This window comes from Salinisphaera sp. SWV1 (genome assembly GCF_052044155.1).
In the GTDB taxonomy this organism is placed as follows: Bacteria; Pseudomonadota; Gammaproteobacteria; order Nevskiales; family Salinisphaeraceae; genus Salinisphaera.
Genome location: NZ_JBQDYE010000002.1, coordinates 1 through 115,343 on the forward strand (window position 1 = coordinate 1; position 115,343 = coordinate 115,343).

General features: G+C 64.4%; 95 protein-coding genes. 61 read left to right on the forward strand and 34 right to left on the reverse strand.

The annotated features are described in order from the left end of the window. The 13 genes from ACS8YF_RS01205 to ACS8YF_RS01265 form a co-directional block, all read left to right on the forward strand. On the forward strand, window positions 1-548 hold a 548-nt coding region (locus ACS8YF_RS01205; protein ID WP_440848393.1), incomplete at its 5' end, for a FimV/HubP family polar landmark protein. Between the two features lie 33 nt (window positions 549-581). Further along, window positions 582-1,361 carry a tRNA pseudouridine(38-40) synthase TruA gene (truA, locus tag ACS8YF_RS01210; protein ID WP_440848394.1) on the forward strand — a complete coding sequence of 260 codons (780 nt, stop codon included), beginning with the start codon at window positions 582-584 and terminating at the stop codon, window positions 1,359-1,361. Window positions 1,362-1,373: 12 nt separating this feature from the next. Beyond that, complete coding sequence (locus ACS8YF_RS01215) at window positions 1,374-2,039, forward strand: phosphoribosylanthranilate isomerase (protein ID WP_440848395.1); 666 nt, start codon at window positions 1,374-1,376, stop codon at window positions 2,037-2,039. Beyond that, on the forward strand, window positions 2,036-3,286 hold the full coding sequence (gene trpB / locus ACS8YF_RS01220) for a tryptophan synthase subunit beta (RefSeq protein ID WP_440848396.1): 1,251 nt from the start codon (window positions 2,036-2,038) through the stop codon (window positions 3,284-3,286). Before ACS8YF_RS01215 ends, trpB begins: the two co-directional genes overlap by 4 nt. After that, window positions 3,283-4,134 (forward strand): tryptophan synthase subunit alpha, encoded by an 852-nt coding sequence (trpA, locus tag ACS8YF_RS01225; RefSeq protein WP_440848397.1) that lies wholly within the window; start codon window positions 3,283-3,285, stop codon window positions 4,132-4,134. Before trpB ends, trpA begins: the two co-directional genes overlap by 4 nt. Next, window positions 4,131-5,033, forward strand: coding sequence for an acetyl-CoA carboxylase, carboxyltransferase subunit beta (gene accD / locus ACS8YF_RS01230; RefSeq protein WP_440848398.1), 903 nt, complete (start codon window positions 4,131-4,133; stop codon window positions 5,031-5,033). Before trpA ends, accD begins: the two co-directional genes overlap by 4 nt. Further along, window positions 5,030-6,298, forward strand: a complete 1,269-nt coding sequence (gene folC / locus ACS8YF_RS01235; RefSeq protein ID WP_440848399.1) for a bifunctional tetrahydrofolate synthase/dihydrofolate synthase — start codon at window positions 5,030-5,032, stop codon at window positions 6,296-6,298. The genes accD and folC overlap by 4 nt, the downstream gene beginning before the upstream one ends. Next, window positions 6,291-7,043 (forward strand): SPOR domain-containing protein, encoded by a 753-nt coding sequence (locus ACS8YF_RS01240; RefSeq protein WP_440848400.1) that lies wholly within the window; start codon window positions 6,291-6,293, stop codon window positions 7,041-7,043. The genes folC and ACS8YF_RS01240 overlap by 8 nt, the downstream gene beginning before the upstream one ends. A 70-nt stretch (window positions 7,044-7,113) precedes the next feature. Next, the gene (locus ACS8YF_RS01245) at window positions 7,114-7,653 is read left to right on the forward strand and encodes a CvpA family protein (protein WP_440848401.1); all 540 of its coding nucleotides are present in this window, start codon (window positions 7,114-7,116) and stop codon (window positions 7,651-7,653) included. Between the two features lie 33 nt (window positions 7,654-7,686). Continuing rightward, the gene (gene purF / locus ACS8YF_RS01250; RefSeq protein WP_440848402.1) at window positions 7,687-9,198 is read left to right on the forward strand and encodes an amidophosphoribosyltransferase; all 1,512 of its coding nucleotides are present in this window, start codon (window positions 7,687-7,689) and stop codon (window positions 9,196-9,198) included. Next, a complete protein-coding gene (locus ACS8YF_RS01255) occupies window positions 9,195-9,926 on the forward strand; it encodes an NYN domain-containing protein (RefSeq protein WP_440848403.1) in 732 nt (243 codons plus the stop codon). Before purF ends, ACS8YF_RS01255 begins: the two co-directional genes overlap by 4 nt. Before the next feature lie 198 nt (window positions 9,927-10,124). Next, a complete protein-coding gene (locus tag ACS8YF_RS01260; RefSeq protein WP_440848404.1) occupies window positions 10,125-11,315 on the forward strand; it encodes an O-succinylhomoserine sulfhydrylase in 1,191 nt (396 codons plus the stop codon). Then, a complete protein-coding gene (locus tag ACS8YF_RS01265; RefSeq protein WP_440848405.1) occupies window positions 11,315-12,112 on the forward strand; it encodes a ferritin-like domain-containing protein in 798 nt (265 codons plus the stop codon). Before ACS8YF_RS01260 ends, ACS8YF_RS01265 begins: the two co-directional genes overlap by 1 nt. Here ACS8YF_RS01265 and ACS8YF_RS01270 read toward each other — a convergent pair whose 3' ends face one another. The 3 genes from ACS8YF_RS01270 to dusA are packed head-to-tail and all read right to left on the reverse strand — an operon-like array spanning window position 12,113 to window position 14,399. Beyond that, window positions 12,113-12,847 (reverse strand): UDP-2,3-diacylglucosamine diphosphatase, encoded by a 735-nt coding sequence (locus ACS8YF_RS01270; protein WP_440848406.1) that lies wholly within the window; start codon window positions 12,845-12,847, stop codon window positions 12,113-12,115. 10 nt (window positions 12,848-12,857) lie between these two features. Beyond that, window positions 12,858-13,343 (reverse strand): peptidylprolyl isomerase, encoded by a 486-nt coding sequence (locus tag ACS8YF_RS01275; RefSeq protein ID WP_440848407.1) that lies wholly within the window; start codon window positions 13,341-13,343, stop codon window positions 12,858-12,860. 54 nt (window positions 13,344-13,397) lie between these two features. Continuing rightward, window positions 13,398-14,399 (reverse strand): tRNA dihydrouridine(20/20a) synthase DusA, encoded by a 1,002-nt coding sequence (gene dusA, locus ACS8YF_RS01280; RefSeq protein ID WP_440848408.1) that lies wholly within the window; start codon window positions 14,397-14,399, stop codon window positions 13,398-13,400. 93 nt (window positions 14,400-14,492) lie between these two features. Between dusA and ACS8YF_RS01285 the strand changes: the two genes are divergently transcribed. The 22 genes from ACS8YF_RS01285 to ACS8YF_RS01390 all read left to right on the forward strand — a co-directional run bounded on the left by ACS8YF_RS01285 (window position 14,493) and on the right by ACS8YF_RS01390 (window position 41,075). Then, a complete protein-coding gene (locus ACS8YF_RS01285; protein ID WP_440848409.1) occupies window positions 14,493-15,506 on the forward strand; it encodes a quinone-dependent dihydroorotate dehydrogenase in 1,014 nt (337 codons plus the stop codon). A 114-nt stretch (window positions 15,507-15,620) separates the two neighbouring features. Then, window positions 15,621-16,691, forward strand: a complete 1,071-nt coding sequence (pstS, locus tag ACS8YF_RS01290) for a phosphate ABC transporter substrate-binding protein PstS (protein ID WP_440848410.1) — start codon at window positions 15,621-15,623, stop codon at window positions 16,689-16,691. 97 nt (window positions 16,692-16,788) lie between these two features. After that, complete coding sequence (gene pstC, locus ACS8YF_RS01295; RefSeq protein ID WP_440848411.1) at window positions 16,789-17,796, forward strand: phosphate ABC transporter permease subunit PstC; 1,008 nt, start codon at window positions 16,789-16,791, stop codon at window positions 17,794-17,796. A 6-nt stretch (window positions 17,797-17,802) separates the two neighbouring features. After that, a complete protein-coding gene (gene pstA, locus ACS8YF_RS01300) occupies window positions 17,803-18,693 on the forward strand; it encodes a phosphate ABC transporter permease PstA (protein ID WP_440848412.1) in 891 nt (296 codons plus the stop codon). A gap of 227 nt (window positions 18,694-18,920) precedes the next feature. Further along, window positions 18,921-19,271, forward strand: coding sequence for a hypothetical protein (locus tag ACS8YF_RS01305; protein WP_440848413.1), 351 nt, complete (start codon window positions 18,921-18,923; stop codon window positions 19,269-19,271). A gap of 28 nt (window positions 19,272-19,299) precedes the next feature. Next, window positions 19,300-20,712: an alpha/beta hydrolase family protein gene (locus tag ACS8YF_RS01310; protein WP_440848414.1), complete on the forward strand. Its 1,413-nt coding sequence runs from the start codon at window positions 19,300-19,302 to the stop codon at window positions 20,710-20,712. Window positions 20,713-20,887: 175 nt separating this feature from the next. Further along, window positions 20,888-22,009 carry a beta-ketoacyl-ACP synthase III gene (locus ACS8YF_RS01315; protein ID WP_440848415.1) on the forward strand — a complete coding sequence of 374 codons (1,122 nt, stop codon included), beginning with the start codon at window positions 20,888-20,890 and terminating at the stop codon, window positions 22,007-22,009. 30 nt (window positions 22,010-22,039) lie between these two features. Continuing rightward, window positions 22,040-24,655: an aminopeptidase N gene (gene pepN, locus ACS8YF_RS01320; protein WP_440848416.1), complete on the forward strand. Its 2,616-nt coding sequence runs from the start codon at window positions 22,040-22,042 to the stop codon at window positions 24,653-24,655. 91 nt (window positions 24,656-24,746) lie between these two features. Next, window positions 24,747-25,442, forward strand: coding sequence for a phosphate regulon transcriptional regulator PhoB (gene phoB / locus ACS8YF_RS01325; RefSeq protein ID WP_440848417.1), 696 nt, complete (start codon window positions 24,747-24,749; stop codon window positions 25,440-25,442). A gap of 9 nt (window positions 25,443-25,451) precedes the next feature. After that, window positions 25,452-26,780, forward strand: coding sequence for a phosphate regulon sensor histidine kinase PhoR (phoR, locus tag ACS8YF_RS01330; protein WP_440848418.1), 1,329 nt, complete (start codon window positions 25,452-25,454; stop codon window positions 26,778-26,780). 340 nt (window positions 26,781-27,120) lie between these two features. Beyond that, window positions 27,121-28,266 (forward strand): porin, encoded by a 1,146-nt coding sequence (locus tag ACS8YF_RS01335; protein ID WP_440848419.1) that lies wholly within the window; start codon window positions 27,121-27,123, stop codon window positions 28,264-28,266. Window positions 28,267-28,273: 7 nt separating this feature from the next. Continuing rightward, window positions 28,274-28,732, forward strand: coding sequence for a hypothetical protein (locus tag ACS8YF_RS01340; RefSeq protein ID WP_440848420.1), 459 nt, complete (start codon window positions 28,274-28,276; stop codon window positions 28,730-28,732). Window positions 28,733-29,459: 727 nt separating this feature from the next. Beyond that, window positions 29,460-30,512 carry a phosphate ABC transporter substrate-binding protein PstS gene (pstS, locus tag ACS8YF_RS01345; protein WP_440848421.1) on the forward strand — a complete coding sequence of 351 codons (1,053 nt, stop codon included), beginning with the start codon at window positions 29,460-29,462 and terminating at the stop codon, window positions 30,510-30,512. Between the two features lie 147 nt (window positions 30,513-30,659). Beyond that, the gene (gene pstC, locus ACS8YF_RS01350; RefSeq protein WP_440848422.1) at window positions 30,660-31,640 is read left to right on the forward strand and encodes a phosphate ABC transporter permease subunit PstC; all 981 of its coding nucleotides are present in this window, start codon (window positions 30,660-30,662) and stop codon (window positions 31,638-31,640) included. A 181-nt stretch (window positions 31,641-31,821) separates the two neighbouring features. After that, window positions 31,822-32,655, forward strand: a complete 834-nt coding sequence (gene pstA / locus ACS8YF_RS01355) for a phosphate ABC transporter permease PstA (RefSeq protein WP_440848423.1) — start codon at window positions 31,822-31,824, stop codon at window positions 32,653-32,655. A gap of 12 nt (window positions 32,656-32,667) precedes the next feature. Further along, window positions 32,668-33,612, forward strand: coding sequence for a phosphate ABC transporter ATP-binding protein PstB (pstB, locus tag ACS8YF_RS01360; protein ID WP_440848424.1), 945 nt, complete (start codon window positions 32,668-32,670; stop codon window positions 33,610-33,612). Window positions 33,613-33,657: 45 nt separating this feature from the next. After that, a complete protein-coding gene (gene phoU, locus ACS8YF_RS01365; RefSeq protein WP_440848564.1) occupies window positions 33,658-34,389 on the forward strand; it encodes a phosphate signaling complex protein PhoU in 732 nt (243 codons plus the stop codon). A gap of 550 nt (window positions 34,390-34,939) precedes the next feature. Next, window positions 34,940-37,297, forward strand: coding sequence for a penicillin-binding protein 1B (gene mrcB / locus ACS8YF_RS01370; protein ID WP_440848425.1), 2,358 nt, complete (start codon window positions 34,940-34,942; stop codon window positions 37,295-37,297). 1 nt (window position 37,298) lies between these two features. Further along, entirely contained in the window at window positions 37,299-37,892 is a 594-nt protein-coding gene (locus ACS8YF_RS01375; protein ID WP_440848426.1) for a tetratricopeptide repeat protein, read from the forward strand. Next, entirely contained in the window at window positions 37,889-39,817 is a 1,929-nt protein-coding gene (locus ACS8YF_RS01380) for an ATP-dependent DNA helicase (protein WP_440848427.1), read from the forward strand. The genes ACS8YF_RS01375 and ACS8YF_RS01380 overlap by 4 nt, the downstream gene beginning before the upstream one ends. Next, complete coding sequence (gene tsaB / locus ACS8YF_RS01385) at window positions 39,814-40,497, forward strand: tRNA (adenosine(37)-N6)-threonylcarbamoyltransferase complex dimerization subunit type 1 TsaB (protein ID WP_440848428.1); 684 nt, start codon at window positions 39,814-39,816, stop codon at window positions 40,495-40,497. Before ACS8YF_RS01380 ends, tsaB begins: the two co-directional genes overlap by 4 nt. A gap of 47 nt (window positions 40,498-40,544) precedes the next feature. Continuing rightward, complete coding sequence (locus tag ACS8YF_RS01390) at window positions 40,545-41,075, forward strand: gamma carbonic anhydrase family protein (protein ID WP_440848429.1); 531 nt, start codon at window positions 40,545-40,547, stop codon at window positions 41,073-41,075. Window positions 41,076-41,097: 22 nt separating this feature from the next. On the opposite strand, the gene ACS8YF_RS01395 is transcribed toward ACS8YF_RS01390, so the two are convergent. From ACS8YF_RS01395 to ACS8YF_RS01405, 3 genes are all read right to left on the reverse strand, one after another. Beyond that, a complete protein-coding gene (locus ACS8YF_RS01395) occupies window positions 41,098-41,847 on the reverse strand; it encodes a class I SAM-dependent methyltransferase (RefSeq protein ID WP_440848430.1) in 750 nt (249 codons plus the stop codon). A gap of 2 nt (window positions 41,848-41,849) precedes the next feature. Next, the gene (locus ACS8YF_RS01400) at window positions 41,850-42,170 is read right to left on the reverse strand and encodes an SCP2 sterol-binding domain-containing protein (protein ID WP_440848431.1); all 321 of its coding nucleotides are present in this window, start codon (window positions 42,168-42,170) and stop codon (window positions 41,850-41,852) included. Between the two features lie 111 nt (window positions 42,171-42,281). Next, window positions 42,282-42,551, reverse strand: coding sequence for a hypothetical protein (locus tag ACS8YF_RS01405; protein WP_440848432.1), 270 nt, complete (start codon window positions 42,549-42,551; stop codon window positions 42,282-42,284). A gap of 409 nt (window positions 42,552-42,960) precedes the next feature. Between ACS8YF_RS01405 and ACS8YF_RS01410 the strand changes: the two genes are divergently transcribed. After that, window positions 42,961-43,290, forward strand: coding sequence for a type 1 pili tip component (locus ACS8YF_RS01410; RefSeq protein ID WP_440848433.1), 330 nt, complete (start codon window positions 42,961-42,963; stop codon window positions 43,288-43,290). 73 nt (window positions 43,291-43,363) lie between these two features. Next, on the forward strand, window positions 43,364-43,927 hold the full coding sequence (locus tag ACS8YF_RS01415; RefSeq protein ID WP_440848434.1) for a CoA pyrophosphatase: 564 nt from the start codon (window positions 43,364-43,366) through the stop codon (window positions 43,925-43,927). Here ACS8YF_RS01415 and ACS8YF_RS01420 read toward each other — a convergent pair. The 6 genes from ACS8YF_RS01420 to typA all read right to left on the reverse strand — a co-directional run bounded on the left by ACS8YF_RS01420 (window position 43,900) and on the right by typA (window position 51,387). Next, the gene (locus tag ACS8YF_RS01420) at window positions 43,900-44,724 is read right to left on the reverse strand and encodes a slipin family protein (protein ID WP_440848435.1); all 825 of its coding nucleotides are present in this window, start codon (window positions 44,722-44,724) and stop codon (window positions 43,900-43,902) included. The two genes, ACS8YF_RS01415 and ACS8YF_RS01420, sit on opposite strands and share 28 nt — an antisense overlap. Window positions 44,725-44,726: 2 nt before the next feature. After that, on the reverse strand, window positions 44,727-46,178 hold the full coding sequence (locus ACS8YF_RS01425; protein ID WP_440848436.1) for an NfeD family protein: 1,452 nt from the start codon (window positions 46,176-46,178) through the stop codon (window positions 44,727-44,729). A 43-nt stretch (window positions 46,179-46,221) separates the two neighbouring features. Continuing rightward, window positions 46,222-46,983: a ParA family protein gene (locus ACS8YF_RS01430; protein ID WP_440848437.1), complete on the reverse strand. Its 762-nt coding sequence runs from the start codon at window positions 46,981-46,983 to the stop codon at window positions 46,222-46,224. A gap of 47 nt (window positions 46,984-47,030) precedes the next feature. Next, window positions 47,031-47,798 (reverse strand): SIR2 family NAD-dependent protein deacylase, encoded by a 768-nt coding sequence (locus ACS8YF_RS01435; protein ID WP_440848438.1) that lies wholly within the window; start codon window positions 47,796-47,798, stop codon window positions 47,031-47,033. A 50-nt stretch (window positions 47,799-47,848) separates the two neighbouring features. Beyond that, window positions 47,849-49,471, reverse strand: a complete 1,623-nt coding sequence (locus ACS8YF_RS01440; RefSeq protein ID WP_440848439.1) for a GNAT family N-acetyltransferase — start codon at window positions 49,469-49,471, stop codon at window positions 47,849-47,851. Window positions 49,472-49,554: 83 nt separating this feature from the next. Beyond that, on the reverse strand, window positions 49,555-51,387 hold the full coding sequence (gene typA, locus ACS8YF_RS01445) for a translational GTPase TypA (protein WP_440848440.1): 1,833 nt from the start codon (window positions 51,385-51,387) through the stop codon (window positions 49,555-49,557). Window positions 51,388-51,526: 139 nt separating this feature from the next. Between typA and ACS8YF_RS01450 the strand changes: the two genes are divergently transcribed. Continuing rightward, the gene (locus tag ACS8YF_RS01450; protein WP_440848441.1) at window positions 51,527-52,756 is read left to right on the forward strand and encodes an MFS transporter; all 1,230 of its coding nucleotides are present in this window, start codon (window positions 51,527-51,529) and stop codon (window positions 52,754-52,756) included. A 4-nt stretch (window positions 52,757-52,760) separates the two neighbouring features. Here ACS8YF_RS01450 and ACS8YF_RS01455 read toward each other — a convergent pair whose 3' ends face one another. Next, entirely contained in the window at window positions 52,761-54,059 is a 1,299-nt protein-coding gene (locus tag ACS8YF_RS01455) for an Nramp family divalent metal transporter (protein ID WP_440848442.1), read from the reverse strand. Window positions 54,060-54,522: 463 nt separating this feature from the next. Here ACS8YF_RS01455 and ACS8YF_RS01460 point away from each other — a divergent pair, with 463 nt between their 5' ends. Beyond that, window positions 54,523-54,981, forward strand: a complete 459-nt coding sequence (locus ACS8YF_RS01460) for an EF-hand domain-containing protein (RefSeq protein WP_440848443.1) — start codon at window positions 54,523-54,525, stop codon at window positions 54,979-54,981. Between the two features lie 22 nt (window positions 54,982-55,003). On the opposite strand, the gene ACS8YF_RS01465 is transcribed toward ACS8YF_RS01460, so the two are convergent. From ACS8YF_RS01465 to ACS8YF_RS01475, 3 genes are all read right to left on the reverse strand, one after another. Next, entirely contained in the window at window positions 55,004-56,041 is a 1,038-nt protein-coding gene (locus tag ACS8YF_RS01465) for an alpha/beta hydrolase (RefSeq protein WP_440848444.1), read from the reverse strand. Window positions 56,042-56,173: 132 nt separating this feature from the next. After that, window positions 56,174-56,539, reverse strand: a complete 366-nt coding sequence (locus ACS8YF_RS01470; RefSeq protein ID WP_440848445.1) for a putative quinol monooxygenase — start codon at window positions 56,537-56,539, stop codon at window positions 56,174-56,176. Between the two features lie 66 nt (window positions 56,540-56,605). Next, window positions 56,606-56,923: an MGMT family protein gene (locus ACS8YF_RS01475; protein WP_440848446.1), complete on the reverse strand. Its 318-nt coding sequence runs from the start codon at window positions 56,921-56,923 to the stop codon at window positions 56,606-56,608. 54 nt (window positions 56,924-56,977) lie between these two features. On the opposite strand from ACS8YF_RS01475, the gene ACS8YF_RS01480 reads away from it, so the two are divergent. After that, window positions 56,978-57,808, forward strand: a complete 831-nt coding sequence (locus tag ACS8YF_RS01480) for an aldo/keto reductase (protein ID WP_440848447.1) — start codon at window positions 56,978-56,980, stop codon at window positions 57,806-57,808. Window positions 57,809-57,902: 94 nt separating this feature from the next. Here ACS8YF_RS01480 and ACS8YF_RS01485 read toward each other — a convergent pair whose 3' ends face one another. The 5 genes from ACS8YF_RS01485 to ACS8YF_RS01505 form a co-directional block, all read right to left on the reverse strand. Beyond that, window positions 57,903-59,948: a potassium transporter Kup gene (locus ACS8YF_RS01485; RefSeq protein WP_440848448.1), complete on the reverse strand. Its 2,046-nt coding sequence runs from the start codon at window positions 59,946-59,948 to the stop codon at window positions 57,903-57,905. A 167-nt stretch (window positions 59,949-60,115) separates the two neighbouring features. After that, window positions 60,116-63,247, reverse strand: coding sequence for an error-prone DNA polymerase (locus ACS8YF_RS01490; protein ID WP_440848449.1), 3,132 nt, complete (start codon window positions 63,245-63,247; stop codon window positions 60,116-60,118). 15 nt (window positions 63,248-63,262) lie between these two features. Beyond that, window positions 63,263-64,630, reverse strand: coding sequence for a Y-family DNA polymerase (locus ACS8YF_RS01495; protein WP_440848450.1), 1,368 nt, complete (start codon window positions 64,628-64,630; stop codon window positions 63,263-63,265). Window positions 64,631-64,699: 69 nt separating this feature from the next. Continuing rightward, window positions 64,700-65,521 (reverse strand): translesion DNA synthesis-associated protein ImuA, encoded by an 822-nt coding sequence (gene imuA / locus ACS8YF_RS01500; RefSeq protein ID WP_440848451.1) that lies wholly within the window; start codon window positions 65,519-65,521, stop codon window positions 64,700-64,702. Between the two features lie 570 nt (window positions 65,522-66,091). Next, window positions 66,092-68,521, reverse strand: a complete 2,430-nt coding sequence (locus tag ACS8YF_RS01505) for an EAL domain-containing protein (RefSeq protein WP_440848452.1) — start codon at window positions 68,519-68,521, stop codon at window positions 66,092-66,094. 192 nt (window positions 68,522-68,713) lie between these two features. On the opposite strand from ACS8YF_RS01505, the gene ACS8YF_RS01510 reads away from it, so the two are divergent. From ACS8YF_RS01510 to ACS8YF_RS01525, 4 genes are all read left to right on the forward strand, one after another. Next, entirely contained in the window at window positions 68,714-70,150 is a 1,437-nt protein-coding gene (locus tag ACS8YF_RS01510) for a sensor histidine kinase (protein WP_440848453.1), read from the forward strand. Further along, complete coding sequence (locus ACS8YF_RS01515) at window positions 70,137-71,156, forward strand: response regulator (RefSeq protein WP_440848454.1); 1,020 nt, start codon at window positions 70,137-70,139, stop codon at window positions 71,154-71,156. Before ACS8YF_RS01510 ends, ACS8YF_RS01515 begins: the two co-directional genes overlap by 14 nt. Window positions 71,157-71,717: 561 nt before the next feature. Further along, entirely contained in the window at window positions 71,718-72,980 is a 1,263-nt protein-coding gene (gene cqsA / locus ACS8YF_RS01520; RefSeq protein WP_440848455.1) for an alpha-hydroxyketone-type quorum-sensing autoinducer synthase, read from the forward strand. A gap of 18 nt (window positions 72,981-72,998) precedes the next feature. Further along, window positions 72,999-74,066 carry a dipeptidase gene (locus tag ACS8YF_RS01525; RefSeq protein WP_440848456.1) on the forward strand — a complete coding sequence of 356 codons (1,068 nt, stop codon included), beginning with the start codon at window positions 72,999-73,001 and terminating at the stop codon, window positions 74,064-74,066. A gap of 49 nt (window positions 74,067-74,115) precedes the next feature. On the opposite strand, the gene ACS8YF_RS01530 is transcribed toward ACS8YF_RS01525, so the two are convergent. From ACS8YF_RS01530 to ACS8YF_RS01550, 5 genes are all read right to left on the reverse strand, one after another. Further along, window positions 74,116-75,948 carry a sensor domain-containing phosphodiesterase gene (locus tag ACS8YF_RS01530; RefSeq protein WP_440848457.1) on the reverse strand — a complete coding sequence of 611 codons (1,833 nt, stop codon included), beginning with the start codon at window positions 75,946-75,948 and terminating at the stop codon, window positions 74,116-74,118. Window positions 75,949-76,151: 203 nt separating this feature from the next. Next, window positions 76,152-78,884 (reverse strand): aconitate hydratase AcnA, encoded by a 2,733-nt coding sequence (acnA, locus tag ACS8YF_RS01535; protein WP_440848458.1) that lies wholly within the window; start codon window positions 78,882-78,884, stop codon window positions 76,152-76,154. A gap of 135 nt (window positions 78,885-79,019) precedes the next feature. Further along, the gene (locus tag ACS8YF_RS01540; protein WP_440848459.1) at window positions 79,020-79,619 is read right to left on the reverse strand and encodes a lysogenization protein HflD; all 600 of its coding nucleotides are present in this window, start codon (window positions 79,617-79,619) and stop codon (window positions 79,020-79,022) included. After that, entirely contained in the window at window positions 79,616-80,776 is a 1,161-nt protein-coding gene (gene mnmA, locus ACS8YF_RS01545; protein ID WP_440848460.1) for a tRNA 2-thiouridine(34) synthase MnmA, read from the reverse strand. The genes ACS8YF_RS01540 and mnmA overlap by 4 nt, the downstream gene beginning before the upstream one ends. Continuing rightward, window positions 80,773-81,219, reverse strand: coding sequence for an NUDIX hydrolase (locus ACS8YF_RS01550; protein WP_440848461.1), 447 nt, complete (start codon window positions 81,217-81,219; stop codon window positions 80,773-80,775). Before ACS8YF_RS01550 ends, mnmA begins: the two co-directional genes overlap by 4 nt. A gap of 127 nt (window positions 81,220-81,346) precedes the next feature. Between ACS8YF_RS01550 and fabD the strand changes: the two genes are divergently transcribed. The 10 genes from fabD to ACS8YF_RS01600 all read left to right on the forward strand — a co-directional run bounded on the left by fabD (window position 81,347) and on the right by ACS8YF_RS01600 (window position 89,982). Beyond that, window positions 81,347-82,315 carry an ACP S-malonyltransferase gene (fabD, locus tag ACS8YF_RS01555; protein ID WP_440848462.1) on the forward strand — a complete coding sequence of 323 codons (969 nt, stop codon included), beginning with the start codon at window positions 81,347-81,349 and terminating at the stop codon, window positions 82,313-82,315. A gap of 43 nt (window positions 82,316-82,358) precedes the next feature. After that, complete coding sequence (fabG, locus tag ACS8YF_RS01560) at window positions 82,359-83,114, forward strand: 3-oxoacyl-ACP reductase FabG (protein WP_440848463.1); 756 nt, start codon at window positions 82,359-82,361, stop codon at window positions 83,112-83,114. 100 nt (window positions 83,115-83,214) lie between these two features. Then, window positions 83,215-83,454, forward strand: a complete 240-nt coding sequence (acpP, locus tag ACS8YF_RS01565; protein WP_109994678.1) for an acyl carrier protein — start codon at window positions 83,215-83,217, stop codon at window positions 83,452-83,454. A 93-nt stretch (window positions 83,455-83,547) separates the two neighbouring features. Next, window positions 83,548-84,789 (forward strand): beta-ketoacyl-ACP synthase II, encoded by a 1,242-nt coding sequence (gene fabF, locus ACS8YF_RS01570; protein WP_440848464.1) that lies wholly within the window; start codon window positions 83,548-83,550, stop codon window positions 84,787-84,789. Window positions 84,790-84,821: 32 nt separating this feature from the next. Then, window positions 84,822-86,177, forward strand: a complete 1,356-nt coding sequence (locus ACS8YF_RS01575; RefSeq protein WP_440848465.1) for an aminodeoxychorismate synthase component I — start codon at window positions 84,822-84,824, stop codon at window positions 86,175-86,177. Further along, window positions 86,170-86,973 (forward strand): aminodeoxychorismate lyase, encoded by an 804-nt coding sequence (pabC, locus tag ACS8YF_RS01580; protein ID WP_440848466.1) that lies wholly within the window; start codon window positions 86,170-86,172, stop codon window positions 86,971-86,973. The genes ACS8YF_RS01575 and pabC overlap by 8 nt, the downstream gene beginning before the upstream one ends. A 21-nt stretch (window positions 86,974-86,994) precedes the next feature. Beyond that, window positions 86,995-88,002 carry an endolytic transglycosylase MltG gene (gene mltG / locus ACS8YF_RS01585; protein ID WP_440848467.1) on the forward strand — a complete coding sequence of 336 codons (1,008 nt, stop codon included), beginning with the start codon at window positions 86,995-86,997 and terminating at the stop codon, window positions 88,000-88,002. After that, the gene (gene tmk, locus ACS8YF_RS01590) at window positions 87,999-88,634 is read left to right on the forward strand and encodes a dTMP kinase (protein ID WP_440848468.1); all 636 of its coding nucleotides are present in this window, start codon (window positions 87,999-88,001) and stop codon (window positions 88,632-88,634) included. The genes mltG and tmk overlap by 4 nt, the downstream gene beginning before the upstream one ends. Beyond that, window positions 88,625-89,623 carry a hypothetical protein gene (locus ACS8YF_RS01595; protein WP_440848469.1) on the forward strand — a complete coding sequence of 333 codons (999 nt, stop codon included), beginning with the start codon at window positions 88,625-88,627 and terminating at the stop codon, window positions 89,621-89,623. The genes tmk and ACS8YF_RS01595 overlap by 10 nt, the downstream gene beginning before the upstream one ends. Beyond that, window positions 89,620-89,982 (forward strand): PilZ domain-containing protein, encoded by a 363-nt coding sequence (locus ACS8YF_RS01600; protein WP_440848470.1) that lies wholly within the window; start codon window positions 89,620-89,622, stop codon window positions 89,980-89,982. Before ACS8YF_RS01595 ends, ACS8YF_RS01600 begins: the two co-directional genes overlap by 4 nt. 76 nt (window positions 89,983-90,058) lie before the next feature. Here ACS8YF_RS01600 and ACS8YF_RS01605 read toward each other — a convergent pair whose 3' ends face one another. Then, entirely contained in the window at window positions 90,059-90,742 is a 684-nt protein-coding gene (locus ACS8YF_RS01605; RefSeq protein ID WP_109994671.1) for a TetR/AcrR family transcriptional regulator, read from the reverse strand. Window positions 90,743-91,005: 263 nt separating this feature from the next. On the opposite strand from ACS8YF_RS01605, the gene ACS8YF_RS01610 reads away from it, so the two are divergent. The 7 genes from ACS8YF_RS01610 to ACS8YF_RS01640 all read left to right on the forward strand — a co-directional run bounded on the left by ACS8YF_RS01610 (window position 91,006) and on the right by ACS8YF_RS01640 (window position 100,883). After that, window positions 91,006-93,279, forward strand: coding sequence for an acyl-CoA dehydrogenase (locus tag ACS8YF_RS01610; RefSeq protein WP_440848471.1), 2,274 nt, complete (start codon window positions 91,006-91,008; stop codon window positions 93,277-93,279). 56 nt (window positions 93,280-93,335) lie between these two features. Beyond that, on the forward strand, window positions 93,336-94,037 hold the full coding sequence (trhA, locus tag ACS8YF_RS01615) for a PAQR family membrane homeostasis protein TrhA (RefSeq protein WP_440848472.1): 702 nt from the start codon (window positions 93,336-93,338) through the stop codon (window positions 94,035-94,037). A 2-nt stretch (window positions 94,038-94,039) separates the two neighbouring features. Beyond that, complete coding sequence (gene recQ, locus ACS8YF_RS01620; RefSeq protein WP_440848473.1) at window positions 94,040-95,845, forward strand: DNA helicase RecQ; 1,806 nt, start codon at window positions 94,040-94,042, stop codon at window positions 95,843-95,845. Window positions 95,846-96,623: 778 nt separating this feature from the next. Next, window positions 96,624-98,693 carry a choline BCCT transporter BetT gene (gene betT, locus ACS8YF_RS01625; RefSeq protein ID WP_440848474.1) on the forward strand — a complete coding sequence of 690 codons (2,070 nt, stop codon included), beginning with the start codon at window positions 96,624-96,626 and terminating at the stop codon, window positions 98,691-98,693. Between the two features lie 118 nt (window positions 98,694-98,811). Continuing rightward, window positions 98,812-99,480, forward strand: coding sequence for a DNA-3-methyladenine glycosylase I (locus tag ACS8YF_RS01630; protein WP_440848475.1), 669 nt, complete (start codon window positions 98,812-98,814; stop codon window positions 99,478-99,480). A 58-nt stretch (window positions 99,481-99,538) separates the two neighbouring features. Next, window positions 99,539-100,285: a YbaY family lipoprotein gene (locus tag ACS8YF_RS01635; RefSeq protein ID WP_440848476.1), complete on the forward strand. Its 747-nt coding sequence runs from the start codon at window positions 99,539-99,541 to the stop codon at window positions 100,283-100,285. Window positions 100,286-100,433: 148 nt separating this feature from the next. Then, entirely contained in the window at window positions 100,434-100,883 is a 450-nt protein-coding gene (locus ACS8YF_RS01640) for a CBS domain-containing protein (RefSeq protein WP_440848477.1), read from the forward strand. A 26-nt stretch (window positions 100,884-100,909) separates the two neighbouring features. Here the strand turns inward: ACS8YF_RS01640 and ACS8YF_RS01645 are convergent, their stop codons facing one another. The 7 genes from ACS8YF_RS01645 to putA all read right to left on the reverse strand — a co-directional run bounded on the left by ACS8YF_RS01645 (window position 100,910) and on the right by putA (window position 114,683). Continuing rightward, the gene (locus ACS8YF_RS01645; RefSeq protein ID WP_440848478.1) at window positions 100,910-103,624 is read right to left on the reverse strand and encodes a cation-translocating P-type ATPase; all 2,715 of its coding nucleotides are present in this window, start codon (window positions 103,622-103,624) and stop codon (window positions 100,910-100,912) included. 271 nt (window positions 103,625-103,895) lie between these two features. Then, the gene (locus ACS8YF_RS01650) at window positions 103,896-104,033 is read right to left on the reverse strand and encodes a hypothetical protein (protein WP_440848479.1); all 138 of its coding nucleotides are present in this window, start codon (window positions 104,031-104,033) and stop codon (window positions 103,896-103,898) included. An 83-nt stretch (window positions 104,034-104,116) separates the two neighbouring features. Further along, on the reverse strand, window positions 104,117-105,157 hold the full coding sequence (locus ACS8YF_RS01655; RefSeq protein WP_440848480.1) for a C45 family autoproteolytic acyltransferase/hydolase: 1,041 nt from the start codon (window positions 105,155-105,157) through the stop codon (window positions 104,117-104,119). A gap of 196 nt (window positions 105,158-105,353) precedes the next feature. Next, the gene (locus ACS8YF_RS01660) at window positions 105,354-106,859 is read right to left on the reverse strand and encodes a biotin carboxylase (protein WP_440848481.1); all 1,506 of its coding nucleotides are present in this window, start codon (window positions 106,857-106,859) and stop codon (window positions 105,354-105,356) included. Window positions 106,860-106,873: 14 nt separating this feature from the next. Next, entirely contained in the window at window positions 106,874-107,824 is a 951-nt protein-coding gene (locus ACS8YF_RS01665) for a carbon-nitrogen hydrolase family protein (protein ID WP_440848482.1), read from the reverse strand. A 253-nt stretch (window positions 107,825-108,077) separates the two neighbouring features. Continuing rightward, entirely contained in the window at window positions 108,078-110,861 is a 2,784-nt protein-coding gene (locus ACS8YF_RS01670) for an aminotransferase class I/II-fold pyridoxal phosphate-dependent enzyme (RefSeq protein ID WP_440848483.1), read from the reverse strand. 192 nt (window positions 110,862-111,053) lie between these two features. Continuing rightward, window positions 111,054-114,683 (reverse strand): bifunctional proline dehydrogenase/L-glutamate gamma-semialdehyde dehydrogenase PutA, encoded by a 3,630-nt coding sequence (gene putA, locus ACS8YF_RS01675; RefSeq protein WP_440848484.1) that lies wholly within the window; start codon window positions 114,681-114,683, stop codon window positions 111,054-111,056. Between the last annotated feature and the right edge of the window lie 660 nt (window positions 114,684-115,343).

Here is a 115,343-nt window from a genome sequence, read left to right on the forward strand (position 1 = left end):
CGCTCCCGATCTCCACCCCTGCCGCCGCCGAGTCAGCGCGGGCGCCTGATCCCGCGATGCGTTTCGAACCGGTTGCGGCAGCGGCGCCCGCTCATCGCGACCTGCTGGCGCATCGCCGCCCGGCCACGAACGAAGAAATCGAGGCCCTGGCCTTCGAGACGCAATCGCTGCCGGAGACCGGGGCGCGTGAGCACGATCTGGGCGCGGACGGGGCGCCGGGGCTGGATTTCGATGCCGACAGCGGACCCGCTACCGATGTGCCCGGCGAGACCCGCGGCGCCACGCCGGCTGCAGGCCGCCCCGATCCCTATGGTCTCGAAATGATCGATCCCGGCGGGTTCGACCTGTACGATCCGCCTTCCGAGACCGCTGGGCCGACCGACGATGACCCGAACGACAGCGTGGAGATCCGTCTCGATCTCGCCCGAATGTACCTTGACATGGAAGACAGCGCCGCCGCCCGCGAGCTGCTTGTCGATGTGCGAACGCGGGGCGACGACGCCCAGCGCGACGAGGCCGAGCGACTGCTCGAGCGCCTCGATTCCTGAGCGGCATGGACCTGCTCGGGGCGGGGCCGCCTGATGCGCTGGGCCGCCTGCATTGAATACGACGGTTCCGCGTACAGCGGCTGGCAGAGCCAGCCGCATGCGCCCAGCGTGCAGGACAGCCTCGAGGCGGCATTATCGAAGGTGGCCGATGAGCCGATCCGCACCATTTGCAGCGGACGCACCGACAGCGGGGTGCATGCGCAGGGCCAGATCGTGCATTTCGACACCCGGGCCGAGCGTCGCGATCGCAGCTGGCTGCTGGGCAGCAATCGCTGGTTGGCCGACGATATCGCGCCGCAGTGGTTCGTGCCCGTGCCGGAAACCTTTCATGCCCGCTTCCATGCGATTGCTCGCGATTACCGCTACTGGATCATCGATCGCGATGCGCCGTCGGCGCTCTGGCGCAATCGTGTCTGGCACGTGCACAAACGCCTGGACCACGAGGCCATGCACGCCGCAGCGCAGGCACTCGTCGGCCGGCACGACTTCAGCGCGTTTCGCGCCGCGGGCTGTCAGGCCAAGAGCCCGGTTCGCCAAGTACATCATGTCAGCGTCACCCGTCTCGGCGACTGGGTGCGCATCGACGTGCGGGCCAATGCATTCCTGCATCACATGGTGCGTAACATTGCCGGCACGCTGGCCGTGGTCGGGCGCGGCGAGGCGGCGCCGGCATGGGTGGGCGAGTTGCTGGGCGGCCGGGATCGGCGCCGCGCCGGCATGACCGCGCCAGCGGCGGGTTTATCGCTGCGGCGCGTGCATTATCCCGAAGATATTCAATTGCCCGAACCGCCCCTCGATGACGCGGGCTGGTAAAATGATAGGTCTATGACAGCCCTCGATACAGCCGAGCCGATCACGGTCAACCGTGTGCGCACGAAGATCTGCGGCGTGCGCTCCGTCGCCGATGCGCGCGCGGCGGCCTCGGCCGGGGCGGATGCGGTCGGGCTGGTATTTGCGGCAGCGAGCAGTCGGCGCATCACGGCGGCACGGGGCGCCGTGATCGCGGCGGCACTGCCGCCGTTCGTGTCACGGGTTGCGCTGTTCATGGACGACGATCCCGACGAGATCGTCCGGATCCTGGCCGCGGTCCCGATCGATGTCATCCAGTTCCACGGCGCCGAGTCGGCGGATTTTTGCAATGCCTTCGATCGCCCATACATCAAGGCTGTGCCGATGGGTGAGCCGGGGGTGGTCCTGACCGACTGGGCCGAGCGGCATCCGCGCGCCGCGGCTTTTCTGCTCGACGCGAATCGCGTCGGCGAGGCCGGCGGCCAGGGACGCGCGTTCGATTGGCAGGCCACGGTAGCGACGATCGATCGGCCGATCGTGATCGCGGGCGGGCTGACGCCGGGTAATGTGGGTGCAGCCATTGCGCGGTTTGCACCGTATGCAGTGGATGTCAGCAGCGGGGTCGAGAGCGAGCCCGGTGTGAAAAGCAGCGAACGCATGCGTGTGTTCGTCAACGCAGTAACCGAAATGGGTAAGGCATGAGTACGACGATATCCAAGGACCCGGCGAATCCCGCAGCCCACGGCCCGCACGCCTGGCGCGACATGCCCGATGCCCGGGGCCACTTCGGGCCGTACGGCGGCAAGTTCGTCGCCGAGACGCTGATGGCACCGCTCGACGAACTCGCCGCGGCTTATGCCGACGCCCGCCGGGACCCGGCATTCATGGCCGAACTGGATGCCGATCTGGCCGACTATGTCGGCCGGCCGACCCCGATCTACTACGCCGAACGCCTGTCGAAGGTGGTCGGCGGGGCGAAGATCTGGTTCAAGCGCGAGGATCTGAACCATACCGGCGCGCACAAGGTGAACAACACCATCGGCCAGGCACTGCTGGCCGCGCGCATGGGCAAGACGCGCATCATCGCCGAGACTGGCGCGGGCCAGCACGGGGTGGCCACGGCCACGGTCGCCGCGCGTCTGGGGCTTGAATGCGTGGTGTTCATGGGCAGCGAGGACATGCGCCGCCAGGCGACCAATGTCTACCGCATGCGCCTGCTGGGCGCCGAGGTGCGGCCGGTCGAGTCCGGCTCGAAGACGCTCAAGGATGCGATGAACGACGCGCTTCGCGATTGGGTCGCCAACGTGGACGACACTTTTTACATCATCGGCACGGTGGCCGGCCCGGCGCCGTATCCGGCGATGGTGCGCGACTTTCAGGCGGTGATCGGCCGCGAGGCGCGCCGCCAGATGCTGGACCGAACCGGGCGCCTGCCGGACGCGCTGGTGGCCTGCGTGGGGGGCGGATCGAACGCGATCGGCCTGTTCCATCCGTTCCTCGACGATGAAGAGGTCGCCATCTACGGCGTGGAAGCGGGGGGCGACGGCATCGCCAGCGGCCGGCACGCGGCACCGCTTTCGGCCGGGCGCTCGGGCGTGTTGCACGGCAACCGCACCTACCTGATGCAGGACGACAACGGCCAGATCCAGGGCACGCATTCGATCTCGGCCGGGCTGGATTATCCCGGCGTCGGGCCCGAGCATGCCTGGCTCAAGGACATTGGCCGGGCGCACTATGTCGATGTCACCGACGCCGAAGCGCTGGCCGCGTTTCATGAATGCACTCGCATCGAAGGCATCATGCCGGCACTGGAGTCGGCCCATGCCGTCGCTTACGCCAAGAAACTGGCCGCCGGGATGAGCCCGGAGGCCAACATCCTGGTGAACATGTCGGGCCGGGGTGACAAGGACATGGCCAGCGTGGCCGAAGCCGAGGGAGAAACGCTTTGAGCCGTCTCGCCGATCGTTTTGCCGCACTCAAGCAGGCGCAGCGCACCGCGCTGATCCCTTTTCTGACCGCCGGTGATCCGGGGCAGGACGCGACCGTCGATTTCATGCATGCGCTGGTGGCGGCCGGTGCCGATGTCATCGAGCTGGGCGTACCGTTCACCGATCCGATGGCCGACGGCCCGGTGATCCAGGCGGCCTGCGAGCGTGCGCTGGCGCACGGCACGAGCCTGCGCGACGTGCTGGCCATGGTCGCGCGGTTTCGCGAACGCGATACCGACACGCCGGTGGTGTTGATGGGCTATTTCAACCCCATCGATTCCATGGGGCTCGAGGCATTCGGCGAACAGGCGGCGGCTGCCGGGGTCGACGGCGCGCTGATCGTCGACATGACCGCCGAGGAAGCGCCGGATATCGCGCCGAAGCTGCGGGTGGCCGGTGTCGACCCGGTCTGTCTGATCGCGCCGACCACCGGCGAGTCGCGCATTGGCCGGATCTGCGAAAACGCGGCCGGTTTTATCTACTATGTTTCATTCAAGGGCGTCACCGGTGCGTCGAGCCTGAACACCGACAGTCTGGCGGCCCAGATCGCGCCGATCCGGCGTGCGACGGGGCTGCCGGTCGGGGTGGGCTTCGGTGTTCGCACGCCGGACAACGCGGCGGCCGTGGCCGCGGTGGCGGATGCGGTGATCGTGGGCAGCGCGCTGGTCAGTCGGATCGCGGAACACGGGCACGATGTGGCCACGGCCACCGCGGAACTGCGCGAAACGCTGGCGGCGATGCGTGCCGCGATCGACCTGGCAGACGCCAAGCAACGGGACGAACGCGAACAGGAGGGCGAAAGCGTATGAGTTGGCTCGGAAAAATCATGCCATCGCAGATGCGAAACGATGCCTCTCGGCGCAAGAACAGCGTCCCGGAAGGCTTGTGGACCAAGTGCAGCAGCTGCGGCGCGGTGCTGTACACCGCCGAGATGGAGCGGACGCTGCATGTCTGCCCGAAGTGCAACACGCACCAGCGCCTGCGCGCCCGCCAACGTCTGGATTTCTTTCTCGACGCGGGCGATCGCACCGAGATCGCCCGCGATCTCGAACCGCGGGATCCGCTCAAGTTCCGCGACTCCAGGAAATACCGCGATCGCCTGTCGGCGGCGCAGAAGGACTCCGGTGAGCGCGAAGCGGTCATCATGATGACCGGCAGCCTCAAATCCATGCCGATCGTCGCCGGCGCCATGGACTTTCAGTTCATGGGGGGCTCGATGGGGAGCGTGGTCGGTGAGACGTTCGTGCGCGGCGTGCATGCCGCGATCGAGGCGAGTTCGCCGTTCGTGTTCTTCTCGGCCTCGGGCGGTGCCCGCATGCAGGAGGGGTTGTTCTCGCTGCTGCAGATGGGCAAGACCAGTGCCGCCCTCACGCGGCTGGCGGATCGCGGGCTGCCGTTCGTCTCGGTACTGACGCACCCGACCATGGGCGGCGTGGCGGCCAGTTACGCCATGCTGGGCGACATCAACGTGGCCGAACCCGAAGCGCTGATCGGCTTTGCCGGACCGCGCGTGATCGAGCAGACCGTGAAGCAGACGTTGCCGGAAGGCTTTCAGCGCAGCGAATTCCTGCTCGAGCACGGTGCCATCGACATGATCGTCGAACGTGCCGATCTACGCGATCGCATTCACCGCGTCGTGTCCACGCTCATGCATCGCCCGCCGGCGCCCGAGGAAGCCGAAACGCCCGAGGTGACGAGCCAGGCGTGAGCGAGCAGGACCCGCAGCGTCCGGCGTCTGCGCGCCGGACGCTGGCCCAGTGGCTGGATTACCAGCAGGCGATGCATCCGAGCGAGATCGAGCTTGGCCTCGGTCGCGTGCGCTCGGTGGCCGATCGGCTCGGCCTGATGCCGCCGCCGCATGCCACGATCACCGTGGCCGGCACCAACGGCAAGGGCAGCTGTGTGGCCCTGGTCGCGGGCCTGATCGGCGTGCGCGCCCGGGTCGGGTGCTACACCTCGCCCCATCTCTGGCGCTACAACGAGCGCATCGCCATCGACGGCGAGCCGGTCGGCGATGCGGCCCTGATCGCGGCCTTCGAGACCGTCGAGGCAGCGCGCGGCGGGACGTCCCTGACGTTCTTCGAGTTCGGCACGCTCGCCGCGCTCGTCATCTTTCGGCGCATGGCGGTCGATGTCGCCGTACTGGAGGTCGGGCTCGGCGGGCGGCTCGATGCGGTCAACATCGTGGATGCCGATGTGGCGCTGATCACGCAGATCGGTCTCGACCACACGGATTGGCTCGGCGATACCCGTGAGGCGATCGGTCGCGAGAAGGCCGGCATCATGCGCGCCGGGCGGCCGGCGCTCTGTGGCGACAGGCGTCCGCCGGACAGCATTGCGGCCGCGGCCACGGCCTGCGGCGCGCATCTGGCGTGTCTGGGCCGCGATTTCGAGTTGACGTGCGCGCCGCAACGCTGGACATGGTCGGATGGCGCGACCTGCCTCGATATCGTGCCGCATGCGGCCGTGCACCCCGACAATCTCGCCCTCGCAATCGCGGGCGCAGGCGCGGCCGGGTACCGGCCGGGCGCCGAGGATATCCGGCGCGCCTGCGCCCGGCAGGCATTACTGCCCGGACGGCGCGAAGTTATCGACGCTCCGATAGCGATCATCTACGATGTGGGCCACAACGAGGATGCGGTGGCTCTGCTGGCGGAATCGCTGCAGCAGCGGCCTGTTTCGGGACGGACACACGTGGTGCTGGGTATGTTGGCGGACAAACCGGTGGAAGCCGTCGGCCGGCGGTTGATGCCCTGGGCCGACGCGCTGTATCCGGCCGGACTCGACGGTCTCAGTACGCGCGGCTTGACGGGCGAGGCGCTGGCCGCGCGGCTGCGCCATGCCGGGCCTGTTCATGCCAGCCCCGAACAGGCGCTGGCCGCGGCGCAGGCAGCGGCCGTGCCGGGCGATCGTATCGTCGTCTGTGGTTCATTTTTCACCGTGGCGCAGGCGCGGAGTCCTGATCATGAATGACGTGATGAAAAAACGCCTGATCGGCGTTGCCATTCTGGTAATCATCGGCGTGCTCGCGCCGTTGCTGCTCTCGCGCTGCATGCATGGCGGCAGCCAGGACAACGGCCGCGGCTCCATGCGCGTGTATGACGTGCAGCCCGATGGCAAGGCGGAGCCGGCGGGTCACGATAACGACGATCAGGCAGGGGCGAGTCCGGCCATGGCACCATCGGCAGCCGGCGGCGACGAGAGTGGCGCCAGTCAGGGGCGCCCGCAGGCACCGACACCGGATGCGGTCTCGCCGCAGAGTAAGCAGGGCTTCTCCGTACCGCCGGTGCATGGCGGTAGCGGGTCGGCTTCGAAGCCTTCGGGTTCGCACGCACCGTCGAGCAAGCCGGCATCGGGCGTTGCATCCGCGAACAACGGGGCGGGCGGGAATCCGCATTCGGGATCGCATGATCACGGCGCGTCGGCCGCCGGCTCCGGCGCCGCCAGTGCTTCGTCGTCCAGCGGCTCCGGTCTGGAAAAATCCAGTATCCAGGGCTGGGTGGTGCAGGTGGCGAGCTTCAGTCAACAAGGCAATGCGGCGGACCTGGCAAACCAGCTCAAGGGCCGATTCCCGGTGTCATATGCCCCGGGCCAGGTCAACGGCAAGACCTGGTATCGCGTGAATGTCGGCCCGTTCGACAGCAAGCAGGCGGCACAGTCGGCGGCCGATCGGCTGAGCAAGGCCGGGCACAAGGGGCTGGTGCGCCAGTTGCCCTGATGCCACACCAGCCGCGGTTGCGCGCCCAATTTGTTATCATTGAGCGGTCTCGCTCCGGCGGCTGGCTGTCATGATCTGGATCGATGTCGCTATCGTTGTGGTGGTCGCATTGTCGGCGACCATCGGTTTCTTCCGTGGTTTTCTGCGGGAAGCCCTGGGTCTGGCGACGTGGGTCCTGGCCTTTTATCTGGCGTTTGTTCTGGCGGCGCCGGCGTCCGTCTATCTGCAGCGCTGGATCGATTCCGGTTCGGCGCGTCTGGCCGTGGCGTTCGCAATTGTCTTTCTCGGCGTGCTCGTCGCGGGCGCCATCTTCAATTACCTGCTGGGCCGGCTGATCAACCAGACCGGTTTCGCCGGTACCGATCGTGCCGTCGGGATCATATTCGGCGTGGTGCGCGGCGTGGCCGTGCTCATTGTTCTGGTCCTGCTGGCCGGTGTGACCCCCGTGCCGCGCGACAGCTGGTGGCAGCGCTCGATCTTCATCGGGCAGCTGGAGGCCGGCGCGCTCTGGGTGCGGGGTTATCTGCCGCCCGACATCGCCAACGCGATCACCTATCCCGATGCGCCGTCGACGCTGCCCGCGGGCCGCCCGACGACGACTTCGACCTGACGTTTTTCCTTCTCCAAACCGAGCGACTCGCTTATGTGCGGCATTGTTGGGATGGTCTCGACCTCCCCGGTCAATCAGGATATCTATGATGCGCTGACGGTGCTGCAGCACCGAGGCCAGGATGCGGCCGGCATCGTCACCACGGACGGCAGACGTCTATATCTGCGCAAGGACAACGGCCTGGTCCGGGATGTGTTCCGCACCGACCACATGCTGCGCCTGGTCGGCAACGCGGGCGTCGGGCATGTCCGCTATCCCACGGCCGGGCTGGATTCCACCGCCGAGGCGCAGCCGTTCTACGTCAACACGCCGTATGGCATCTGCCTGTCGCACAATGGCAATCTGACCAACGCCGACCAGCTCAAGGACGAACTGTATCGCTCGGACCGGCGGCATCTGAATACCGACTCCGATACCGAGATCCTGCTCAACGTGTTTGCCCACGAACTGATGCAGAGCGAGCGTCTACAGCTGGCGCCCGAGGATATCTTCGAGGCGGTGGCGGCGGTGCATCGCCGCTGTCGTGGCGGTTATGCGGCCACCGCGCTGATCACGGGTTACGGCCTGGTCGGCTTCCGCGACCCCAATGGCATCCGCCCGGCGGTCTACGGCAAACGCGAGACCGCCGAAGGCACGGATTACATGATCGCCTCGGAATCGGTGGCGCTGGACGCGCTCGGTTTCGAACGCATCGGCGATATCGGCCCCGGCGAGGCCGTGGTGATCACGCTCGATGGTGAGATCCACGTCCAGCAGTGTGCCGACCAGCCGTATCACTCGCCGTGCATCTTCGAATACGTCTATCTCGCGCGCCCGGACTCGGTGATCGACGATGTCTATGTCTACAAGGCGCGGCTGCGCATGGGTACCTATCTTGCCGACAAGATCCGGCGCGAGTGGCCCGATCACGACATCGACGTGGTGATCCCGATCCCCTCGACCAGCCGCACGGCAGCAGTGGAGCTGGCCAGCCAACTCGACGTGAAGTATCGCGAAGGCTTCATCAAGAACCGCTATATCGGCCGCACCTTCATCATGCCCGGCCAGCAGCAGCGGGTGAAATCGGTGCGCAAGAAGCTGAACCCGATCGACCTGGAGTTCGCTGGCAAGAACGTGTTGCTGGTCGATGACTCGATCGTGCGCGGCACCACCTCGCGCCAGATCATCGAGATGGCGCGCGACGCGGGGGCGAACAAGGTCTATTTCGCCTCCGCCGCGCCGCCGGTGCGCTACCCCAACGTCTATGGCATCGACATGCCCAGCGCGGCCGAACTGGTCGCGCATGGCCACTCCGACGACGAGATCGCCGAGATCATCGGTGCCGACAGGCTGATCTACCAGGATATGGATGATCTCAAGCGCGCGGTGTCGGTCGGTAACGACGCGCTACAAAGCTACGAGGATTCGGTGTTCACCGGCAACTACATTACCGCGGATGTATCGGCCGAGTATCTGGAACAGCTCGAGCTGTTCCGCGCGGATGCCACCCGCGAGGCGCGGCGCAAGAAGGACAACGCCGTGCTCGAAATCCATAACGACGCGTGACGAACGAGTTGTCCTCCGCCGTCGACAATCTCAAGCTCGCCGTACTCATCGATGCCGACAATGCGCCGTCGTCGCGCTGCGGCGAGTTGCTGGCGGAAGTCTCGACCTTCGGGCTGGCCAGCATCAAGCGGGCCTACGGCGACTGGACCACGACCAACCTGAAGGGCTGGAAGCGGGCCCTGCACGATCATGCAATCCAGCCTATCCAGCAGTTCGCCTACACCACCGGCAAGAATGCGACCGACGCGGCGTTGATCATCGATGCCATGGATCTGCTCCATCAGGCGCATCTCGACGGCTTCGTGATCGTCTCGTCGGACAGCGACTACACGCGTCTGGCCACGCGTATCCGGGAGTCCGGTCTCGCGGTTTATGGTTTCGGTGAGAAAAAGACGCCACCGGCGTTCGTCTCGGCCTGCGACCGGTTCGTGTTCACTGAAATCCTGGCGGCCGAACCGAGCCGTGACGAACCCGCGCCGACCGGCGATCCCAAGGAGTTGCGGCGTATGCTCACCACGGCCATCGAAGCGGTCTCGCGCGATGACGGCTGGGCGCCGCTGGGTGCGGTGGGCAGCTACGTGAACAAGAATCATCCGTCGTTCGATTCGCGCAACTACGGCTTTTCCAAGCTGAGCAAGCTGATGGAATCGCTGGATTACGTGACCCTGGATTTCCGTGAGTCGCGCAGCGACGCGGACACTCACATCGTTTACGTACGCTTGAAGTAGCGTCGCAACCGGCTCCGCCGGGCTTGATGCCGGCCCGCCCTCGGGCCATACTTGCCGCGCGCCGATTTGCACAGCTTGCGGGCGCGGATCGCTGTCCTTGCGATCGAAACATCAGCTAAGCGGGCGTCAAGAGGACACCGCCTGCTGCGTTCGCGCTTGCAGGTTTTTTTGTGCCCGCCGCTTCTCACAGGAGACGCCATGACTATTAATTACGACCCCGAGTGGGGCACCGCCACACGCGGTGTACGCGCCGGCACCCATCGCAGCCCCGAAGGCGAGCACAGCAGCGCCATCTATATGACCTCGAGCTTCGTGTTCGATTCGGCCGAGGCCTGTGCGGCGCGCTTTGCCGGCGACGAACCGGGCAACATCTATTCGCGTTTCACCAATCCGACCGTCGATGCCTTCTCTGACCGGCTGGCAGCGATGGAAGGCGGCGAGGCGTGTGTGGCCACCGGTTCCGGCATGGCCGCGATTCTGGCGACCTGTCTGGCCACGCTCGAGGCCGGCGACCATATCGTGGCCGCGCATACGCTGTTCGGTTCCACCATCGGTCTGTTCAACAACTACCTCGGCAAGCTCGGCATCCGGACCAGCTATGTCGCGCCGGATGACGTCGACGCCTGGCAGGCCGCGATCGAGCCGAATACTAAGATGCTGTTCGTGGAAACACCGTCCAATCCGCTGACCGAGATCGTCGATCTCGGCGCACTCGGGGCGCTCGCCGAGGCGCACGGCGCGAAGCTCGTGGTCGATAACTGTTTCTGTACGCCCGCGCTGCAGCGCCCGCTGGAACTGGGCGCGCATATCGTGACGCATTCGGCCACCAAGTATCTCGACGGCCAGGGTCGGGCGCTCGGCGGCGCGGTCGTGGGCGATGCGGATATCGTGGGTGACCAGGTCTTTCGTTTCCTGCGCACCTGCGGGCCGAGCATGAGCCCGTTCAATGCCTGGATCTTCTACAAGGCACTGGAGACGCTGGAAGTGCGGATGCGTGCGCATTGCGACGGCGCGGCCCGGCTCGCGCAATGGCTGGAAACCCAGCCCGGTGTGGCGCATGTCTATTACCCCGGTCTGGCATCGCATCCGCAGCATGAGCTGGCCGTAAAGCAGCAGCCGGGCGGCTTTGGCGGCATCGTGTCGTTCGATGTGAAGGGCGGGCGCGAGAGCGCGTTCAAGCTCATCAACTCGACCCGCATGCTGTCGATCACCGCCAATCTTGGTGACACCCGCACCACCATCGTGCATCCGGCCAGTACCACCCATGTCCGCATCTCGGCCGAGGATCGGGCCCGGGCCGGCATCGGCGAGGGTCTGATCCGGATCTCGGTGGGGCTGGAGAATGTGGACGACATCATCGCCGATCTGTGGCGCGCTCTGGCCGCTTGATGACGCCGGCCGACGTGCATGCCGCGCTGATGGCGCGTGACCCGCGGGCGAAATGTCTCGCCACGCGGGCGTTGCACGCGGCCGATTCCAGCGGGTTGTCGGTCGTGTCCGGCGAAGCGGAAGCCGTGCCGGTGCCGGGGCGCCCGGCGCGTCCGGCGTTGGTACATCCGGCCAAACTGGCGCGGCGCGGCCTGGGCTCGGATTATGGCCGCGCCGCGCTCATTCATGCCATCGCCCATATCGAGTTCAACGCGATCAATCTGGGGCTGGACGCGGCCTATCGCTATCGCGGACTGCCGGCTGACTATTACGCCGACTGGTTGTCGATGGCGGCCGACGAGTCACGCCACTTCGAGATGCTGAATGACCGGCTGGCCGATTTCGGCTATGCCTACGGCGATTTCGATGCCCACAACGGACTGTGGGAAATGGCGGTCAAGACCGCGCACGACCCGATGGTGCGCATGGCCCTGGTGCCGCGTGTACTGGAAGCGCGTGGGCTCGATGTCACACCCGGCATGATCGAAAAACTCAAGCGGGTCGGCGACGACAAGACCGTTGCCATCTTCGAGCAGATTCTGGCCGAGGAAGTGCCGCACGTGGAGATCGGCAGCAAGTGGTTTCGCTACTTCGCCGAGCCACGTGGGCTCGATCCGGACGAAACATTCTTCCGACTGCTCGATGAATACATGAACGGCGGCCCGCCCGGGCCGTACAACCTCGCCGCACGGCGCGAGGCGCGTTTTTCCGAGCCGGAACTGGACGAACTGACCGCGCGCGACGCGCGGCGACCGTAATCAGTCGATGAAGCGCCCGGCGTGGTCCAGCCGCCGGCGCGCGACGCCGTTATCGTCCACGACCAATACTTCGGCGCGGTCGTCGCGCCAGTCGGCCAGCACATAGCGTGCAATATCGCCGTCCAGATGATCGGCGGGCCGGTGGGTATGGCCGTGAATGATCCGCTGGGCCCGGTATTCGTCGGCCATGCCCGCCACGGTCGCCGCGTTCACATCCATGATGCGCATCGGCTTGCGGGTTTTCTCCCGAGCCGAACGGCGCCGCGCGCGCCTTGCCACCCTGCGCCGCAGCCACAACGGCAGGGCAAGGCGCCGTTGTCGCCAGCGGGCGTCAGTGTATCGGGCCCGAAATGCCTGGTGGGCGATGTCGTCGCTGCAGAACACATCGCCGTGGGCGAGCAGGGTGGGCACGCCGTGAAGCATGGCAACCGTCGGGTCGTCCAGGATCCGCATTCGGCTGCGCGACTCGAAGGTCGGCCCCACGGCGAAATCGCGGTTGCCGCGAATAAAAAACACCGGCACGCCAGTGTGGGCGAGTGCGGCGAACGCAGCCAGCGTGGCCGCATGCCGCGGAATCGAGCCATCGTCGCCGATCCAGACATCGAACAGATCGCCCAGCACATACAATGCATCGGCGGCCCGCGCCGGACCGCTCAGATAGCCGGCGAGCCGGCGCGCAGCCGGCTCGCGATCGTCGATCAGGTGCAGATCGGCGATGAAGTGGGTCGCGGCCACGGCGTGCCGATCAGACGATTTCCGCCGACTCGATGCGAACAGTGTCCCGCGGGACGTCCTGATGGAACGGCCCGGCGCCGCCAGTGGGCACCTTGGCGATGGCGTCGACCACTTCCATGCCCTCGACCACACGGCCGAATACGGCATAGCCGGGCCGTGTACCCATGTCGTTCAGCGCCTCGTTGTCTTCGAGATTGATGAAGAACTGCGAGGTGGCCGAATGCGGGTCCTGGGTGCGGGCCATCGACAGGGTGCCGCGCTCGTTGTCCAGCCCGTTGGCGGATTCGTTCTTGATCGGCGCGCGCGTGGTCTTCTGGTTGAAGTTTTCGTCGAACCCACCGCCCTGGACGACGAAGCCCGGGATCACGCGATGAAAGATCACACCGTCGTAGAAGCCGTCGCGGACATAGGTGAGAAAGTTCTCGGCCGAGATCGGGGCGTTGTGCTCGTCGACATCGATATGAATATCGCCGAGATTGGTCTTGAAGATCACCATGATGAACAGGCTCCGCGCAAAAACCGCTATTGTGCGGCAATGCGCCGGTGTTGCCTACGCCGGCACCGCACCGGTGGCCGGGGCTAGCGCCGCATCAAGCACCTCAAGACCCGCGTCGGGGTGATTGCCCTGTTCGGACAGCGCGCGCCGCCAGGCGCGACCGCCGGGCTGGGCATGGAACAATCCGAGCATGTGGCGGGTGACGCTTTTGAGCTGGCCGCCAGCGGCCAGATGGTTGGCGATATAGTCCCGCATGGCCTCGACCACATCCAGGCGTGAGGGCACGGGCGTATCGTCACCGAAAACGCGTGAATCCACCCCGGCCATCGCATAGGGGTTGCGATAGGCCTCGCGCCCGATCATCACGCCGTCGACATGTGCGAGTTGCGTTTCCGCCGTATCCAGATCGACGATGCCGCCGTTGATCGACATCGGCAGATCCGGAAAATCGGCCGCCAGCCGGTGCACGCGGGCATAGTCGAGTGGCGGCACTTCGCGGTTTTCCTTCGGCGAGAGGCCCGACAACCAGGCCTTGCGCGCATGCACGATCAGCCGGTCCGCGCCGGCCTCGGCCACGCGCGAGGCGAAATCGTGCAGGAATTCATAGCTGTCCTGATGATCGATGCCGATACGGGTCTTGACCGTCACGGGGATGGCGACGCCGGCCTTCATGTCGGCCACGCAATCGGCAATGCGCCCCGGCTCGGCCATCATGCAGGCGCCGAAGGCGCCGTTCTGGACCCGGTCCGACGGGCAGCCGACGTTGATGTCGACTTCGTCGAAGCCGGCGTTCTCGGCCAGCAGCGCGCAGTGCGCCATGGCCGCCGGATCGCTGCCGCCGAGCTGCAGCGCCAGCGGGTGCTCGTCGGCGTGATAATCCAGAAACCGGGCGGTATCGCCGTGGATGAGCGCGGCAGTGGTGACCATCTCGGTATACAGCAGCGCATGGCGCGTGATGCGGCGCATGAAGTAGCGCTGAGCCGGGGTGGTCCAGTCCATCATCGGGGCCACGGACAGGCGGGCGCCCGCGGGATTTCTGCGTGAATATTTGGTCATGCCGCGATTATCGCATCATGGCCGTCCAGACCAAATGGTGCGCTGCGTCGTTTCAGCCCGCACAATAGGCATGCATTCCAAGTCCGCATTTGCATGTATTCGCTGATTCGACCGGCGCTATTCGGCCTCGAGGCCGAGCGCGCGCATGAACTCACGCTGGGTGGATTGTCGCGCTTCCCCTCACTCGCGCATCGCCTGTATGGCGCGCGCGTACCGGCGCTGCCCACGACCCTGATGGGGCTGACCCTGCCCAATCCGGTCGGCCTGGCCGCCGGGCTCGACAAGAACGGCGCGCATGTCGACGGGCTGGCCGGTCTCGGCTTCGGTTTCATCGAGGTCGGCACGGTCACGCCGAAGCCTCAGCCCGGCAATCCGAAACCGCGCCTGTTTCGACTGCCCGAGCAGCGCGCGTTGCTCAATCGCTTCGGTTTCAACAACGCCGGGGCGGCCGCATTGGTGGCGCATCTGACGTCGTCGCGATACGACGGCGTGCTCGGCATCAACATCGGCAAGAACAAGGACACCCCGGCCGACAGGGCGGTCGACGACTATATATCGGCACTGGCCACGGTCTACGATGCGGCCCATTACGTCACCGTCAACGTGTCGTCGCCGAACACGGCGGGCTTGCGCGACTGGCAGGGCGAGGATGCGCTGGATGCGCTGCTGGCGGCGGTCGTGGCCGAGCGCAACCGGCTGGCCGAGGCGCGCGGGCGCTATGTGCCGCTCGCGCTCAAGATCGCCCCGGATCTGGACGAGGCCGGCATCGACGCGATCGTGGCCCGCCTACGTTATCATCGCATCGATGGCGTGATCGCGACCAACACCACGACGGCGCGTGCCGATCTGCCTCTGGCCTGGCGCGAGGCGGCGGGCGGGGTGAGCGGACGGCCCGTTCGAGCGGCCTCTGATCGCGTGATTACCGCGCTGCATGCACGTCTTGCCGAGGATATACCGATTATCGGGGTGGGCGGGATCATGAACGGCGCGGATGCGGCGGCAAAGATTGCGGCGGGGGCCCGTGCGGTGCAGATTTATACTGGGTTGATCTATCGCGGGCCGGCGCTGGTTAACGATTGTGTGACGGCGATTTCGCGAAATGAATGAGCCGGGACGGGGAAAGTGCTGTCATGTTTTCGTCACATAGTCCATGCAAAGTGTGGCTACCCTATTGCGAAGACCTAGGGCGCTTCACCTAAAAATATTAGGAGCACGAGGTTTATGTTCGATAATCATCCTTTCTATAGTCGTTCGGTCAAAGCGATCGCCGGCGCTGCCCTTGTGGCGTCATCGGTTGGCGTGGCTTTCGGCGCCACGACGCTGACCGAAACCGGTTCCAGCCTGTTGTATCCGTTGTTCAACCTGTGGGTTCCCGCCTACACAAGCAACCACAGCGATCTCAAAATCAACACGGCAGCCACGGGCAGCGGCACGGGCATTGCCCAGTCGACCCAGGGCATCGTGCAGATGGGCGCTTCGGATGCCTACCTCAGCAACGCGCAGATGAAAAAGCATCCGGGCATGCTGAACATCCCGGTGGCGATTTCCTCGCAGATGGTCAACTACAACGTGCCGGGCGAGAATGATGCCAATCTCAAGCTGAGCGGTCCGGTGCTGGCCGAGATCTACAGCGGCAAGATCCGCTACTGGGATAACAAGAAGATCGAATCCATGAACCATGGCGCCGATCTCCCGCACAAGCGCATCGTGCCGCTCCATCGCGCCGACGGCAGTGGCGACACCTTCCTGTTCACCCAGTTCCTGACCAAGTCGGCCGGGCATCACTGGAAGGCGGGTTACGGCACGACCGTCAGCTGGCCGAATGTGCAGGGCGCCATCGGCGCGACCGGCAACTCGGGCATGGTGACCGCGCTGGGTAACAATCCGTACTCGATCGCCTACATCGGTGTCAGCTACAAGGATCAGACGGACAAGGCCGGTCTGGGCGAAGCGATGCTGAAGAACAAGGCCGGCAACTTCGTGCAGCCGGACGAGAAGACTGTCCCGGCGGCGGCCGCTCAGATGGTGCCGAAGACGCCGAAGAGCGAGCGCATCAGCCTGATTTTCGCGCCGGGCAAGAAGTCCTATCCGATCATCAACTACGAGTATGTGCTCGTACAGTCGAAGCAGTCGGATGAGCAGACCGCCAAGGAACTGAAGAACTTCCTGACCTGGGCGGTGAGCTCGGATGGCGGCAACAGCATGCAGTACCTCAAGCAGGTTCACTTCATGCCGCTGCCCGCTCCGGCGCGTAAGCTCACGCTGAACCAGATCGACAAGATCCACGGCTAAAGTCCGGGTGCAGCGTTGATGAGCCGGGCTCCGGCGGTGCATGCGCGCCGCCGGGGTGCCGGCTCTTACGCGTTTCCGGCCAGCAGATAAAACCAATATGTCCGAAGTTACTGCGGATTTCGTCTCGACTCGGCGCAATGCGCGCTGGCAAAGCATTCAGCGGGTATTGTTCGCCCTGTTGCTGCGCTTGTTCTCGCTGATCATTCCCGCGCTCCTGGTCGGACTTTTCCTTTTTCTGACGTGGAAGGCGTGGCCTGCGCTCCAGTTCAATGGCCTGGGTTTTCTGGGCAGTAACGACTGGAATCTGGGCAGCCAATACGGCACGCCGACCACGGTCGATGGCCATATGGTCCTGCCGGGCGCGAGCTACGGCATTTTCTTTCTGATTTTTGGCACCCTGGCGAGTTCCGGATTGGCGCTGCTGTTCGCGGTGCCGGTCGGGGTGCTGGCGGCGATGTTCATCGCCGAGATCGTTCCGGCCGGTGTGCGCGATCTGGTCGCGGCCATCGTCGAACTACTGGCCGCGGTGCCCAGTGTGGTGTTCGGGCTGTGGGGGTACGTCGTTGTCATACCATTGGCCTCACATTATGTGTATCCCTATATGGCGGATGTGCTGGGCTTCATCCCGGGTTTCGGCCGCCCGGTCGGGGCCGGCTACGGTCTGTTGACCGCGGGCATCGTGCTCGCGCTGATGGTCGTGCCGATCATCACGGCCAACGTGCGCGAGGCCATTTCCGCGGTGGCCCAGAGCGAAGTCGAGGCCGGCTTTGCGCTGGGTGCGACGCGCTTCGAGGTGTTGCGCAAGGTGGTCATGCCCCAGGTTCGGCGCGCCATCATCGGCGTGACCATTCTCGGCTTGGGGCGTGCGCTGGGCGAAACCATGGCGGTTCTCATGGTCAGTGGTAACGCCTTGGCGGTGCCGACGAATATCTATAACCCGATGTCCACCATGGCGGCTTTCATTGTCTCGCAGCTGGACAGCGCGCTGCAGGACCCGACCGGCATGGCGGTGAACAGTCTTACCGAGATCGGTCTGGTGCTGTTGATCATGGGGGTGATCGTCAACGCGGTCGCGCGCCTGCTGCTCTGGCAGATAAGAGAGTAACCGAACATGAGTGAAACGTTTGCGAATACGGCGTTCGCCCTCGACGCCAAGTCGCGGGTCCGGTACCACCGGCGACGACTGGTGAGCTATATCGGCTGGACCATCTGCGGTGCCAGTTTCCTGATTCTGGCCGCGGCGCTGGTTGATATTCTGGCGGAAGTCACGGTGGGCGGGTTTTCCGCGCTCAATCTCAAGCTGTTCACCGAACCCACACAGGGCGTGTCCGGCGGTCTTCTGAACGCGATCGAAGGCACGGCGCTGCTCACGGTCGGCTCGGTGGCCATCGCGGGCCCGCTGGGCATCGGTGTCGGCGTGTATTGCTCGGAAAAACGCCATCATCTGTTTTCGCGGGTGGTGCGCTTCATGGGGGATGTGCTGGTCGGCGTGCCGTCAATCGTGCTCGGCCTGTTCGGCTATATCACCATGGTCGTGGCCCTGGGCTGGCATTTCTCCGTGCTCGCCGGTGCGATCACGCTGGCGATCATGATTATTCCGTATATTGCCCGCACCACCGAGTTGGCACTGGTCGCGTTGCCGGGCAGTCTGCGCGAGTCCGCGTACTCGCTGGGCGCCTCGGAGGCCAGCGTCATTCTGCGCGTGTTGATGCCGAGTTGCGCGGGCCGCATTCTGACCGGTCTGTTGCTGGCCATGGCCCTGTCCATGGGCGAGACAGCGCCGCTGATCTACACCGTGGGCTGGTCCAATTACACGTGGAGCGGCCAACTGACCCAGGAGCCGGTGGGCTACCTGACCTACGTCATCTGGTCGTTCATCAACGAACCGTTCGAGTCGGCCCACAAGCTGGCCTTCGCCGCGGCCCTGCTGATCACCTTCTTCGCCCTCACCATCACGTTAAGCTCGCGCCTGCTGCTGCGTTATATCGAAAAGGGGCGTTAACCGTCTGATGGGCGCCTCCCAGGGGGGCCGCGCGTTTCATGCGAGGGCGCCGCGTTGCGCCGTCGATGGACGGCCATTCGGGTGGCGGGCTACTATGCTTGCCTGTGGCAACGCGGGTTCGCGCCGGTATTTCGCGTGTTTTCGTGCCCGGCAGGGCACGGGGAGGGATCGCGTGAGGCAGGACGGTAAATGGCCGCAATGCCGCGGCGACGCGCCGGAATATGGCAATGAATTGGGGTGACAGGACACTGGGTGGCGATGTCATGGGGCGCGAGGCGCAAGGCCGGATTCTGAAATGGCTGTCGTTTGTCAATTGGGTCGTGCTCACGCTGGCGGTGCTGGCCACCCTGACCGGCGCGGTGATCAGTATGCTGACCTGGCCGTTTCCACAGGTCTCCGATAACGGCGGCGGTCTGGCCGACATATGGCTTGCCACCGAACTGGGGGCGGGCGTGGCGCTGTTTGCAACCATCGCGACCTGGCTGACCGACAAGCGGCACCCGACGTTCTGGATCGCGGAACTGGCGCTCGCGGTCGCTGTGCTCATTGCACTCTATTACGGCATTTCTAGCCGCTGACATGGAACCCTTGCGCGAAGTGTCGCCGATGCGTTGGCAACCGCGGCGTTTCAAGTCCGCGGGCATCGTGCTGGCCATCGGCCTGTTCTGGCTGGTGGCCGCCTGGCCGACGAACTGGGGGGTTGCGGCGCTGGGTACCGTGCCCGGTGTGGTGCTTATCGCCACCGGGGCGGGGCAACTGCTCTGGGCGGGGGATCGCCAGCTGTGCTGCCATATGGCGCTGGCGGGCCCGCTGAGTTCGCTCCTGGCGCTGATCCTGATCTACTGGCTCGGCTTGTGGCCCGGTGTGGGGTTGATTATCGGCGGCGCGGCGGTGTTCATGGTGGCCGGGTGGGCGCTGCGCATCCAGCACCCGGTACCCGCGGGTGTGGCGCCACCGCCGACGCAACCCAGACTGCTGGCCAAGATGGCCTGTGATGCGGCCGTGCTCGGTTTTTTCATCAACTGCGCGCGCGTGCCGCGCGGGGCCGCGGTGGATAACGACATCGCCGAGTTGAATGCGATCGGCGAGGTCGCGGCCGAGCGTGACTGGGCGAACTTCCCGGCGCGTTTGCACGGGGCCGCGGCCCCGTTCGAGTCGCCGCGCATCGAGCCGATGCGAACCTTCGGCGTGGACTACGAATGGCTCACCGCGCCTTCGCGCTACACCCCCGATCCCGCATTGCCGGGCGGTGTGCGTTGGCGCGGCCATAAGAACAACCGAACGATGGCCGCGCGCATTCTGCGCCACGGCGAAGGTCGCGGGCGGCCCTGGTTGCTGTGCGTACACGGCTATCGCATGGGCGTCGCCGGGCTCGATTTTCAGTTGTTCGACGTGGCCCGGCTGCACGCGCATCTCGGTCTGAACCTGGTCATGCCGATCCTGCCGCTGCATGGCGTCCGTCGCGCCACGCCGCTCACGGGCGGGCTGTTCCTGGACGGGCCGTTCGCGGATCTGCTGCACGGCCAGGCGCAGTCGCTGTGCGATCTGCGCAGTTGCATTGCCTGGATTCGCGAGATCGACCCCGACGCGCGCATCGGTGTGCTGGGCTACAGCCTCGGCGGCTACCACGCGGCGCTGCTGGCCGCGCACGAACCGGCGCTGGCCTGTGTGATCGCCGGCATCCCGATGACCGATATCCCGGCGACCCTCTGGCAGCATTTACCGACCGCGCACGCGCATTACCTGGAAGCGCGCGGGCTGAGTGCGGCCGCGGTGGGCGAGCGGCTGGCCGCCGTGTCGCCGCTCGCGGCCGAGCCGTGCGTGCCCCGCGAGCGACGCTATATCTTCGCCGCGACGGCCGACCAGTTGATTGCCCCGGAACAGCCGCTCGCACTCTGGCGACACTGGGGCGAACCGGCGCTCCAGTGGTATCACGGGTCGCATCTGTCAGTGCGCCACGAACCCGATGTCCGATCGTTTATCGATCGGGCACTGGCCGAGTCGGGCATGCGCGGCTGAGCCGTGGCGTGGTTGTTGCCGTTCGGAAGCCGGCCGAGCGGGCGCGCCCACGGATCGGCCTCGACCGAGGGCCCGCGGTACGTGCGATGCGCGTTTTTGTGCCGCCGCCGGTTGTGGACGTCGCGCCCGAGGGCCAGAATTGCCTATCGCCGAACCATCGAGATCAGGAGCTGCGGTGAGCAATGTCGTTCTGACGGCCTCGGGGCTGTATACGCCGCCCGAGGCGATTTCCAACGATGAACTCGTGGCGTCTTTCAACGCCTACGTGGATATCCATAACGCCGCGCACGCCGACGATATCGCCGCGGGCCGGGTGGCGCCGCTGTCGCATTCCAACAGTGCGTTCATCACCAAGGCCTCGGGCATCCAGAGCCGCTACGTGGTGGACAAGGCCGGCATCCTCGATCCTGAAGTCATGCATCCGCGTATCCGCACGCGCGGCAACGACGAGCCCTCGCTGCAGTGCGAGATGGCGTTGGCGGCGATCGCGCCCTGTCTCGAGGCCGCCGGTCGCCGCGCCGAGGATATCGACGTGATTCTGGTGGCCTGTTCCAACCTGCCGCGGCCCTACCCGGCGCTGGCGGTGGAAGTGCAGGAGTTTCTCGGCGGCGGGCGTTACGGTTTCGATCTGAACGTGGCCTGCGCCTCCGCGGCGTTCGGTATCCAGACCGCGGCCGACATGATCAAGTCGGGCAGCGCGCGGCGCGTGCTGATGGTCAATCCGGAAATCTGTTCCGCGCACCTGAATTTCCGCGACCGCGACAGCCATTTCATCTTCGGCGATGTGTGCACCGCCGCGCTGCTGGAGCACGCCGACGACGCCCCGCAGGGCACCGGTTTCGATGTGCTCGGTACGCGCCTGGCCACGCACTTTTCCAACAACATCCGCAACAACTTCGGTTTCCTCAATCGCAGCGAGATCGAACCGAGATCCGAGGCCGATCGGCTGTTCGTGCAGAACGGACGTCGCGTGTTCAAGGAAGTGGGGCCGATGGTGGCCGAGATGATCGTCGACCATGTGGCCGAATACGATCGGGCGGCGAGCGATCTCAAGCGGTTGTGGCTGCACCAGGCCAACATCAACATGAACACACTGATCGCCAAGCGCGTGTTCGGCCGCGCGCCCGAGGACGGCGAAATGCCGTCGGTGCTGGCGGAATACGGCAATACCAGCTCGGCCTCGCCGGTGATCGTGTTCCATAAATTCTCCAACGATCTCGCGCCCGGCGATGTCGGCGTCCTGTGCGGCTTCGGTGCGGGGTATTCGGCCGGCAGCGTCGTACTCCGTCGGCGCTGAAGCCATGCTCTTTCTTTCCAGGGACTCCCGATGACCGGCACGCCACAGCGCAAGTATCGCAGCGACTATCAAGCGCCGATCTATCTGATCGACCGCGTCGAACTCGATTTCGACATTGGCGACGGCGCGACCCGGGTGACCGCGCGCTACGCGGTGCGTCGCAATCCGCAGCGCATCGGCGATGGCGGGCGCTGGTGGCTCGATGGCCGCGATCTGCGTTTGCTGAGCATCGCGGTTGACGGCGCGCCCGTGGCGGATGACGCGCTGGAAATCGCCGACAGCGGCTTGTGGCTCGACGATCTGCCGGATCGTTTCGCCCTGACGGTGGTCACCGAAATCGATCCCGACAGCAATCTCTCGCTGGAGGGGCTGTACCGTTCCGGCTCGATTCTGTGCACGCAGTGCGAGGCGACCGGGTTTTCGCGCATCACGTACTTTCCGGATCGTCCGGACGTGATGTCGCGCTATACCACGCGGGTGGAAGCCGATGCCGCGCGCTATCCGGTGCTGTTGTCGAATGGCAATTGCATCGAATCCGGCGCGGCGGGCGAGGGCCGGCATTACGCCGTCTACGAGGACCCGTTCGCCAAGCCCTGTTATCTGTTCGCGCTGGTGGCCGGCGACCTGGGTGTGATCCAGGATACCTTCACCACGGCCTCCGGCCGCGACGTCGCGCTGGCGCTCTACACCGAGCACGGCAACGAGGGCCAGTGTCATCACGCCATGGCGTCGCTGAAGGACGCCATGGCCTGGGACGAAGCGACCTATGGCCTGGAATACGATCTCGACACCTTCGTGATCGTGGCCGTCGGCAGCTTCAACATGGGCGCGATGGAGAACAAAGGCCTCAACATCTTCAACACGGCCTGTATCTTCGCCCACCCCGATACCGCCACCGACGGTGACTTCGCCCGCGTGCGCGACGTCGTCGCCCATGAATATTTCCACAACTACACCGGTAACCGCGTGACCTGTCGCGACTGGTTCCAGCTCTCGCTCAAGGAAGGGCTCACGGTGTATCGCGAGCACCAGTTCGCCATCGACCACGGTTCGCCCGGGGTGACCCGCATCGAGCAGGTGCGCATGCTCCGCGACGTCCAGTTTCCCGAGGATGCCGGACCGCGCGCCCATCCGGTGCGGCCGGAATCGTACGTCGAGATGAACAACTTCTACACCATTACGGTGTATGAAAAGGGCGCCGAACTCATCCGCATGATGGCGCAGATGGCCGGGCGCGAGGCATTCACCCGGGCGGTGCGGCATTATCTGGACAAGCACGATGGCCAGGCCGTGACCATCGAGGATTTCGTGCTCGCGATCGAGGAGTCAACCGGACTGGACCTGACGCAATTCCGTCATTGGTACGCATTCGCCGGCACCCCGCGCCTGCGCGTGACGTCACGTTTCTCCGATGGCCGGCTCGAGCTCGATCTGGCACAGGCCACGCCGGCGACGCCCGGCCAGCAAGACAAGCCGAACTTCGACATACCCGTTGCCGTGGCCCTGTTCGATGATGCTGGCCATCCACTGCGTGCCCCCGAGATCGTCCGGCTGAGCGAGCAGCGCGGCACGTTCGTATTCCACGAGGTGCCCTCGGCGCCGACGATTTCGGTATTGCGCGGCCTGACGGCACCGGTGCGGCTGACATTCGATCAGCCCGAAGCCGCGCTGGTTCGGCTGATGGCGCACGACTCGGATCCCGTGTCGCGCTGGGACGCCGCCCAGAGCCTGTACATGGCCACGGCCACCGCAGCGGTCAGTGCCTATCAGAACGCGCAACCCATGCCGGTGCTTGGCGCGGGCATGAGTACGGCCATCGCGGCCCTGCTGGCCGATCCACCGGATGACCGTGCGTTGCTGGCCGAAATGCTGAGCCTGCCGAGCACGACCCAGATCGGCGAGGCGTTCGATGCGATCGACGTCGCGGCGGTCGAGGCCGCGCGCCGGCACGTCAAGCACGAGATCGCGACGCGGTTTCGGACCGAGCTCGGCCAGCTCGCCGATGCGCACGCGCCGCGCCCCGGTTATGTGTTCGACCCGCAGTCGGCCGGCCGCCGGCGGGTTTTCGCCACTGCTCTGGACTATCTGTCCTGCCTGGATACGCCGGCGCTGCGCGATCGCGCGCATCGGGTATACGATGCCGCCGACAACATGACCGATCGCATGGCCGCATTGAACGCCCTGCAGGAGCTGCCCGGTGCCGACCGCGATGCGGTGCGCGCGGACTTTGCGCAGCGTTTTGCCGATGAGCCGCTGGTCATGGACAAGTGGCTGCGGCTGCAGGCGGCCACGCCCGACGGCGATACCGTGGCGCGGGTGCGGGATATGCTGGGCGATGCCCGCTTCGATTTCAGCAACCCCAATCGGGTGCGCGCGCTGGTCGGCGGTTTCGTGCGCGGCAACCCGCTGGGTTTTCATCGGGCGGACTGCGCCGGTTACGCACTCGTGGCCGACGAAATCCTGCGCCTGGACCGGTTCAACCCGCAACTGGCGGCGGCATTGGCCGGCCTGCTGGCGCCGTGGCGGCGCTATACCGAGCCCTACGCCGCGGGCATGCGCGATGCCCTGGCGCGCGTCGGCGCGGCCGAGCTGTCGGACAACACACGCGAGATCGTGGACGCGGGGCTTGCAGCCGACGCGGCCTGAGCGAGTTGTCTCGCGGCGGCGTTGGGTGTGTCATACAGATGTCACATGACGTTCATAACATCGCCACAAGTTCAGATGCGATACCGCTGCCATGTCACGCAAGCACATACTCGTTGTCGAAGACGAAGCCCCGATTCGCGACATGATCCGGTTCGCGCTCGAGCGCTCGGATTTCTCGGTGGCCGAGGCACCGGATGCCCAGGCCGCGAGGCTGGCCGTGGCCGAGCGCCGGCCGGATCTGGTGTTGCTCGACTGGATGCTGCCGGGGGTATCCGGAATGGAGCTCGCACGTGAGTGGCGGCGTGACGAGCTTACCCAAAACCTGCCGATCATCCTCGTGACCGCGCGCGTGGATGAAAACGACCGCGTGCGCGGGCTCAATCTCGGCGCCGACGATTACGTGACCAAGCCGTTTTCTTCGTCGGAGCTGGTGGCCCGGGTGCGTGCCGTGTTGCGTCGCAGCCTGCCGGGCGGCGAGGACGAGACGCTGGAGCTGGACGGTCTGACCCTCGATGCCGCCAGCCAGCGCGTATCGGTGGGTGACGCCTCGGTGCGGCTGGGCCCCACCGAATATCGCCTGCTGCGTTTCTTCATGAGCAACCCCGAGCGGGTGTATACCCGGGAACAGATGCTGGATCGCGTCTGGGGGCAGAATGTTTATGTCGAGGAGCGCACGGTCGATGTGCATATCCGCCGGTTGCGCAAGGCGCTGGCGCCGCACGGGTTCGACGGTTTCATCCAGACCGTGCGCGGCAGCGGCTACCGTTTTTCGAGTCGTTCGGTGTAGCCGGCCGGCATGGATCCCTCGGCCAATGAAGTACGCCGTATCTGGTGCATGGTCGGCCTGCGGTTCGCCGCCTGGCTGACGGCCGCGGCGCTGGTCGGGCTGGCGTTCGATCGGGTCACCCTGGCCCTGCTGATCGCGCTTGCGATCTACACCTCGGGGCATCTGATATTCGCCTATCAGCTGCACCGCTGGCTGGCGCAACCCCGAGTGGAGCCCCGCGAGGGGGTGGGCGTGTGGCAGGAAATCTATACCGAGTTGTATCGCCTCAAGCAGCGCAACCGGCGGCGTAAGAAGCGGCTCAAGAGCATCGTCGGCGAGTTCCAGGCATCGACCGCCGCGCTGCCCGATGGTGCCGTGGTCATCGACGGGCGCGGACGTATCGTGTGGTTCAACAATGCGGCCGCGGCGTTGCTGGCCTTGCGCGCCGGCCAGGATAACGGCCAGCGTATCGTCAACCTGATGCGGCACCCGCGTTTCGCCGAATTCCTGGCGCGCGCCGACCATATCGGTGAGCCGCTGGAAGTGCCGTCCCCGGCCAACGATACCGACACACTCTCGCTGCGCATCGTGCCCTATGGCAACGGCCAGCGCCTGCTCATCGCGCGCGATGTCAGCGAGCAGAAACGGCTCGAATCGACGCGGCGCGACTTCGTCGCCAATGCCTCGCACGAGTTGCGCACGCCGCTGACCGTGCTGCGCGGTTATCTGGAAATGATGACCGAGGACGCGGCCGACGCAGGGGCGCTTGCGGCCTGGCGCACCCCGATTCGTGAAATGGATGCCCAGTCCGCGCGTATGGGACGCATCATCGACAGCCTCCTGCGCCTGGCGCGACTGGAAAGTGAGGGCCTGGCGCAGGCCCAGGAGACGGTCGACATGCCGGCCATGATCGCCCGTATCGTGGCCGACTTCCGCAAGTCCGACGAAGGCCGCCACCAGATCGATACGGATATCCAGGCCGGACTGTCGCTGTTCGGCCGTCCGTCCGAGATCGAGAGCGTGATCTCGAACCTGGTGGCCAACGCATTGCGCTACACACCCGTAGGCGGGCACGTCACCGTGCAGTGGCGCAATGGTCGCGGGGCAGCACAGCTGGCCGTCAGCGACAACGGGCCCGGCATCGCGCCGGAACATCTGCCGCGGCTCACCGAACGCTTCTACCGGATCGATTCCGGTCGCAGTTCTTCGGATGGCGGGACCGGCCTCGGGCTGGCCATCGTCAAGCACAGCCTCGAACATCACGAGGCCGAGCTGCATATCGACAGCGAGCTCGGGCAGGGCACCACGTTCCGTTGCCTGTTCCCGCATCAGCGGCTGGTCGGCGCCGACGCGGCATAGCGATTCGGTGTAATCGTTCGTTCCGTGCCGCCGAACCGGTGCCCGCTACGCTGAAATCCGCGCTGGCCCTGTCATCGAACCCCTTGAAATGCCTGCGTCTTGTCTGGCGGGGCTGGGCCATGCGCCCCGAGAATCGTAATTTTCACTTCTTGCAATAAAACGGTCATAAGCGGGGTGTTTAATTGGCGCATCGTCCAGCTCGGGTCGAGTTGCGATTGCACCTGCGCAACCAGGTGTGGTGCAAGGGCACGCGCCCGGCCGGGGTAGCGATGCAGTCGGGAACCGACTGTGCCAGTAGGGCAAAGACGCCCGGATCAATCTGCTTCGAGGGAGAAACTTTATGTCGATTAAGGCCCAATACGCTGGTTTGGCAACCGGCCTCGTTTCCATGGCCACGGTGTTCGGCGTCGCGCCCGCCGCGCATGCGCTGGATTTCAAGATCTCCGGCCAGGTCAATCGGGCCGTTATCGCCGCCGACAATGGCAAGTCCACGGACGCCGGTCTTGTGGACAACGGTTCCTCGCCGACGCGTTTCGCGTTCAAGGGCACCCAGGACGTCAACCCGAACCTCAAGGTCGGTTTCGATTACGAGCTCGGTGTATTCGTCAATAAGTCCGGTACTTACGACGTCAACAAGAGCGCGACGGGCACCTCGACCGATAACCGTCAGGCCAATGTCTTCTTCGAGGGCAGCTTCGGTAAGCTGACCTTCGGCAAGACCGACGGCGCCGCCAACAGCACGTCCAAGGTTGACCTGTCGGGTCTGACCGATCTGGGTGGTGGTTCGGTCGTGGGCGACTACTTCGGCGGCCTGAGCTTCGTCAACGGTGCCGGCCAAGCGGGTCCCACACTTAAAAACGGCTACAGTAACTTCGACGCGCTGTCACGTGTGAATACGGTGCGCTACGACACGCCGAGCTTTAATGGCGCGACGCTTTCGGTGAGTTATGATCAGGGCCAGGCTTACGAAATCGCGCCGCGTTACGAGCACAAGTTTGCCGACGGTGTGAAAGTTGCGGGTGCCGTCGACTATGTCGATAGCGGCAACCGGAACAAGGGTATTAACCAGGCTGGCTATGTCAGCCGCAATGAGTATTTCCATGAGTTCGGCGGATCGGCTTCGGTGCTGTTGCCCTCGGGGCTGAACTTCTTTGCCCAGTACAAGCGCCGCAATTATCACGATACGACGTATAGCTTTGGCGGCGGCCAAATCGATCATGCCCAGTCCTACTCGGGCGGCATCGGCTATATCCGCGGCAAGAACCATATCCAGGCGTTCTTCGGCCAGACCGATGATCTGGAGAGCAAAAACAGCCGCGTGCGCAACTACGGCGTGGCTTATCGCTATGATCTGCTCAAGTCGGTTAACATGTACGCCTCGTACCATCACCTGACCGGCGACAATCTGGTCGGCAGCAACGGCAATTCGTTCAACGCCAAGAACATGAACGTCGTGTTCGCTGGCGTGCGTGTGAAGTTCTTCTAGGAAATCAATGCAATCTACCTACGCCATTACGGGCCTGGTGATGCTGTTGGGGTTGGCCGGATGTGCATCCGGCTTTCCCCATGGCAAGCAGGTCGACTACGACAACCTGCCCGGTGAAAACGATTCGGCCAAGGGGCCGGGTCTGCTCAGCGGGGACCATTACGACGCCTCGGACGGTGGCGGTACGCTGCTGTATTCGGACAAGAACCCGCAAAAGTCGGTGTTCGGATCGGTACGCAGCCAGCGCTCGAACAGCGACCAGGGTCAGTCGGCCTCGAATGCATCGGGCGGTTCGCCGAGCGCCTCCGGCGCCGGCGCCAACGGCAGCTTCTCCGATTTCAAGCAATTCCAGGAATACGAGCATTTCAAGAATCTCCCTGCGAATTCGCCGGAAAAACAGCGTTTCCAGACCTTCCAGCAATGGAAGGAGTACAAGCGCTGGGAGCGGCAACAGAAGCAGCAGTAGGAATAATGTCCTGCTGCTGACGCCGCGTTCCTGTTTTGGCGTCTGAACGATAACCCCGGCTCGTCCGGGGTTTTTTTTGGCGTGGCGCCCGGCGGGGCTGGGGCGCGGGCCGCGTGAAGCGCCGCGATTGCTTGTGTTTTCCGGCTGTTCGTCGCCGTTGTCACGAGCCCGTCATATCCGATGCGCATAATTTCCCCGGTCGCGTTCTCCCCGCGACCGGGGTCGCGGCTGCCGAGTCCAGCGCTCGAGCCGGTCCCGCAAGGTGGGTCATGGCCGGTTCTGTCCCTGCCGGTCGCATTGTCTGATGCGATGCAACCCACATCCACAGATGGCTCCCATTCTTTAGCCCGGCTTGTCCGGGCTATTTTTTTGTGTTGTCGCATACGGACGGGCTTCGGCATCAATGGTTTCGTGCCGGACGATAGCGTCGTCGATAAACGCGGATCACCGCCAGGTCGTTCGCCGTGGGAGGCGGGGATTGTGTGCCAACGGATTCGTGCGGCGGATGCGCCGGCCGGCGCCCGTCGCGAAAGACGTTATCGTTGCCGGTCGGGTTCAGCGGGGCGCCTGGACAGCGGTGCGCGTGCCGCTTCTTCCGGGGCCCGTGTGGGCCTGCGTCAAGTGTCATATGAGTGTCATAATTTGCGCCTAACGTTGAAGACTCCAATTGGGGCGGGCCGAGAAGCGCCCGTTATGCGGATGCGGCAGAAAGGAGAATTCTGTGCGAATGAGTTTCATTAAGACGTTGGTTACCGCTGTTGCGGCGCTGTCGATCTGGGGGTCGGCCGGTGCGGCGGTTAAGCAAATCAACGGCGCTGGTGCGACGTTCCCTTATCCGGTTTACTCCAAGTGGGCGCAGGCCTACCAGAAAGAAACCGGCGTGCAACTCAACTACCAGGCCATCGGTTCCGGCGGTGGCATCAAGCAGATCGAAGCCAAGACCGTGGATTTCGGCGCGTCGGATGCGCCGCTCAAGAAGAACGAGCTCGACAAACACGGTCTGTTGCAGTTCCCGATGGTGATGGGCGGCGTGGTGCCGGTCGTGCATCTGAAGGGAATCCAGCCAGGCAAGCTGCGCCTGGACGGTAAAACCCTGGCCAGGATCTATGCCGGCAAGATCACCAAATGGAATGATCCGGCGATCAAGCAGCTCAATCCGAACCTGAATCTTCCGGACACGGATATCACGGTGGTGCACCGTTCCGATGGCTCGGGTACGACCTGGAACTTCACCAGCTATCTGACCAAGGTCAGCGACATCTGGGCCAATGGCCCCGGCCACGCCAAGGCCGTGTCCTGGCCGACCGGTGTTGGCGGCAAGGGCAATCAGGGTGTGGCGTCCTACGTGAACCGCATCAAGAACTCGATCGGTTACGTCGAGTACGCCTACGCGCTGCAGAACAAGATGACCTATGTCTCGCTCGAGAACAAGGCGGGCAACTTCGTGCAGCCGACCGCGGCCAACTTCCAGGCGGCTGCCGCGAACGCCGATTGGGCGAATGCACCGGGCTTCTATGTAGTGTTGACCGATCAGCCGGGCGCCAAGAGCTGGCCGATCACCGCGGCGACCTACATCCTGATGTACAAGCACCCGAAGGATCCGAAGACGGCGCAGGCCGTGCTCAAGTTCTTCGACTGGTCGTACAAGAACGGCGACCGGATGGCCGAGAAGCTCGACTATGTGCCGATGCCCGACAGCGCCGTGAAGCTGGTTCAGGACAAGTGGCACAGCCAGATGAGAGACGACAACGGCCAGCCGATCTGGCCCGTGCAGCAGTAATCCCTGTTGCGACGCGATTCGCCGTTCGAGCGGCGGATCGCATCGAGCGGCCGACCCAATGACTGGGTCGGCCGTTTTCTTCGCGTGCCATGGTATGCGCCCCGGGCATGCGAGGAAAACGGCTGACTCGCCCGATGGAGAACGAGATTGAGTGACATGATCGCCCCTGAGAGCCCGCAGGCATTCGCGACGGGCCGGCGCGCCGCTGGCGGCCTCGGAGATCGCATTTTTCATGTGGTGACCGCGACCTGCGCCGTGATTGTGCTCGCCTTGATTGCCGGTATTGCCGTGTCGCTGGTCATCGGCGCCTGGCCGGCACTCAGCAAGTTCGGCTTCGGCTTTCTGCTCAGCAGTGAATGGAACCCGGTGACCGATACCTTCGGCGCGCTGGTTGCCATCTTCGGTACCTTGGTCAGTTCGGCGCTGGCGATGGTGATCGCCGTGCCGGTGAGTTTTGGCATCGCCCTGTTCATTACCGAGTTGTCGCCCGCCTGGCTGCGCCGGCCGATCAGCACGGCGATCGAGTTGCTGGCGGCCATCCCCAGTATCATCTACGGCATGTGGGGCCTGTTTGTCTTCGCGCCATTCCTGTCCGATTACGTCCAGCCATGGTTGAACGGCGCCTTCGGCGACCTGCCGGTCTTCGGTTACCTGTTTTCCGGGCCGCCGATCGGTATCGGCGTATTCACTGCGGCCCTGGTGCTCGCGATCATGGTGATTCCCTTCATCACGGCCGTAATGCGCGATACCTTCGAGGTCGTGCCGGCCGTGCTCAAGGAATCCTCCTATGCGCTGGGCGCGACCACCTGGGAAGTCGTGCGCAGTGTGATCCTGCCGTTCACCAAGACCGGCGTGATCGGTGGCATCATGCTGGGACTCGGGCGCGCGCTCGGCGAAACGATGGCGGTGACCTTTGTCATCGGCAATTCGCACAGTATTCCCAATGGCTTGTTCTATCCGGGCAACAGCATCGCCGCGACGCTGGCCAACGAGTTCACCGAGGCCTCGGGCGGGCTGTATACGTCGGCGCTGATCGCGCTCGGGCTCGTGCTGTTCGTGATCACGCTGATCGTGCTCGTCCTGGCCCGGCTGTTGTTGATGCAGTTGTCGAGCCAGGAGGGTCGCTAGTGCTCGGTAACGCCGATTCATTGCCGTGTTGCGGCGCTTTTTCGCGCCATGCGGCGCCGCCGCCAGGCACCGCATTTCCCGATACGGCGCGCCGCCGTGTCCGGCCTTGCGACAGTGCGAGCGCCGGCCGGCCGGCCGCCAACGCGGCGCGACGTGAAACGCTAACCCCGGGGGATCGAACGTGACGCTTTATCAGAAACGCCAGTTCATCAATCGCTTCAATATGGGGGCCGCGGTCGCGACCACGGCGTTCGGCCTGTTCTGGTTGGCCTGGCTGCTCTGGACGCTGGTCGGGCATGGCGTGGGCTATCTGAACTGGGAGGTCTTCACCCAGCCGACGCCGGCGCCGGGTAATAGTGGCGGGCTGTCGAACGCGATCGTCGGCAGCCTGATCGTGACTTTCATCGGTACCGGCATCGGCGCGCCGGTCGGCATCTTCGCCGGCACTTATCTGGCCGAATACGGCCGCAACCGGCGGATCGCGGCGATCGTGCGGTTCTTCAACGACGTGCTGCTGTCGGCGCCCTCGATCATCATCGGCTTGTTCGTGTATCAGATCGTGGTGTTGACGATGGGGCATTTCTCGGCGCTGGCCGGGGGCATCGCGTTGTCGCTGATCGTGATCCCGCTGACCCTGCGGATCACCGAAAACATGATGCGCCTGGTGTCCGATCAGATGCGCGAGGCGGCCGCGGCACTGGGTATCCCGCGCTGGAAGGTGATCACCCGGATCGTTTATCGCGCGGCGTTGTCCGGCATCATCACCGGCGTGATTCTCGGCATTGCGCGCATCGCCGGCGAGACCGCGCCACTGCTGTTTACGGCCTTGAACAACAACTTTTTCAGCACGAATGTGCTGCAGCCGATCGCGAATCTGCCCATGATGATATTTCAGTTCGCGCTCAGTCCGTACGAGGACTGGCATCATCTGGCGTGGGTTGGCGCGTTTCTCATCACTTTCGCAATCTTGGCGCTCAACGTTCTGGTGCGGCTCGTACTCCGCCCGAGCAAATAGGAGAGCATTATCATGGCCAGTACTTCGACCGATTCGCTTTCCCCGAGCTCGACGTCGTCGGTGACGACACGCAACACCCATGACGAGGCCGGGCCACGCAGCAAGACGGAGTCGCCGACGGCGGACGGCGCCGCCGACAACGCTACGTCCGGCGCTTCGAAGACCGAAGCGCAGAAGATCACCGGCGTCGTCGCCAAGGACAACCCCTGCAAGGTCGCGGTGCGCGACCTGAACTTCCACTACGGCGACTTCCACGCGCTCAAGGACATCAACGTGGAAATCGTCGACAAGGAAGTGACCGCTTTCATCGGCCCGTCGGGCTGTGGCAAGTCGACGCTGTTGCGCTGCTTCAACCGGATCTTCGAGTTGTACCCGGGCCACAAGGCCTCCGGTGCCATCGAGATGGACGGCATGAATCTGCTCGATCGCAGCGTTGACCTGAACGTGTTGCGCTCGAAGATCGGCATGGTGTTTCAGAAGCCCACGCCGTTCCCGATGAGTATTTACGACAACATCGCCTTCGGCGTGCGCCTTTACGAGAAGCTCAAGCGCCGCGAGATGGACGACCGCGTGGAATGGTCGTTGCGCAAGGCTGCGTTGTGGGACGAGGTCAAGGACAAGCTGCGCGCCAACGGCAGCGCGCTGTCGGGCGGTCAACAGCAGCGGCTGTGCATCGCGCGTGCGGTGGCGGTCAAGCCTGATGTACTGCTGCTCGACGAACCGGCCTCGGCGCTGGATCCGGTGGCGACGCTGAAGATCGAGGAGCTGGTGCACGAACTGCGCGAGGAATACACGATCGTGATCGTGACCCACAACATGCAGCAGGCTGCCCGCGTGGCCGGCTATACCGCGTTTTTCCATCTCGGCGAAGTGGTCGAATACTCGGATACGGATTCGCTGTTCACCAACCCGCGGGAAAAACGCACCGAAGACTACATCACCGGCCGCTACGGCTGATCGATACAAACGACGCGCAACCGCGACGAGGTCATCATCATGGAATTGGACAAGGTCGGCATCGAGAGACATACCTCCAAACAGTTCGACGTCGAGCTTGAGGATGTACGCGAACGCGTACTCACCATGGGCGGGCTGGTCGAGCAACAGATTGCCAATGGGGTCAAGGCGCTGGTCGAAGGCAATGGCGCGCTGGGCGAGGAAGTCGCCCGAAGCGACTACAAGATCAATGCCATGGAAGTGGCGATCGACGAAGAATGCACCAAGATCCTGGCGCGGCGACAGCCCCAGGCCGGCGATCTGCGGCTCGTGCTCGCGATTGCCAAGACGATCACCGACCTTGAGCGGATCGGCGACGAGGCCGAAAAGATCGGCCGCATGGCGATGCAGCTCGCGGGGCAGGAACGCCCCAACAGCGCCTTCCACCAGATCGACGCACTGGGCCGACACGTGCGCCAGATGGTGCGCGACGTGCTCGACGCCTTTGCCCGGATGGATACCGAGACGGCGCTGACCGTCGCGCAGCACGACACCGAGGTCGATCGCGAGTATGAAGGGGTGATGCGGCAGTGCATCACCTTCATGATGGAGGATCCGCGCACGATTCGGCACATGCTGGATGTGATGTGGGCGGTCAAGGCACTGGAGCGCATCGGCGACCACTCGACGAACATCGGCGAGTATGTCGTCTACTTTGTCGGCGGGCGCGACGTGCGGCACATCGGCATGGAGGAACTGGAAAAGGAAGTCAAGAGCAGTCGGCGCAAACCAAGCTAGCCAGCGCCCTGTGACGACCACCGCTCAAGTCGTGGTTTTCGATTGCTTTTTCGTGCCGGGCAGGGCGCGGTGATACGCCGTATCCGGCAATAGGGCGTATCGCCGCGGCCTACGGCGCCTGAATGGCCGAGAAACCGGCCGGTGGGTCGGCGGTGCAGGCGACAAGGGCAGTCGGCGGCGGCGCCGGCCTTGTGCCCGGGCGGCTCGGGCGGGCGATGCAGCGCAGCGCGCATGCCGGTGCGTCGCCTGGCGCTTGCTATCGGCAACGCGGCACCTTCGCCAGTCGTACCTTGCCGGCCCTTGTCCGGGAAAGGCGATAGCTCCGAAAGGCCTTGCCGCCGCTGCTGGCGGATCGCTACCGGGCGGTCTGAGCGGGCTCGGCGTGTTTGCGCGCAGCGCCAACAGGGCCGGACTCGAACGCCAGGGGGCCGAGCTTTGATACTATCTGCGCGGTTCGAATGCGTGGACGGTCCCGTTGGCGAAAAAATCTCGTAAACCCGGTAAACGATCCCGGCCGAAACGCGGACAGCCGCGCGGCTGGCTTCGCCGGTTGCTGCCCTACCTGGCGTTACTGCTCTGCGCGGGCGCGGCGGCGCTGGCGCTGTACATGGTCCATCTCGATCACGAGGTGCGCACCAAGTTCGAGGGAACACGCTGGAAATTGCCGGCCAAGGTCTTCGCGAGCCCGCTACAACTGTATGCCGGGCTGGATATGTCGAAGCAGGGGCTTGAGCAACGGCTGGGGCGGCTGGGCTATCGCGAGGCCGATTCAATCAACAACCAGGGGACATTCGAGGCGTCGAGCTCGACGTTGTCGATCCATACCCGCCAGTTCCAGTTCTGGGACGGTACGCAGCCGGATCGCGAGGTGAAACTCACGTTCAACGGCAACGGCGTGTCGTCCATCAATGCCATCGACGGCAAGGGCAATCTGGCGCTGATCCGGCTCGATCCGCTGCTGATCGGCAGCATTTATCCGGCCAAGGGGTCGGATCGGATTCTGGTTAAGCTGGGCGATGTGCCGCCCATGCTGCCCGCCGGGCTGATCACGGTCGAAGACCGCAATTTCATGACCAATTGGGGAATTTCGCCCAAGGGGATTGCTCGCGCGGCCTGGGCCGATTTGCGCGCCGGACATATCGTGCAGGGCGGGTCGACGCTCACCCAGCAACTGGTCAAGAACTTTTATCTGAGCAATCGCCAGACGCTGGGGCGCAAGATCAAGGAAGCGCTGATGGCGATTCTGCTGGATGCGCACTTCTCGAAAGACGAGATTCTGCAGGCTTATATCAACGAGGTTTATCTCGGCCAGGATGGTTCGCGCGCGATCCACGGCTTCGGGCTGGCGAGCTACTTCTACTTCCGCAAGCCGATTCAGGAACTGCAGCCGAACGAAATCGCGTTGCTGGTGGGCATGGTCAAGGGCCCGAGCTACTACGATCCGCGCCGGCATCCCAAGCGCGCCAAGTCGCGGCGAAACCTGGTGCTGAACATGTTTCACAACGCCGGGTTTCTCAAGGACAAGGCCTGGAAGAAAGCCAAGGCAGCGCCGCTGGGCGTGACCAGCCATTCGGCTTACGGCAACAGCCAGTACCCGGACTTCATTGATCTGGTGCGCAAGCAGCTGCACGGCCAGTACAAGGATGCCGACCTCACCGAGGCGGGCCTGCGAATCTTCACCACGCTGGATCCGAGCGTGCAGGCCGCGGCGGAGAAGGAAGTCGACCAGGGGCTGAAGCGGGTCGAGAAGGCCCACGGCATCAAGAAGAATAGCCTGGAATCGGCAGCGGTGGTCACCAGCGTCGAGGGCGGCAAGGTGCTGGCGCTGGTCGGCGGGCGCGATCAGGGCTATGCCGGCTTCAACCGCGCGCTCGATGCGCATCGGCAGGTCGGCTCGTTGATGAAACCGATCGATTACCTGACGGCGCTGGAAAATCCGTCCAAGTTCAATGCGATCACCCCGCTCGACGATTCACCGCTCGCGGTCAAGCTGGCCAACGGCCAGACCTGGCGCCCGCACAATTACGAACGGCGCAGCCACGGCACGGACGTGCCGGTGTACTACGCGCTGGAACACAGCCTCAATCTGGCGAGTTCGCGGCTGGCGTTGTCGACCGGCATCCCGAATATCATCAAGACGCTCCACGATCTCGGTTATCCCGGTAATCCGATGGCGGTGCCGTCGCTCGCGCTGGGTGCGGTCGGCATGACGCCGCTCGATGTGGCCCAGATCTACAACACGCTGGCCACCGGCGGGTATTACACGCCGCTGCGGGCCATTCGTGACGTGACCACGCGCACCGGCAAGCCGCTCAATCGTTATCCGCTCAAGGTCCATCAGGTAGTCCAGCCGGGGCCGGCCTATATCATCCAGTGGCTGATGGAGCGCGTGGCGCGCCACGGTACCGGTGCCGGCATGTATCGGGTGTTGGATGGGGCCAAGCAGATGGCGGGCAAGACCGGGACCACCAACAATCTGCGCGATGCCTGGTTCGCCGGTTTTGGCGGCAATCGCGTGAGCGTGGTCTGGGTCGGGCGCGACGACGACAAGTCGGCGCATCTCACCGGGGCCACCGGTGCGCTGCCGATCTGGTCGCGCATCATGAGCGATATCGATGCGCGCGGTATCGTGAACACGCCGCCGGACAGCATCAAGCAAGTTCCGTTGCACCTGGTGTTCGACCCGAGCGCGGTCAACCAGGGCCTCGGGCCGGACCCCGATGCGATGTACGGCAATGGGCAAAACTGTCCCAATGCGGTAAAAGTACCCTTTATCAAGGGTTATGTGCCACAGGGCCTCGCGCCGTGCGATACCGACATCATGAGCGCGAATCGCCGTCACCAGCAGAAGCAACAGCAACCGAATAATGATCAAGGCAAGGGCAACTGGTTCCACCGTCTGTTCTGATATGAACAAGATCAAATCGATCCTCGCGCTGGGCGCGCTTATTCTGGTGGCCGGTTGTGCCACGCAGTCCGGGGGCATGTCCGCGCCTTCGGGTAACGCGCCGTCGCAGCCGTCGCAGGCGTCCCCCTCGGGCCCGGCGGGACAGGCGCCGCCGCCCGCCAACAGCGGTAACCCGAGCGTGAATGCGCCGCAGCAGCCACCGCAGCAGCAGCAGAAGAAGACGCCGCCGCAAAACGCATCGCAGATCAGCAGCCCGGCCGTGATGTCGCTGCTGGGGCGCGCCGATACACTGGCCAATGCCGGACATATGGATGCCGCGGCGTCGACGCTGGAGCGCGCACTCGATCTCGCGCCGCGCAATCCGTTCATTTATCAGCGTATGGCCGCGGTGCGACTGGCTCAGGGCGAAAACGGCCAGGCGGAACAGCTGGCGATGAAATCCAACAGCGTGTCCAACAACAACCCCTTCGTGGAGGCCGGCAACTGGCAGCTGATCGCCGAGGCGCGCAAGCAGGCAGGCAACAGCAACGGCGCGCAGAAAGCCCGTGCGCAGGCGGTGAACTTCCGCCAGGCCGCGTCGCAATACCCGCAATGACGGCAGCGGCAGGCGCCGCGCTGTTCCAGGACGACGCCGCGCTGGCCGCTGCGTTGCCCGGTTATCGCCCGCGACCGGGGCAGGCGGAAATGGCCTCGGCCGTGGCGCAGGCCATGGACGGCGGCGGCCGGCTGGTGGTCGAGGCCGGCACCGGCACCGGCAAGACCCTGGCCTATCTGTTGCCGGCGCTCGCTTCCCGCCGCAAGGTGATCGTGTCGACCGCGACCCGCCATCTGCAGACGCAGTTGGCCGAGAAGGATGTGCCCCTGGCACAGACCGTGCTCGGGCGGAGCGTGCATACCGCGGTCCTCAAGGGCCGGTCGAACTACCTCTGCCTGCACCGGCTCGAACTCGCCGAACACAGCGGCGATCTGTATCTGGGGCCGCGACTGCGCCGCGTGCGGGATTGGGCCGGCCGCACGAAAACAGGGGATATCGGCGAATTCGGCGATCCCAGCGACGGCGATGCCCTGTGGCCGCGCATTACGTCGACCACGGATAACTGCCTTGGCACCGACTGCCCGCTCTACGATCAATGCTGGGTCCTGCATGCGCGGCGCGAGGCCCAGGCGGCCGATGTGGTCATCGCCAATCACTACCTGCTGTTCGCGGATATGACGGTACGCGAGGCCGGCTTCGGCGAGGTGTTGCCGGGGGCGGACGCGATCGTGCTCGATGAGGCCCACAAGCTGCCGGATATCGCCGGGCGCTTCTTCGGCCAGGCGGTATCGTCGCGCCAGGTGCGCGACCTGGTGCGCGACGGGCGGGCCGAAATCGAGGCCCTGGGCGGGGACATGCCCGACCTTGTGGCGTGTTTCACAGCCCTCGGCGAAAACGAAAGGGCATTCACCGAAGGGCTGGGCGAGGGTGCGATCACCCAGGGCTGGCGCGAAATCGCGACCGCCGAGCGCGTGGCGGCACGCGATGCCCTGGTCGAATCGCTCGCCACGCTGGAAAGTGAACTGGAGCCCGCGCTCGAACGCAGCGAGGGGCTGAAATCGGTCGCGCGGCGGGTGACCGACCTGCGTGCGCGGTTCGCGACCGTGGTGGCCGAGGACGGCGATCGTGTGAGCTGGATCGAGCGCCGCGGCGCGAGCTGGATCTGGCACAGCACGCCGCTGGATGTCGCCACACCGTTCGCGCGCGCGGTGGAATCCACGCCGAGTGCCTGGATCTTCACCTCGGCCACGCTCTCGGTCAGAGATGAGCTGAGCTATTTCTGTGCCCGGCTCGGATTGTCGAGCGTCGAGACCCGAATCCTGCCCAGCCCGTTCGACTACGAGCACAACGCGCTGCTGTATTCGCCGCAGCGCATGCCGGCGCCCTCGGCGCCGAATTTCGACGATGCCGCCGTGGACGAGATCGTGGCCTTGATCCATGCGGCCGAAGGTGGCGCGTTCGTGCTCTGCACCAGCTACCGGGCCGTGCGCCGCTACGGCGAGGCGCTGGTCGAAGCCGGGTTCGAACCGCTGGTTCAGGGGCAGGCGCCGCGCGCCAGCCTGCTGGCCGATTTTCGCGCCGACTCCAATGCCATTCTGGTGGCGACCAGCAGTTTCTGGGAGGGGGTCGATGTGCGCGGCCATGGCCTGCGGCTCGTGATCATCGACAAGCTGCCGTTCGCCTCGCCCGCCGATCCGGTTCTTGCGGCGCGCTTCGAGGCGATGAAATCGGCCGGGGAGAATCCATTCATGGACTACCAGCTGCCGCAGGCGGTGATCATGCTCAAGCAGGGGGTTGGACGCTTGATCCGCGATGCCGAGGATCGCGGCGTACTCGCGATCTGCGATCCGCGTCTGTTTACCGCGCGCTATGGCTCGGTGATTCGTGCCAGCCTGCCGCCGATGGCGATCACGCGCAGCCGCAGCGCCGCCTGTGCCTTCGTCGATGGGCTGGCGCCGTCCACCATCGAGGCCTCGGTACCGTGAAGATATTAGCGCTGGATGCCTCCACGGCGGCGTTGTCCGCGGCCCTGTTCGACAGCCGCGCGCCGGCCGACGCCCGCGAGATCTTCGAGATCGCGCCGCGCGAACATGCCACGCGCCTGCTGCCCGCGGTGCAGACATTGCTCGACGACGCCGGACTGCGGCTGTGCGATCTCGACGGCATTGCCTTTGCGCGCGGGCCGGGTGCCTTCACGGGGCTGCGGATTGCCGCCGGGCTCGTCCAGGGGCTGGCGAGCGGCGCGGATCTGCCGGTGGTGGGCATATCGACCCTGGCGGCCCTCGCGGCGCGGGTGTTCGCGCAATGGCCGGCGGCCACCCGGGCCCAGGTCGTTCAGGACGCGCGTATGGGCGAAATTTACACCGCCACCTTCGAGCGCGCCGCCATGCCCGAACCCATGGCCGAGGAACGGGTGATGGCACCGCACGACCTGGCGGTGGAGCCGCCGGAGATTGCCTGGCGTGCCGGCAATGGCTGGCCGCTGGTGTTCGCGGCCCAGGCCATTCGCGCGGCTCCGGTTGCCGTCGATGCCCCGCACGCGCTCGACGTGGCGCGCCTGGCCGGGCCCCTGTTTGCGGCCGGCCGGGGCATGGCGGCCGCGAGCGCGCTGCCGGTCTATGTGCGCGACGATGTCGCCCGCAAGCCGGGTGCGGCGAAGGGTTGAGCGCAGGGCGGCACCGAGCAAGCGATAAAACAACACAGGAGATTGCCATGCGTTATCGATTGGGCGATATGGCCCCGGACGTACCGGCCAGCGACGACTATTTCATTGCCGAGAATGCGACGGTCATCGGCCGGGTACGGCTGGCCGAATGTGCCAGCATCTGGTTCAACGCGGTACTGCGCGGCGATCAGGAACTGATCGCCATCGGTGAGGGCAGCAATGTGCAGGACGGCTGTGTGTTGCATACCGACCCCGGGTTTCCGCTGACCGTGGGCGCCGGCGTCACCGTGGGTCACCAGGCGATGCTGCACGGCTGCACCATCGGCGACAACAGCCTGATCGGCATCCAGGCGGTGGTACTCAACGGCGCCACCATCGGCCGCAATTGTCTGATCGGTGCCGGCGCGCTCATCCCCGAGGGCAAGACGATTCCGGATAACAGCCTGGTCATCGGCGCGCCCGGCCGCGTCAAGCGCGAACTCGAAGCCGACGAGATCGAGGCGCTCAGCCACGGCGCGGCGCATTACGTGGACAACTACCGGCGATTCCGGGCCGAGCTGTCCCCGGTCTGCCGCTGACCGCGGGCCCGCAGATCCGGGCTCAGGTGCCGGGTGCGAGGTAGATATCGAAACGGATGGCGCGCCCTCGCACCTGCAGATCGGGCGGTGCGATCGGTGTGGCGCGCGCATGCTGTTTCACCACGACACGCCGCATGGCCTGCCGGCGCGCGATTTCGAGCACCTCCGGGGCATCGTCGTCGGCGCCGGCGAGTTCGGCGAGCCATGCCAGCGCTTTCTGCGGCGCCGACTTGCGCCGCGGGCTGGCGAACATGGGGTCGATGTAAATGGCGTCGAACGCGCCGCCGGGTCGTGCGGCAAGCCACGATCGTGCGTCGGCATAAACCGGCGGCTGCCAGTGCGGCCACCATGCCGGCGCGTGCGGCGATTCGTCGATGCGTTGTGTGGCGTCGGCGATGAGCGCATACAGCGCCGGCTGACGTTCCACGGCGGTCACGTCGCAACCCAGGCCTGCAAGCGTGGCTGCGTCGCGCGCCAGGCCCGCTGTGGCGTCGAGGATGCGCATCGGCGGGTGGCGATGCAGGCCGAATGCGCGCGCCAGCGGCGATCGCCGGCCGCCGGCCTGACGGTCGGCCAGTCCGGCGCTATCGGCGAGGGCGCAGCGCAATCCGCTGCCGGCGGCATCCTTGGCGGATCGCAAGGCCAGTCCGGATTCGTCGCGCGCGAGATAAAAGCCCTGGTCCGGCGCTTGCTGTACCGGGTCCAGCCCGAGATCGGCGGCTCGTCGCCTATCCCGTGGCGCGTGCGCATCGTCGGGCGCGATCAGCCACACGACTAGCGCAGCCGCGACGTATCGAAGACCTGCTGTAGTTTCTGCGCCAGCATGTAATTGCCTTCCACCTTGAGCCGGCCGGTGAGAAAAGCGGTGATGCCCCGCATGCGCCCGGTCATCAGCTTGATCAGATGATCATCGCGTACCTTGAACGTGACGTCCGGCGCGCGGGCGAGGCCCTCATGCGCACTGCAGTGGCCATTTTCGATCGTGATATAGACCGGATGCCGGGTCAGGTACTGGGCGGTAATGGACAGGTCACCGGCTGCGTCGGGCTTGAAACAAAGCGGCAGTCGGGTCAGAAGCTCGCGGGCGTCTTGCATCGGGCCGTAGGGTTGGCTCGTCGAATCAGCCCGCTATGATGCGCGAGCGGCGCCCATTTGCCAACGATGGCCGCGCGAACGCTCGCCCGCGCGGCATGTTGTTGTCGGCGCTTACCCGTCCATGTAATCGACGACTGCCGAGTAACCCGCCTCGGTCAGCAGTATGGCGTTGACCGTGGTTTCGTAGATGCGGCCGGCTGCGCGCAGCTTCTCGATTTCCGCGGCATCCTCCGACGCGCTCAGGTAGTAGAAATCCCGGCCTTCGTCGAAACTCTCCTTGAGTTGTTTGAAGGCGCGGAACGCAGCGCCCTTCGTGCTGCCCCGTTCCTGGTCTATTTCCTTGAGACTCCAGGTTTTTTCCGACTTGGCCATAGATTTCACGAATCCTCGTTGAGTGGCCGCAAAGCTAGCAGTGCCCCGGGGCGGGGTCAACGTGCCGGCGCGGGGGTATGGCCACGGATGCCGCGGGTCGACGATTGCTTTATCTTAGAGTCTGTTGCCGTTTCACATGACGCCGCGCTGGTGACGGCCCGAAACGCTGCGGGCCTTGGCCGGACCGGGCGCGGCAAGCGCGCTGTGGCGCCGCTGCAGAGCGACTGACAGCAGCGGATTGCGCGAGCTTGCATTGACCCGGGTCGATGGCTCGGACGCCTGATCCGGCGGTGCGGGCGCGACTGCAGATTCACAGCAGCCGGCGCACCACGCCAGGTGGGTGCGTCCGCGGGCGGCGTGGCGTGAAATGGGCCCTGGCGGTCATGACCCGATCCGCAACCAAAGGAGAGCATGCGGAATGAAGATAAGTGAGCTGGTGTCGCAGTGGCAGTCGAGCGCGGGCGAGCCGCGTACGGAGCAAAGCTACGACGTGCAGTTGCCGATCTATGATGCGGCCAAGATCGAAGCGCTGGTGGAGATGTTTCCGGGACTGACGCGCGAGCGGGTGATCACCGATCTGCTGGCGTGCGCGCTGGACGAACTCACCAGTTCGTTCTCTTATCAGCCGGGCGAGGATGTCGCCGGTTACGACGATCTCGGTGATCCGATGTATGCCGACGCCGGGCTGACGCCGCGATTCCAGGCGTTGACCAAGGCCTATGCCGACAAGCTCAAGTCCGGCGGCTAGCGTCGCGCCCGCGGCCTGGCGACGGCGACTGGCCGCGGCCCTGGCTCTGGAGATGCCGCCGGGCGAGTGCTTGATGAGGCTCGATGCGCGTCGCGCGCAACATGCCACGCGCCCGGCTGCCGTGCTGATCGGCGTCGAGGCCGCGAGCGAGCCGCGCATTTATTTCACCCAGCGCACCCAGGGGCTGACCCATCACCCCGGCCAGATCAGTTTTCCCGGTGGGCGCATCGATCCCGGCGACTCTGGCCCGGCGGATGCGGCCCTGCGCGAGTGCCACGAGGAGATCGGCCTGATGCGCGAGGCCGTGACGCTGCTCGGCGAGTTACCGTGCTACGCCACGGTGACCGGATTCGAGATCAAGCCGTTTGTCGGCTGGATCGAACCGGGGCAGGTGCTGCAACCGGACGGCGTCGAAATCGAGCGGATATTCGCCGTGCCGCTGGCCTATGCCATGAATGCCGCGCACTACCATAGCCGACGGTGGCGCCGCGACGGCACGGATTACCGAATCTACGCGATCGATTTCGACGGCCACCACATCTGGGGCGCCACCGCCGCCATCCTGATGGGGCTTGCGCAACGGGTGGCCGCCGTCGAGGGTCGGGCTTTTTACGTTGCGTCGGCGGACGAGCTCTGAGGTTCGCGGCTCGCCGGTGCCGCGGCTTTCGGCGCGGCGTCGCCCCCCCCCTTGGCTGCCTTCATCAACGGCTCGATCAGATCCATCGGCAGCGGGAAGACAATCGTCGAGTTGTTCTCGCTCGCGATGTCGACCAGCGTCTGCAGATAGCGCAGCTGCAGGGCCTGCGGCTCGCGCGAGAGTTGTTCGGCGGCGCCGCGCAGGTTCTCGGCCGCCTGCATTTCGCCCTCGGCGTTGATGATCTTGGCGCGGCGCGAGCGCTCGGCCTCGGCCTGGCGGGCGATGGCGCGGGTCATGCTTTCGTCCAGGTCCACCTGCTTGATCTCGACGTTGGCCACCTTGATGCCCCAGGCGTCGGTATGGCGATCCAGAATCGTCTGGATGTCGGCGTTGAGCTTGTCGCGTTCGGCCAGCATGTCGTCCAGCTCGTGCTGGCCGAGCACGCTGCGCAGGGTGGTCTGCGACAACTGGCTGACCGCCATGTAGTAGTTTTCGACCTCGATGATGGCCTTGTCGGCGTCGATGACCCGGAAATAGACCACCGCGTTGACCTGCACCGAGACGTTGTCGCGCGAGATCACGTCCTGGGTCGGCACGTCCATGACGGTCACGCGCATGTCGACCTTGATCATCTTCTGAATCACGGGGATGACGAGGAAGATGCCCGGACCCTTGACCCCGGTCATGCGGCCGAGCGTGAACATCACGCCGCGCTCGTATTCCGGCAGAATCTTGATCGAGGCGAATATGAAGATCGCCAGCAGGACGATCACGGCAATCACGACATTGAAGAACATGGCTAGGATCCTTCCGGCCGTCGGCCGGTCTTGTTCGAATGAGCCGCACTGCGCTGTTCAAGAGGACGCACAAAAACGGTAAGTCCTTGCACGCCGATGACGGTGAGGATTTGGTCGCGTTTGACCGGCGTTTCGCTGATCGCCCGCCAGGATTCGCCGTGTAGCCAGACCCGGCCTTCACGCACGAAGTCGTCGTTCGCCACGCACTCGCGCCCGACCAGGCCTTCGTGGCCGGTTTCGACGTGTGCGCGCCGCGAGCGCGCGAACATGAGCACCATCAGCGCCAGAATGAGCGCCGCGGCGATCGCGATGCCGATGATCACCCCCATCGACACATCATACCCGGCCGCGTTGCTGTCCATGAGCATGATGGAGCCGAACACGAACGCCACGATGCCGCCCAGCCCGAGGGCGCCGAAGCTTGGCACGAACGCCTCGGCCACGAACAACAGCACACCGAGCACGATCAGGGCCGCGCCGCTGTAGCTGACCGGCAGCACGTGAAACGCGAACAGGGCGGCGATCAGGCTGATGCCGCCCACCGTGCCGGGCAGGGTGGCGCCGGGGGCCAGGGCTTCGGCGGCCAGGCCGACGATGCCGACCATGAACAGCAGATAAGCGACGGTCGGGTCGGTGATGATGGCGAGCAGCGAGGTACGCCAGCCGGGCGTGCGCCGCTCGATCGTCAGGCCCTTGGTATGCAGGGTGACATCACCGTCGGCGGTGTGGACGGTACGACCGTCGACCGCCGTGAGCAGCGCCTGCGCGTTATCGGCGATGAGATCGATCACGTGCTTTTTTTCAGCCTGTTGCGCGCTCAGGCTGGCGGCCTCGCGTACGGCCTTTTCCGCCCAGTCGGCGTTGCGGCTACGTCGTTCGGCCAGGCTGCGGATATAGGCCACGGCATCGTTGACCTGCTTGCGGCGCTCGGTGGCGCCGTTGGACAGGTCGGGCGCCGTGGCGCTTTGGGTCTTGTCCTTCGACGATTTGTCGTTGTGTTTCGATCCGCCGTTACCCGCCGGCTTGTCGTTGCCGCCGCCCAACTCGATCGGCGTCGCCGCCCCGAGATTGGTGGCCGGCGCCATCGCCGCGATATTCGTGGCATAGAGGATATATGTGCCGGCACTGGCGGCCCGCGCGCCCGACGGTGCCACATACCCGATCACGGGCACGGGTGAGGCAAGAATGGCTTTCACGATATCCCGCATCGAGGCCGACAGGCCGCCGGGCGTGTCGAGACGCAGAATGATCACGGGCACGTGATCCGCTTCGGCCTGGTGAATCTCGTCGACGACATAATTGCCGATCGCCGGGCCGATGGCGCCGTCGATTGGGATCTCGCGGGCCGTGGATGCTGCGCCGCCCGCGGCGTGGGCCGCGATCAGCGCGAACGCCAGCAGAATCGGCAATAGGGCGATCAGCGGACGGCAGCGGGTTATCGATCGAACGCTCATGTCTGTAATTAACGCAGCGTTCGCGGCAACCGATGCGCGCGGGCTACAGTTTCTCGTACAGGGCGACGAGCTGTTGGGTCACCTTATGGCTCGGCGCGAAGTGGATGAGCGGCACGGATGCATCGTGCGATTCACGCACCTTGACCGAACTGGTGACGTGCGCATCAATGATGGGATGGCCTTCCTCGGTGAGCTCGGCCAGCATGCGCTGCGGCAGCTTGGCGCGCGGCTGGAACTGGTTCACCACGATGCCGTCGATCACCAGCGCCGGGTTGTGGTCGTCCTGGATCTCGTGAATGTTGTCGAACAGGGCATATAGCGCCTGGCGCGCGAAGTCGTCGCAGTCGAACGGCACCAGCACGCGATCGGCCGCGATCAGCGCCGATTGCGAGTAGAAATTCAGCGCCGGCGGGGTGTCGATGTAGATTTCGTCGAAGCCGGACAATGTCTCCAGCGCCTGGCGCAGCTTGTAGATCTTGTGCTTGGCCTCGAGCTTGACGCGAATCCCTTCGAGATCGGGGTGCGCGGCAATGATCGATAGATTCTCAAATGGCGTGTCGGTCACATAATCGGCCAGATTCTCACGGCTGCGGCCGCGTTCCAGCGTGGCCTCGAAGAAATCGGCGCTGCCACATTCGGCCTGGCGGCCATCCGAGGACAATAGATACTGGCTGGCATTGCACTGGGCATCCAGATCGATGACCAGCGTGCGCCGGCCGCGCTCGGCGGCGATCGCAGCGAGATTGGCGAGCACGGTGGTCTTGCCGACCCCGCCTTTCTGGTTGAAAACGACCCGAGTCGTCATGAGCGCTCCCGGCCGAAGGCCGCACCGAATAGGATCTGCGAATGACTCTAGCCGTTCGCCGGGGCCTCGTCGAGCAGAGCCGCAAGGGCGGGCAGGGCACGGCTGGCGGAATCCGCAACGCGGACATCGACAGCATGGGACACACCGGTCGGGCGCGGATTGATCTCGATCACGGGCCGGGCGGATTCAATCGCGGCATCGACCAGCGCTGCCGCCGGATACACGCGGTTGGAGGTGCCGACCACGAGCACCGCATCGGCACGCGCCAGCGCGGATTCGGCGGCCCGCAGGGCCTCGGTGGGCAGCATTTCGCCGAACCAGACCACGTCCGGGCGCATCATGGTGCCGCAGCGACGGCAATACGCCGGGTCTTGTGTGTCGGGCTCGGCGACTTTGTTGTCGACCGTGGCACCGCAGCTACCGCAGCGGTCGCGCCAGATATTGCCGTGCAACTCGGCGATGGCGCGGCTGCCGGCCGCGGCGTGCAGACCATCGACGTTCTGGGTAGCCACGAATACGCGCCGCGACGCGCCCAGTTGCGCAATACCGCGATGGCCGGCGTTCACGCCGCCACGTGCGATCAGCGCACGGCGCCACTGATACCAGCCCCAGACCCGCTCGGGATGCCGGACGAAGGCTTCGGGCGTGGCCAGATCCTCGGGCGCATATGCGGCCCAGAGGCCGGTTTGTGCCTCGCGAAATGTCGGAATGCCCGACTCGGCCGATATGCCGGCGCCCGTGAGCACGAGAATCTCGCGCGCGGCTGCGACCAGCACGGCGGCACGGCGGATGGGCTGCGGGTCGTCATCACTCATGCCGCGATGGTAACGCGACCCGCGCCGCCAGCGAGGTGGGCCGGGAGCGTTCAGCCGTCGTCGGTGGTCGTCGTCTGGCCCGGTTTGGCCGCGAGTCGGCGGGCCTTGGCGGTGGCACGCCGGCGCGGCATCCATTGCACGCGGTACAGGTCGTGGCGGCGATCCAGCATGTTCTGCACCGAGCCCGACGTGCGCGCTTCATGCAACGTATCGAGCCGTACGTCGGCGATCGCCACCTGTTCGGCATTCGCCGTGGTATCGGCGGCGATGCCGTCGCGCGCGAAGGCGAAATCGCAGGGGGTGAAGATGCCGGACTGCGCGTAGTGCATGTCCATCGCGTGGATGCGCGGCAGGTTGCCGGTGTTGCCGGCCGTGGCCACGTAGATCTGGTTTTCCACCGCGCGCGCGTGCGCCGAGTAGCGCACGCGCAGGTAACCGGCCCGGTCCTCGGTCGAGAATGGCACGAACAGGATATTGATGCCCTGATCCGCCAGATGCCGAGACAGTTCGGGAAATTCGCTGTCGTAGCACACAAGCACGCCGATCGGGCCGCAATCGGTCTCGATCGCGTTCAGGCTGTCGCCGCCGACGATGTTCCAGTGTTCGCGCTCGCCGGGCGTGGGGTGGATCTTGGGCTGCATGTATTCCGAGCCATCGCGCAGATAGATGTAGGCGATGTTCTGCAGTTCCTCGCCCACCTGCGTCGGATGCGAACCGGCGATGATGTTGATGTTGCAACGAACGGCCAGGTCGGCCATCAATGCACGGAAATCGTCGCAGAAGTCGGCCAGCCGCCAGATGGCCGCACGTCGGTGCAGGTCCTCGTTCTTGATCGACAGCAGCTGCACCGTGAACAGTTCGGGGAAGACCACGAAATCGGCCTTGGCGTCCGCGGTCTCGCGCACGAAGTAGGTCACGATCTGGGCGAACTCGTCGAACGAGTCGATCGCACGCTGCATGTACTGGACGGTGGCGATGCGCACGCTGTTGCGTGTTTGCAGATGCACATGGGAATCGCCCGGCACATCCTCGCGATACTTGTACTCGGGATTGCGCCAGAGCAGATGGGCGCCGTAACCCATCGAATCCGGATCGTCCGGCAGGTAGTTCGGCATCACGCCGAGCAGTTCGTAGCCCTGGGCGAGCTGGAACGAGAGTACGCGGTCGCGGATGGTCTTGTCGGCCACGGCCTCGACATAAGCCTGGGCACTGCCGAACTGCTTCAACCGGCGCCGCAGGCCCGGGATGCGCCCGGCGAAGACAATGCCCTTGAGCCCGAGCTTGACCGCCAGCGCCTCGCGCTCGCGATACAGCCGGCGCCCGATGCGCAGGCCGCGGGCGTCCGGGTCCACGCACACTTCGTAGCCATACAGATAATCGCCGTCGATATCGTGCGTGGAACCGTAGCCGTTGCCGGTAATCTCGGCCCAGCTGTGATTGCGCATGACCTGCGCTTCCGGCAGGCAGATGGTGGCGCAATAGCCGACCACCTGGTCTTCATAGACCGCGACCAGCTGGCCTTCCGGGAAGTTGTTGATCTGGCCGCGCAGTTCGTCGAACGAGTAATCGTCCATCTTCGGGTACGCACGCTGCACGATCCGGTTGATGGACGGAATGTCGGCCAGGCGGGCCTTGCGAACGATCAGACGGGAACGGCTGTTCTGTGACGCCATGGCGAATCCTCCGGGCGGAGCGGGTCGACGGTCGAACAAGCGGGCAGGCCGGCGGCGGGCATGACGGCCCGCCGCGGCGGATATCAGCCGCCGCGAGACGCTTTCTTGCGCTCGTGTTCCTTGAGCCAGCGCTTGCGCACGCGGATCGAGCCGGGCGTGATCTCGACCAGTTCATCGTCGTTGATGAATTCCAGCGCCTGTTCCAGTGTCATGCGCACCGGCGGCACGAGCTGGATGTTCTCGTCGGTGCCGGCCGCGCGCACGTTGGTGAGCTGCTTGGCCTTCTGTACGTTGACGGTGAGATCGTTCTCGCGCGAATGAATGCCGACGACCATGCCCTCGTAGATTTCGTCGTTCGGGCTGATCATCATCTTGCCGCGGTCCTGCAGGTTGAAGATGGCAAAGCCGACTGCCTTGCCCGGCGCGTTGGCGATCAGCACGCCTTTCTGGCGCTGGCCGATGTCGGTGCCGCCGAGCGCGCCGTAGTGATCGAAGACATGGGTGACGATGCCCGTGCCCGAGGTCAGGCTCATGAACTCGGTCTGGAAGCCGATCAGGCCGCGCGACGGAATCATGAATTCCAGCCGGGTCCGGCCCTTGCCGTCCGGCTCCATGTTCTGCAGCTGGCCGCGCCGCTGCTGGAGATTGTCGATCACCGAGCCCTGGTGCGCGTCCTCGATATCACACATCAGCAGTTCGTAGGGCTCCTGAATCTGGCCGTCGACCTGGCGCGTGACCACTTCCGGACGTGAGACCGACAGTTCATAGCCTTCGCGGCGCATGGTTTCCAGCAGCACCGACAGATGCAGCAGGCCGCGGCCGGAGACCTTGAAGCGATCGGCATCGCCGCCTTGTTCCACGCGCAGCGCCACGTTCGACTTGAGCTCGCGCTCGAGCCGCTCGCGGATCTGGCGCGAGGTCAGGTAGTTGCCTTCCTTGCCGGCCAGCGGTGATTTGTTGACCTCGAAGGTCATGCTCATGGTCGGCTCGTCGACCGTCAGCCGCGGCAGCGATTCCGGCTTGGCCGGATCGCAGAGCGTGTCCGAGATGTCGAGATCGTTCATGCCGGTCAGGGCGACGATATCGCCGGCGCGGGCCTCGTCCACCTCCACGCGGTTCAGCCCCAGGAAACCGAACACGCCCGCCACGCGGGCATTGCGCGTGCCGCCCTCACGGTCGACGATGGTGACGTTGGTGGCTGGTTTGATGGTGCCGCGGGCGATGCGGCCGATGCCGATCTGGCCGACGAAGCTGTTGTAGTCCAGCGTGGTGATCTGCATCTGGAAGGTGCCTTCCAGGTTCACCGGCGGGGCGGGGACGTTCTCGGTGATGGTGCGAAACAGCGCCAGCATGTCGCCGTCGCGCACGGTGTCGTCCATGCCGGCATAACCGCCGAGCGCCGAGGTGTAGATGATCGGGAAATCGAGCTGTTCCTCGGTCGCCCCCAGACTGTCGAACAGATCGAAGGTCTCGTTGAGCACCCAGTCCGGCCGCGCGCCGTCGCGGTCGATCTTGTTGATCACCACGATCGGCTTCAGGCCGAGCTGGAAGGCCTTCTCGGTGACGAAGCGGGTCTGCGGCATCGGGCCGTCCACGGCATCGACCAGCAGCAGGACCGAATCGACCATCGACAGCACGCGCTCGACTTCGCCGCCGAAGTCGGCGTGGCCCGGAGTGTCCACGATGTTGATGTGGTACACCGCGTCGGAATCCGGGTCGCGCCATTCGATCGCCGTGTTCTTCGACGTGATCGTGATGCCGCGTTCCTTTTCCAGATCGTTCGAATCCATGATCCGGTCGGCGACGTCCTCGCGGGCGTCAAACGTGCCCGACTGACGAAGCAGACAGTCCACGAGCGTGGTCTTGCCGTGGTCGACGTGGGCGATGATCGCGATGTTGCGAAGATTATCGATCATGAAAAATGGGCCAGCCGGGATGCGAAAACGCGACATTATCCGGCAATGAAGGCGCTTCGGCTAGCCGAAAGTCGTAAATGATGCAAGAAATTGCCAGGCCTGCGGTCGCTTCATGATGCAAATATGCGACCATTGTCGGATGAGTCAATCGACCGCAACCGCCCGTACCGACTACCTTGAGCGAGGCACGCCCGCGTATCTGCGCGCCAACCTGGCGCTGTTCGCCGCCGGCTTCGCGACGTTCTCGTCGATGTACTCGGTGCAACCGCTGATGCCGGCGTTTTCGCGCGAATTCGGGGTGTCGGCAGCGGTCAGCAGCCTGTCATTGTCGGTGACGACCGGCGTGCTCGCCTTCACGCTGTTTCTGGCCGGGCTCATGTCGGGCGCGATTGAGCGCAAGACGGTGATGGCGGCATCGCTGCTCGGCTCGGCTGCGTTGTCGCTGGTGGCGGCGATCGCGCCGGGCTGGACCACGCTGCTGGTCGCGCGTGCCTTCGAGGGGTTCGCACTCGGCGGCGTGCCCGCGCTCGCCATTGCCTATCTCTCGGAGGAAACCGACCCCGAAGACCTGGGCACCGCCACCGGCCTGTATATCGCCGGCACCGCCTGCGGCGGCATGGGCGGACGCGTGATTGCCGGCCTGCTGGCCGAAGCCTTCGGCTGGCGCGTGGCCATCGCCAGCCTCGGTCTGGTCGGCTTCGCCGCCGCCGCGGTGTTCGTCGCCTTGCTGCCGCGCTCGCGCAATTTCGTGGCCCAGCACGGGCTGACACTGCGCCAGCACGCCGGCCCGGTCGCGTCGCACATGCGCCACAACGCGCTGCCCTGGGTGTTTCTCTGCGGCTTTCTGTTCATGGGCGCTTTCGTGTCGGTCTACAACTATGTCGGCTATCGGCTGTCCGAGCCGCCGTTCTCGCTGGGCCAGGGTGCCATTGGCTCGGTGTTCGTCGTCTACATGGCCGGCATCGTGACCTCGGCCGTTGCCGGCAAGATCGCCGACCGTCACGGGCGCCCGCCGATGCTCATCTTCGCGATCGTGCTGATGGCGCTGGGGCTGGCGTTGATGTGGCCGGATTCGCTGCTGGCGATCATCGCGGGAGTCGGACTGGTGACGATCGGCTTCTTCGCCGGTCACGCGACCGCGAGCGGCTGGGTCGGCCTGCTCGCGCAGCACGGCAAGGGGCATGCGGCCGGGCTGTATCTGCTGGGCTACTATCTCGGATCGAGCGTCGTCGGCTCGCTGGGCGGGCTGTTCTGGAGCGGCTACGGCTGGGCCGGGGTGGCCGCCATGGTGGCGGTGGTTCTTGCGCTGGGTCTGGTCGCGGTCGTCCGCCTTGCCGTTTGGCAGCGCCATGCCGCGTCGATCGCTTGAGGCCTCACAGGCCGAATATCGTCTGATACAGCAGGAAGATGTTCAGCCCGATGATGGCGCCCGCCACGCTCCAGGCGGCGACTGTCGTTGCCCGTCGATTGACCAGGCTCCCCATCAACGCCCGATTCGAACAGAACATCAGCAGTGGGATCAGGGCGAACGGAATACCGAACGACAGCACCACCTGGCTCATGACCAGCGCGGTCGTGGGGTCGACGCCGATGGCGAGAAGGACCAGCGCGGGCGCCATGGTGATCAGCCGGCGCAGATACAGCGGGATCTGGCGATTCAGGTAGCCCTGCATGACGATCTGGCCGCTCATCGTGCCCACCGACGAACTCGAGAACCCGCTGGCGAGCAGGCCGACGCCGAACATGATGGCGGCCAGGGTGCCGGCATGATCGTGCAGGCGGCTGTAGGCCGTCTCCAGCGTCGATACGGTTTCGCCACTGCCGTGAAACAGTCCGGCCGCCATCACCAGCATGGCGCCGTTGATCAGGCCGGCCACTCCCATCGCGATCAGGATATCGACGAATTCGAAGCGGAACAGGCGCCGACGCTCTTCGTCGTTGCGGCCGATCACACGCCGTTGCATGAGGGCCGAATGCAGATAGATCACGTGCGGCATGACCGTGGCGCCGAGAATACCGGCGGCCAGCATCAGACTATTGCTTCCGGCCAGGGTGGGCACGAACAGGCCGGCCAGCAGGGCGCGACCGTCCGGATGGGCGATCCAGACCTCGTAGGCGAAGGAGATGACCACCACGGCGATCAGCGCGGTGATGCCGGCTTCGAGCGGGCGAAAGCCGCGCCGCTGCAGTTCCAGCAGCCCGAACGAGCAAACGCCGGTGATCAGGGCGGCCGGGAACATCGCAATGCCGAACAACAGATTCAGGCCGAGCGCGCCCCCGATGAACTCCGCCAGATCGGTCGCAATGGCAATGAACTCGGCCTGGATCCAAAGCCCGAGGGTGACCAGCGGCGGAAACCGCTCACGCGAGATTTCGGGCAGATTTTTACCGGTCGCGATGCCCAGTTTGGCCGACATCGACTGAATGAGAACAGCCATGACGTTGGAAACCAGCACCACCCAGAGCAGCATGTAGCCGTAGCTCGATCCCGCCTGAATGTTGGTCGCGAAGTTGCCGGGATCGATATAGGCCACGGCCGCGATGAAGGCGGGGCCGAGGAATGGAAGCAAACGCCTGAGCCCGCGCCGGTGACCGTCGAGCGCGGCCTGGGCCGCCCGCGCCGTGGCACCTTCGCCCGGCAGGAAATCATGGTTGATGTGGGTCGAGCTCATTCGGGGCTTCCGAAGCGCCGGCATGCCGCCGCGGCGCTCGTCGCGAGAAAATAGACCGGGGTTCAATCGTGGTCCCGCACTCATAAAATCAGCATAGGCTAAACTTTAAGGCCATGGGCTATGCGGTGCAAGCCCCGCGACATTGCGCGGGCGCGAGGCCGCCCGCGGGCGGCGAGTCAAGCGGTATACTGATTATTGATCGCCCAGGGATCGCCTGCGCGACCGCCACATTCCGGTCGGGTTTGATGGACGGCCCGCGTCGACCACGCCGCGGCCCACGGGGATGCGACGCCCGGCGGTGTCAAACGAACCGGCCACACGCAGCGCGTGCGCGACCGGCATGTGGGCGCCGCGCGAACAACCTGGACACGCGCATCGACGAGACTGGACATCCGGCCCGGTATCGCGGGCCGCAACACGTCAGCGCATTTGCGAACCACCCCATCGACCACGAGAGAGCGTTATGTTTGCACGAACCATCGCGACCGGCCGCCGTATCGCCATCATTTGCGGCGCCGGTCTGGTGCTTGTCACGGCCGCCCAGGCGGCCGGCCTGACCAGCGCCGATACCAATCACGACGGCAAGATCAGCCGAGCCGAGGCCAACGCGGCGCAGGACCGGGCCTTCAACAAGCTGGATACCAACGGCGACGGCCAGGTGGACGCCAAGGAATTCGACGCCGGCCAGCCGGGCCTGCCGGCCGATGCCACCGCCCAGGACAAGAAACGCCGCCACCGGATCATCAGCAGCTGGTTCAAGCATATCGATGCCAATGGAAACGGCGAGATCTCGCGCAGCGAGTATCGCAAGGCGTTGACGCCTTATTTCGATAAGCTCGATACCAACGGCGACGGCTACATCTCTAAAGAGGAACTGCAGCAAGCCTTCGGCAACCGGGGGCAGGGCGGCGGCTCGAACTGACCCGCGACCCCGGTTGCCGGGTTCAGTTGATGGCGTCGAACCGGGTGCGCAGCGCGTCGGCCGCGTGGTCGAGTGCCTGTCTGGCCCGTTCGACGCCGCCGGCAAAGTTGGCAAAGCCGTGGATCAGCCCGGTTTCGCAGCGGCGGATCGTGTTCACGCCGGCCGTTTGCAGCGCTGCGCCGTAGGCTTCGCCTTCGTCGCGCAGCGGATCGAAGCCCGCCGTGATCACGATGGCCGGCGCGACGCCGCCCAGTTCGCCGTGCAGTGGCGAGACCAGCGGGTCGCGCTTGTTACAGTTGGCGGGCAGGTAATGCCCCTCGAACCAATCCATCGAGGATTTTTCGAGCAGGAACCCGCTGCCCAGCCGGGTCTTGGAGGGTTTGTCCTCGGCGAAGTCGACCGCCGGGTAGAGCAGCAGCTGAGCGGCCGGTGCGGCGATGTCATGTCGGGTTTGCTGTGCCACCACGGCCGCCAGGTTGCCGCCGGCGCTATCGCCCGCCACCGCGATTCGGTGCGCATCGATGCCCAGATCGTCGGCGCGCGCCGCGATATCGCGGAAGGCCGCAATGGCATCGCGCGCGGCGGCCGGCGCCGCATGTTCGGGCGCGCGCCGATAGTCGATCGCGATCAGCGTCGCCTGGGCCCGGTCGGCCAGGGCGCGGCAGATACCGTCATGCGAGTCGAGGTCACCCAGCACGAAGCCGCCGCCGTGGTAGAACACGATGGCGGCCCCATCGGCGCTTTCGGGGCGATAACAACGCGCTGCGAGCGCACCGTTATCACCGGCGACGACCCACTCGTGTACCGCGAGCGGGTTGTGCGCCCGCGGCGCCAAGGTACTCGATTGCGCCCGCATTTGTCGCCGCTCGGTTGCCACATCCGAGCCACCGAGTTTGGCGCCGCGCAGGCGCATGATCTTCAGCAACAACTGACACTGCACATCAAGCGCATGGCCGTCGCGCACGATCGGTTTGCCGGCCATGAGCCGGAGCAGGGCGGCCGGCAGGCCGAGCATACCGCGCGCCGCACCGGCTTCGAAGGACTTGCTCAGGGGTGCCATGCGCGACTCCTGTTCGTCAATTAAACCAGAGGGCCACTCTACGCACTGCGGCCATTTGAGGCGATGCCCAGCCGTTCGGGGCGGGCGACCGGGCCGCAAGCCTGTGGTGCGACCCCAGCCGTTGTGGGCCCGTCAGCGCCGGAAACCACAGTCCTGGGTGAACCATACGATGTCGAGGTCCGCCAGCGGCTTGCGCAGCTTGTCGAGTTCGGCCGCCGGGCCGTGCATTTCCATGCGGGTGACGGTCGCGACCTGCTGGGCGCGGGCGAACAGCTCGCCGACATTGTCCAGATGGGCAAGAAAGGCATCGCCGTCGGCATAGCCTTCACGGCACAGTGCCTGGTGGTCGTTGTAGCAGAACCCGTAGTAGAGACAACCGGGCTCATTGCCGGTGGCAGCGACGAACTCGTCCACCAGGGCGCGAAATTCATCCATCCGTTCGGGCGGGATTTCGAAATAAGGTGAGAAGGAGACGCCGGTATCGCGCAGTGCAGCCATGACAGGCCCCGTTGATGATCGGATATCCACTGTATAACCGGCCGGGCGTCAGTGCCATGGGCGAGGTCAATCGGCGCGGGTGTCGTCCCATCCGTAACGGGCCAGATCAATGCGTCCGTCGACGAAGATAACGCCTTCCTCGATCAGCCGTCGGCGCTGGGTCAGTGCCGCGGTGCTGTCCGCGGGCAGGGAAATGCGGCCCTGGGCGTTGATGACGCGATGCCAGGGCAAACCCGGCGGACAACGGTGCAGGGCATAGCCGATCTGGCGTGCCGCGCGCGGACGGCCGACCCGGCGCGCGATCTGGCCATAAGTGGCGACGCGGCCGGGCGGAATCCGGCGTACGACCGCGAAGATAGGTCCATGAGACAAGGGCGATGACATGGCAGGATGATGCCAGAACACGACATCCCTGGGCTGAAGGGGCCCTTTTGCGTTATGAAGTATCTCACCTTGCCCTGTGGCGAGACGGTGCCGGCCCTGGGCCAGGGCACCTGGTATCTCGGCGACGATCCGAACACGCGCCGGTCTGAAATCGAAGCGCTGCACACCGGTATCGAGCGCGGTCTGTCGCTGATCGACACCGCGGAAATGTACGGCGACGGACGCGCCGAGCGGCTGGTGGGCGAGGCGCTGGTCGGGCGGCGCGACGCGGTGTTCCTGATGAGCAAGGTACTGCCGTCGAACGCCGGTTTCGATGCCGCCATCGCAGCCTGTGAAGCCAGTCTGAAACGTCTGAGGACCGACCGCCTCGACCTGTACCTGCTGCACTGGCCGGGCGCGACCCCGTACGCAGAGACCGTTCGCGCCTTCGAGCGGTTGCAGGCTGATGGCAAGATTCGCCATTACGGCGTCAGCAACCTCGACCTCGACGCGACGCAGGCCTTCAGTCATGCCGGCGGCCACGAAATGCAGGTCAACCAGCTGCTGTTCAATCTCAATCAACGCGGCATCGAGTGGGCGTTGTTGCCCTGGCTGCAAAAAGCCGGAATCGTGACGATGGCTTATTCTCCGTTCGATGGCGGCGCCCTGATGGACAGCCCGGCATTGCAACGATTTGCCCGGTCGCGCGAGATGACCGAGGGCCAGGCCGCGCTCGCGTGGCTGCTCCATCAGAGCGAGGTGATGCCGATTCCGAAGTCGGCGCATGCGGCGCGCGTCGCGGAGAATGCGGCGGCTGTCGATATCGCCCTGAGCGCGGACGATCTCGCCGAGCTGGATGATCTGTTTCCGCCGCCGGCCGGACCGGCGCCGCTGCAGATTTATTGAATGCCAATGCCAGCGCGCAGGGTCGGCCGCAGTCATCATGCTGCGGTCGCGCCCTGTCGCGCCGGATAGCGCGCTTATGTGTGGACGTAAACGCCTAGATTTCCACCCGTAGCCCGAATTCGATCACGCGATCGGGGGGCACGCGGTAGTAGGAGGTCGGCTGAATGGCGTTGCGCGACATGAAAGCGAACAGTTTTTCGCGCCAGAGCATCATGCCGGGCACTTCGTCGGTGGGAATGATGGTCGCGCGCCCGATGTAGTAAGTCGCCTTGTCGGTATCGAAATCCAGGCCGAAGCGTTCGCACAGCCGGACCGCGACCGGCACGTTCGGATTCTGCATGAAACCGTAGCGCGCGAAAACGCGGTAGACGCCTTCGCCGAGATCGTCGATTTCGAGCCGGTCGGCCGCGGGGATGCGCGGCACGTCCTCGGTTCGCACGGTGAGCAGCAGCACATGCTCGTGCAATACCTGGTTGTGCTCCAGGTGATGCAGCAGCATCGGCGGCGTGCCGGCATCGCTGCCGGTCAGAAATATCGCCGTGCCCTTGACGCGCACGGTGTCGTCGGTGGCGAGATCCCGGATGAATTCGTCGAGCGGGACCGGTTCGTCCTCTACCAGGCGTTGGCGCAGCAGTTCGCGCCCGCGGCGCCAGGTCGACATCAGGGTATAGACCAGAACCGCAGTGGCCACCGGGAACCAGCCACCATGCGGGATCTTGAGGATATTCGCGCCGAAGAACGGCAAATCGACGGCGAGGAAACCCAGGGTGAGCGGCAGGGCGATCCACAGCGGCCATTTCCAGCGCTCGCGCATGATGAAGAATGCCAGACAGGTGGTAATGGTCATCGCGAACGAGATGCCCACGCCGTAGGCCCAGGCGAGGTTGGTCGAGGTGCGGAAGCCGAGCACGAGCCCGATGGTCGCGAGCATGAGCAGCCAGTTCAGCGTCGGCACGTAGATCTGGCCGTATTCCTCGGATGAGGTCTGGAACAGCCGCATCGGCGGCAGCTGACCGAGCTGCACCGCTTGACGTGTGAGCGAGAAAGCGCCCGAGATCACGGCCTGCGAGGCGATCACCGTCGCGGCTGTGGCGAGCACCACCAGCGGATACAGCGCCCAGCCCGGTGCCAGTTCGTAGAAGGGTTGGTTCGCCGAGGCGCCGTGCGCGTGGATCAGCATCGCGCCCTGGCCGTAGTAGTTCAGCAGCAGCGCCGGCAGGACCAGGCCGAACCAGGCGATCTGGATCGGGCGGCGGCCGAAATGGCCCATGTCGGCATACATGGCTTCACCGCCGGTTACCACCAGGAATACCGCGCCGAGTACCACGAAACCGGTGCCGTGATTGCGAACGAAGAAGGCCAGCGCATGCAGCGGGTCGATCGCCGCCAGCACACTCGGTTCGTGCAGGATGCCGTACACGCCCAGCGTGCCCAGGGTGAGGAACCAGAGGATCATCACCGGACCGAAGAACCGGCCGACGGTTGCCGTGCCGCGGCTCTGGATCGAAAACAGCGCGATCAGGATCACGATCGTGATCGGAATCACGTACGGCTTGAAGATCGAGGTGGCGACGTTCAGGCCCTCGACAGCACTCGAGACCGAAATGGCCGGCGTGAGCATGAAGCTGCCATAGAGCAGGGCGCTGCCGAACACGCCGAGCTTGAGCAGAACAGCCGAGTGCCGCCCGGCGTCGCGACGCCACGGGTTGAGCAGGGCGACCAGGGCGAGCATGCCGCCTTCGCCGTTGTTGTTCGCCCGGGTGACGAACATCATGTATTTGGTCGACACGACCAGAATGAGCGCCCAGAAGATCAGCGACAGTATGCCGATGACGTTGGCGTTGGTCGGCGCCAGGTGGCTCGAACCCTTGAAGCATTCCCGCAGCGCGTACAGCGGGCTGGTGCCGATATCGCCATAGGATACGCCGAGCGCGCCGAGCGACAGGGTCAGCAGGCGCCCCGGGCCGATCGGGGTCTCTTTCTTCTCGCCGCTCTCGGCCTGTTCTTCGGGCGAATGCGCCTGAGCGATCTGCTCCTGTTCGCTTTTTCCGGATGCGTTTTCTCCGTTGTTTTCGTCGGCGGACGCATGCTCGGCGTCGTTGTCGCGTTTTTCGTCCGGATCGGATCGATCATTCGTCATGCGGCGGCATCCTTGAAGCGAATCGGGCGGCGTCTCGGTCGCCTGTCATAATCGTGGTTACGCTCACGATACTATCGGATGGATGGTGGCGAGGAGCGTCGCATGAATACGCGGCAGGCCGTTGCATCGGCGGCTGAAGGCGCATGTCTGTGCCGGCGAATGGGTGATCAATGAAAATCGCGTGATCGTGTGTCGAGCGCGCCGAGCCGTGCGGTGTCGTCGACGATCTCGTGTGCCAGGCAATGTCGCACCGCGCCGGCACGCTGCATCACGCCGGTCACCCGCAGCATACGGGCGGATAGCACCGCGATGCGGTATTGCGCCAGCACGTCGCGGCGGATGATGACGTTCACGCAACCGCTTTCGTCCTCGAGGGTGACGAAGGTCACGCCCCTGGCGCTGCCGGGGCGCTGGCGCATGGTCACGATGCCGGCCACATGGGCGCGCGCCTGGTGTGTCAGGCGATTGAAGGCCACGGCCGTGATTGTGCCCGTGCGCGCCAGGCCGGGGCGCAGCAGCGCCATGGGATGACGGCGCAGCGTCAGTCCGGTGCTGTGATAATCGGCCACGATGTTCGCGGCCTCGCTCGGCTCGGGGAGTGCAATCCCGGGTTCGGGGGCGTCGATACCCGCGAACAGGTCGTCGTGCACTCGCGCGGCCGCGATCTGCCACTGTGCTCGATGCCGATGGCCGGCCAGGCCCGTCAGCGCGTCGGCACGCGCGAGGGCATCGCGGGCGCGCCGGTTCAGCCGGGCGCGTGTCACCAGATCCGCCACATTGTCGAAAGCCTGCCGCGTGCGCGCCGTCACGATTCGGTCCGCGGCGTCGGGGGCCAGCCCCTTGATCATCCGCAGGCCGAGACGCAGCGCTGGACGGTCGTTGCAACCCGCGGCTTCGCCCGGCGCGCCTTCCAGCGTGCAATCGCCCTGTGAATAGCGGACATCGGCAGCCCGGACCGCCACCCCGTGCCGGCGGGCATCGCGCACGATCTGGGACGGTGCATAGAACCCCATCGGCTGGCTGTTGAGCAGTGCCGCTGCGAACGCGGCCGGATAATGGCACTTCAGATAGGCCGACACATAAACCAGCAGGGCGAAGCTCACCGCATGCGATTCGGGGAAGCCATAACTGCCGAACCCCTTGATTTGTTCAAAGATTCGGTCGGCGAATTCTTCCGCATACCCATTCCTTCGCATGCCGGACTTGAGCCGGTCTCGCCAGGGCTCCAGGCCGCCTGCCCGTTTCCAGGCCGCCATCGATTTGCGCAGTCCGTTGGCTTCGTCACCGCTGAAATCGGCGGCGACCATGGCGATTTTCATGACCTGCTCCTGAAAGATCGGCACGCCCAGGGTGCGTTCGAGCACGCCGCGCAAGGCTTCGTTGGGGTAGGTGATGCGGCCCGGATGCTCACGCGCCTTGAGATAGGGATGCACCATGCCGCCCTGGATCGGGCCGGGCCGCACGATGGCCACCTCCACCACCAGATCGAAGAAACACCTGGGCTTCAGGCGCGGCAGCATGGTCATCTGCGCGCGTGATTCGATCTGGAAGACACCGACGGTATCGGCGCGCTGAATCATTCGGTACGTGTCGGGATCGCCGCCGGGGAGGCTGGACATCGAGCCGAGATGGCCGGTGTAGCCGGCAATCAGATCGAAGCAGCGCCGGATACAGGTCAACATGCCGAGCGCCAGGACATCGATCTTCATCAGGCCGACGGTTTCCAGGTCGTCCTTGTCCCACTGGATGATCGTGCGATCGACCATGGCCGCATTCTCGACCGGCACCAGTTCTTCCAGTGGGCATTGGCTGAGCACGAAGCCGCCCACGTGTTGTGACAGATGGCGCGGAAAGCCGATCAGCGTGTCGACCAGCACCAGAATCTGATGCAGCAAGCGCGCGTCGATGCGTACGCCGCGCGCTGCCAGTTGTTCATCCAGCGTGCCGTCATCGGCCCGGCGTGACAGTTCGCCGGCCAGCGTGTCGATCTGATCGGCGGACAAACCCATGGCGCGCGCCACATCGCGCATGGCACTGCGCGGCCGATAACGGATCACGGTGGCGGCCAGGGCGGCCCGCGATCGTCCGTACTTGTTGTAGATGTACTGGATGATTTCCTCGCGGCGTTCGTGCTCGAAGTCCACATCGATATCGGGCGGCTCGTTGCGGTCGCGCGAAATGAAGCGCTCGAACAGGAGTTCGTGCCGGGTCGGGTCGACTTCCGTGATGCCCAGGCAGAAGCAGACCACCGAGTTGGCCGCCGAGCCGCGTCCCTGGCACAGAATCCCGCGTCGCCGTGCTTCGACCACGATGTCGCGGACGGTCAGGAAATAGTGCGGGTAATCCATGAACTCGATGATTTCGAGTTCCTCATCGATCTTTTTTCTAACCGCATCGGAAACCCCGTCAGGCCAGCGACTTGCGGCCCCTTTCTCCACCAGAACTTTCAAGAAGCTACTTGAAGTATGGGCAGCCGGAACGAGTTCGCCCGGGTAGTCATAACGAATGGTGCGCAGGTCGAAACGGCAATCGTCGGCGATGCGGCGGGTCTCGGCCAGGGCGTCGGGCGGATACAACGCGGCCAGCGTGCGACGCGGTCGCAGATAACGTTCGCCGTTGGCCGCCAGGGCATGACCGGCCCCGGCAACACGGGTGCCCAGACGCAACGCCGTCAAGACGTCTTGCAGGGCCCGGCGCGAACGGCTGTGCATATGCACATCGCCGACTGCCACGATTGGCAGCCCGTATTGCAAACGCAGGCGATTCAGGCGTTCCACGTGGAGGAGATCATGCGGGCCGCGGTGCCGGGCCAGAGCGATCCGGGCAGTGCGCGGATAATGCACGCTCAACCAGGCCAGAAATTCGTGCAGGGCCGGGCCGGGTGGCCGGCCGTGGTCCGGCAACGCGAGCAGCCAGCAGGCATCGAGTTCGAGCCTATCCAGGTCGGCGCGTGTCAGGCGGTAGCGGCCCTTGTCGGCATTCCGGCGCGCGCGCGTGATCAGGCGGCAAAGCTGGGTGTAGCCACGGTGGTCTCGCGCCAGAACCACCAGCGTCGGGCCTTCAGCCAGCGCCAGGCGGCTGCCGAGGATGAGCCGAAGCCCCACGCGCTCGGATGCGAGCAGTGCCCGCACGGCGCCCGCGAGGCTGCATTCATCGGTGATGGCCAGAGCGCTGTAACCAAGATATGCCGCACGCTCGAATAATTCCTCGGGGTGGGAGGCGCCACGATGAAATGAAAAATTGCTGACACAACAAAGCTCTGAATAATCCATTTCAAGTGCGTTAAAGTGATTTCTCATGTTATGTCGCCGGCCTCAGCCAAACAGTCCATGCAGGAAATAGCCGGCCGCGGGGTCGCTTGCGTTCAGATCGCGAAACACCCAGAGCAGGCGCCCCCGGGGGTCGAAGGCACGGTAGTAGTCGCGCCGCTGCCCTGTATCCCACCAACCGCTTTCAATGCGTTCCGGGCCACTGATCCAGTGCATGGCATCGAGTGCTTCGGGGCCGATGCGTTCGGGCGGATCGAGCAACCACAGCGGCCGCGGCAGAGCATCGCCATCGTCATCGAGCGCGGCTCGGGGCGGTTCGCTGTCGCGTTCGACCGAGGCCTGCTCGGGCCGATGATCGGCAGGTGCATCCAGCCAGCGAACCGCCTGCGGACCGAGACGGGCGCGCAGGCGATCAAGCACCCCCGGCCAGGTCGCGTCGGCACGCGGTTCGCCTTGATGCCAGAACGCATCTTGTCGGTGTTCGGCGGGGCGAAGCCGGTCACTGACCAGGCCGATTTCGGTTACGGGCGCCGCCAGCGTGACGCGCTCGAGGCGTTCGCAGGCCACCCGCTCCAGGTGCCGGGCGTCGTGGGTGGGGGCCGATAACCGTAGCGTGACCCGGGTCGCGGGCCGGCGTTCGTGAACCAGACTCAGGCGCAGTGTCTGTAGCGCACAGTCCGTGCCACGCAGGAAGACCGAAAGCTCTGCGAATATGCGCCGTAGGGTGAAGATGAGACCCGCGGTGCTTTCAACCGCGCCGATGAGCTCGTGATGGGTGCGGTAGCGTGGCGGCCGTTCGTAGAGACGTAGCCCATGAGGCCGGCGTCCTCGCAGTTGCTCCAGATAAAGCAGTGGGGTCTTGCCGAAGCGCCGGACCAGGGTGGACGGCGGCAAGGCCAGAAGTTCGCCGGCCTGCCGAAAGCCGCTGGCCGCGAGCGTGTCACGCGTGGCGGTGTCGAGATCCAGACAGGCAACAGGCAGGGTGGCCAACGCGGCCGCATCGGGGCTGCCGCGGCGCACCCGGCTGAAGGCGAGGGCGGCCTGCGGCGTATCGCCCAGGCCGGCGCGACAAGCGTAATGCATCCATTTCAGGTCGTCGCGAATGGCGGTGAGCAGGGGGCGTCGGCCTCCGAACAGGCGGAGACTGGCGCCGATCTCGATAATCAGTCGGGCGCATTCGATATCCTGATCCTGGATCGCCCAGTGAATCTGGCTGCTGTAGCGCCAGGCCCAGCCGGCCAGCCGGGTCATGGCGGCCGTTTCGGCCGCTCGACTACGCTCATGAAGCGCCGCCTCGGGCAGACGCATTCGCGCATCGGCCAGAGCCATGCCCCGCCTCACGCCATGCGATCGGGCCATGCGATTGGCCGCGACCACCCGCTGGCGCGGGCCGATGGTTTCAACCACAAGCATGGGGCGTTCCTGCGCTACGCCCCGGCAATCCAGTGCCCAATTCGGAAAGCGCAACGCCAGCCACATGGGTTATCGGGTGTGCGAGCAGCCTGGCGCGTTTGGGTTCATTGTGGCCCCCGGGCCTGCGGAGCCGGGGCTGGCCGTGCGCGGTGTGCCAGTCCCGGCCATCGGCGCGCTCTCGCGATTGGCCGCTTCGGCGGGTACGATCGCGCCTTGTACTGGGGCCCATCCGCGGTCGCGTGCGGCCTTCAGGCCGTCAGCGGTTCCGCCGGCAGGGCCCCGGCATTTCAGTACTTCGATTTTCTGTCGCCCGTTTCGGCTCTGGATTGCCAGCCTCAAGGCGGCCGGCGATCGGTGCCGGGCGCAGGCCAGATCGCGATAGACGAAAACGGGGCCGCCGGCTTTTTCGCTGGCCAACTGCAGGCGACGCAATGCCGGCGTATCCAGATTATCGTCCCAGAGCACGAAGGCCACGAAACCGCCGGCCGCCGCCAGCTGCTCGATGCTCCAGACTCTCTCGGCGGTGTCGCGGCAGCGAATGACCGGAACGCGTGCGCGATCAATGCCGGCGCCGTCCAGTGCGGGAGCATTCAGCCGATGCGGCGGTTCGACAAAGACCAGCCGGCTATCGGGCCAGGCTTCCAGCCGGGGTTTGAGCGCCGCGAGAAGCAGGCTGAGTTCGCCCCGGCCGGCGGATTCCACCAGAAATTCCGTGACCGCGGCCAGAGGATAGCCCCCGCCGGGCAGCAGCGCATCGAGCCAGGGCCAGCCGCTCGACCAGGTCAGGGGGGCCGCGGCGCGGCTGGCACGGTGTACGCCGAATCGTTGCCAGCGCGCCTCCAGCGCAGCCGCCGGGCTGTTGTTACTCGGATTGGGTTCACGTGTTTGCATAACTGTATTTATATACAGTTTTAAAGGCGTTGACTAGGGCCTGTTGCAACGTCGGTTCGTGCCCGGGCACGGCGCGGGGATGAGCCGCATCAGGCGATACGGCGAATGGGACAACGCGGCACTGAATTATTAAACCGGTATCAAAACAGCTGAATTCATCAGCTGTTTCCAACGCCTTCAAAAATAAAAGCCCGCGCCTGTCCGTCTTTTATTTTCAAAGGCTTCGCGGCCAATGGCCGCGACGAGCATACGGTCGCATATTCGCGCTATTAACCCGAAAAATCATCTATTTCTGTGCCGGATTAATATCTCCGACACGCAGCGGGGGGATAAGCCAGGGCATTTTGTCCGCCAATGCACGCGAATGAGCGCAAATAAGACGGAAGATCAGGGCGCCGGCAGGCAATGCGTTGGCGCGCGCGGGTATCGCGTGCCAGGGTTGCCAGCCCTTCGAATTGGGAGCCATCCGGGTTTGATCGCCGCCCGCGGCATGATGGCAGCTCCGGCCGCCTTGTCGGCCCCACTTCGGGGCGCAGCGCAACGGCGCGGCGGGTCAAACGACCGCAGGTCCTATGGCTCAGCCTTCATGCTTTCGATGAACTGCTCGAAAGGCATGGGCCGCGCGATATAGTAACCCTGCACATAATTGATGCCGATCCGCTCCAGCGCATCGAGTTGTTCCTTGGTCTCGACCTGTTCGGCCACCGTGCGCAGGCCGACGGCCTGGCTGACCTTGCTGAGTGCTTCGATGATGGAATGTTCGACCGGGTCTTCGGTGAGGTGGCGAACCAGCTTGCCGTCGATTTTCACGAAGTCCGAGGGCAGGTGCTTGAGATAGCTGAACGAACTCACGCCGCTGCCGAAATCGTCGAGCGCGAACCGACAGCCGATCGCGCGCAGGGAGCGCATCAGGTCGGCGGCACGCTGCAGGTTGGTCACGGCCGCGGTCTCGGTGATCTCGAAGACCAGCCGTTTCGGGTCGACGCCCGAGCGGTCGATGCATTCGCGCACGAAGCCGACGAATTGTTCGTCGGTGATCGATTGGCCGGAAATGTTGATGCTGTAGTAGCCGATGCGGGGGCAGTCCGCATCGTACCGGGCGATCAGCTGCAGGGCGTGGTTGATCACCCAGCGATCGATACGCGATGCCATGCTGTAGCGTTCCGCCGTCAGCAACACGTTCTGCGGGGAGATCATCGCGCCAGGGTCGCCCTTCATTCGCAGTAGCAGTTCGCTTCCCATGCGCCAATCTTCGGTTCGGGGCATCAACGGCGCAATGGGCTGGGCGTGCAGAACGAAGCCATGCTCGTCGAGCGCTTCGTTGATCTGTTGCATGCGCTCGATCTCGTAGTCGCGCATGCGCGCTTCATCACTGTTGCGATGATAGACGCGAACCTGGTTCCGCCCCTGTTCCTTGGCCAGATAACAGGCGGTGTCGGCACGCCGCAGCAGTTCGGCGGCGCTGATCGAGTCTTCCCCGACGACGCTCAGGCCGAGGCTTGCGCCGAGACGGAACGCCTTGCCCTCCCATTCAAAGCGAAACCCCTCGAGCCATTGCCGCAGGCGTTCGGCCACCGCCTGCGCGGTTTCCAGGTCGGTTTCCTCGAAGATGATGCCGAACTCGTCCCCGCCGAGCCGGGCCAGGGTGTCGTGGGGTCTGAGTTGGGTGATCATCTGCGACGACAGCTGGCGCAGCATCGCATCGCCGGCATGGTGACCACAGCTGTCGTTGATCAGCTTGAACTGGTCCAGATCAAGATAGCATAGCGTATGCCGGATCTTGTTCACTCGGGTCGTTTCCAGCACCTGTCGGAGCTGGCGTTCGAAGGCGCGCCGATTGAGCAGTCCGGTCAGCGAATCGTGGTTGGCTTGATAGGTCAGCTCACGAGAGACGCGCTCAAGCCGCGTCACGTCGTGCAGCACCACCACCGCACCGATGATCCGGCTCTTCTCGTCGCGGATCGCGGAGACGGTAACCGTCACCGAGCGATAGTCGTTCGGGTCCCGGGTAGGCAGCTGATCGCCCACCAGGGCCAGGGCGTTGGCCCACTCGCGCGAGATGCCGGTCTCGAGACAGTCCGTGACCAGCCCGTCGACGAACTCTTTCTTGTCCGGGTCGAACAATCGACAGACGTTTTCGAAGGCGCGCCCCTGAACCTGTTTCATCTTTCGCGCCAGCATGTGCTGACCGCGCGGATTGACGTAGTCGATCGTACCGCTGGCGTCCGTGGTAATCACCCCGTCGCCGATGGCCGCCAGCGTGACCTGGGCCCGCTCCTTTTCCTGGTTGAGCTGGCGCTGGGTCTCGATCAGGCGCGTGCCATCACGACAGATGCCCTCGCTGCCCACGATCCGGCCTTCGGCGTCGTCGATGCGGCGTGCCGAAACCAGCAACCAGGCAATGCTGCCATCGCTGCGAAACACGCGTGTGGGATAACGCACGATGTTGGCGCTTTGCGTGAGTATCGGCAGATCGGTATCCGGGTCCGCCAGCAGCTGCGCCAGGGAATAACCGCGTAACTCCTGCGGTGTGTAGCCGAGCATGTCCGACACCGAGTCGGTAACCCAGGTCAGGCGGCCGTCCCGGTCGGCGTGATACAACACGTCGGTAACGTTGCGAAGCAGTCGCTGGACCCGCTGATGCCGCACGAGCAGCTTGTCGCGATAATCATGGACTCGCGCGATCAAGGTCTCGATGGCGCCGGTCAGGCGCGGGGCGCGGCTGGCCAGGGCATGATCGAACTGGGGCAGGTCGTCGGCGCTGACATCGACCTGCTCGATCCATTCGGCCAGCGCCGCCGCGCCGCTGACCCGGCTGCGCCGATCCTGGCGCCAGATGATGCACAGCAGAACGATTGCCAGTGCGCAACCGAGCGCCGCGATGAGCAGGGTGATCATGTCGCGACGCGGGGCGCTGAGACAGGCGACGCCGAGCGCCGCGAATTGACTGAACAGAAGAAGACCGAGGCAGCCGTAGAGTATGCGTCGAGTGGCAGGCATGATCGCGCGTGCCCTAGAGAGGGCCGCGACCTACCGGCTGGACGCCGCCTGAACAGGGCGTACGACCACGCTGTCTTGTGAGTCGGGACATTTGGCATCGCAACGGGATCTATGCCGAGCCAGTATACTGAAGGAATCGCAGTATTGCGTATCGGTCTCGATATTCCGACTTTGGGGGGGGCGTGGGGTGACATGACGGATTCTTCTCAGAGTGAAGATGCCCGTGTCAATCGTCACGCGGCGCAACCTAATGACCGGCAGCACCGAAATCTTCGAGAGGCGCTGCTTTTCTACTGGCAAGTCATCCTGCGGCGAGTATGGACGCGGCTGGCCGCCTCGCTACAGCAGAGTGCCACTTATGCCCGCGCCAGCATGGCCACCTTCGCCATCGTGGAGATCATCGGCCAGCCGCTGTACTACTACATCTGGCAGGATATCTATCCGCAACCTTTTGAAAGTGTCTGGCTGCGTTCGATATGCGTTCTGTTCTCGATTCCCATGCTGTTCGAACGTCAACTGTCGAGACATCGCAACATGGAACAGTGGTTGGCGATCTACTGGTTATTCATCCTGCTGTTCCAGTTGCCCTTCTTCTTCGTTCTGATGACGTTGCTCAATCACCTGTCATCCGTATGGGCGCTGTCGACGATGGCGGCGTTAATGCTGCTGGTGATCCTGGTGTTCGACTGGTTGATGACGCTCATTCTGTCGATATCGGGCGCACTGCTGGCCTGGGCTGTTTTTGTCGCCCTGGGCGGGGGGTTCCAGGTCCAGGGCGATATTCCACTCCCGGTACTGGTGTCCATCTATCTCTTCGGACTCGTTGCGGGTAGCGCCTTCAACTACAAATCTGAACTCGTGGCACGGGAGAAACTCGCCGCCATCACCGACGCCGTCGGCACCATGGCCCATGAGTTGCGTACGCCGCTGCTCGGCATACGCAGTGGCGCGCGCGGGTTGAATGCCTATCTGCCGACTCTCATCGAAGGCTATGAACTGGCCCGCCAGCATTCGTTGCCGGTACGCCCGATCCGACAAGCTCATTTTCAGCAGATCCAATCGGTCCTCAACCGTATTCATACGGAAAGCGAGTACACCAGCGCCGTACTGGACATGCTGTTGGTCAACTCCAGCCGTGCCGCCATTGATCGCTCGACCTTCGAATCGGTGTCCATCGCGGATTGCGTCGCCACCGCACTCGAGCGTTATCCATTTCATTCGACACGTGAACGGGACTGGATCGAACGGGCGGGCGGCCCCGATTTCGTGTTCCATGGCTCCAAGCTCTTGATGGTGCATGTGCTGTTCAATCTGCTCAAGAACGCCTTGTATCATCTGGCACGCAAGAACGGGGGGCGTATTGTGATCTGGACTTCCCGCTCCGCTTCCGGCATACATCACCTGCATTTTCGGGACACGGGACCCGGTATACGCCCGGAGGCAGTGCCACGGATCTTCGAGCGTTTCTACTCGGGCATGCCGCGTGGCCAGGGGACCGGGATCGGCCTGGCTTTCGTGCGTCTTGTCATCGACAGCTTCGGCGGGTATATCCGCTGCGATTCGGTGCTGGGCGAATACACTGAATTCATTATGAGCTTTCCGGAGGTCGCCGACGATGGCCACGATTGAACTGGCGCCGTATTTCCACCCGACGCAGATTGTTCTGGTCGATGACGATATCGACTTTCTCGGCAATCTCAGCCTGCAGCTCGATGCTGATCTGGCCTATCTGCTATTCGATTCAACCCATAAGGCGCTGAGTTACCTGAACGGGCGTCAGCCGAATGGCGCCGCGCGCGACCGTTTTTTCAAGGCGCTGCAAAACGGCCACGGCGACAGCGGCGATAACCATCGCGAGTCGCTCGAGCTCGATATCGGCGCCCTGCATCGCGAGATGCAGGCGTCCGACCGCTTTGCCCAGATTTCGGTGGCGTTGGTCGATTACGCCATGCCGCAGATGAACGGGCTCGAGTTCTGCCGCCAGATCAAGGATCCACACGTCAAGAAAATATTGTTCACGGGAGTGGCCACGGAATCGGTGGCGGTCGACGCCTTCAATCACGGCATCATCGATCAGTACATCCGCAAGCATGAGCACGCGGTTTACGACACGCTCAACCAGGCGATCCGTCAATTTCAACAGGCATATATCCGCGATGTGTTCACCGCCGCGGCGGATGTGTTTCCCGTCGACTTGCCCGGCCTACTCAAGGAGCCAGCGGTGGCGCGGCTGATCGAGCGGCTGCGCACCGAGCGGGGGCTGGTGGAGTATTACCTCGCCATCGAGCCCACGGGGTTCGTGTTCGCCGATGCCGCCGGCCGGGTCAAACGGCTGGTCATCCAGAGCCGCGACGAAAGAGCGCGCGAAGCACAGCGCGCGCGCGCTGCCGGCGCTCCGGCACCGATCGTCGACGGCCTGGCGGCGGGCACGCTCATGCTCGACCCCAACAGTTCCGTCTATCATGAACTGGACTGGTCGGCCCATACCGCGCGCGCGGCCGAGCTTGGTGAGGCGGCCGACGATTTACGCTGGAGCCTGTTCGACATGTCCTGTACCACCGACTGTATACAGGCCCGTCCCAGTTACAACGAATTCCTTGAGTGGCTGGACACGGTCGGTTACTCATTAATGTAACCGGTTCATTCCGGCTCGTCGGGGCGTCGTATTGCAATCACGCGTTTTGGCGGGCGTGTGTCTCCTGTCGCCGGTGTCGCGCGCAAACCTCGCGGTCTGGCGGGGCCCGGGCGCGCGCCGCGGGCGGGCGCCAATCCAACGCATTGCGCACGGTGCGGTCGATTGCCCTGCGGATATAAGCGGCAAATGGCGTGCGGCGGCCTCTACCCACTCGCGCCCCAGTCGCCACGCGAAGGCCTCGTCGCACGGGTCGCCCATCGGCCTAGGCATTGATTTGTATGACGATTGCGGAGCCGCGCCCGGCGATTGCAACAAGCCGCCTACAAGGGCTGAAAAAACCGCAGGTGATGCGATTGAGATTGGAGGCAATGCACTGAACCGAGGCCCTTGGGCGCCGATATTGGGTAAGCTGAATCGTGGCTACAGCGGTTAATTTGAAAACCGGGCGATTTTTATAAAAAATTAGGGTACCTCGGTAGCTGTCATGCACCTTCTGAAACAGCTGCGTCAAAATCTATTGTTGTCATTTCCACTCTCATCGTCGAATCAATGAGGCCTCGCATGAACCAGCTCTCCTCCATCAATCACCAGGCTCGCAATACCCGCACCGCGGCCGAGCCGGATTTTCTTTCAGCCCACGTCGATCACTACTATCGTGAGCGCGTCGAAAAGACTTGGCAGGGTGGACACATCATGCACGGGCGTTCCCCTAGCGAGGATGCCGTGATGCTGGTGAGCAACGATTATCTCGACCTGGCTAATCACCCGGACATCCGACAGGCTCAGATCGATACGCTCGACGCCACCGACAACACCATGGTCATGTCCGCCGTGTATCTGCATGGCGACAGTCCGCAGGACGACTTCGAAAACCGCATGGCGAGCTGGATGGCCATGGAGTCCACGCTACTTTGTCAGTCCGGCTATGCCGCGAATGTCGGCCTGATTCAGTCCATCGGCGTTAAGGGCACTCCCGTCTATATCGACATGATGGCCCATGCCTCGCTCTGGCAGGGTATTCAGGCTGCCGGTCTGGAAGCCAAGCCCTTTCGGCACAACAGTCCCGAACATCTGGCGGCGATGATCAAGCGGAACGGCCCGGGCCTGGTGGTCATCGACTCGGTGTACAGCACCAATGGCAGCGTCGCGCCGGTACGCGAAATCGTGGACGTCGCCTCGAAAGCCGGTTGCGTGATCATCGTGGACGAGTCGCACTCGCTGGGCACGCATGGCTGGCAGGGCAGCGGCATGGTCGCCGGGCTGGGTTTGCAGGACAAGGTCCATTTCGTTACTGCCAGCCTGGCCAAGGCGTTTGCAGGCCGCGCCGGCTTGATCGCCTGTAGCGACCGGCTGCGTCAGTTCATCAAGTACAACGCCTTCCCGGCAATCTTCAGTTCGGCCTTGCTGCCGCCCGACATCGCGGCCTTGAGCAAGACCCTCGATCTGATCAAGGCAGCGGATGAGCAGCGCCAGCGACTTTTTGCGAATACCGAGTATCTGAGGCGCAACCTCGACTCGCTGGGCTATAACGTTGAAATCAGCAAGGCCCAGATCATTGCGCTGGAAGCGGGGCGAGAACAGCAGACGATGGTGCTCCGCGACGCGCTGGAATCCCGCGGCGTGTTTGGATCGGTGTTCTGTGCGCCGGCCACCGCGACCAAGCGGTCATTGATCCGACTGTCGATCAACGCCGGCATCACGCGTGAACAGCTCGACCATGTGATCCGGGTCTGTCGCGACATCCGCGAAGAAGTTGATCTGGCAAACTGGCCGTCCACGCGTCGCGCGCAGCGCAACAATACCGTCGAGAGCCTGGCGGCCTGATGTTCGACAGGAAATGACATGACCGACCCCGAGTGGCCGTCGACCTTCGACGGCCACAACGACATGTTGCTGCAGCTCGCCGAGCTGCCGGCGCACGAGGCGATACGCCAATTTCTTGAAGGACGGGCGGAAGGGCATCTGGACTGGCCACGGATGCGCCGGGGGCGATTCGGGGGTGGTCTGTTCGCGGTTTTCGTGCCGCCGGCCAACGACCGATCGCCGCTCGTGCGAACCCGAACGGGATACGACAAGGCACTGGCGCCGGCAATGAGCGCGGCCGAGGCCACGCCGCGCGTCATGACCATGATCTCGCGCCTGTTGCGAATCGAGGCCGCCTCCGAGGGTCGTTTTCGCATCTGCCGAAGCGTTGCGGACATCCGGGCGGCCGAGGCAGAGGGCGCGGTGGCGGCCGTGCTGCACTTCGAAGGGGCGGAAGCCATTGACACCGACTTCGAGGCGCTGGATGTCTTTCATGCGGCCGGCCTGCGCTCCCTGGGCCCAGTCTGGAGCCGGGCGAGTGCATTCGGCGAAGGGGTGCCGTTTCGTTTTCCGTCCGCGCCCGATACTGGCCCGGGACTGACAGAAGCCGGCTTCGCCCTCGTGGCAGCCTGTAACCGGCGTCGTATCGCGATCGATCTGTCTCACCTGAACGAGCAGGGGTTCTGGGACGTGGCCCGCACCAGCGACGCGCCGCTGATCGCCAGCCATTCGAACGCGCACGCGATCTGTCCCCATGCCCGCAATCTGACCGACGATCAGCTACGCGCCATCGCGCGTAGCAACGGCATCGTGGGACTGAATTTCGCCAATTATTTTCTGCGTCCCGATGGCGGGTTGGGCGCGGACACGTCGATCGAGGTGATGCTCGATCATCTGGATCACATGCTGTCGATCATGGGGCCCGATCACGTGGGGCTCGGTTCCGATTTCGATGGCGTTCGCGCGATGCCTGTCCCGATCCGGGATGTCGCCTCGCTACCGGCGCTGCCGCAGGCGATGCAGGCCCGCGGCCATGACGCCGCCACCATAGCAGCCATCAGCCGCGACAACTGGCTGCGCGTGCTTGAAGCGACCTGGGGCGGGTGAATACGACCGGCGCAACCTGTCTGGCATGAACGAAACGGCGGCAGCGGGCCTACATGCTGCGGTCGACGAGTGCGTCGGTCTGTTTCAGCGACTGGGGCCGGCCGAGAAGAAAGCCCTGGGTGTATTCGCAGCGCATGTCGGTGACCAGCTGGAGCTGGGCCGGTGTTTCCACGCCTTCGGCCACGGTGGGCAGATTCTGGCCGTGGGCGAGATCGACGATACTCTGCATGAGTCGATAGCGCTGTGCGGCGCGATCGATCTGTTGCACCACGCTCTTGTCGATCTTGACTGACGAAATCGGCAGTTCGGTCAGATAGGCAATCGAGGAATAGCCGCTGCCGAAGTCGTCGATCGCGATATGAATACCGGTCCGGCGCAGACGCCGCATGGTCTGCGCCGTGGCCTCGAAGTCGGGTATGAGGCTGCGCTCGGTCAGTTCCAGGATCAGGTGATTGCCCGCGACGCCGTGGTCCCCGAGTATCGACGACACCAGGTCGGGGAAATCGTCGCGATAGAACTCGCTGCCGGGAATATTGATGGCGATGTGCGGCGGTTCGGAATGCCTGGTCTGCCAGCGAGCCAGCTGGCGGCAGGCGGTGTCGATGGCTTTGACGACGAGGGCGCGCTTGAGCCGTTCCTGTTGATCGATCAGCGGTATGAATTCCTCCGGGCCGATGGCGCCCAGTTGCGGATCGTACCAGCGCGCGAGCAATTCGAAGGCAACCAGGGTACGGCCGAAATTGCCGAAAATCGGCTGCCAGCAGAAATGCAGTGCATCGTTGACCACGGCGCGCATGAACCGCTCTTGTAACAGCGATTGGCGCTGGGAGCGCTCCGCCATCAGCGGGGTGAACAGGGCGGTCGCGTCGCCCGGACGGCGTCGGGCGTGCGCAAGGCGCGCATTGTTGATCAGTTCCTGGGCCGAGCTTGCGTGATCGGGGAACAGGCTGACACCGGCGGTGGTATTGAACACGAAGTGTATATCGTCGATATCCGCTGCTTGAATCGCCTGCGCGCGCAGCGCATCGCAGCGCCGGCGGATGTCGTCGGCGCTGCCCGTACGATCGAGTACGCCGACGAGGGCCATCTCGGACAATCGCGCGATGTAGATCAGGTCGGTGTTCTTGTCCTGCAGGTCGTTCAGCCAACGGTTAATGAAACGCTGCGTCTGCCCGGCATCATGAACGAGTTTGAATTCCGGGAGGTTGTCGAGCCGCAGATGCAGGATCGCGAGGCGGTGATTGGCCTTCGCCGCAACCGCGAGCAGGCGGTCGACATGTCCATGGATGAGGTCGTGAGGGCCGGCGACGCCCGCCGGGTCGGCTCGGCCCGGCTCGCCGATCGAATGCCCGGCACCACGCGGCCAATCGGGCTGGCGCATCAACTCTGCCTCGACCAGAGCGCCCAGCTCGATGAGGATATCCTGGGCCCGGTCGTCGAAGGTGCGCGGCTTGTGATCGATGACACACAGGGCGCCGACCGCCTGACCTGTGGGGCCCCGTATGGCGCGACCGGCATAGAAGCGAATGTGCGGGTAGCCGGTGACCAGCGAGTTGTCGCGGAACGCCGGGTCCATGGCCGCGTCCTCGACCCGGAATACGAGCGCTTGATTCAGCGTATGACGGCAGAACGGGTTGCCGCGGGCGGTTTCGCACAACTCAAGGCCAAGGTGCGCCTTGAACCATTGGCGGTCGTGATCGATGAAGGATATCAGCGCCGTCGGCACGTCGAAGATTTTCGCGGCAAGCCGCGTCACCCGATCGAAGCGCTCTTCCGGACCGGTATCGAGTATATCCAGAACCGCCAGTTCGGCGAGTCGAAGTTTCTCGTCAGCGATCGAGTCGCTGGAGAAGGCCGCCTTCGGATCCTCGGGGTCGGTCATGTTGGGCTCGTGTCAGAACAGCCGATCGGCGAGGCTCGACTGTCGCGATAATAGCCAATATGTCGGTATCCGCGCTTGATCTGTCAAATACTGTCTGATACAGCGCTTGTCCTGCTGTCATGACAGGGGTCCGGAGGCAGCGGTACGGCATCAAAAAAGCCCCGCCGAAGCGGGGCTCTCCAGGTACCGAACCGGTCGCCGGATCAGGCTGCCTTGGCCAACTGCCGCAGCACGTAGTGCAGGATGCCGCCGTTCTGGTAGTAATCCCACTCCTTGGGCGTGTCGATGCGCACGCGGGCGTCGAATGTCACCGTCTCGCCGGATTCCTTGGTCGCGGTGATGTGCACCGACCCGGCGCCGGAAGTCAGCCCGTCAATGTCGAAGGTTTCCGTGCCGTCGAGGCTCAGCGACTCATGCGAATCGCCTTCGTTGAACTGAAGGGGCAGTACGCCCATGCCCACCAGGTTCGAACGATGGATGCGTTCGAAGGACTCGGCGATCACGGCTTTCACGCCCAGCAGCAGGGTGCCCTTGGCGGCCCAGTCGCGCGACGAGCCCGTGCCGTATTCCTTACCGGCCAGGATCACCAGCGGCGTGCCTTCATCCTTGTATTTCATCGCCGCGTCGTAGATGAACATCTCGTCGCCGGACGGCTGATGCCGGGTCCAGCCGCCCTCGGTGCCGGGCGCGAGCTGATTGCGCAGACGCACGTTGGCGAAGGTGCCCCGCATCATGACTTCGTGGTTGCCCCGGCGCGAGCCATAGCTGTTGAAGTCCGAAGGCGACACGCCCTGTTCCTGCAGGTACTGGCCCGCCGGGCTGTCCTTCGTGATCGCACCGGCCGGCGAGATATGGTCGGTCGTGATCGAGTCGCCCAGCTTGGCCAGGCAACGCGCGCCCTGGATCGCCGGGATATCGTCGACCTCGACGGTCATGCCTTCGAAGTAGGGCGGGTTCTGCACGTAGGTGGAATCGGCGTCCCAGGCGTAGATCTCGCCCTCCGGCACGTCCAGGTTCTGCCAGCGCGAGTCGCCGGCGAAGACGTCACCGTAGCTGTGCTTGAACATCTCGGAGTTCAGCGACGTACCGATGGTGTCGTAGATTTCCTTCTGCGACGGCCACAGGTCCGCCAGATAGATGTCGTTGCCTTCGGCGTCCTGCCCAAGCGGGTCATGGGTCAGATCGGTGTCGATCGTGCCGGCCAGGGCATAGGCCACGACCAGCGGCGGGCTTGCCAGGAAGTTCATGCGGACATCGCCGTGCACGCGACCCTCGAAGTTGCGGTTGCCGGACAGCACCGACGCCACATTGAGGTTGTGTTCGCGCACCGCATCGCCGATCGGCTCCGGCAGCGGCCCGGAGTTGCCGATGCAGGTGGTGCAGCCGTAGCCGACCAGCTGGAACCCGAGCTGATCGAGATCGTCGTCCAGGCCGGCCTTTTCCAGATATTCCGTCACCACCTTGGAGCCGGGCGCCAGCGAGGTCTTCACCCAGGGCTTGACCTGCATGCCCCTGGCCACCGCATTCCGGGCGACAAGGCCGGCCGCCAGCATCACCGCCGGGTTCGAGGTGTTGGTGCAGGAGGTAATGGCCGCGATCACCACCGAGCCATCGTGCAGGTCGAAATCGTGTTCCTTGTAGCTGACCCGGGCGGTGCCACCGACGCTCTGGCTCGGAATGCCGCCTTCGCTTTCTTCCTTGGCCTCGGCCATCGATTTGCCGGCCTTCTCCTCGCGCGCCTCGATGAACGGCTTGACTTCGCGCCGGTAGGTGGCCTGCATGTCGGACAACAGCACGCGGTCCTGCGGGCGCTTCGGCCCGGCGAGCGACGGCTGCACGGTCGACAGGTCGAGTTCCAGGGCGTCGGTGTAGTTCGCGTCCGGCTCGCCGGCTTCACGCCAAAGGCCCTGGGCCTTGGCGTACTCGCGGGTCAACTCGATCTGCTCGGCGTCGCGGCCGGTCAGTTCCATGTAGCGGATGGTTTCCTCGTCGACCGGGAAGATACCGCAGGTCGCGCCGTATTCCGGTGCCATGTTGGCGATGGTCGCGCGGTCGGCCAGGGCCAGATCGGCCAGGCCCTCGCCGTAGAATTCCACGAACTTGCCGACCACGCCCTTGGCACGCAGCATCTCGGTGACCGTGAGCACCAGATCGGTGGCGGTGGTGCCCTCGGCCAGCTTGCCGGTGAGCCTGAAGCCGATGACCTGCGGGATGAGCATGGTGATCGGCTGACCGAGCATCGCGGCTTCCGCCTCGATGCCACCCACGCCCCAGCCGAGCACGCCCACGCCGTTGATCATCGTGGTGTGGGAGTCCGTGCCGACCAGCGTGTCGGGATAGGCCAGCCCGGTATCGGTGTTGCCGAAGACCACGCGCGCCAGATACTCCAGGTTGACCTGATGCACGATACCGGTGTCCGGCGGCACGACCTTGAAATTGTTGAACGCGCCCTGGCCCCAGCGCAGGAACGCGTAGCGCTCCTTGTTGCGGTTGAACTCAAGCTTGGCATTGAGATCGAAGGCCTTGTCCGAGCCATACTCGTCGACCATCACCGAGTGGTCGATGACAAGTTCGGCCGGCGACTGCGGGTTGATCCTGGCGGGGCTGCCGCCGAGGTTCTTCATGGCGTCGCGCATGGCGGCCAGATCGACCACGGCCGGTACGCCGGTGAAATCCTGCAATACCACGCGGGCCGGGGTGAAGGCGATCTCGGTCGCCGGCTCGGCGGTGGCTTCCCACTGCGCCAGCGCCTTGACGTCGTCGGCGGTGACGTTGGCGCCGTCTTCGTGCCGCAGGAGGTTTTCCAGCAGAATCTTCTGAGCGTAGGGCAGTTTCGCCACGCTCGGGAACTGTTTTTCGAGCTTTTTCAGGCTGAAATAGTCGAAACGGCGTCCACCGACGGTGAACTGCGAACGGGTACCAAAACTATCGGTCATGGACCTCATCTCCTGGGCCTGTGGTCTTATGGCGTATGCGTCGCGCAAACGACGAGAAAACGGGCGAAGTATACCGTGTTCATCCGGTCGCCTGCAGGACGGGGCCGGTGGCGGCGCGAAGGCGCGCCCGGGCGCTCACTCGAGTGCGGCGAGCAGGGCCTTGCGACGGAAGAACAGCGATATGAAGCCGCCGCCGCACTGGCGCCACATCACGCCACAGCGGATCGCGGCCAGCAACTGCGTCCGGATACGTCGCTGGATGTATTCATTCTTCAGATACATCGGTTCGCCGTGCAGCATGATCTGCGGTTTCAACGGGCTGATCGTTTCCCGATAGGCGGCGTCGAGGATATCGGCGACGGCGTCGAGCTCGGCCAGACGCGCGCGATCGATCGCGCCGCGAATGCGCCCGAGCGCCTGTTCGTCGTCAAGCACCTTGCCCGAAAGCTTCAGGATCTGGCCGATGTAGCGCGCAACCGCGGCGCCCTTGGCGTCCGGTCGTTGCCCGGACAGTTGCACACGCAGGTAACGAATCCCGTCGGCCACACCGGCACGATCGCCGTAGACATCGATCGCGCTATCGGGGTCGGTGCAGAAGATTGCCTGCGTCGCGCGCTCGAACCGGGCCGGCAGATCGCGCCCCTCGGTCGCCATCTCGTGCGCATAGAGCGTGAACTGGGCCACGCCAGCCAGCGCCAGCACCTGGTTCTCGAGTGTCGCGTTGTGTTGGCTCATGCGGGAAGATCATTCCGTTGGGTCGTGGTGGTGGCGGCGGCGCCGCCGGCGGCCGCTTGAATCTCGGCGCTGCCCAGGCAGTGCGCGCCATCGTAGAACACCACATACTGCCCCGGCGCAATCGCGCGCGGCGGCCTTTCGAAGCGCACGTGCAGGCCGCCGTCCGCGCGCGGCGTGGTCACGCAGTCGATGGCCGCCTGGCGGTAACGCACCTGCGCCGCACAGTGCACCGGCCCGTTGGGCGGCTCGATCAGCCAGTGCGGCGCGCCTGCGACCAGTTCGGTCTGTTCCAGCGCGGGGTGGGCTGCATCCTGGCTCACCCACAGCGTGTCGCGCGCCAGATCCTTGGCCACGACATACCACGGCCCTTCAGCGGCCCCGGCCACGCCGCCCAGCCCCAGACCGCGGCGCTGGCCGATCGTGTAGTAGATGAGGCCCGAATGCTCGGCGATCACGCGTCCGTCGAGCGGCCCGCCGGATACACGCACCGGCCCGGCCCGGCCGGACAGATACTCACGCAAGAATCCTTCGAAATCCCGCTCGCCGATGAAGCACACGCCAGTGCTGTCGGGTTTGTCGTGAACCGGCAGGCCCGCGCGCTTGGCGATCGCGCGCACGTCGGTCTTGTCGATCTCACCCAGCGGGAACAGGGTCCGCGCCAGGGCCTCGATCGGTACCGCGGACAGAAAATAGGACTGGTCCTTGCTCGCGTCGAGCCCGCGCAACAGCCGCGGGTGTTGGCCGCGATGGTCGACACGCGCGTAATGCCCGGTGGCGATCATGTCGGCGCCGAGGCGATCCGCATGATGCATGAAGGCATCGAACTTGATCTCGCGGTTGCAGAGTACGTCCGGGTTGGGCGTGCGTCCGGCCGCATAGCTGGCGAGAAAATACCGGAATACCCGCGACTTGTATTCACGCGAGAAATCGGCTCGATGCAGCGGGATATCCAGGGCGTCGCAAACCGCTGCAGCGTCTTCGAAGTCGTCCGCGGCCTGGCAGCGGCCGGCTTCATCCTCGCTCCAGTTGAACATGAACAGGCCCTCGACCCGATACCCCGCCTCGACCAGCCGGAGTGCGGTTACCGACGAATCCACGCCGCCGGACAGACCGACGATGACGCGCGTATCGGCGGGGTTGTGTTGCATGGTGCTCATGAGCGGCTCGTCATGTGCCGGACCCGATCGAGCGGCATGAGATCGTGCGACTCGAAGTCGTCGATGGACTGCAGCACGAGGGCGCTGCGCAGATCCGAGCGGGCGGCCAGGGCGTCACGCGTCAACCAGTGTGTGGCGATGATGCCGTCGTCCAGCGGTTGCCCGGCGGCATGATCGTCGACGTCACCGGCGAGCGCGACCCGCAGCGTGGTGCGGCCATCGGCGTGCGGCCAGTAGTACATGCCGATGAAGCCGCGGGGGTGGAAGCGCCAGGCGCTTTCCTCGCGCGTCTCCCGGATTGCGGCATCGAGAATGGTCTCGCCCGGTTCCACGTGGCCCGCCGGTTGATTGAGCACACGCCGCCCGTGCGCGAGCTCCTCGATTATGAGGTAGTGCGAGTCGCGTTTCACGATAGCGGCAACGGTAAGTTCGGCATGGACCATGACGGCGGCCTCGGCCGGCGAAATCGAAGCCTCCGATTCTAGCAAAGCCGATTTTTGCGTGGCCAAGCGAGCCGACCCCGGGTATGATGCCGCCATTCGATCCGGAGGCTGAACCACCAAGACCTGTATGTCGCGATTTGCCATGCTTTTCCCCGGCCAGGGGGCACAGTCGGTCGGGATGCTGGCCGAGCTGGGCCCGCAGCACCCGGCGATCCAGCAGACGCTAGACGAAGCCAGCGACGCCCTCGGTTACGACATGGCCGATCTGGTCGCCAATGGCCCGGCTGATACGCTCGATCGTACCGAATACACCCAACCTGCGCTTGTTGCGGCGAGCGTGGCGGTGTGGCGTGCCTGGCGGGCAGCGGGCGGCCCGGCGCCGAGTTTCGTGGCCGGCCACAGCCTGGGTGAGTACAGCGCATTGGTGGTCGCGGGCACGCTCGATTTCGCGGATGCATTGCGCCTGACCCGCCTGCGCGGCCAGGCCATGCAGGATGCCGTGGGCGCTGGCGAGGGCGCGATGGCCGCGGTCCTCGGCTTGTCCGACGACGCGGTCCGCGCGGCCTGCGATGAGGCATCGGCGGCGTTGGCCAGCGATGGCTTGACGGTGTCGGCGGCGAACTTCAACGCCCCCAATCAGGTCGTGATCGCCGGCCACACCGCGGCGGTGGAGAAGGCCTCGGCGCTGGCCAGGGACAAGGGCGCCCGAATGGTCAAGCCGCTGGCCGTCAGCGTGCCGTCGCACTGTGCGTTGATGCAGCCGGCCGCTGACCGGCTGGCTTCGCACCTGGCCGATATACCATTGCGCGAACCGAGCATCCCGGTCTACCACAATGTGGATGCCCGCCCACGCGAGGATGTCGGGGGCGTGCGGCGGGCGCTAGTGGCCCAGCTTGCGCAATCCGTGCAGTGGCGCGAGACCATTCAGCGCCTGGCAGCGGAAAACTGTCATCTTTTCGTCGAATGCGGGCCGGGCAAAGTGCTCACCGGCCTGAACAAGCGTATCGACAAGTCACTGCAGACGTCGCCGTTGTCGAATTCCGACGATTTCCGCGCGGCGCTCGCCGCGGCCGACGATCGCGCCGACGAACGCTGATCGTCCGTCTCTCCATCTTCCGAATCCCAGTTCCAGGCTCGTTATGTCCTCCAATGTTCTGTCCGGCCAAATTGCTCTCGTGACCGGCGCCAGCCGCGGCATCGGTGCCGCCATCGCCGACCGTCTCGCCGCCGACGGCGCGACCGTCATCGGCACGGCGACGAGCGACCAGGGCGCGGCAGCCATCGACGCGCGCCTGGCCGGCCGCGACCCGGCGGGGGCCGGCCGCGTGCTCGACGTCACCGATGCGGCCGCGATCGAGGCACTGGTCAAGGAGATCGGCAAGGATTTCGGCGCGCCGACCCTCGTGGTCAACAACGCCGCCATTACCCGTGACACGCTCATGCTCCGCATGAAGGACGACGATTGGCAGGCCGTCATCGACGCCAACCTGTCGGGCGTCTTTCGCGTATCCCGGGCGGTTCTCAAGGGCATGATGAAGGCCCGTACCGGCCGTATCGTCAACGTCAGCTCGGTGGTCGGGCTGACCGGCAATGCCGGGCAGGTCAATTACAGTGCGGCCAAGGCGGGCCTGCTGGGATTGACGCGCTCGATGGCTCGCGAGGTGGGCTCGCGGGCGATCACTGTCAACGCCGTAGCCCCCGGTTTCATCGAAACCGACATGACGCGGGATCTGCCGGAGGCCACTCGCGAGGCCATGCTCGGCCAGATTCCGCTCGGCCGCCTCGGGGCGGTCGACGATATCGCGTCTGCCGTTGCATTTCTCGTCTCGCCCGCAGCCGGTTATATTACGGGCGAGACGCTGAGTGTTAACGGCGGACTTTATATGGGGGCGTAATCGTCTGGCGAGACGACACCTTTTTCCCTAGAATGGCGCGCGGTTCGCGAGGGCGGATTCGCGCTTCATGAACGCGCACACAAGCAACAGGAGACAACCCATGAGTAGCGTGGAAGAACGAGTACAGAAAATCATTGCCGAGCAGCTGTCGGTCAGCGAAGACCAGGTGACCTCGGAAGCCTCGTTCGTCGACGACCTGGGTGCCGACTCGCTGGATACGGTCGAGCTGGTCATGGCGCTTGAGGAAGAATTCGAAATCGATATTCCCGATGAGGAAGCCGAGAAGATCGTGAAGGTCAAGGACGCAGTCGACTATATCAAGTCGCACGCCGAGGGCTGATAGCCCTGTTGGAGTCGTTGGCCGGCATCATGACCGGCCGGCCGGATTAATGCCGTCCCGTTGTGGACGGCACCATTCGTTGGAGGGGCGTCGTTGAGACAGCGTCGCGTGGTAGTGACAGGCCTGGGGATGATTTCCCCGCTGGGCCTGGACGTGGAATCGACCTGGGCCGGCATTGTTGCCGGCCGTAGCGGGATTACGTCGATCGATAGCTTCGACGTGTCGAAATATCCGACCCGCTTCGGCGGTCCGGTTCGCGATTTCGACGTCACCCGTTATATGTCGCCCAAGGAGGCCAAGCGCTTCGATCCGTTCGTGCATTACGGGGTGGCGGCTGCAGTTCAGGCCATCAACGACAGCGGCTACGAACTGTCCGACGAATACAACGATCGTGTCGGTGTGGCCGTGGGTTCGGGTATCGGCGGCATCGGCACGATTCTCAAGACCTGTGCGAGCTTTTACGAATCGGGTTACAGCCCGAAGAAGGTCTCGCCGTTTTTCATTCCGAGCAGTATCGCGAACATGGCGGCCGGCCAGATCTCGATCCAGCTCAACCTGCACGGCCCGAACATCGCGGCCGTGTCCGCCTGCACGACCGGCGTGCACAATATCGGTCTGGCGGCCCGCATGATCGCCTACGGCGATGCCGAGGCCATGGTCGCCGGCGGTTGCGAGATGGCCGTCAACCCGATCGGGTTGGCCGGCTTCTGCTCGGCCAAGGCGCTGTCGACGCGCAATGACGATCCCGCGGCCGCCAGCCGGCCCTGGGATGCCGACCGCGACGGTTTCGTGCTGTCCGATGGCGCCGGGGTGCTCATGCTCGAGGAGCTCGAGACCGCCAAGGCGCGCGGCGCCAGGATCTACGGCGAAGTCGTCGGCTTCGGCATGAGCGGCGATGCGCACCACATCACCATGCCCAGCGGTCGCGGGTCCAGGCAGTGCATGATCAATGCGCTGGCGGATGCGGAAATGGCCGGCGAGGATATCGATTACATCAACGCCCACGGCACGTCGACCCAGGCCGGCGACGTTTCCGAGAGCCAGTCGATCGAAGCGGTGATGGGCAGCGCGGCGAACAAGGTCGCCGTGAGTTCGACCAAGTCCATGACCGGCCATATGCTGGGCGCGGCGGGCTCGGTCGAAGCGATCTTCACGCTGCTGGCCATCCGCGACCAGGTGGCCCCGCCGACCATCAATCTGGACCACCCGGCCGAGGGTTGTACGCTCGACTATGTGCCGCACACCGCACGCCAGATGAAGATCGACGTGGCGTTGTCGAACTCCTTCGGCTTCGGCGGCACAAACGGCTCACTGATACTCAAGCGTTTCGATTGACCTCGCGGACTCGTCCCGCGGGTCGGGTCGGGGTGGCGCACGATCTGGCCCGGGCGACTCTTGACGCCGGCGATCATGCAGCGCTGTACCGACTGGCGCGCGCCGAACCCGGGTTGTTTCCGGCGTTGCTCGAGTCAAGTGCGGGCGCGGCGGCACAGTCGCGCTACGACATTCTGCTGGCTGATCCCGCCGAGGCGATAACCCCCGAACAATCGGGCTCGCGCTCTGCATTCCTCGATGCCCTCGACGCCTGCGCTCGTCAGGCGAAGACCGCAACCACGGATCTGCCGTTCATCGGCGGCTGGCTGATTTATCTCGGTTACGAGATGGCCGCCGGCGTGGAGCCGGGTCTGGCATTGCCACCCGCGGGCGACGGCCTGCCGACGGCGCTCGCGCTTCGCTGCCACAGCGCGATCATCCATGATCGTCAGCGCGCGACTCTCGAAGTGGTGTCCGAGAATGCCGATGTGGATCGTGTGGCCGCGCTGGTCGCAATGATCGAGTCGCAGGGCGGAACAACAGCGGCCAACGATGTCGCCTACCCGGCGATTCGCTGGCAGGAGGACGCGCCGGAGGACTACCTCGACGCCGTAGCGCGTGCGCGTGAATACATCCGGGCCGGCGACGTGTTTCAGACCAATCTCGCGCGGGCGTGGCATGGCCGACTGGTCGAGGATGTCGCGCCGGGCCATGTTTACACGGCACTCAGGGCCGCCAACCCGGCACCATTTTCCGCGTTGCTGCACTGGCAGGACGCGGCGCTGGTCTGCTCATCGCCGGAGCGACTGCTGTCGCTGCGCGATGGCCGCGCCAGCGTACGGCCGATCGCGGGTACCCGGCGACGACGCCTCGGCCGCGATGCCGAGATCAGCGAGGAATTGATCACCCACCCGAAGGAACGGGCCGAACACGTCATGCTCATCGATCTGGTCCGCAATGACCTCGGGCGGGTATGCCGGCCCGGGAGCATCGCGGTGGACGAGCTGATGGTGGTCGAATCCTACGCACATGTGCATCACATCGTGTCCAATGTATGCGGGCAGCTTGAGGCCGGTGTCGGCCCGGGCGGCGCCCTCAGGGCGGTCTTTCCGGGCGGTACGATCACGGGTTGCCCGAAGGTGCGCTGCATGCAGATCATTGCCGAGCTCGAGCGCACGGGCCGCGGCGCCTACACCGGCAGCATCGGTTATCTGAGTCGTTGCGGTACGCTGGACACGAACATCATCATCCGTTCCCTGACCCAGGTCGGCCGCGACCTGACACTGCGTACCGGTGCGGGCATCGTGGCCGACTCGGATCCGGCGTCGGAGCTGGCCGAAACCCGGCACAAGGCGCACGGCGTACTGCGTGCCTTCCGTGCCGCACAAGCGCGCGCGGTCCATGGCTGACCGGATGTTGATCAACGGTCGACCCGCCACGGCACTGCCGGCCGACGACCGCGGTCTGGCCTATGGCGACGGCATATTCCGAACGATGCGCGTGGAATCGGGGATCGCACTCGCCTGGCGCTTTCACTACGCGCGGCTGGCACACGACTGTGCGGCGCTGGGCCTGGAGACACCGGAACGCGAGCGACTCGAGGCCGATATCCGGGCGCTGGCCGGCGACGGCGCCTCCGGCATCGCCAAGATCGTCATCACCCGGGGCAGTGGCGGGCGCGGCTATGCGCCGGCCGGCCAGCCCGTGCCACGCCGGATCGTGAGCCTGCACCGCGGCCAGCCGGCGGGTATACCCGACGCGCTGGCACTGCCGATCTGTCCCATCGTGCTGGCCACGCCGGCCGTGCTCGCGGGTGTCAAGCATCTCAACCGTCTGGAACAGGTGCTGGCACGTCGCGACTGCGAACGCCGTAACCTCGCCGACGCGGCGATGTGCGACAGTGCCGGTCGCATCGTCTGTACCACTATGCGTAATCTGCTGTTCGTCGACGGCACCGGCGACTGGTGGACGCCAAGGCTGGATCACGCCGGCGTGATCGGAGCCACGCGCGAGCGACTGCGCGCGGCGCTCCCGGCACTCGCCGAGTGCGAGATCACCTGCGCACGCCTGGGGGATTTCGTTGGCGCCGTGGCCTGCAACAGCGTCAGCGGCGCGCTGGCGGTACCCTGCATCGGCGAGCACCGGTTTGCCGAAAGTCGGGCGCTGGCCGATCGCGCGAATGCGCTGCTTGTGAGCAGTCATTAGTTTCAAGGAGTTGCGACGCCCGTGTTCCTGCGTCTTGTCTACGGTTTCGTCCTGGCGGCCCTGCTGGCCGGTGCCATTCTTGGGGCTGATGTCGCACGCTTTTTCACCGAACCACTCGGGAATACACAGCCGGCGCTCATCGAGGTGGCGCCGGGCACGAGTTTTCGCGCGCTCGTCCATCAGTTGCGCCGCAAGCAAATCATCCGGCGGGCGCGGGACGCGCGTTATCTGTCGCTCTATGCACGCCTCACGGGCCAGGCAACGAGCATCAAGAGCGGCGAGTATCTGGTGCCGGCGCAGCAGGATCCACGCCAGTTGCTCGCGCTCCTGGCATCGGGCAAGATCCGCCAGCACCGCCTGACGCTGGTCGAGGGGTGGCGCTTCAAACAGATCATGAAGGCGGTCAACCACGATCCCGCGCTCAAACACACGCTTCGCGGCAAATCCAGTGCGCAGATCATGGCGGCGCTCGGCCATCCGGATCAGAAGGCGGAAGGCCGGTTCATGCCGGATACTTATATGTTTCCCCGGGGCATGAGCGATGTCGCGTTTCTCAAGCGGGCCTACAACGCGATGCAGCGGTTCCTGCACAAAGCCTGGGCCGATCGGGCGGATGATCTGGCCATCCATACGCCGTATCAGGCATTGATCATGGCCTCGCTGATCGAGAAGGAGACCGCCGTGCCGTCCGAGCGTGCACGGGTCTCCGGCGTATTCAATCGACGATTGAAAAAGGGCATGCGGCTGCAGACCGATCCCAGCGTGATCTACGGTATTCCCAATTACGACGGCGATATCCACAAATCCGACCTGACACGGGATACGCCGTACAATACCTACACACGCAAGGGGCTGCCGCCGACGCCGATTGCCTCGCCGTCGCGCGCTTCCATTCGCGCCGCGTTACACCCGGCCCACGGCAAGGCGTTGTATTTCGTCGCGCGTGGCAACGGCACCCTTGTGTTCTCCGATACGCTGGCCGAACACAATCGAGAGGTGCGCAAATATCAGCTGGGCGGTGGATCATGAACGACGGCCGAAGTCACACCGGGCGCCTATTCACCTTCGAAGGCGGGGAGGGGGCCGGCAAGTCGACCCAGATCGGTCATCTGGCCGCGTATCTGCGTGCGGCCGGCCATACCGTCCGTACCACGCGCGAGCCGGGCGGAACGCGTCTCGGCGAAGCCATTCGTGGCGTCCTGATGGGCGAATACGATGCGCCCATGCCGGCGATGAGTGAACTTCTGCTCATGTTTGCCGCGCGCGCAGCGCATCTGGCACAAGTGATCGAACCCGCGCTGGCGGCCGGCGAAATCGTGCTCTGCGATCGTTTCACCGATGCCAGCTATGCCTACCAGGGCGCTGCTCGGGGTCTGGGCGAAACCGCGGTCGCCACGCTCGAGCGCCTCGTGCAGGGCGAGCGGCGCCCGGATGGCGTATTGCTGTTCGATCTGCCGGTGGCGCAGGGCCTGAGCCGGGCGCGCAATCGGGGCGAAGTCAACCGCTTCGATCAGGAGACGCTGGCGTTCCACGAGCGCGTGCGCGCCAACTATCTCGAACGGGCGCGTCTGGCGCCGGCGCGTTATGCCGTGATCGATGCTGCCGCGGCGCCGGAAACCGTATCGCAATCCCTGATCGACGCCGTCGAGGCATGGCTGTGACCCCGGTCGACGACAGGGCGCTCAAGCTGCCGTGGCACGATCCGATGTGGGCACACATGGCAGCCGGGCTCGCGGCCGGCCGCGTCGCGCACGGGTTGCTGATCGCCGGCACGCCGGGGGTTGGCAAGCGTCGCTTCGCCTGGCGTTTGGTCGCCGCATTGCTTTGCCGGGCGCGTACGGCCGACGGCGACGCCTGTGGCGTATGCGCGGGGTGCCGCCAGCGTGCGGCGGCCACACACCCGGATATTTCTCGGCTCACGCCGGAGGATACGGGCAAGGCGATCAAGGTGGCACAGGTCCGTCGATTCTCGCACGCGCTGCATCTCACGCCACAGTATTCGACCGGGCGCATCGGGTGGATCGACCCGGCCGATTCGTTATCCACCAGTGCCGCCAACAGTCTGCTCAAGACACTGGAGGAGCCACCGGCAGGCTGTCATATCGTGCTCATCAGCGATCGCGTGTCGGCATTATTGCCGACCATCCGCAGCCGATGCCAGATCTGGACCGTGCCGGCGGCCGCGCCGGATACCGCGCGTGCCTGGCTGGCCGGCCAGGATTTCGACGCCAGCCGCGCCGACGACGACAGCCTGCGTACGCCGCTTGCACTGCGGGCCCGTCACGACGCCGGCGCCCAGCCTCTGGTCGAGCAGTGGGACAGGGATCTGGCACGGCTGCTGGCCCGTCGCGCCAATCCGGTCAGCGTTGCCGAACGTGCCCACGAGGCCGAACGCCGGTTGTGGGTCGACTGGCTCTACCGACGCTGCAATGATTTGCTGTTGGCCGCGCTCGGGGCCGATTCGCCAAGCCTCGACTCGGGCCTGGCCCAGGCCGCCCGCCGGCTGGGGCCGCGGCGCCTCGAAGCCTGGAGCCGACGCGTATCCGACGTCGCCCGGACGGCCGAGACCAACGCCGACTGGCGACTGGTGGTAGAGTCTGTATTCATCGAACTCAGCCAGTATGTCGCCGAGGCCATCGACACGCCATGAGCGATAATAATATCGCCGGACAATCCGGCATCGTACGTTTCGACGTGCCCAGCAACCGCGCGCTGTACGAGGCGTACATGCCCTTCATCCGCAACGGCGGGCTTTTCGTGGGCCAGCCGCACCTGCTGGACATGCATTTCGATCTGGGCGCGGAAGTCTTTCTCCTGCTCCATCTCAAGGAGCAGGACGAACGCGTGACCGTGGCCGGACGGATCGTGTGGGTGTCGCTTCCGGGTACGCAGCGCCCGCCCGGCATCGGGGTGCAGTTTGCCGAGCCGGACGGGATCAAGATTCAGCAACGTATCGAAACGCTGCTGGCGGGGCAGCTCGAAAGTGAGCGGCCGACGCACACGCTTTAGACCGGGTTATCCCACGGCAGATCCGAGACGTTGGCACGGGCCCTGCGCAGCGGACGCCGGCCGTGCCCAACGCGATTCAGCGCGTTGTCATCGGCCGCGGTTCCATTTCGATATCTAGGGTTTCGGCAAGCGCGGGATCGCTGGCAATTCCCCGCCATATCATGTTGAACAGCACGGGCGCGCGTTCGGCCAGCCCGTACTTGCGCCCGCGCATGAGCCACATCGCCACGTTGCGATTGGCCACGCCCCAGATGAAGTCCGAGATCTCGACCTCGTCCACGGCGGAAGTCAGGATGCCGGCCCGACGGCCTTCCTCGATTACACCGAGAAACACCGACATGAGCTGGGGCTGACGAAATGTATCGTCCTCGCGCCAGGTATTCAGATATACCGAACTCAGGATGATCTGGGCGACTTCCGGGTTGCGCTCGAAGTAATCGAGCAACACCCAGAACACCTTGCGCAGCCGGTCGCGAAAGTTCTCGATTCCCTGCAGGTGATCGATCATGCGACGGGCCAGGATCGACAGCCAGGTGTCGAGACTCGCGAACAGCACGGTTTCCTTGCTGCCGTAATACTTGTACAGCGTCTGCAGGCTGATGCGGGCGTGCTTGGCGACGTCGATCAACTTGACCCGATGGAATTCCCGTTCCGCGAACAGCACCCGCGCGGCATCCTCGATGCGATGACGGGTTTCCGGATCGATCTGGGCCAGGGCTTTTTCACGCTCGATTGTTGTCTTTGGATAGCGCTCGATCACCAGTAATACCTGTTACACGAAACAAAGCAGCGACTTTACCACTGCATCATTCCTCTCCCAATCATGTCTAATCGTCTCGATAATTGCGCGCAATGATAATCAGTCAGGATATGGCGAACGGGTCAAATGAAAATAGTAATTTTTATTATTGTTGGAACATGACGCGAGTCGAGCTAAGCTGAGATCAATGTCTACCCGCGTGCGCGGCCTGTCGCCAGGCGCAATCGTTTTGTACTGCCGTGCAATAAAGCCCGGAGAATCGCATGTTTTCGATGATCCTCAACAAGCTGGACAAGGCTAAAGTGCTCCCGCGCATCTCCGATACCGAACGTCAGGCGCTCAACGCCGGCTCGGTCTGGATCGACGGCGAGTTGTTTTCAGGTAATCCAGATTTCCACTCAATGATGCAGGAAGCCTATCCGGCGCTGCCACCGGAGGAGCAGGCTTTTCTGGACGGGCCGGTCGAGGAGCTGTTACGGCGAGTGGATCACTGGGAACTGCACAACACCCGTCGCGTCCCGGATGAAATCTGGGCGTTCCTGCGCGAGCAGGGTTTCTTCGGGCTGATCATCCCGAAGGCATACGGCGGTTCCGGGTTTTCCACCCTGGGGCGTAGCGCCGTCATGATGAAGACTGCGCAGCTCGGGCCGGTGGGCACGCTCGTGGTCATCCCCAACACACTGGGAGCGGCCGAGTTGTTGATCGGCTATGGCACCGCGGCACAGAAATCTCATTACCTGCCGAAACTCGCCAGCGGCGAGTTCGTGCCGTGCTTCGGCCTGACCGAACCGACAGCGGGGTCGGATGCTGCCTCGATTCGGGCCGAGGCGGTCGTGTTCAAGGCGGACGACGGCCAGCTCAAGCTGCGCCTGAATTTCACCAAGCGCTATATCACCCTGGCGCCGGTCGCCAATCTGGTGAGTCTGGCCTGCCAGCTGCATGACCCGGACAACCTGCTGGGTGGCGGCGAGCAGCCCGGCATTACGGTGGTCCTGCTGGAAAAAGGCACGCCAGGTCTGCGCCTGGGCGATCACCACCTGCCGATCGGGCCGTTCGACAACGGCCCGATCCACGGCGAGGATGTGGTGGTCCCGGCCGATAACATCATCGGCGGCCCGGCGCAGGCGGGGCAGGGCTGGCGCATGCTCATGGAGCAGCTTGGCGGCGGACGGGCGGTTTCGCTGCCCGCCGGGGGCGTGGCTTCGGCCAAGGCGGCGGCCGCCGCGGTGGGGCCGTACAGCATGGTGCGCGAACAGTTCGGCATCCCGATTGGCTGGATGGAGGGTGTGACCGCCAAGGTCGCGCGCACCGCGGCCCTGGCCTATGTGCTCGAATCGTCGCGGGTGTACGTGTGCGCGGGGGTCGATGCCGGGCATCACCCGCCGGTGGTCTCGGCCATTCTCAAGCAGCAGACCACCGAGCTGGGACAACAGCTGCTGATCGATGGCATGGATGTCATGGCCGGCGCCGGCGTGATGCAGGGCCCGAACAATATTCTCGGATCAGCTTATATCTCGGCCCCGGTGAGTGTCACCGTGGAAGGCGCGAACATCCTCACACGGACGCTGATGATCTTCGGACAGGGGGCAGTGCGTTGCCATCCCTATGCGCTGGCGACGCTGGGCGCGCTCGAAAACAAGGATGTGCGCGCATTCCGCAAGGCGCTGCTGGGCTGGACGGGCCACGCCATCGCCAACGTCGGCCGCGGGGTGGTCCGCGGCCTCACCCGCGGGGCGACGGTCAAGGCGCCGGTGGCGGACGAGACCGCGCGCTATTTCAAGAAACTCGGCTGGGCGTCGACGCGTTTTGCGCTGCTCACCGATCTGGCGATGTTTTGCGTGGGCGGCAAGCTCAAGCAACGCGGGCAGCTGTCCGGCCGCTTCGCGGATGCCTTGTCCTGGATGGTGTTCGGGGTGACCACGCTGCGCCGTTTCCATGCCGAGGGCGCCAGGAAGGAGGATCTGCCGGTCGTTCATTGGGCGCTCAAATACTGCCTGCTGGAAATCCAGCGCGCGTTCGAGGGGATCTACGCCAACTTCGATACGCCCGTGGTGGGCTGGATGCTGCGTTATCCGGGCCGGTTTTTCCTCAAGATCAATCCGCTGTCTAGCGGGCCGGGCGATGCCGAGGATCGCCGTGTCGCGGCGGCCATCCAGACGCCGGGCGAACAGTATCAGCGCATCGCCCTCGGCGGCCTGGGGTCGCCGCGCGACGACGAGCCGGGCATGGGGCGGTTGCTGCATGCCTGGCGCCTGGTGAGTGAATCGGCCGAGCCACAGATGCGGGTGAAAAAGGCGATGCGTCACGGCAAGATCAGCGCTCCGGACGTGGTCGCGGCGATCGAGCCCGCGCTGGCCGCCGGGATCATCTCGGCGGACGAGGCGCAACGCATCCGCGACGCCGAAACCGCCCGCCTGGCCGCCATCCAGGTGGATGTGTTCGATCAGGCGGACTATTACCGCGACAGCCTGTCGCGTCATGACGACAACGCGTACGACGGGCACGACCCGGGGATGGCGCGGGCGGCTAGCCAATAGCGGCCGGGGCCATGCCCGTACCGCGAAAGCGGTTCGGGCGTGGCACAATACGCGCCATGAGCAGCGTGCAATCCGGGCCGCGGGTGAACAGCAGCGGCTATACCCTGGGCGAAGAGATCGCCAACGCCGTCACGTCGGGCATCGGCACGGCGTTGTCGATCGCGGGAATGGTTATCCTGGTGGTTTATGCCGCGCTGTATGGCACGGTCTGGCATATCGTCGCGGTATCCATCTTCGGCACCAGCCTGATTTTCTCCCATCTGGCGTCGACGCTGTATCACAGCATCGCGCCGCCGCGGGCAAAGGGCGTGCTCCGGGTGATCGATCACCTGGCGATCTATTTTCTCATCGCCGGGACATACACGCCGTTCACGCTGGTCAATCTACGTGGTGTGTGGGGCTGGAGCCTGTTGGGTCTGGTCTGGGCGCTCGGACTCGCCGGCGTCGTCATCAAGACCACATCGCTGCGGCATGTGCGTTATCTGTCCACCTCGTTCTATGTCGCCATGGGCTGGACTGTAGTGCTGGTGATCCGCCCGCTGCTCGAGAACGTAGCACCCGGCGGCATCTGGCTTTTGCTGGCAGGCGGCGTGGCCTATACCGTCGGCGTGGTCTTCTACGCCTGGGACCGCATGCCGTACAACCACGCCATATGGCACGTGTTCGTGATCGCCGGTAGCGCCTGTCACTTCTTCGCGGTGTTGTTCTACGTGATCCCGCTGGCCCCGTCGGCGGCCGCCCTGAGCCAGACGTCCTGATCGTGGCAGCGCGCTCGGCGCAATCGGTGCTGACGTCGGTTTTCGGCTACAGCGCGTTCCGCGGGCAACAGGCCGATATCATCGCGCACGTCGTCGACGGCGGCGATGCCCTGGTGCTGATGCCCACCGGCGGCGGCAAATCGTTGTGCTATCAGATCCCGGCGCTGGTGCGTCCGGGGGTCGCGGTGGTGGTGTCGCCGTTGATCGCATTGATGGCGGATCAGGTGGCGGCATTGCGGCAATTGGGTGTGGCGGCGGCCTATCTGAATTCCACCCTCGACGCCGCATCGCAGGCCGCGATCGAACGCGATGTCGCCAGCGGCGCCCTGGATATCGTCTATGTCGCGCCGGAACGACTGCTCCAGCCGCGCATGCTGAATCTCCTGCAGCGTTCGTCGATCGCGCTGTTCGCCATCGACGAGGCGCATTGCGTATCGCAGTGGGGGCACGACTTTCGGCCGGAATATCGCCAGCTCGCAGCATTGGCCGAGCAGTTTCCGGATGTGCCGCGCATGGCCCTCACCGCGACCGCCGATCTGCCGACGCGGGCGGAAATCATCGAGCGTCTGGCGTTGGAAGACGCGGCGCGTTATCTGCACAGCTTCGATCGGCCGAACATTCAGTACCGGGTGGCCGAGCGCGGCAACGCCAAACAACAACTCGCCGACTTCATCGAGCGCGAGCATCCCGGGCAGGCCGGCATTGTGTATTGTCTGTCGCGGCGCAAGGTCGAGGACACCGCCGAGTGGATGACGCGCGCCGGCCATACGGCGTTGCCCTATCACGCCGGTCTGTCGCCGGCCATGCGCGAGCATCACCAGTCGCGGTTTCTACGCGAGGAAGGCGTGATCATCTGTGCGACGGTCGCCTTTGGCATGGGCATCGACAAGCCCGACGTGCGATTCGTGGCGCATCTCGATCTGCCGGCCAGCATCGAAGCCTATTATCAGGAAACCGGTCGAGCCGGTCGCGACGGCGAACCCGCGACGGCCTGGATGCTCTACGGGCTCGGCGATGCCGTACAGCGGCGCCGCATGATCGAGCAGGGCGCAGCCGCCGAAGACCGCAAGCGGGTCGAGCGGGCCAAGCTGGATGCGATGCTCGCATACTGCGAAATCGCCAGCTGCCGACGTATCAACCTGCTCGGTTATTTCGGCGAGCAATGCGAGACCGCCTGCGGCAACTGTGACACCTGTCTCAATCCGCCGGAAACCTATGACGCCACCCGCTATGCGCGCATGGCGCTATCGGCGATATATCGCACCGGCCAACGCTTCGGTACGGGCTATGTCGTGGATCATCTGCGCGGCGCACACTCGGATCGCGCGCGCGAGCTCGGGCATGACGCGCTGTCGACAGCCGGGATCGGCGACGATCTTTCGGCCAAGCAGTGGCGTTCGATCATGCGGCAACTGATTGCGCTCGGCTATATTCACGTCGAGCAGGCCTACGGTGGCCTCCAACTGGCCACCGGCTGTCGCGAGTTGCTCCGCGGCGAGCAAACGCTGGAGCTGCGGGTGGATCGCAGCGGCAAACGCTCGCGCCGGGCGGTCAGGAAGGCGCTGCCGCCGATCGAGATCGAGGATGAGCCGCTCTGGGAGGCATTGCGGGCGCTGCGGCTGGAGTTGGCGCGCGAGCAGGATGTGCCGCCCTACGTGATCTTCCATGATGCCACGCTGCGCGAGATGCTTGCGCGGCGGCCCACCGATGTCGCCGAGTTGTCGGATGTGCCGGGCGTGGGCGAAAAGAAACGCGACGCTTATGGCCGCGCGTTCGTCGAGACCATAGCGCAACATGTGAGTTATTAACCCGGCACAAAAATAGATGATTTTTCGGTTAGGGCCTGTTGCCGTTTCGTACACGTGCCGCGTTGGAGACCGCAAATCCGTCGAGACAAGGCGCGCGTCGCCGGTCGTGGCGTGCCACGATCAAGACGCGCAACGCCGTATCGGCGCCCTGGTTGATTTTATGGGCGGCCCAACCCGAAGGGACAAGCGCTGTTTTGCCACAATCCAGCGTTGCAACTCGCTCGCGTAGACTCACTACGCCGCACTCACTGCGCCTCGTCTTGCCGCAAAACAGCGCTTGGCGCGGACGCGGACGAAACGGCAACAGGCCCTAATAGCGCGAGCATGCGACCGCATGCTCGGCGTGGCCATTGGCCGCGAAGTCTTTGAAAACAGCGGATGAAGTCGGCTGTTTGGATGCCGGATTAATAGGCCCCGCTGGCCCGAACGCCGCTTGGCCACGGGGATGATGCCCGGGGCCGGGGCGTCGCGCCTTGCCGTGAACGCGCGCCGCCTCGCTGCATGCGACAAAATACCTGGCACAGCACATTGCTGCGGCTGTCGCGGCGCGTGCGGATCCGGCGTTTCATTTGCACGCTAAATCGAATGGCGGCAGTCTACGCCGGCATTCCGGGTACCCGGCCGGCCAGCCCTTCGGCGGTAAACCGCGATTCCGGGCCTCCGTAGCGCGCCATCACGGCAGCGAGCCCTGTGACGGGCGCGACGTGGACGTCGGTTCAACACGTCGCGCGACGGCGCAACGCGAGTGCACCCGGCAAATTCACGTGCCAGGAGCAACATGAGTCAGCCCCTCTCATCCGAGCGTAAGCCGGCGGAAGATCGTCTCAATCCGATCGTGTTCTACGGCTCCGCGATCACCATCGTGGTGTTCTCGCTATGGACGATGATTTTCACGGCGCAGGCGCAAGCCGCGATCAGTGCGGTGAAAAGCTGGATATCGGCCACATTCGGCTGGTACTACTTCCTGACGGTGATCATATACCTGGTCTTCGTGATCGGGGTTGCGGTGTCGCGGTTCGGTCGCATCCGGCTCGGACCGGAACAGTCCCGGCCGGATTTCAATCTTTTTTCATGGTCCGCCATGCTGTTCTCCGCGGGCATCGGCATCGGGGTCATTTTCTACGGCATCGCCGAGCCCATCACCCAGTTCTACAATGCCCCCGACGCGCCGGCCGACCAGGCCATGGCCGCACGGCACGCCATCGAGATCACCTTCCTGCATTGGGGAATCTCCGGTTGGGCGATCTACTCGCTGGTCGGCATGTCGCTCGCGTTTTTCTCCTATCGCTACGATCTGCCGCTGACTATCCGTTCGGCCCTGTACCCGCTGTTCGGCAATCGCATCTACGGCTGGATCGGGCACACGGTCGACATCACCGCCGTCGTCGCCACCGTGTTCGGCATTGCCGCCGCCCTGGGGATCGGCATCGTGCAGCTGAACTTCGGCATGCATTACATGTTCGGCATTGCGGCCAATATCTGGACGCAGGTCGGTCTGGTGGTCGCGATCATTGCGTTCGCCACCATTTCGGCGGTCACAGGGGTGGAAAAGGGAATTCGCCGCCTGTCGGAGTTCAATATCCTGCTGGCGATCGTGTTGCTGCTTTTTGTCCTGTTCACGGGGCGCACCCTGTTTCTGCTCAACACCTTCGTCACCAACGTCGGCGACTACCTCACGCACTTCGTGAGTCTATCGACCAACACCTTCTCCTACGCGGCGCCGGCCGGCTGGCTCGACGGGTGGACGCTGTTCTTCTGGGCCTGGTGGATCGCGTGGGGCCCGTTCGTCGGGCTTTTCCTGGCGCGAATCTCGCGCGGGCGCACGATCGCCGAATTCGTAGCCGGCACCATGACACTGCCGATCATCTTCATGATGATCTGGATGTCGTTGCTGGGTAATTCGGCCCTCGACATGGTCATGCACGGCGGCGGCGACTTCGGCCAGCAGGTGATGAACAACCCGCCGTCCGGCGTCTATCTGTTCCTCAATCAGCTGCCGTTTCCGATGCTGTCGACGATCGGGGTCACCATCCTCGGGATTGTGTTCTTCGTCACCTCCGGCGACTCCGGGGCCCTGGTACTGTCCAACTTCACCTCGCAGCTCGCCGACGTCAACAGCGACGCGCCGGTGTGGATGCGTGTCATCTGGGCGTCGATCATCGGCGTCGTGACCTTGGCCCTGTTGCTGGCCGGATCGGGCACGAGCGGGTTATCCGCGCTGCAGAGCGCGGTCGTCGTCACCGGTCTGCCGTTTTCGGTCGTCCTGTTCTTCATGATGGCGGGCCTGTGGAAGGCGCTGAAGATCGAAGCCTACAAATTCGACAGCCAACGCGTGAGCCTGCCCGGCCACCTGTCGAGCCGCACCGGCGGGCGCGATGCGGTCAGTTGGACCACGCGCGTGTCGCGGGCGATGAGTTTTCCCAGCTATCGCCACGTGATGCGCTATCTGGACGAAGCGGTCCGGCCCGCGATGGATGCCGTGGCCGCGGAATTGCGCGCGCAGGGCGTCAAGGTCGATGTGTTCACCCAGGGCGAGGGCGAGGCGCGTCATGCCGCGCTTCGCGTCGGACTGGACGACGAGCCCGATTTCAATTATCAGGCCTGGCCCCGCCAGTTCCAGACCCCCACGTTCGCCATGCGCGCATCGCGATCCAATGCCTATTACTACCGCCTCGAAGTGTTTCTCACCGAAGGCACGCAGGGCTACGACCTGATGAACTACTCCAAGGATCAGGTCATCGACGATATTCTCGATCAGTACGAGAGTCATCTGCATTTTCTGCATCTGACGCGTGAGGTGCCCGGCGACTCGGCGCTGCCGGATGCGCCGGACCCGGCCAAGCACTGATTCCGAGCGCCGCGAACCACGCGGCCCGGGCCGGCCTGTTGCCGTGTGCGTTGGCAACCGGCCCTTGGCTGGTCCATTGCGCGTACAATTGTGCACAATCTCTTACCGCGACGAGCCCATGATCGAATTCGACAGGATCGAATCCGCTGCCTGCGCACGCCTGGGCGGCAGCGCGGAACTCGAGGCGGCGCTGGTGCGGCCGGAGCCGCCGGAAAGCCTCGCCATGATCGGCGATGACCGCTATTTATCGGTGATGTGCCGGCGTATTTTTCGCGCCGGCCTGACCCATCGCCTGGTCGACGCACGCTGGCCGGCGTTCGAGGCGGCGTTCGATGATTTCCGGCTGGAAGCCGTTGCCGCGCTCAGCGAGGACGATCTCAAACGACTGGCCAGCGACGAGCAGCTGATCCGCCATCGCCGGAAGATATTTGCCGTACGCGACAACGCACGGGCCATGCAGGCGATCGTCGACGAGTTCGGCAGCTTCGGCTTCTGGCTGGCGGAGTGGCCCGAGGACGAGATCGTCGAACTCTGGGCCGAGCTCAAGACACGCTTCGCCCAGCTCGGCGGCCAGTCCGGTCCGGCCTTTCTCCGCATGGCCGGCAAGGATACCTTCTTGTTGACCGACTGGGTGGCGCGGGCGATGTCGCAATGGCAGGTTTATTCCGGCAAAACAAACACCCGGAGCGCGCACCAGCGTATTCAGGCACTATTCAATATGTGGAACGAACTGTCTGGGCGACCGTATTGCCAACTGAGTCAGATACTTGCATTTTCGATCGACTGAAATAGACGGTTTGATGGTAAAACTCCGAAGAAGCGCCCGAGCGCTCATCGTCGCCTCAATGATGGCGACAGTCGGCATTCTGGCCGGCTGCGGCTCGAGCCAGCCCCAGGATGTGCATATTCGCGGCCGGCTTGCGCTTGCGGGCGATGGCAAACTCCCGAATCATGCCAGCGCGCGTATCAGCCTGATCGAGCACGATGTCGGCGGCGGCGAGAATCGCATTGTGGCCGAGCGCACGCTGCACGATCTGGGCAAACTGCCGGTCAGCTTCAATATTTCGGTCGGATCCGCGTTGCTCGGCAGCGGCGGCCAGTACGGTCTATCGGCACAGATCATGGACAAGGGGGGCGACGTGCGTTGGCAAACGCCCGTACCCCAGGCCGTCACGCCGCGCGAACAACGAAAGCCGGCGCTGCTGATGCTGCAGGCGAACGACTCCGCTGCGGGCGGGGATTTCCGGCATTATCGATGCGATGACGATTTCCGCTTCGATATGACCAACACCCCCAAGCAAGCCGTATTGCACATGGGCAAGCGGCAGATCACCCTGGACGCCAGGAAAGACAGCGGCGCGCATACGGCCGTCTACGCCGACGATCACGGTGACCAGCTTACATTTGGCCACGACAAGATCACGCTCAATATCGATGGCGCGAGCCACATGAACTGCGTGGCACAGGGCAAGATCCCAACGCCCCCCGGCAACGGCAATCCCGGCCCCGGGCAGGCCCCGGACGACGATTCGGGTGCCGGCCACCAGGCAAAGACCCCGCGTTCGTCATCGTCGCGCGGCGACAGCCCGTAGCCGCACCGGCGCGGCTGCCCCGTACACGCGCCGAAGCGCATTACGGCGCGGTCGGCGCTCCGGACTTCCGCGCTTTGATCTGAATCAATATCTCGCCGGCACGATCGATGACCATGGTGGCGTCGTTTACGCTTACACGGAGTCTCAGGTGGAAGTCGCGCGGTTCTGCGAAAAGAACGTGGTCACCACACCCCGGCATACCCGTATCCGTGATGCCGCGGCGCTGATGCGCAAATACCACGTCGGCTCGCTGGTCATTGTCGAATCCGACGAGAAGGAGTCGGCGCTGGTGGGCGTCGTGACCGATCGGGATCTGGTGATCGAAGTGCTGGCTCAGGACGTACCGATCGATTCGCTCGCGGTTGGCGATATCGTTCAGACGCCTATCGAAACCATCGATGAATCGGCCGACATCTGGGAAGCGATGGAATGCATGGCTGAACTGGGGGTGCGGCGACTGCCGGTCGTGGACGCCGAGTGCTATCTCCGCGGCATCATTACGCTGGACGACATTCTCGAGTGGTTTGCCGAATCAATGGATCGGATGCGTACCCTGGTCGGCAACGAAATCTGGCAGGAGACACGCGCCCGCCGTTAGCGTGCGAGCTCGGAAGCGGACGAGGGTCATGCGGTCGGACGGGTGGTTACCGGGCGACCCCGGTCTTTGTGTGCATACCGCAGGATCGCTTTCTCGATTTCCACCAGAAACAGCACTGACGACGCGGTGAGAGTAAGCCCGATCCAGGATAGCGCCCCGATGCCTCGTGTATCGAACAGCAATTGCAGGGGCGGGGCGTAGGTAAACAGGGCCTGGAGCGCCAGGGTGGCCACCGCCGCCGCCGGAACGTAACGATTGCCGATGAATCCTTGCCAGCTGAGTGACCGATTCACGATGAAACGGCTGCTGAACAAGTAGAAGATCTCGAACATGACCAGCGTATTGACCGCGACCGTCCGCGCCTGGTCCAGTGGCAAGCTGCGGTCGATCGCGTAGATGAACTGCGCGAACGTCCCAGCCACAATAACGAGCGTGACAAAGACGATGCGCCACACCAGCAGGCCGTTGACTATGGCGTCGCGGGCGCCGCGCGGACGCCTGCGCATCAGATCCTGCTCTGGCTGCTCGAAAGCCAGCGCCAGCCCAAGCGTGGTGGCCGTAATGGTGTTGACCCAGAGAATCTGCAGCGGCGTCAGCGGCAGGGTCAGGCCGAACAGGGTGGCCAGAACGACCACCATTGCTTCCGCCAGCCCGGTCGGCATTATGTAGAGTACCGATTTTCGGATGTTGTCGTAGACGGTACGGCCCTGTTCGACAGCGTCGGCGATCGAGACAAAATTATCGTCAGTCAGGATCACGTGCGCGGCTTGCCGAGCAGTATCCGTACCGCGTCGACCCATCGCTATGCCGACTTCGGCCTGTTTCAGGGCCGGCGCGTCGTTGACCCCGTCTCCGGTCATGGCCACGATGCACCCTCTGGCCTGCAACGCCCTGACCAGGCGGAGTTTGTGCTCGGGGGTGGTGCGAGCATAGACGTCAGCCGTGCGCGTACTTTCCTGGAGCGACTGTTCATCCATGGCATCGATATCGGTGCCGCTGAGCACCGGAGCGGTTTGACCGAGACCGAACTGCGCGCCGATAGCTCGAGCCGTAGCGGCGTGGTCGCCGGTGATCATCTTGATGTCGATACCCGCCGCACGGCAGCGCTGGACCGCTTCGATTGCCTCCGGTCGTGGCGGATCCTGGATGCCGACCAGGCCCAGCAGCACGAGATCCGAATCGAGATCGTCGGACCGCAGGCCCGCCGTGTGGTGTGCGACTTCGCGCTGCGCTATGGCGAGCGTACGCTGGCCGGTGTCGGCGAGCGCGGTCAGATGGCCCGTCCAATAATTCGCATCCAGCGGCTCAGGCAGGCCGTTGCGCATTTGCGCGGTGCATCGAACCACGACAGATTCCGGCGCGCCCTTGAGCGTGATCCACCCGGTGTCCTGCTGATCGCGGTGAAGCGTCGCCATGAACCGGCTTTCCGACTCGAACGGCATGATGTCGAGTCGCCGATACGCGGCCCGGATGGCATCGACATCCTGACCGGCCTTGGTGGCGAGCGTCAGAAGCGCGCCTTCGGTCGCACTGCCAACCACGTGCCAGTCTGGTTGCGATTTCAGTTCAGCGTCGTTGCAGAGCACGGCCGCCGTGAGCAAACGAGCCAGATCGGCTGCCACATCGGCCAGGGGGCGATGTGTCGCCGATTGAATGGTTCCCATCGGTGCATAGCCGTCACCGTCGACCGTGAGCCGGTCACCGGCCAGCACGACGCAGCGAACCATCATCTGGTTGTAAGTCAGTGTGCCCGTCTTGTCCGAGCAGATCACGTCGACGGCGCCGAGTGTTTCCACCGCATAGAGACGACGAATGATCGCGTTGCGTCGCGCCATGCGTTGTACGCCGATCGCCAGTGTGATCGTGATCACCGCGGGCAGGCCCTCCGGTATCGCCGCCACCGCCAATGCGACAGCGGCGAGGAAGAGTTCTTCGAAGCTGCCGCTGCGCCCCAGCCAGCCGATGCCGAATGTCACGATCGCCAGCAACAGGATGCCGACCGTGAGTTTGAGCGATAGATCGGACATCTGGCCCATTAATGGCGTGCGTGTTTCGTTGATATCCTCCGCCAGCCGCGCGATACGACCGATCTCGGTCCGGGCACCGGTGGCAATCACGATGCCGATGGCACGACCTTGTGTGAGGTGCGTACCGGAATAGACCATGTTGCTGCGCTCGGCGAGCGGTGTTTGCATTGGCACCGGATCCACGCTCTTGGCCACCGGGGCGGATTCGCCGGTCAAGGGGGACTCGTCGACCCGTACCTGGTGCGCTCGCAACAGCCGAAGATCGGCCGGCGCGCAGTCGCCGGCATTCAGGCGCACGATATCCCCCGGCACGATCTCCCGGGTCGGCACGCGCTGCAGTCGCCCCGCGCGGATGACGACGGCCTCGAGCGAGAGCAGCGCCTGAATGGCCCGCAACGCCTTCTCGGCGCGACCCTCCTGAAAGGCGCCGATCAGCACCATTATCAAGACCACGCCGAAAATAACCCCGGAATCCACCCAGTGCCGAAGGAACAACGTGGCCACGCCGGCGCTCATGAGCACGCAGATCAGCAGATTCCGGAATTGACGACCCAGTCGCCGTAACGCACTTTCCGGCGGGGGGATCGGCACACTGTTCTCGCCGTAGCGAACGAGTCGGGCCTGCGCCTGGGCTGGCGAGAGGCCCTCGGGCGCAGTCTCGAGGGCCTGCAACGCATGTTCGCACTCAAGCTCGTGCCAATTCGATGAGTCCATGAGTAATCAGCCCGACGTGGTCTTGCGATGCGGCGCAAAAGTGCGGGGCGGTCCTGTCGATGCATTGCGCTGTGCGTCTTCGTACGGAACCGCGACTCAGTCACAGGCCCGACTCGCCCCTTTTCACGCTAACGGGTTTCGGAGCGAGGGCATTGATTGAAGTCAAGCCGCTCCCGGCACTACCTGGCGGCCGCCCGATTTGCATGCTGCAGATCGTACTGACGGCGAATGAGGTTGCATATCGCGCACGATGATAGACCTCCGATAATGGTTACTGGCCGAACAGCTGCATGTCGGCCAGCGCTATCTCGATGCCGTCGGCCGCCGCGTCAATATCCATGTGGCAGTAAGCACGCACCTGGTCCGGGCACGTCGCGCGGCCAAACAAATCGTGCGAATAGCCGCGCAACTACCGACCGACTGGCCGGCGTTCAGGGCGAGCCGGCGATACGGTGAGGTCCGCCAGGAACTCGAAAGGGCGACGGAAACGCATTAAAAGTGCCCGACACCCACTTTCCCGATAGTCGCTTCGCCCAGATGGATGGTTTCGAGCCCTTCCTCGAACGACGCGAACGACTGCTGCAGCACCCGGTGGCCCGGCCAGTGGTATTCCACGCGTGCTTCGGTCGGACGATAGACTGCGGTATAGAGCGTGCCGAAGGCCCGCTCGTAGCGGATGCGATGAATCGGGGGCTCCAGGAAGCGGTTCACGAATCGGCTTTCGGTTTCGCTCGGATCGGCCAGGCGCTCTTCGAGGAAGGCGCGGCGCTCGATGCTCGCGCTCATACGGGCGTAGGCCGGCCACTCGATGCGATCCTGATGGTTGGTGCTGACCGGCGACCGCACGAAGCGTGGCTTGCGATCGGGGGCCAGATACGCGGTGACGAATATGCCGGCGCGATCCAGCAGTGTCAGGTTGTATGTCATGTGGACCGGGACACGCCGCAACACGAAACAGGCCTCACGGACGTTGTCGCATGTTTCCAGTATGTAGCGCAGCACCAGCGGCACGCCGAAACCGTCGCCCGTGGTCTTGCGCCCGCCGAACGCGAGCGAGATCGCGAGTCCGGCATCGTTGATGCCGTCCAGTACGCCCCAGAGACAATCGCTGATCGCGATGACCGGGCGCAACCAGCGGGTTTTCAGCAGTGCCCATTCAAACAGAATGGGGCTGTAGTCGTAATTGCGAATCAGCGCCGGCTCGGGCCCGGCCCATACCGCCTGCGAGCACCCCAGCAGATAGGGCGGCGGGCGATAGAAGCTCAGAAAACGCGCCGCGAGATCGCCGCCGCCGGCGAGATCCACCAGTTTGTCGTAGGTCGACAACAGCTCCGGCATGTACGCGCGGAGGTTTCGCAACGAAGTCATATAGCCCGGACGCGCGCGTTCGCCTTCGGAAAGAAACCACGTCTGATACGGCGGCCAGTGTGCGTCGAAAAGGGCCTGCCATTTGGCGCCCGGTTCGTCTTCCTCGATCGAGGCCAGGTGAAACGTGCTCGGTATATGGGCCATGGGCGAAGTCGGCGTGCTCATCCCGGGAACCTCTGTTCGGACCGGCGTCGGCCGTGGTGAATGGGGAAGACGCGCCACGCCGGCACATGATGCCTCGTCCTGGCATAACGCGACCGACACTCGGTCCGTGTTCGGGGCGAAGCAAGGCGTTCTCGCGACGGGCGGATCGATCGGCCCGTCGCGCTTTTACTCAACCTGCGCCGCGGCGCGGGCGCCGCTACAACAGCTTGAAAGAGCCCGGTACAGGATGAGCTTTCAAGGCACCCGGCGCGAGGTGCCCCTGGTTCTCGGCGCTGGCAGCCGATGCCTGGAAATGCGACTTGATCCCGTCAATCCAGGCACGAGCGCGCGGGTTGAGTTCGAAATCGTCATTCATCAGGCGTCCGCGCGTCACCAGTATGCCCAGATCCGCGCCTTCGTACCAGTAGTCGCCGACACCGGCGATGCGCACGAACAAGGCCTCGGCCTCGCTTTCCACATGGTAACGATGGGTGTCATAGCGTGAGAAGCTGATTTGGCCGTCCGCATCCATGCGCCAGATGCCGGTCGGTGGCGCCTGGGTGATGACGCCGACCGCATCCGCCGTGTGCTTGAGTACCAATTGGCCCCAGGAGTCGATGTTGTCCGGCTCGGCCCAGCGCCGATTGATTTCATCGACGTCGAGCGTGTAATCCACGTCCATCCACTCCAGCAGATGAAACATGAACAACGGCATGTCCGACAACGAAAACGCGGCGTGGTTGGTAATGGAGCTGGCACCCGTGATGCGCGGATTCATCTCGCCGAGATAGAGCTTGTCGGTATCGCGATCGATCAGGAAGTCCAGCTCGAAATAGCCGAGATAGCCCTCGCGCTTGAGGCATTCGCCCATCGCCAGGGTGGCGTCGCGCGCCTGATCCCGCAGATCCGCGTTGAAGGCGTTGGCGAATATCTCGTTACCGCACCAGCCCCCTTCATAGGGCGTGAGCTCGGGAAAGCCCACCAGCTCGGTCATGATCGGGGCCACGATTGTGCCGTGCCGCGTGACGCAGGCTTCGACGGCGGTGCCGCGGGGCTTGATGCGTTTCATGATCTTGACGTCGCCGGCGCCGACGATCTCGTCGGCGTGCTCGGCCCAGTCTTCCTCATCGGAGATCATGAAGGTGGTATGCCCTGAGTCGCCGAACGCGGTCTGCACCACGAGATCCGGCCCCAGGTCCGCGGCAAGCCGGCGCAGGTCGTCATAGGAGTCCACGGCGGCCATCACGTTGGGAACGCAGTCGATACCTGCAGCTTCCGCGATTCGGGTGGTCACCAGCTTGTCGTCCAGATGCTGGCGCAGACGGGCCGGTGGCAGGCAGACTTCCAGATCCAGTTCGCGGGCGAGTCTCTCGGTGTTTTCGTCGAACATCAGGAACAGCGCCTTTCCGGGCCCGCGACTGCGGACGTAATCGGCCACGGCCTTGTGTTCGAGCAGATAGTTGTTGATGTCCTCGATGCTCTGGAACTCGGTATGCGCGATTTCCGGCGGCACGAACAGATTCGGGTGCTGGCCGTCGAAGCAATCGATGTAATTGATGTACTTGAAGTGATGTACCCATTCATCCGCGCCCAGCAGGTTGAAGTTCGTCGCGCTGATGAAATAGATCGGCGTGTCGTTGCGCCGGAAGAACCGCCGGATATCGGACAGGCCGTGGAGCGTCCGGGTCGACTGGACAACGGGCGCGGTGTTCTGATTCTCCATGGCTGTCTCCCTGGTTATGGATTGTCGTTCGGCGGCGTATCGGTGTCGGATACGACGCTGGAGTAGGCGCCTGATGACGCGCCATCGGATGCTTCTGAACCGGCATTGATACATATGCGCTCAGGCTTTTTCAGTGGCCCCAGTGAGTCGAGATAGGGCGATTGGGCGCCCGCCTGATAAATCGCGAATTCGACCGGTTTGTCCCGAAAACTCTTCAAGGGTTGCCCAAGACTCAGCAAACCTCGTTCGCGCGATCGGCGTACGGTATCGAAGTCGATTTCCAGCGGGATGAATTCCTCACTGCTGCCGGCCTGATGAAGCACCTGGCCGTGCGGGCTGCATACGATGGAGCGGCCGTAGCCACCGGCGCCGAGACCGTTGATATCGAACAGGTAACACTGATTGACCGCGGCGTTGGCACGCGTGATCGAAAGTTCCACATCGCGGTCGATGGATGAGGTCAACGTCGGACGCAGAATCACCTCGGCCCCCATGCTGACCAGTGTCCGGGTGACTTCCGGAAACCAGGTGTCGTAGCAGATCGTCATGCCGAAGCGGCCCACCTCGGGCACGTCGAATACGAAGAACTCGTTGCCCGGCGTGATGCCCTGTTCGTAGGGCTCGAACACGAACATCTTTCGGTAGCGACCGACGACATGGCCGGTCGGGTCGATGACTGACGCCGTGTTGTAGATGAGGCCGTCGTCGGCCCGTTCGAACATCGAGCCGGTCACCAGCCAGATCTGGTGCTTGGCGGCGGCTTCGGCCAGCGCGGTTTCCGCCGAGCCGGGCAGGGCCTGCGCTTTCGACGGCAGCGGGCCGCAGGCGGCAAGCTCGCTGAACGTCACCATCTGCACCCACGGATAAACCGCCATGAGCGCGTCGATGCGATTTTTCATGCCCTCGACGTTGCTCTGCGTTGCCGAGACGTACATCTGAATGCCTGCAATGGCGAATGGCGTCATATGCCTCTTCTTTTAAAAAGTTCGGTTGATAATCTGAAGGGTAAACCAAGAGTGTGGGTCACGTCCCGGATCGGCGCCGCGATCACGCGACCGACGCGTGTGCCGAGGGCCCGAAGTACTGCAAACATCGCCCGACACGGCACTCCCGGGCCGGCGAAAATAGTTTCGCCGGGCCAGCACGCCGAGCGTCGCGCGCCTGTCGCAGCGCAGACCGATGCCGGTGCGCCTCGAAACCGGATCGTCTGTGGTCTTCTCATGCCGGATGCTCCGCGGCGCGCGCGAGCGCCTGCTCGTTGAAGATCAGCAGGCCCAGTTCGGGCCGGTAGCCGTGCACTTCCTTGACATCCAGCGCGGTGAGGAAATCGATGATTTCCTGGCTGATCACCTGGCCTGGCACGAGTACCGGAAAACCCGGCGGATAGGGGATGACGAAACTGGCCGAAACGACTTCGCGGCCGTCCTGCAACTCGCGCTGCAGGGCACCGTTGTCGAAGCGCAGATAATCGGTATTGTTGTCGTCGTAGCTCAGGAAATACGCACGCCGGATATCCCCCTCGGGCGTCGTGCTGTCGGGCCAGGGCCGGAACGCGTCGTGAAAACGACTGAAATCGGGCAAAGGCGGCAGTTCGCGGGTCAATGAGTGGATCCGGTGCTCGATCACCTTGCGTTCGCTGCGGCCACTGTCTTCCCAGCGGCGCTCGAAATCCTTGGCCAGCCGGATGAGGACATCGATCAGGTAGGCGATCGAGCTGCGCGAAGTCCCGATGTTGGTCATGAACAGCACGGTATTGCGCGAGGTCTTGTTGATCTGGATGCCGAACTGGTTCATCAGGTAGTCGGTCCGGAACTGGTCGCCGTCGACCCCGGTATTGCCGATCGCGATGGTCACCCGGGTCGGGTCGACCACGAACTCGTCCTGTGCCCAGGCCTCCTCCATCTGATGCCAGCCCCGATGGCGGTCGTAGAAGGTGTGCACGCCCGACTGGCGATATTCGGGCGGGATCATGTCGCCGTTCTTGAGGACCTCGAAATACTTCTTGAGCAGGGGATGGCTGTACAGTTGCTCGCGTAGCGACAGTGCCGTTTCGATCTGCGAATTGACCAGTTCGAAGCCTTCCATCTCGGCCTGCATGCGTCCCACGTCAAGCGACGCCAGAATCTGGTAGTTCGGCGAGGTCGACGTATGCGTCATGTAGGCTTCGTGGAAGGTGGACTCCACCTTCTGGCGAAAGTCCTGATCGTAGATATGGATCATCGAACCCTGACGCAGTGAGGTCAGCGTCTTGTGGGTGGAGTGGGTTGCATAGACCCGAATGCGCACCTGATCCGGATCCGGTCGCAGACGCTGCTCGAGCCAGGTTGCGTCATCGTCCGGGTCGAGCGCGTCGAAGCGTGCTTTCCAGGCGGCATATTCCCGGCGATAGGCGGTGCTGCGATAACGATCGCGCAGGGTGCCGGCGGCGTTCATCGCCGTGCGGGGGCGATAGGTCGGGTTGAATGTGGCAAAGGCAAACCACGCTTCGTCCCAGAGGAACATGAGGTCGGGCTTGATAGCCAGACACTCTTCCATCACCCGCCGCGTGTCGTAAACGATGCCATCGAAGGTGCAGTTGGTCAGCAACAGCATCTTGACCTGGTCGAGCCGGCCCGCGCGCTTGTATTCCAGCAGCGTCTTCTTGATCGTCTTCAGCGGGACGGCACCGTACATCGAGTAATCGTCGAGCGGATAGGAATCCAGATAGCTCGCGTAGGCGCCGGTCAGTACCAGGCCATAGTGATGCGACTTGTGGCAGTCGCGGTCCACCAGTACGACATCGCCGGGCTTGACCAGCGCCTGCACCACGATCTTGTTTGCCGTGGAGGTGCCGTTGGTGACGAAGAAGCTCTCGCGCGAGCCGAACGCGCGGGCGGCGTATTCCTGCGCGCGCTTGATCGGCCCGTAGGGTTGCAGCAGTGAGTCGAGCCCGCCCGAGGTCGCCGATGTTTCCGCCAGAAAGATGTTGATGCCGTAGAAGTCGATCATCTGGCCGGCCCAGTGGGACCGGGTGATCGACTTGCCCCGCGAGATGGGCATGGCATGAAAAACGCCGGTGGGCTTGCGGCTGTATTCCCGCAGGGCGTCGAAGAATGGCGTGCGATAGCGGTTGTCGATTGCCCGCAGGATGGTGTGGTGCTGCTCGATGTAGTCGGTTTCGCGATAGAAGATACGGGTGAAGTAATCGATATCGCGGCTGGCGGTGGACTCCACTTCGCCATTGGTCACCAGGAACTGATCGATTTCCGGACGCAGCTGGTGGATCATGGCGCCCAGCTGGATGCTCCGCTCGGAAGCCGGCTGGTTTTCCAGATCCATTTCCGACAGGCCTTCCAGCGTCCGCCGAATGGCGCTGAGGTTGTATTTCGACTTGTAGGGAAACTCGTAGCGGATCAGGCACGCTTGGATATTGGGGTTGATCAATACGGCGATCAGCGCATCCTCGAAGCTGCGTACCGTGACCACGTCATAGACAAACCGATCTTCTTCACGGCGCATGCGGTAGAAGGCGTCGCGCACCACCTCGTCCTCATCGGCCGACAGATTGTCGACAAGCAGCACTTCGAAGTAGGGCTGGGCCGAGGAGTTGAACCCGGGGTGGCCGCGCCGGAAGCGGGCCAGGGCGTCGTGGTTCTCGATATCCTCGGCGTCGGTATCGCTCAGGTCGATCGGCCGGCGCCGATACGACTCGCTGACCAGTGCGCGCACAAGACGGTTGACCACCTTGTCGAGCTGGGCGTATTGCCGCTGGTTGAACAGCGACCACAGATGGCGAAAGTCTTCGCTGGAAGGAAAGGCGTGATAATCCTCGATAATCTCGAGCCGCGTCAGCTTGATGCCGATCGCCTTGACCAGCCTGCGGGTCTGACGCGGCTTGTCCGAGCGCAAGACATCGGCCAGATCATGTGTCAACGCGTTCCAGGTATCGGAACGCAGATGCGAAATCTTGTGATAGAAGCCCAGCGCGGTGTGCGGCGCTTCGGTTCGAGTCGTTGTTGTCATGACGCTACCGTATTTGATTCGCAGTGGTTCCGGCAGACCGGACGGGCGCGCACCCTTGAGTTCCGGGAATTGACCCGGGCGACGGCAACCAGCCGAACGCCCACGGCAGACGTGAAAACCGGGCGATCGATCCCGAACCGCGCGCGCCGGACGGCGTGGCCGGTATCCGTCTCGGCTGACACCCCCCGATCCTTATTCGGACGCGGCAATCAGGCTGGCATTACCGCCGGCGGCCGTCGTGTCCACACATAAATGACGCTCGATGACGAACCGCTGGTCCAGGGTATGTTCCGTGATCAACGGCAGCAATGCACCATCGCGCCTGGCGAGCGCAACGCGGTATTCGCGCAGCAGCGGGCTCTGGGCGCAGCTCACGACCGCCTGAAAACCGCGCGCATCGACCAGCGCCTCGGGCGCCAGCTGTCCGGCCATGCCGACGATCGGCAGACCGGCTTTCGCCGCCCTGGCAACCTGTTCGTCCAAGCCCGGGGCGATCACGGCTACCTTGTTGCCCTGTGACAATGCCGTGGCCGCCTGTTCGAGTGCGGTGTCCCGATCCGGACCGAGACACAACACAACGCCGCGGGCGTGATGCGACAGACGATTGAGTTCACCGGTCGGACCGGGCATCTGTTCATCCTGGGCATCCAGCGGCGCCGGCACATCGCCAAAGATCGGCGTCAATGCCTCGATACGCGCCTCCGGCTTTGGCGCCGTAAGCGAATCGAGCTTGTCGATCAGGCCTTGCAGTTCCTTCGCCTCGATCTTTTTACCGCCGGCATCGGCCGCCACCTCGGTCGTCTCGCCCTGCATGAAGCGGCGGACGTATTGTGGCCCACCCGCTTTCGGCCCGGTGCCCGACAGGCCTTCGCCGCCGAACGGCTGGGAGCCGACGATCGCCCCGATCTGATTGCGATTGACGTAGACATTGCCGACCTTGATGCGGCTTGAAATGCGATCGACACGGCGGTCCACGCGCGTATGGATGCCGAACGTCAGGCCATAGCCCTTCGCATTGACCGCATCCACGACCTTATCGATATCCTTGGCGGCAAACGTGGCCACATGCAGTACCGGCCCGAACACTTCCTCTTCGAGTTCCTCGATGCCGCTGACCTTGATTACGGCCGGCGACACAAACGTCCCGTTTCCGGGGGCCGGTACTTTCTTCAGCAACTGGCCCTTGGCCTCGAAGTTGGCGCAGTGATCGGCGATTTTCTTGCGCGCGGCCTCGTCGATCACCGGGCCGACATCGGTCGACAGCAGCCAGGGATCGCCGATACCCAGCTCATCCATCGCGCCGTAGAGCATTTCCAGCAGATTATCCGCAATGTCTTTCTGCACATACAGCATACGAAGCGCGGAACAACGCTGCCCGGCGCTCTGGAAGGAGGAGGCCAGCACATCGCGGACGACCTGTTCGGGGAGGGCGGTCGAATCGACAATCATGGCGTTCAGCCCGCCGGTTTCCGCCACCAGCGGGGCATCCGGCGCCAGGTTTTCGGCCATCACCTTGTTGATTCGCTGCGCCGTTGCCGTCGACCCCGTAAAGCAGACTCCGGAGACGCGAGCGTCGGATGTCAGCGCCCCACCCACGGTGGCACCGCTGCCCGGCAGCAGCTGAATCACGTCTTCGGGAATGCCGGCCTCGTGCATCAACGCCACGGCGCGCGCGGCCAGTAGCGAGGTCTGTTCGGCCGGCTTGGCCAGAACCGCATTACCGGCCACCAGATTCGCCATGATCTGGCCGGTGAAGATGGCCAGCGGGAAGTTCCATGGGGAGATACACACCATGACGCCGCGCGCGTGACCACTGTCCCGGTACCGCACACCTTCATTGGCATAGTACAGGGCGAAATCCACTGCCTCGCGGATCTCGGCAATGCCGTCCAACAGGGATTTGCCGGCCTCCCGGGTCGCCAGCGCGAAAAGCTCGTGGGCGTTGGCCTCGTACAGGTCCGCGACTTTGCGCAGGCACTGCGCCCGCTCCTCGGCTGGGCGTGCAGACCAGGCTTTGAAACCTTGCTGGGCCGCGGCAATCGCGGTGTTTACGTCGTCTTCGGAGGCCTGCGTGACATGGCCCACCGTGTCTTCCGGATTCGCCGGGTTGCGCACGGTCTGGACCTCGGTTCCCGATACCTCGCCGGCAATGACCGGGCCGCCGTGCCAGCGGTGGTCGCGATAGGCATCGCGCCCGGCATCGATGTCCTTTACCGTGACCGGGTCGGTGATATCCCAACCCTTGGAATTGCGGCGCTGGGCCCCGAACAGCTTGAACGGGTGAACAATCGCCTTGCTGGAAATGTTGTTTCCCATCGCCTTGACGGCATCGACCGGATCCTTGGCGATCTCTTCCGGGGTAATGCTTTTATCGACAATCTGGTTGACGAATGAGCTGTTGGCCCCGTTTTCCAGCAGGCGACGCACCAGGTATGCCAGCAAATGCTTGTGCGGGCCGACCGGCGCATAAATCCGACAAGGTACGCCACTGACTTTCAGCACCTCGTCGTGCAGGGATTCGCCCATGCCATGCAGGCGTTGGAACTCGTAGTTATCCACGCCCTTGCGCTTGGCCAACTCGAGAATCGAGGACACCGAATGGGCATTGTGGGTGGCGAACTGGGGATAGATGCGGTCGGTCATGTTCAGCAGCTTGGTCGCGCACGACAGGAACGACACATCACTGCAGGCCTTGCGGGTGAATACCGGAAAACCGTTCAGCCCCATGGTCTGGGCGCGCTTGATTTCCGCATCCCAGTAAGCCCCCTTGACCAGACGCACCATGAAGCGCCGATCGTATTTTTGCGCCAGGGCATAAAGCCAGTCGAGGACGAAGGCGGAGCGCTTGCCATAGGCCTGAACCACGACGCCGAAACCGTCCCAACCGTTCAGTTCAGGATCCGACACGATGGCTTCGATCACATCGAGAGACAGGTCGAGCCGGTCTTGTTCCTCGGCGTCGATGTTGAATCCCATATTGACCGCCGCCGCTTTTTTCACCAGCTCGCGGGCGCGCGGCAGAAGCTCGTTCATCACCCGTTGTTTGTTGCCGTATTCGTAGCGGGCGAGCAGGGCGGACAGCTTGACCGAAATGCCCGGATTCTTGCGCACATCGCCTTTACAGGCTTTTGCAATGCTGTCGATCGCGTTGGAATAGGACTCGAAATAGTGTTTGGCGTCGTCGTCGGTGCGCGCCGCTTCGCCCAGCATGTCGTAGGAGTAGGTGTAGCCCTTGGCCATGTACTCCTTCGCTTCGCGCTGTGCCTCGTCGATGTTCCGGCCCAGGACGAACTGGCGCCCCATCTCCTTCATCGCCTGGCCCGCGACGGTGCGGATCACCGGCTCGCCGAAGCGCTTGACCAGCCTGCGAAGCGTATCTCCCACGCTGTTGTGTTCGGCGTCCTTGAGCAGATTGCTGGTCATCAGCAACGCAACGGTCGCGGTATTGATCAGCGAAGACGACGCCTTGCCGCGGTGCGTGCCCCAGGCGCCGGAGCTGATCTTGTCCTCGATCAGGTCGTTGATGGTGGTGTTGTCCGGCACCCGCAGCAGCGCCTCGGCGAGACACATCAACGCGACGCCTTCCTTGGTGGTCAGCCCATACTCCGCCAGGAACTTCTCCATGATGGTGGGCTGCGCGTTCTTGCGGACACCGCGCACCAGATCCGCCGCACGGGCCGAAATGGCCTCACGCTCGGCCGGCGTCAACTGAGCCGCCGCAATCATTTCGTGAATCACCGTGTGTTCGTCCGCGAGGTAATAGTCGCGTATCGCCTGCCGGCTATCGACGAGCTCGGGTGTCTCTGACTGTTGCGCTCTCATGGTTTTACCCTCGTGGTTAGGCGTCGCGCCAGCGTACCGGCGGGATCGACAAAGGCTATTACCCGTGACGAACCCGGCAAGCGTGCCTTTTTATCTTTAGCACGACCCAAGCATTCATGAATACGCCAATAGCCTCATGAGGCCACGAGGGGCCATCGACGAATCGGATCGCAGCAAGCTTATTTTACGCTCAGGGATAACATCGCGTACCGCCACCGTGGTGGTTAGCGGTAACGCCTGAGCTTGGCAGCCTCGCTCGGGTTCGACACGAAGTGCCATCGGCAATGGTTAAAGCAAGGCCCGTGCCGCGTATCGACGGCTGACGGTAACAGAGCGCCACGTGGGTTATTCGTAATACCTGCGAATACGCACGGGCAAAACAGGAAGGGGCGGGGGTTGGGTCGCACACTCGCGCCAGGTCCCGAATCTCCTGGCGACGCCGCCACCGAGCCGAATGCGCATGCGACGGGCGCCGTTACCGCGCCGATTATCGCGTAAGTCTTCAGTCGGCAAGCGATGTCGCCGGCTCGGTCGCCCGCGGCGAGCGGCCAATCGGCGGCGCAGGCGTGGGCAGAACTCATTTAACGCCGCTGCGATCGCGCGATCGATCCGAACAGGGTGCCGATGCGCCGAGCGTAACCGGCGCGTCAACCCGGGGAT

Coding starts and splice junctions, on each gene's coding strand:
- truA (WP_440848394.1), top strand. CDS start 582: ATGCGCTGGGCCGCCTGCATTGAATACGACGGTTCCGCGTACAGCGGC.
- ACS8YF_RS01215 (WP_440848395.1), top strand. CDS start 1,374: ATGACAGCCCTCGATACAGCCGAGCCGATCACGGTCAACCGTGTGCGC.
- trpB (WP_440848396.1), top strand. CDS start 2,036: ATGAGTACGACGATATCCAAGGACCCGGCGAATCCCGCAGCCCACGGC.
- accD (WP_440848398.1), top strand. CDS start 4,131: ATGAGTTGGCTCGGAAAAATCATGCCATCGCAGATGCGAAACGATGCC.
- ACS8YF_RS01240 (WP_440848400.1), top strand. CDS start 6,291: ATGAATGACGTGATGAAAAAACGCCTGATCGGCGTTGCCATTCTGGTA.
- ACS8YF_RS01245 (WP_440848401.1), top strand. CDS start 7,114: ATGATCTGGATCGATGTCGCTATCGTTGTGGTGGTCGCATTGTCGGCG.
- purF (WP_440848402.1), top strand. CDS start 7,687: ATGTGCGGCATTGTTGGGATGGTCTCGACCTCCCCGGTCAATCAGGAT.
- ACS8YF_RS01260 (WP_440848404.1), top strand. CDS start 10,125: ATGACTATTAATTACGACCCCGAGTGGGGCACCGCCACACGCGGTGTA.
- ACS8YF_RS01265 (WP_440848405.1), top strand. CDS start 11,315: ATGACGCCGGCCGACGTGCATGCCGCGCTGATGGCGCGTGACCCGCGG.
- ACS8YF_RS01275 (WP_440848407.1), bottom strand. CDS start 13,343: ATGGTGATCTTCAAGACCAATCTCGGCGATATTCATATCGATGTCGAC.
- dusA (WP_440848408.1), bottom strand. CDS start 14,399: ATGACCAAATATTCACGCAGAAATCCCGCGGGCGCCCGCCTGTCCGTG.
- ACS8YF_RS01285 (WP_440848409.1), top strand. CDS start 14,493: ATGTATTCGCTGATTCGACCGGCGCTATTCGGCCTCGAGGCCGAGCGC.
- pstS (WP_440848410.1), top strand. CDS start 15,621: ATGTTCGATAATCATCCTTTCTATAGTCGTTCGGTCAAAGCGATCGCC.
- pstC (WP_440848411.1), top strand. CDS start 16,789: ATGTCCGAAGTTACTGCGGATTTCGTCTCGACTCGGCGCAATGCGCGC.
- pstA (WP_440848412.1), top strand. CDS start 17,803: ATGAGTGAAACGTTTGCGAATACGGCGTTCGCCCTCGACGCCAAGTCG.
- ACS8YF_RS01305 (WP_440848413.1), top strand. CDS start 18,921: ATGAATTGGGGTGACAGGACACTGGGTGGCGATGTCATGGGGCGCGAG.
- ACS8YF_RS01310 (WP_440848414.1), top strand. CDS start 19,300: ATGCGTTGGCAACCGCGGCGTTTCAAGTCCGCGGGCATCGTGCTGGCC.
- pepN (WP_440848416.1), top strand. CDS start 22,040: ATGACCGGCACGCCACAGCGCAAGTATCGCAGCGACTATCAAGCGCCG.
- phoB (WP_440848417.1), top strand. CDS start 24,747: ATGTCACGCAAGCACATACTCGTTGTCGAAGACGAAGCCCCGATTCGC.
- phoR (WP_440848418.1), top strand. CDS start 25,452: ATGGATCCCTCGGCCAATGAAGTACGCCGTATCTGGTGCATGGTCGGC.
- ACS8YF_RS01335 (WP_440848419.1), top strand. CDS start 27,121: ATGTCGATTAAGGCCCAATACGCTGGTTTGGCAACCGGCCTCGTTTCC.
- ACS8YF_RS01340 (WP_440848420.1), top strand. CDS start 28,274: ATGCAATCTACCTACGCCATTACGGGCCTGGTGATGCTGTTGGGGTTG.
- pstS (WP_440848421.1), top strand. CDS start 29,460: ATGAGTTTCATTAAGACGTTGGTTACCGCTGTTGCGGCGCTGTCGATC.
- pstB (WP_440848424.1), top strand. CDS start 32,668: ATGGCCAGTACTTCGACCGATTCGCTTTCCCCGAGCTCGACGTCGTCG.
- ACS8YF_RS01375 (WP_440848426.1), top strand. CDS start 37,299: ATGAACAAGATCAAATCGATCCTCGCGCTGGGCGCGCTTATTCTGGTG.
- ACS8YF_RS01380 (WP_440848427.1), top strand. CDS start 37,889: ATGACGGCAGCGGCAGGCGCCGCGCTGTTCCAGGACGACGCCGCGCTG.
- ACS8YF_RS01390 (WP_440848429.1), top strand. CDS start 40,545: ATGCGTTATCGATTGGGCGATATGGCCCCGGACGTACCGGCCAGCGAC.
- ACS8YF_RS01400 (WP_440848431.1), bottom strand. CDS start 42,170: ATGCAAGACGCCCGCGAGCTTCTGACCCGACTGCCGCTTTGTTTCAAG.
- ACS8YF_RS01410 (WP_440848433.1), top strand. CDS start 42,961: ATGAAGATAAGTGAGCTGGTGTCGCAGTGGCAGTCGAGCGCGGGCGAG.
- ACS8YF_RS01415 (WP_440848434.1), top strand. CDS start 43,364: ATGAGGCTCGATGCGCGTCGCGCGCAACATGCCACGCGCCCGGCTGCC.
- ACS8YF_RS01420 (WP_440848435.1), bottom strand. CDS start 44,724: ATGTTCTTCAATGTCGTGATTGCCGTGATCGTCCTGCTGGCGATCTTC.
- ACS8YF_RS01425 (WP_440848436.1), bottom strand. CDS start 46,178: ATGAGCGTTCGATCGATAACCCGCTGCCGTCCGCTGATCGCCCTATTG.
- ACS8YF_RS01430 (WP_440848437.1), bottom strand. CDS start 46,983: ATGACGACTCGGGTCGTTTTCAACCAGAAAGGCGGGGTCGGCAAGACC.
- ACS8YF_RS01435 (WP_440848438.1), bottom strand. CDS start 47,798: ATGAGTGATGACGACCCGCAGCCCATCCGCCGTGCCGCCGTGCTGGTC.
- ACS8YF_RS01440 (WP_440848439.1), bottom strand. CDS start 49,471: ATGGCGTCACAGAACAGCCGTTCCCGTCTGATCGTTCGCAAGGCCCGC.
- typA (WP_440848440.1), bottom strand. CDS start 51,387: ATGATCGATAATCTTCGCAACATCGCGATCATCGCCCACGTCGACCAC.
- ACS8YF_RS01450 (WP_440848441.1), top strand. CDS start 51,527: ATGAGTCAATCGACCGCAACCGCCCGTACCGACTACCTTGAGCGAGGC.
- ACS8YF_RS01455 (WP_440848442.1), bottom strand. CDS start 54,059: ATGAGCTCGACCCACATCAACCATGATTTCCTGCCGGGCGAAGGTGCC.
- ACS8YF_RS01460 (WP_440848443.1), top strand. CDS start 54,523: ATGTTTGCACGAACCATCGCGACCGGCCGCCGTATCGCCATCATTTGC.
- ACS8YF_RS01465 (WP_440848444.1), bottom strand. CDS start 56,041: ATGGCACCCCTGAGCAAGTCCTTCGAAGCCGGTGCGGCGCGCGGTATG.
- ACS8YF_RS01470 (WP_440848445.1), bottom strand. CDS start 56,539: ATGGCTGCACTGCGCGATACCGGCGTCTCCTTCTCACCTTATTTCGAA.
- ACS8YF_RS01475 (WP_440848446.1), bottom strand. CDS start 56,923: ATGTCATCGCCCTTGTCTCATGGACCTATCTTCGCGGTCGTACGCCGG.
- ACS8YF_RS01480 (WP_440848447.1), top strand. CDS start 56,978: ATGAAGTATCTCACCTTGCCCTGTGGCGAGACGGTGCCGGCCCTGGGC.
- ACS8YF_RS01485 (WP_440848448.1), bottom strand. CDS start 59,948: ATGACGAATGATCGATCCGATCCGGACGAAAAACGCGACAACGACGCC.
- ACS8YF_RS01490 (WP_440848449.1), bottom strand. CDS start 63,247: ATGAGAAATCACTTTAACGCACTTGAAATGGATTATTCAGAGCTTTGT.
- ACS8YF_RS01495 (WP_440848450.1), bottom strand. CDS start 64,630: ATGCTTGTGGTTGAAACCATCGGCCCGCGCCAGCGGGTGGTCGCGGCC.
- imuA (WP_440848451.1), bottom strand. CDS start 65,521: ATGCAAACACGTGAACCCAATCCGAGTAACAACAGCCCGGCGGCTGCG.
- ACS8YF_RS01505 (WP_440848452.1), bottom strand. CDS start 68,521: ATGCCTGCCACTCGACGCATACTCTACGGCTGCCTCGGTCTTCTTCTG.
- ACS8YF_RS01510 (WP_440848453.1), top strand. CDS start 68,714: ATGACGGATTCTTCTCAGAGTGAAGATGCCCGTGTCAATCGTCACGCG.
- ACS8YF_RS01515 (WP_440848454.1), top strand. CDS start 70,137: ATGGCCACGATTGAACTGGCGCCGTATTTCCACCCGACGCAGATTGTT.
- cqsA (WP_440848455.1), top strand. CDS start 71,718: ATGAACCAGCTCTCCTCCATCAATCACCAGGCTCGCAATACCCGCACC.
- ACS8YF_RS01525 (WP_440848456.1), top strand. CDS start 72,999: ATGACCGACCCCGAGTGGCCGTCGACCTTCGACGGCCACAACGACATG.
- ACS8YF_RS01530 (WP_440848457.1), bottom strand. CDS start 75,948: ATGACCGACCCCGAGGATCCGAAGGCGGCCTTCTCCAGCGACTCGATC.
- acnA (WP_440848458.1), bottom strand. CDS start 78,884: ATGACCGATAGTTTTGGTACCCGTTCGCAGTTCACCGTCGGTGGACGC.
- ACS8YF_RS01540 (WP_440848459.1), bottom strand. CDS start 79,619: ATGAGCCAACACAACGCGACACTCGAGAACCAGGTGCTGGCGCTGGCT.
- mnmA (WP_440848460.1), bottom strand. CDS start 80,776: ATGAGCACCATGCAACACAACCCCGCCGATACGCGCGTCATCGTCGGT.
- ACS8YF_RS01550 (WP_440848461.1), bottom strand. CDS start 81,219: ATGGTCCATGCCGAACTTACCGTTGCCGCTATCGTGAAACGCGACTCG.
- fabD (WP_440848462.1), top strand. CDS start 81,347: ATGTCGCGATTTGCCATGCTTTTCCCCGGCCAGGGGGCACAGTCGGTC.
- fabG (WP_440848463.1), top strand. CDS start 82,359: ATGTCCTCCAATGTTCTGTCCGGCCAAATTGCTCTCGTGACCGGCGCC.
- acpP (WP_109994678.1), top strand. CDS start 83,215: ATGAGTAGCGTGGAAGAACGAGTACAGAAAATCATTGCCGAGCAGCTG.
- pabC (WP_440848466.1), top strand. CDS start 86,170: ATGGCTGACCGGATGTTGATCAACGGTCGACCCGCCACGGCACTGCCG.
- tmk (WP_440848468.1), top strand. CDS start 87,999: ATGAACGACGGCCGAAGTCACACCGGGCGCCTATTCACCTTCGAAGGC.
- ACS8YF_RS01595 (WP_440848469.1), top strand. CDS start 88,625: ATGGCTGTGACCCCGGTCGACGACAGGGCGCTCAAGCTGCCGTGGCAC.
- ACS8YF_RS01600 (WP_440848470.1), top strand. CDS start 89,620: ATGAGCGATAATAATATCGCCGGACAATCCGGCATCGTACGTTTCGAC.
- ACS8YF_RS01610 (WP_440848471.1), top strand. CDS start 91,006: ATGTTTTCGATGATCCTCAACAAGCTGGACAAGGCTAAAGTGCTCCCG.
- trhA (WP_440848472.1), top strand. CDS start 93,336: ATGAGCAGCGTGCAATCCGGGCCGCGGGTGAACAGCAGCGGCTATACC.
- betT (WP_440848474.1), top strand. CDS start 96,624: ATGAGTCAGCCCCTCTCATCCGAGCGTAAGCCGGCGGAAGATCGTCTC.
- ACS8YF_RS01630 (WP_440848475.1), top strand. CDS start 98,812: ATGATCGAATTCGACAGGATCGAATCCGCTGCCTGCGCACGCCTGGGC.
- ACS8YF_RS01635 (WP_440848476.1), top strand. CDS start 99,539: ATGATGGCGACAGTCGGCATTCTGGCCGGCTGCGGCTCGAGCCAGCCC.
- ACS8YF_RS01645 (WP_440848478.1), bottom strand. CDS start 103,624: ATGGACTCATCGAATTGGCACGAGCTTGAGTGCGAACATGCGTTGCAG.
- ACS8YF_RS01655 (WP_440848480.1), bottom strand. CDS start 105,157: ATGAGCACGCCGACTTCGCCCATGGCCCATATACCGAGCACGTTTCAC.
- ACS8YF_RS01660 (WP_440848481.1), bottom strand. CDS start 106,859: ATGGAGAATCAGAACACCGCGCCCGTTGTCCAGTCGACCCGGACGCTC.
- ACS8YF_RS01665 (WP_440848482.1), bottom strand. CDS start 107,824: ATGACGCCATTCGCCATTGCAGGCATTCAGATGTACGTCTCGGCAACG.
- ACS8YF_RS01670 (WP_440848483.1), bottom strand. CDS start 110,861: ATGACAACAACGACTCGAACCGAAGCGCCGCACACCGCGCTGGGCTTC.
- putA (WP_440848484.1), bottom strand. CDS start 114,683: ATGAGAGCGCAACAGTCAGAGACACCCGAGCTCGTCGATAGCCGGCAG.